The 115,343-nt window shown below is 63.4% G+C and carries 99 protein-coding genes (2 of these 99 only partly in view); 46 read left to right on the plus strand and 53 right to left on the minus strand.

Going from position 1 to position 115,343, the window contains the following annotated elements; genetic code table 11:
- A protein-coding gene (locus GWG67_RS13480) for a CBS domain-containing protein (protein ID WP_275169814.1) crosses the window boundary here: on the minus strand, window positions 1-424 show its 5' portion. It extends 305 nt beyond the left edge of the window; only the first 424 of its 729 coding nucleotides appear in the window; its start codon is at window positions 422-424; its stop codon lies off the left edge, out of view.
- 20 nt (window positions 425-444) lie between these two features.
- On the opposite strand from GWG67_RS13480, the gene GWG67_RS13485 reads away from it, so the two are divergent.
- Together GWG67_RS13485 and GWG67_RS13490 are read left to right on the plus strand one after the other, a co-directional pair.
- A complete protein-coding gene (locus tag GWG67_RS13485) occupies window positions 445-1,035 on the plus strand; it encodes a hypothetical protein (protein WP_275169815.1) in 591 nt (196 codons plus the stop codon).
- Window positions 1,032-2,882 carry an alpha/beta hydrolase gene (locus GWG67_RS13490; protein WP_275169816.1) on the plus strand — a complete coding sequence of 617 codons (1,851 nt, stop codon included), beginning with the start codon at window positions 1,032-1,034 and terminating at the stop codon, window positions 2,880-2,882. Before GWG67_RS13485 ends, GWG67_RS13490 begins: the two co-directional genes overlap by 4 nt.
- Here GWG67_RS13490 and GWG67_RS13495 read toward each other — a convergent pair.
- Window positions 2,879-3,850, minus strand: coding sequence for a CHAD domain-containing protein (locus GWG67_RS13495; RefSeq protein WP_275169817.1), 972 nt, complete (start codon window positions 3,848-3,850; stop codon window positions 2,879-2,881). The two genes, GWG67_RS13490 and GWG67_RS13495, sit on opposite strands and share 4 nt — an antisense overlap.
- A gap of 12 nt (window positions 3,851-3,862) precedes the next feature.
- Window positions 3,863-5,389 carry a bifunctional aminoglycoside phosphotransferase/ATP-binding protein gene (locus tag GWG67_RS13500; protein WP_275169818.1) on the minus strand — a complete coding sequence of 509 codons (1,527 nt, stop codon included), beginning with the start codon at window positions 5,387-5,389 and terminating at the stop codon, window positions 3,863-3,865.
- Window positions 5,390-5,584: 195 nt separating this feature from the next.
- Between GWG67_RS13500 and GWG67_RS13505 the strand changes: the two genes are divergently transcribed.
- Entirely contained in the window at window positions 5,585-6,415 is an 831-nt protein-coding gene (locus GWG67_RS13505; RefSeq protein ID WP_275169819.1) for a universal stress protein, read from the plus strand.
- A gap of 70 nt (window positions 6,416-6,485) precedes the next feature.
- Window positions 6,486-9,179, plus strand: a complete 2,694-nt coding sequence (locus GWG67_RS13510) for a bifunctional acetate--CoA ligase family protein/GNAT family N-acetyltransferase (protein WP_275169820.1) — start codon at window positions 6,486-6,488, stop codon at window positions 9,177-9,179.
- A gap of 9 nt (window positions 9,180-9,188) precedes the next feature.
- On the opposite strand, the gene GWG67_RS13515 is transcribed toward GWG67_RS13510, so the two are convergent.
- Together GWG67_RS13515 and GWG67_RS13520 are read right to left on the minus strand one after the other, a co-directional pair.
- On the minus strand, window positions 9,189-9,677 hold the full coding sequence (locus GWG67_RS13515; protein WP_275169821.1) for a phage holin family protein: 489 nt from the start codon (window positions 9,675-9,677) through the stop codon (window positions 9,189-9,191).
- Window positions 9,678-9,953 carry a hypothetical protein gene (locus GWG67_RS13520; RefSeq protein ID WP_275169822.1) on the minus strand — a complete coding sequence of 92 codons (276 nt, stop codon included), beginning with the start codon at window positions 9,951-9,953 and terminating at the stop codon, window positions 9,678-9,680.
- 176 nt (window positions 9,954-10,129) lie between these two features.
- Between GWG67_RS13520 and GWG67_RS13525 the strand changes: the two genes are divergently transcribed.
- Genes GWG67_RS13525 through GWG67_RS13535 form a run of 3 tightly spaced genes read left to right on the plus strand, consistent with a single transcriptional unit; the run spans window position 10,130 to window position 13,143 of the window.
- Window positions 10,130-11,266 carry an ABC transporter permease gene (locus tag GWG67_RS13525; protein ID WP_275169823.1) on the plus strand — a complete coding sequence of 379 codons (1,137 nt, stop codon included), beginning with the start codon at window positions 10,130-10,132 and terminating at the stop codon, window positions 11,264-11,266.
- A 2-nt stretch (window positions 11,267-11,268) separates the two neighbouring features.
- A complete protein-coding gene (locus GWG67_RS13530) occupies window positions 11,269-12,036 on the plus strand; it encodes an ABC transporter ATP-binding protein (protein WP_275169824.1) in 768 nt (255 codons plus the stop codon).
- A gap of 3 nt (window positions 12,037-12,039) precedes the next feature.
- Entirely contained in the window at window positions 12,040-13,143 is a 1,104-nt protein-coding gene (locus GWG67_RS13535; RefSeq protein ID WP_275169825.1) for an MlaD family protein, read from the plus strand.
- A gap of 6 nt (window positions 13,144-13,149) precedes the next feature.
- Here the strand turns inward: GWG67_RS13535 and GWG67_RS13540 are convergent, their stop codons facing one another.
- A complete protein-coding gene (locus GWG67_RS13540) occupies window positions 13,150-13,464 on the minus strand; it encodes a cytochrome c (protein WP_275169826.1) in 315 nt (104 codons plus the stop codon).
- A gap of 148 nt (window positions 13,465-13,612) precedes the next feature.
- Here GWG67_RS13540 and GWG67_RS13545 point away from each other — a divergent pair, with 148 nt between their 5' ends.
- Window positions 13,613-14,323, plus strand: coding sequence for a helix-turn-helix domain-containing protein (locus GWG67_RS13545; RefSeq protein ID WP_275169827.1), 711 nt, complete (start codon window positions 13,613-13,615; stop codon window positions 14,321-14,323).
- A gap of 492 nt (window positions 14,324-14,815) precedes the next feature.
- Window positions 14,816-15,544: a Crp/Fnr family transcriptional regulator gene (locus GWG67_RS13550; RefSeq protein WP_275169828.1), complete on the plus strand. Its 729-nt coding sequence runs from the start codon at window positions 14,816-14,818 to the stop codon at window positions 15,542-15,544.
- On the opposite strand, the gene GWG67_RS13555 is transcribed toward GWG67_RS13550, so the two are convergent.
- Complete coding sequence (locus GWG67_RS13555) at window positions 15,541-16,317, minus strand: cyclase family protein (protein WP_275169829.1); 777 nt, start codon at window positions 16,315-16,317, stop codon at window positions 15,541-15,543. The two genes, GWG67_RS13550 and GWG67_RS13555, sit on opposite strands and share 4 nt — an antisense overlap.
- Before the next feature lie 321 nt (window positions 16,318-16,638).
- On the opposite strand from GWG67_RS13555, the gene GWG67_RS13560 reads away from it, so the two are divergent.
- From GWG67_RS13560 to GWG67_RS13575, 4 genes are all read left to right on the plus strand, one after another.
- Complete coding sequence (locus GWG67_RS13560; protein WP_275169830.1) at window positions 16,639-17,610, plus strand: TRAP transporter substrate-binding protein; 972 nt, start codon at window positions 16,639-16,641, stop codon at window positions 17,608-17,610.
- A gap of 86 nt (window positions 17,611-17,696) precedes the next feature.
- Window positions 17,697-18,245 (plus strand): TRAP transporter small permease, encoded by a 549-nt coding sequence (locus tag GWG67_RS13565; RefSeq protein ID WP_275169831.1) that lies wholly within the window; start codon window positions 17,697-17,699, stop codon window positions 18,243-18,245.
- Window positions 18,236-19,528 carry a TRAP transporter large permease gene (locus GWG67_RS13570; RefSeq protein ID WP_275169832.1) on the plus strand — a complete coding sequence of 431 codons (1,293 nt, stop codon included), beginning with the start codon at window positions 18,236-18,238 and terminating at the stop codon, window positions 19,526-19,528. Before GWG67_RS13565 ends, GWG67_RS13570 begins: the two co-directional genes overlap by 10 nt.
- 23 nt (window positions 19,529-19,551) lie before the next feature.
- Window positions 19,552-20,358, plus strand: a complete 807-nt coding sequence (locus GWG67_RS13575) for an SDR family NAD(P)-dependent oxidoreductase (RefSeq protein ID WP_275169833.1) — start codon at window positions 19,552-19,554, stop codon at window positions 20,356-20,358.
- A gap of 9 nt (window positions 20,359-20,367) precedes the next feature.
- Here the strand turns inward: GWG67_RS13575 and GWG67_RS13580 are convergent, their stop codons facing one another.
- Genes GWG67_RS13580 through GWG67_RS13595 form a run of 4 tightly spaced genes read right to left on the minus strand, consistent with a single transcriptional unit; the run spans window position 20,368 to window position 24,640 of the window.
- A complete protein-coding gene (locus tag GWG67_RS13580) occupies window positions 20,368-21,066 on the minus strand; it encodes a substrate-binding domain-containing protein (RefSeq protein ID WP_275169834.1) in 699 nt (232 codons plus the stop codon).
- Window positions 21,063-23,201: a molybdopterin cofactor-binding domain-containing protein gene (locus tag GWG67_RS13585; RefSeq protein ID WP_275169835.1), complete on the minus strand. Its 2,139-nt coding sequence runs from the start codon at window positions 23,199-23,201 to the stop codon at window positions 21,063-21,065. Before GWG67_RS13585 ends, GWG67_RS13580 begins: the two co-directional genes overlap by 4 nt.
- The gene (locus tag GWG67_RS13590) at window positions 23,198-23,668 is read right to left on the minus strand and encodes a (2Fe-2S)-binding protein (protein ID WP_275169836.1); all 471 of its coding nucleotides are present in this window, start codon (window positions 23,666-23,668) and stop codon (window positions 23,198-23,200) included. The genes GWG67_RS13585 and GWG67_RS13590 overlap by 4 nt, the downstream gene beginning before the upstream one ends.
- Window positions 23,669-23,683: 15 nt before the next feature.
- Window positions 23,684-24,640, minus strand: a complete 957-nt coding sequence (locus GWG67_RS13595; RefSeq protein WP_275170193.1) for a tripartite tricarboxylate transporter substrate binding protein — start codon at window positions 24,638-24,640, stop codon at window positions 23,684-23,686.
- 252 nt (window positions 24,641-24,892) lie between these two features.
- On the opposite strand from GWG67_RS13595, the gene GWG67_RS13600 reads away from it, so the two are divergent.
- The 7 genes from GWG67_RS13600 (at window position 24,893) to GWG67_RS13630 (ending at window position 33,293) form a co-directional block, all read left to right on the plus strand.
- Window positions 24,893-26,983, plus strand: a complete 2,091-nt coding sequence (locus tag GWG67_RS13600; RefSeq protein ID WP_275169837.1) for a molybdopterin-dependent oxidoreductase — start codon at window positions 24,893-24,895, stop codon at window positions 26,981-26,983.
- Window positions 26,984-27,116: 133 nt separating this feature from the next.
- Complete coding sequence (locus GWG67_RS13605; RefSeq protein ID WP_275169838.1) at window positions 27,117-27,899, plus strand: enoyl-CoA hydratase/isomerase family protein; 783 nt, start codon at window positions 27,117-27,119, stop codon at window positions 27,897-27,899.
- 500 nt (window positions 27,900-28,399) lie between these two features.
- Window positions 28,400-29,035 carry a hypothetical protein gene (locus GWG67_RS13610; protein ID WP_247411811.1) on the plus strand — a complete coding sequence of 212 codons (636 nt, stop codon included), beginning with the start codon at window positions 28,400-28,402 and terminating at the stop codon, window positions 29,033-29,035.
- 86 nt (window positions 29,036-29,121) lie between these two features.
- On the plus strand, window positions 29,122-29,550 hold the full coding sequence (locus GWG67_RS13615) for a hypothetical protein (protein WP_275169839.1): 429 nt from the start codon (window positions 29,122-29,124) through the stop codon (window positions 29,548-29,550).
- A gap of 5 nt (window positions 29,551-29,555) precedes the next feature.
- Window positions 29,556-30,779 (plus strand): hypothetical protein, encoded by a 1,224-nt coding sequence (locus tag GWG67_RS13620; protein WP_275169840.1) that lies wholly within the window; start codon window positions 29,556-29,558, stop codon window positions 30,777-30,779.
- 145 nt (window positions 30,780-30,924) lie between these two features.
- Complete coding sequence (locus GWG67_RS13625) at window positions 30,925-31,737, plus strand: hypothetical protein (RefSeq protein WP_275169841.1); 813 nt, start codon at window positions 30,925-30,927, stop codon at window positions 31,735-31,737.
- 416 nt (window positions 31,738-32,153) lie between these two features.
- The gene (locus GWG67_RS13630) at window positions 32,154-33,293 is read left to right on the plus strand and encodes a hypothetical protein (RefSeq protein WP_275169842.1); all 1,140 of its coding nucleotides are present in this window, start codon (window positions 32,154-32,156) and stop codon (window positions 33,291-33,293) included.
- 129 nt (window positions 33,294-33,422) lie between these two features.
- Here GWG67_RS13630 and GWG67_RS13635 read toward each other — a convergent pair whose 3' ends face one another.
- The 5 genes from GWG67_RS13635 to GWG67_RS13655 all read right to left on the minus strand — a co-directional run bounded on the left by GWG67_RS13635 (window position 33,423) and on the right by GWG67_RS13655 (window position 40,220).
- Window positions 33,423-34,979: an AAA family ATPase gene (locus GWG67_RS13635; RefSeq protein ID WP_275169843.1), complete on the minus strand. Its 1,557-nt coding sequence runs from the start codon at window positions 34,977-34,979 to the stop codon at window positions 33,423-33,425.
- Window positions 34,980-35,145: 166 nt separating this feature from the next.
- On the minus strand, window positions 35,146-36,108 hold the full coding sequence (locus GWG67_RS13640; protein WP_247411850.1) for a hypothetical protein: 963 nt from the start codon (window positions 36,106-36,108) through the stop codon (window positions 35,146-35,148).
- Between the two features lie 111 nt (window positions 36,109-36,219).
- On the minus strand, window positions 36,220-36,393 hold the full coding sequence (locus GWG67_RS13645; RefSeq protein ID WP_247411853.1) for a hypothetical protein: 174 nt from the start codon (window positions 36,391-36,393) through the stop codon (window positions 36,220-36,222).
- A gap of 469 nt (window positions 36,394-36,862) precedes the next feature.
- Complete coding sequence (locus GWG67_RS13650) at window positions 36,863-37,291, minus strand: heme-binding protein (protein WP_275169844.1); 429 nt, start codon at window positions 37,289-37,291, stop codon at window positions 36,863-36,865.
- Entirely contained in the window at window positions 37,284-40,220 is a 2,937-nt protein-coding gene (locus GWG67_RS13655) for an FAD-binding and (Fe-S)-binding domain-containing protein (protein WP_275170194.1), read from the minus strand. The genes GWG67_RS13650 and GWG67_RS13655 overlap by 8 nt, the downstream gene beginning before the upstream one ends.
- A 316-nt stretch (window positions 40,221-40,536) precedes the next feature.
- Here GWG67_RS13655 and GWG67_RS13660 point away from each other — a divergent pair, with 316 nt between their 5' ends.
- From GWG67_RS13660 to GWG67_RS13695, 8 genes are all read left to right on the plus strand, one after another.
- Window positions 40,537-41,736, plus strand: a complete 1,200-nt coding sequence (locus GWG67_RS13660) for an alanine--glyoxylate aminotransferase family protein (protein ID WP_275169845.1) — start codon at window positions 40,537-40,539, stop codon at window positions 41,734-41,736.
- Between the two features lie 61 nt (window positions 41,737-41,797).
- On the plus strand, window positions 41,798-42,595 hold the full coding sequence (locus GWG67_RS13665; protein ID WP_275169846.1) for an enoyl-CoA hydratase/isomerase family protein: 798 nt from the start codon (window positions 41,798-41,800) through the stop codon (window positions 42,593-42,595).
- A 136-nt stretch (window positions 42,596-42,731) separates the two neighbouring features.
- Complete coding sequence (locus GWG67_RS13670; protein ID WP_275169847.1) at window positions 42,732-43,718, plus strand: tripartite tricarboxylate transporter substrate binding protein; 987 nt, start codon at window positions 42,732-42,734, stop codon at window positions 43,716-43,718.
- A 69-nt stretch (window positions 43,719-43,787) separates the two neighbouring features.
- A complete protein-coding gene (locus GWG67_RS13675; RefSeq protein ID WP_275169848.1) occupies window positions 43,788-44,324 on the plus strand; it encodes a tripartite tricarboxylate transporter TctB family protein in 537 nt (178 codons plus the stop codon).
- A gap of 12 nt (window positions 44,325-44,336) precedes the next feature.
- The gene (locus tag GWG67_RS13680) at window positions 44,337-45,884 is read left to right on the plus strand and encodes a tripartite tricarboxylate transporter permease (RefSeq protein WP_275169849.1); all 1,548 of its coding nucleotides are present in this window, start codon (window positions 44,337-44,339) and stop codon (window positions 45,882-45,884) included.
- A 122-nt stretch (window positions 45,885-46,006) separates the two neighbouring features.
- Window positions 46,007-46,276, plus strand: coding sequence for a hypothetical protein (locus GWG67_RS13685; protein ID WP_275169850.1), 270 nt, complete (start codon window positions 46,007-46,009; stop codon window positions 46,274-46,276).
- A gap of 68 nt (window positions 46,277-46,344) precedes the next feature.
- On the plus strand, window positions 46,345-46,686 hold the full coding sequence (locus GWG67_RS13690) for an outer membrane protein (RefSeq protein ID WP_275169851.1): 342 nt from the start codon (window positions 46,345-46,347) through the stop codon (window positions 46,684-46,686).
- A 435-nt stretch (window positions 46,687-47,121) separates the two neighbouring features.
- Complete coding sequence (locus GWG67_RS13695) at window positions 47,122-48,015, plus strand: outer membrane protein (RefSeq protein ID WP_275169852.1); 894 nt, start codon at window positions 47,122-47,124, stop codon at window positions 48,013-48,015.
- A 76-nt stretch (window positions 48,016-48,091) separates the two neighbouring features.
- On the opposite strand, the gene GWG67_RS13700 is transcribed toward GWG67_RS13695, so the two are convergent.
- Both GWG67_RS13700 and GWG67_RS13705 read right to left on the minus strand, forming a co-directional pair.
- Complete coding sequence (locus GWG67_RS13700; RefSeq protein WP_275169853.1) at window positions 48,092-49,285, minus strand: CaiB/BaiF CoA-transferase family protein; 1,194 nt, start codon at window positions 49,283-49,285, stop codon at window positions 48,092-48,094.
- 131 nt (window positions 49,286-49,416) lie between these two features.
- Window positions 49,417-49,731: a hypothetical protein gene (locus GWG67_RS13705; RefSeq protein ID WP_275169854.1), complete on the minus strand. Its 315-nt coding sequence runs from the start codon at window positions 49,729-49,731 to the stop codon at window positions 49,417-49,419.
- Between the two features lie 199 nt (window positions 49,732-49,930).
- Between GWG67_RS13705 and GWG67_RS13710 the strand changes: the two genes are divergently transcribed.
- The 3 genes from GWG67_RS13710 to gspM all read left to right on the plus strand — a co-directional run bounded on the left by GWG67_RS13710 (window position 49,931) and on the right by gspM (window position 53,896).
- The gene (locus GWG67_RS13710) at window positions 49,931-52,612 is read left to right on the plus strand and encodes a M10 family metallopeptidase (protein WP_275169855.1); all 2,682 of its coding nucleotides are present in this window, start codon (window positions 49,931-49,933) and stop codon (window positions 52,610-52,612) included.
- 11 nt (window positions 52,613-52,623) lie between these two features.
- Window positions 52,624-52,884, plus strand: a complete 261-nt coding sequence (locus GWG67_RS13715) for a hypothetical protein (RefSeq protein ID WP_275169856.1) — start codon at window positions 52,624-52,626, stop codon at window positions 52,882-52,884.
- A gap of 385 nt (window positions 52,885-53,269) precedes the next feature.
- Window positions 53,270-53,896, plus strand: a complete 627-nt coding sequence (gene gspM, locus GWG67_RS13720; protein WP_342761036.1) for a type II secretion system protein GspM — start codon at window positions 53,270-53,272, stop codon at window positions 53,894-53,896.
- Here the strand turns inward: gspM and GWG67_RS13725 are convergent.
- On the minus strand, window positions 53,880-57,485 hold the full coding sequence (locus GWG67_RS13725) for an autotransporter domain-containing protein (RefSeq protein ID WP_275169858.1): 3,606 nt from the start codon (window positions 57,483-57,485) through the stop codon (window positions 53,880-53,882). The genes gspM and GWG67_RS13725 overlap by 17 nt on opposite strands.
- A gap of 351 nt (window positions 57,486-57,836) precedes the next feature.
- Here GWG67_RS13725 and GWG67_RS13730 point away from each other — a divergent pair, with 351 nt between their 5' ends.
- From GWG67_RS13730 to GWG67_RS13770, 9 genes are all read left to right on the plus strand, one after another.
- Entirely contained in the window at window positions 57,837-58,490 is a 654-nt protein-coding gene (locus GWG67_RS13730) for a hypothetical protein (RefSeq protein WP_275169859.1), read from the plus strand.
- A 201-nt stretch (window positions 58,491-58,691) separates the two neighbouring features.
- The gene (locus tag GWG67_RS13735) at window positions 58,692-60,245 is read left to right on the plus strand and encodes an oligosaccharide flippase family protein (protein WP_275169860.1); all 1,554 of its coding nucleotides are present in this window, start codon (window positions 58,692-58,694) and stop codon (window positions 60,243-60,245) included.
- 3 nt (window positions 60,246-60,248) lie between these two features.
- On the plus strand, window positions 60,249-62,087 hold the full coding sequence (gene asnB, locus GWG67_RS13740; protein ID WP_275169861.1) for an asparagine synthase (glutamine-hydrolyzing): 1,839 nt from the start codon (window positions 60,249-60,251) through the stop codon (window positions 62,085-62,087).
- Between the two features lie 3 nt (window positions 62,088-62,090).
- The gene (locus GWG67_RS13745) at window positions 62,091-63,179 is read left to right on the plus strand and encodes a glycosyltransferase (RefSeq protein WP_275169862.1); all 1,089 of its coding nucleotides are present in this window, start codon (window positions 62,091-62,093) and stop codon (window positions 63,177-63,179) included.
- A 42-nt stretch (window positions 63,180-63,221) separates the two neighbouring features.
- Window positions 63,222-63,827: a DapH/DapD/GlmU-related protein gene (locus GWG67_RS13750; protein WP_275169863.1), complete on the plus strand. Its 606-nt coding sequence runs from the start codon at window positions 63,222-63,224 to the stop codon at window positions 63,825-63,827.
- A complete protein-coding gene (locus GWG67_RS13755) occupies window positions 63,817-64,668 on the plus strand; it encodes a class I SAM-dependent methyltransferase (RefSeq protein WP_275169864.1) in 852 nt (283 codons plus the stop codon). Before GWG67_RS13750 ends, GWG67_RS13755 begins: the two co-directional genes overlap by 11 nt.
- 3 nt (window positions 64,669-64,671) lie before the next feature.
- Window positions 64,672-65,604 (plus strand): NAD(P)-dependent oxidoreductase, encoded by a 933-nt coding sequence (locus GWG67_RS13760; RefSeq protein ID WP_275169865.1) that lies wholly within the window; start codon window positions 64,672-64,674, stop codon window positions 65,602-65,604.
- On the plus strand, window positions 65,597-66,796 hold the full coding sequence (locus tag GWG67_RS13765) for a glycosyltransferase family 1 protein (RefSeq protein WP_275169866.1): 1,200 nt from the start codon (window positions 65,597-65,599) through the stop codon (window positions 66,794-66,796). The genes GWG67_RS13760 and GWG67_RS13765 overlap by 8 nt, the downstream gene beginning before the upstream one ends.
- Window positions 66,797-67,202: 406 nt before the next feature.
- A complete protein-coding gene (locus GWG67_RS13770) occupies window positions 67,203-68,270 on the plus strand; it encodes a hypothetical protein (RefSeq protein ID WP_275169867.1) in 1,068 nt (355 codons plus the stop codon).
- A 50-nt stretch (window positions 68,271-68,320) separates the two neighbouring features.
- Here the strand turns inward: GWG67_RS13770 and GWG67_RS13775 are convergent, their stop codons facing one another.
- From GWG67_RS13775 to GWG67_RS13825, 11 genes are all read right to left on the minus strand, one after another.
- Window positions 68,321-69,283, minus strand: a complete 963-nt coding sequence (locus tag GWG67_RS13775) for a UDP-glucuronic acid decarboxylase family protein (protein WP_211398361.1) — start codon at window positions 69,281-69,283, stop codon at window positions 68,321-68,323.
- A gap of 158 nt (window positions 69,284-69,441) precedes the next feature.
- Entirely contained in the window at window positions 69,442-70,194 is a 753-nt protein-coding gene (locus GWG67_RS13780; RefSeq protein WP_275169868.1) for a glycosyltransferase family 2 protein, read from the minus strand.
- A gap of 8 nt (window positions 70,195-70,202) precedes the next feature.
- On the minus strand, window positions 70,203-71,606 hold the full coding sequence (locus tag GWG67_RS13785) for a capsule biosynthesis protein (protein WP_275169869.1): 1,404 nt from the start codon (window positions 71,604-71,606) through the stop codon (window positions 70,203-70,205).
- Window positions 71,603-72,997: a surface carbohydrate biosynthesis protein gene (locus GWG67_RS13790; protein WP_275169870.1), complete on the minus strand. Its 1,395-nt coding sequence runs from the start codon at window positions 72,995-72,997 to the stop codon at window positions 71,603-71,605. The genes GWG67_RS13785 and GWG67_RS13790 overlap by 4 nt, the downstream gene beginning before the upstream one ends.
- A gap of 25 nt (window positions 72,998-73,022) precedes the next feature.
- A complete protein-coding gene (locus tag GWG67_RS13795; RefSeq protein ID WP_275169871.1) occupies window positions 73,023-73,955 on the minus strand; it encodes a hypothetical protein in 933 nt (310 codons plus the stop codon).
- Complete coding sequence (locus GWG67_RS13800) at window positions 73,952-74,833, minus strand: class I SAM-dependent methyltransferase (RefSeq protein ID WP_275169872.1); 882 nt, start codon at window positions 74,831-74,833, stop codon at window positions 73,952-73,954. The genes GWG67_RS13795 and GWG67_RS13800 overlap by 4 nt, the downstream gene beginning before the upstream one ends.
- A 24-nt stretch (window positions 74,834-74,857) precedes the next feature.
- Window positions 74,858-76,381 (minus strand): oligosaccharide flippase family protein, encoded by a 1,524-nt coding sequence (locus GWG67_RS13805; RefSeq protein ID WP_275169873.1) that lies wholly within the window; start codon window positions 76,379-76,381, stop codon window positions 74,858-74,860.
- Between the two features lie 12 nt (window positions 76,382-76,393).
- Window positions 76,394-77,215 carry an SDR family oxidoreductase gene (locus tag GWG67_RS13810; protein ID WP_275169874.1) on the minus strand — a complete coding sequence of 274 codons (822 nt, stop codon included), beginning with the start codon at window positions 77,213-77,215 and terminating at the stop codon, window positions 76,394-76,396.
- Window positions 77,216-77,229: 14 nt separating this feature from the next.
- Window positions 77,230-77,931 (minus strand): acylneuraminate cytidylyltransferase family protein, encoded by a 702-nt coding sequence (locus GWG67_RS13815; protein ID WP_275169875.1) that lies wholly within the window; start codon window positions 77,929-77,931, stop codon window positions 77,230-77,232.
- Window positions 77,928-78,836 (minus strand): Gfo/Idh/MocA family protein, encoded by a 909-nt coding sequence (locus tag GWG67_RS13820; protein ID WP_275169876.1) that lies wholly within the window; start codon window positions 78,834-78,836, stop codon window positions 77,928-77,930. Before GWG67_RS13820 ends, GWG67_RS13815 begins: the two co-directional genes overlap by 4 nt.
- Window positions 78,833-79,882, minus strand: coding sequence for a nucleotidyltransferase family protein (locus GWG67_RS13825; protein WP_275169877.1), 1,050 nt, complete (start codon window positions 79,880-79,882; stop codon window positions 78,833-78,835). Before GWG67_RS13825 ends, GWG67_RS13820 begins: the two co-directional genes overlap by 4 nt.
- Before the next feature lie 196 nt (window positions 79,883-80,078).
- On the opposite strand from GWG67_RS13825, the gene GWG67_RS13830 reads away from it, so the two are divergent.
- Complete coding sequence (locus GWG67_RS13830) at window positions 80,079-80,690, plus strand: acetyltransferase (RefSeq protein WP_275169878.1); 612 nt, start codon at window positions 80,079-80,081, stop codon at window positions 80,688-80,690.
- Here the strand turns inward: GWG67_RS13830 and neuB are convergent.
- From neuB to GWG67_RS13930, 20 genes are all read right to left on the minus strand, one after another.
- Window positions 80,687-81,757, minus strand: a complete 1,071-nt coding sequence (neuB, locus tag GWG67_RS13835; protein ID WP_275169879.1) for an N-acetylneuraminate synthase — start codon at window positions 81,755-81,757, stop codon at window positions 80,687-80,689. The two genes, GWG67_RS13830 and neuB, sit on opposite strands and share 4 nt — an antisense overlap.
- Window positions 81,754-82,932: a UDP-N-acetylglucosamine 2-epimerase gene (gene neuC / locus GWG67_RS13840; RefSeq protein WP_275169880.1), complete on the minus strand. Its 1,179-nt coding sequence runs from the start codon at window positions 82,930-82,932 to the stop codon at window positions 81,754-81,756. Before neuC ends, neuB begins: the two co-directional genes overlap by 4 nt.
- A complete protein-coding gene (locus GWG67_RS13845) occupies window positions 82,925-84,109 on the minus strand; it encodes a LegC family aminotransferase (protein ID WP_275169881.1) in 1,185 nt (394 codons plus the stop codon). Before GWG67_RS13845 ends, neuC begins: the two co-directional genes overlap by 8 nt.
- Window positions 84,110-84,128: 19 nt before the next feature.
- Window positions 84,129-85,148 carry an NAD-dependent 4,6-dehydratase LegB gene (locus GWG67_RS13850; protein ID WP_275169882.1) on the minus strand — a complete coding sequence of 340 codons (1,020 nt, stop codon included), beginning with the start codon at window positions 85,146-85,148 and terminating at the stop codon, window positions 84,129-84,131.
- 133 nt (window positions 85,149-85,281) lie between these two features.
- The gene (locus GWG67_RS13855; RefSeq protein ID WP_275169883.1) at window positions 85,282-86,484 is read right to left on the minus strand and encodes an HAD-IIIA family hydrolase; all 1,203 of its coding nucleotides are present in this window, start codon (window positions 86,482-86,484) and stop codon (window positions 85,282-85,284) included.
- A 24-nt stretch (window positions 86,485-86,508) separates the two neighbouring features.
- Complete coding sequence (locus tag GWG67_RS13860; protein ID WP_275169884.1) at window positions 86,509-87,366, minus strand: hypothetical protein; 858 nt, start codon at window positions 87,364-87,366, stop codon at window positions 86,509-86,511.
- A 55-nt stretch (window positions 87,367-87,421) separates the two neighbouring features.
- A complete protein-coding gene (locus tag GWG67_RS13865) occupies window positions 87,422-88,144 on the minus strand; it encodes a class I SAM-dependent methyltransferase (protein ID WP_275169885.1) in 723 nt (240 codons plus the stop codon).
- A 430-nt stretch (window positions 88,145-88,574) separates the two neighbouring features.
- The gene (locus GWG67_RS13870; RefSeq protein WP_275169886.1) at window positions 88,575-91,208 is read right to left on the minus strand and encodes a hypothetical protein; all 2,634 of its coding nucleotides are present in this window, start codon (window positions 91,206-91,208) and stop codon (window positions 88,575-88,577) included.
- A gap of 328 nt (window positions 91,209-91,536) precedes the next feature.
- Window positions 91,537-93,213, minus strand: coding sequence for a hypothetical protein (locus tag GWG67_RS13875; protein ID WP_275169887.1), 1,677 nt, complete (start codon window positions 93,211-93,213; stop codon window positions 91,537-91,539).
- Window positions 93,214-93,298: 85 nt separating this feature from the next.
- Window positions 93,299-94,138 (minus strand): SDR family oxidoreductase, encoded by an 840-nt coding sequence (locus GWG67_RS13880; RefSeq protein ID WP_275169888.1) that lies wholly within the window; start codon window positions 94,136-94,138, stop codon window positions 93,299-93,301.
- Window positions 94,139-94,151: 13 nt separating this feature from the next.
- Window positions 94,152-94,913: an SDR family NAD(P)-dependent oxidoreductase gene (locus tag GWG67_RS13885; protein ID WP_275169889.1), complete on the minus strand. Its 762-nt coding sequence runs from the start codon at window positions 94,911-94,913 to the stop codon at window positions 94,152-94,154.
- Window positions 94,910-95,758, minus strand: a complete 849-nt coding sequence (locus GWG67_RS13890; RefSeq protein WP_275169890.1) for a sugar phosphate isomerase/epimerase — start codon at window positions 95,756-95,758, stop codon at window positions 94,910-94,912. Before GWG67_RS13890 ends, GWG67_RS13885 begins: the two co-directional genes overlap by 4 nt.
- Entirely contained in the window at window positions 95,755-96,519 is a 765-nt protein-coding gene (locus GWG67_RS13895) for an SDR family oxidoreductase (RefSeq protein WP_275169891.1), read from the minus strand. The genes GWG67_RS13890 and GWG67_RS13895 overlap by 4 nt, the downstream gene beginning before the upstream one ends.
- Window positions 96,512-97,201 (minus strand): acylneuraminate cytidylyltransferase family protein, encoded by a 690-nt coding sequence (locus tag GWG67_RS13900; protein ID WP_275169892.1) that lies wholly within the window; start codon window positions 97,199-97,201, stop codon window positions 96,512-96,514. Before GWG67_RS13900 ends, GWG67_RS13895 begins: the two co-directional genes overlap by 8 nt.
- Window positions 97,201-99,126: an N-acetylneuraminate synthase family protein gene (locus GWG67_RS13905; RefSeq protein WP_275169893.1), complete on the minus strand. Its 1,926-nt coding sequence runs from the start codon at window positions 99,124-99,126 to the stop codon at window positions 97,201-97,203. The genes GWG67_RS13900 and GWG67_RS13905 overlap by 1 nt, the downstream gene beginning before the upstream one ends.
- Window positions 99,123-99,980, minus strand: a complete 858-nt coding sequence (locus GWG67_RS13910) for a bifunctional 2-polyprenyl-6-hydroxyphenol methylase/3-demethylubiquinol 3-O-methyltransferase UbiG (protein WP_275169894.1) — start codon at window positions 99,978-99,980, stop codon at window positions 99,123-99,125. Before GWG67_RS13910 ends, GWG67_RS13905 begins: the two co-directional genes overlap by 4 nt.
- A gap of 10 nt (window positions 99,981-99,990) precedes the next feature.
- Window positions 99,991-101,358 (minus strand): CBS domain-containing protein, encoded by a 1,368-nt coding sequence (locus tag GWG67_RS13915; RefSeq protein WP_275169895.1) that lies wholly within the window; start codon window positions 101,356-101,358, stop codon window positions 99,991-99,993.
- 93 nt (window positions 101,359-101,451) lie between these two features.
- Window positions 101,452-104,316: a hypothetical protein gene (locus GWG67_RS13920; RefSeq protein WP_275169896.1), complete on the minus strand. Its 2,865-nt coding sequence runs from the start codon at window positions 104,314-104,316 to the stop codon at window positions 101,452-101,454.
- Window positions 104,317-104,427: 111 nt separating this feature from the next.
- On the minus strand, window positions 104,428-105,135 hold the full coding sequence (locus GWG67_RS13925) for a class I SAM-dependent methyltransferase (protein ID WP_275169897.1): 708 nt from the start codon (window positions 105,133-105,135) through the stop codon (window positions 104,428-104,430).
- The gene (locus GWG67_RS13930; protein WP_275169898.1) at window positions 105,132-106,196 is read right to left on the minus strand and encodes a glycosyltransferase family 2 protein; all 1,065 of its coding nucleotides are present in this window, start codon (window positions 106,194-106,196) and stop codon (window positions 105,132-105,134) included. The genes GWG67_RS13925 and GWG67_RS13930 overlap by 4 nt, the downstream gene beginning before the upstream one ends.
- 262 nt (window positions 106,197-106,458) lie before the next feature.
- On the opposite strand from GWG67_RS13930, the gene GWG67_RS13935 reads away from it, so the two are divergent.
- The 4 genes from GWG67_RS13935 to GWG67_RS13950 are packed head-to-tail and all read left to right on the plus strand — an operon-like array spanning window position 106,459 to window position 110,913.
- Window positions 106,459-107,724: a class I SAM-dependent methyltransferase gene (locus tag GWG67_RS13935; RefSeq protein WP_275169899.1), complete on the plus strand. Its 1,266-nt coding sequence runs from the start codon at window positions 106,459-106,461 to the stop codon at window positions 107,722-107,724.
- 55 nt (window positions 107,725-107,779) lie between these two features.
- Window positions 107,780-108,553: a glucose-1-phosphate cytidylyltransferase gene (gene rfbF, locus GWG67_RS13940; RefSeq protein WP_275169900.1), complete on the plus strand. Its 774-nt coding sequence runs from the start codon at window positions 107,780-107,782 to the stop codon at window positions 108,551-108,553.
- Entirely contained in the window at window positions 108,535-109,632 is a 1,098-nt protein-coding gene (gene rfbG / locus GWG67_RS13945) for a CDP-glucose 4,6-dehydratase (RefSeq protein WP_275169901.1), read from the plus strand. Before rfbF ends, rfbG begins: the two co-directional genes overlap by 19 nt.
- 48 nt (window positions 109,633-109,680) lie before the next feature.
- Window positions 109,681-110,913, plus strand: coding sequence for a Gfo/Idh/MocA family protein (locus GWG67_RS13950; RefSeq protein WP_275169902.1), 1,233 nt, complete (start codon window positions 109,681-109,683; stop codon window positions 110,911-110,913).
- 124 nt (window positions 110,914-111,037) lie between these two features.
- Here the strand turns inward: GWG67_RS13950 and GWG67_RS13955 are convergent, their stop codons facing one another.
- The gene (locus GWG67_RS13955; RefSeq protein WP_275169903.1) at window positions 111,038-112,261 is read right to left on the minus strand and encodes a phenylacetate--CoA ligase family protein; all 1,224 of its coding nucleotides are present in this window, start codon (window positions 112,259-112,261) and stop codon (window positions 111,038-111,040) included.
- 86 nt (window positions 112,262-112,347) lie between these two features.
- On the opposite strand from GWG67_RS13955, the gene GWG67_RS13960 reads away from it, so the two are divergent.
- Window positions 112,348-113,502: an AGE family epimerase/isomerase gene (locus tag GWG67_RS13960; protein ID WP_275169904.1), complete on the plus strand. Its 1,155-nt coding sequence runs from the start codon at window positions 112,348-112,350 to the stop codon at window positions 113,500-113,502.
- Here the strand turns inward: GWG67_RS13960 and GWG67_RS13965 are convergent.
- Window positions 113,499-114,338 carry an ABC transporter ATP-binding protein gene (locus tag GWG67_RS13965; RefSeq protein ID WP_275169905.1) on the minus strand — a complete coding sequence of 280 codons (840 nt, stop codon included), beginning with the start codon at window positions 114,336-114,338 and terminating at the stop codon, window positions 113,499-113,501. The genes GWG67_RS13960 and GWG67_RS13965 overlap by 4 nt on opposite strands.
- Window positions 114,339-114,464: 126 nt before the next feature.
- Window positions 114,465-115,343 carry the 3' portion of an ABC transporter substrate-binding protein gene (locus GWG67_RS13970; RefSeq protein WP_275169906.1) on the minus strand. 405 nt of this gene lie beyond the right edge of the window, so 879 of the gene's 1,284 nt are visible here — the last part of the coding sequence; its start codon lies off the right edge, out of view; its stop codon occupies window positions 114,465-114,467.

A 115,343-nucleotide genomic window follows, 5' to 3' on the forward strand; every position in this document is an offset into this window, starting at 1 on the left:
CCTGGAGCAGGTTCGCCCGCGACACGATGCCGACGATCTTGTCGCCGCGGATCACCGGCAGACGCTTAACGTTGTTGCGTTCCATGAGGTCGACGATCTCGGCAAGTGCCGTATCCTCGCTGATGGTCACCGGCGAGGGGGTCATTACCTCCGACACCTTGCGGCCGTGCTCGTGGACGAAATCGCCGGCCGATTTGCCGGATCCCAGAATGAACCGCAGCCAGCGCCCGCGCTTGCGTCCCGTGCCGATTTCGCTGCGGCGGATGAAGTCGCCTTCCGAGACCACGCCGACCAGCTTGCCGGCATCGTCGACGACGGTGAGACCGCTGACATGCCGCTTCAGCATGATGTTTGCCGCCTCGACGATGCCAGTGTCTGGGGTGACCGAGATGACCGACCGGGTCATGATCTGATGGGCGCGCATGGCGGACTCCGCTGATTGTGGTGACGTCTGAACTTGAGCTTAATCTCGGCATCGCGACTCGATTTGACGCAGGTCAATCGAGGAAAGTCGACTGCGATGGCTGGTTCGACTTGATGCAGCTCAACGTTCCCGGCTTGGCTGGCTGTACCCTGATGGAGAAGCACCCCTTGTGGGTGATCAGGAGGCTGATCGTGAGTGAGCTCGTCCAGTTGCAAGAGCCTGCGGCCGAATCATTGCCCTCCAATCCAATTGCAGGGCTGGCCAGCGCGAACCAGCGTGCGCTGGATACCGCATTTGGTGCGCAGCGGCTCATATTCGAAGAGGTCGTGTTCATGACCAACGAATTCGTGGATCGAACGCAAACCGAAACGCATTTATTTGCGGAGTTCGCGTCGAAACTGGCCGGCTCTCACTCCGTGAAGGATTGGACAACCATGTACCGCGAATGCAGTCAGCATCAGCTCGACTTCATTCGTCGCGACTGCGATCGGTATTTTCGGCATGGCGAGCGGGTCGCGGCAGCCATCTTCAGCATGCTCAATGAGCGGTCGCGGCTGACCAGCGCTGTCGCTGACGGAATATCAGAAGCCAATAAGAATATTCAGCCATGAACGTCACGCAGGCGTCGAATCTCCTGCTGGCCGGAGGGCAACTGACGTCCGAGCCGCCCGTCGATCTGGTAAAGGATTCCGCAACGCCCGCCGCGATCGTCCAGCAGCATCTTCCGGCTGCTGATGCGCCGCCCGTGCCCGAACCATACCCGCTCGATCGGGCCTTCCATGCGATGTTGGCGCGATTCACCGGTGGGATTTCGCCGTTAGCGCTGTCGCTCGCCTATCTCGATTGGAGTTCGCATCTTGCAGCAGCACCGCAGCGCCAACTGGAGAGGGCGCGCGACATCGTAGGGGACACCAGCCGGTATTTCGACGCCCTCGCGCATGCCGCTGCACCAGGCCAAAACCCCTGGTCGGTGATCGAGCCACAGGCGAAGGACCGCCGCTTCGCAGCGCCATTGTGGCAAAGCCCGCCTTTCAACCTGTTGGCACAATCGTTTCTCCTCGGAGAACGGTGGTGGCACGATGCTGCGACGGGTGTGCGTGGTGTCGCCCCCACGAATGAAGCAATCGTCGAGTTCTCGGGACGCCAGATGCTCGACATGCTTGCACCATCGAATTTCGCGGCCACCAACCCCGAGGTCCTTCAGAAGGCCTTCCAGAGCGGGGGAGAGAATTTCGTACTCGGCTGGCAGAACTGGTGCAGGGACTTGATGCGCATGCTCCCTACGAGGGAGCCGGCAGGCGACGAACAGTTCGTTGTCGGCAAAACCGTCGCGACGTCGCCCGGCAAGGTCGTCTATCGGAACGAGTTGATCGAGCTGATCCAGTATCATCCCACCACCGAAACGGTGCGGCCCGAGCCGATCCTGATCGTGCCGGCATGGATCATGAAATACTACATCCTCGACCTGTCGCCGCGGAACTCGCTCGTCAAATATCTGACCGGCGAGGGCTTCACCGTATTTGCGATATCCTGGCGCAATCCGAATGCTAGCGATCGCGACGTGGCGTTTGATGACTATCGCACATCGGGCGTCCTTGCTGCGCTGGATGCGATCGCCTGCATCTTGCCGCGCCGGAAAGTTCATGCGCTTGGCTACTGCCTTGGTGGCACCTTGTTGTCGATCGCGGCGCCCGCGATGGCACGCGACGGCGACAATCGGCTGAAGACAATCACGATGCTTGCTGCGCAGACGGATTTCACCGAAGCGGGCGAGCTGACGCTTTTCATCAACGAGAGTCAGGTCTCGTTTCTGGAAGACATGATGTGGGAGCGGGGATATCTCGATACGACGCAGATGGCCGGCGCTTTTCAGCTGCTGCGCTCGAACGATCTGATCTGGTCGCGGCTCTCGCACAATTATCTGATGGGGGAGCGGGCACCGCCGAGCGACTTGATGACCTGGAATGCCGACGCCACGCGCTTGCCCTATCGCATGCATTCTGAATATCTGCGCAAGCTGTTCCTCAGCAATGATCTGGCTGAAGGTCGCTATCGCGTCGACGGCAAGAGCATATCGCTCTCCGACATCCACACCCCGATGTTTGTCGTCGGCACGGTCAGGGATCACGTGGCGCCGTGGCCATCCGTCTACAAGATTCACTATCAGGTCGATGCCGATGTGACCTTCCTGTTGACGAGCGGAGGTCACAACGCCGGCATCGTCGCGCCTCCCGAGGAGCCCGGGCACAGCTACCAGGTCATGACCAAGGCGGAGGATGCGCCCTACGTCGACAGCGACGAATGGCTGAAACTGGCCCCGCATGCGAAGGGTTCGTGGTGGCAAGAATGGTCCAGATGGCTGACTGCCCGCTCTGGTGAACTCGGTGAGCCGCCACGGATGGGGTTTGGGAACGTCAACAGCCTGCCCGACGCGCCGGGAGACTACGTCCACACCTAATCTTCAGGCTCCGCATTCGGCGCAAGGTCGGCGGAGCGGAACGGCTTGGCCTTGTCCAGTTTCCGGTAGGCGTTCGAGGCGATCCGCAACAGTTTCCTTTCGCGCTTGCGGTTGAGGAAGCGAATGCCCGCCTCGGGGATGGCCTCGTTCAACGACGCCGCCAGGGTTTGCCCTCGCGCATCGTCGTTCAATTGCCCGAGGGACTTTTGCGCCTTGCGCAATTGCTTGAGGATCGACTTCTGCTTGGTCAGCGAATCGTCGGCGAACAGGTCCTCCAGCGACTCGATCGAATAGGTCAGCCGCTTGTTGAGAAGCCGCAGCTTGTGCCGTTTCTCGACGTCAAGCTTGCGGAGCTTTCGTGCTTTCTTGAGCAACGTCTTTTGCCATTCCGTGAGTTTCGCTGTTGCGTGGTCGGCGAGCGTGCAGCGGCGTAGCCTGATGGCTCCCTTGCTGCGCCGGGTCGACCACGGGCCGCTCTCGATCCAGGCTGACGTCTGCTCGACGAGCCGGCGATATCGCGAGGATTGCAGCGCGCGCGCCAGCAAGCGGTGGCTCTCGGTGCGCTTCTCGTCCCAGTGCCGGAGCTCGGCAATCACGGTCAACTCGCCGCCACTCTCGGCGATGACCCGCTCGATTGCAACGTCGAGGTCCCGTACCATGCCGAGCTGGCTGTTCAGCCATTTCAGTTCGGTCCAGACCTCCGGCCGTACGGCGTCATCGACCGTCGGTGAGAAGAAGCGGATGGCGGTGCGCAGATGCGTCAGTGCAATCCGGATCTGGTGCAGCGCCTCGGGATCGCCGCGGCAGGTGCCGTCATGCTGGGCAAGAACGGCGTCGAGGTGACGGCGGGCGATGATCCGGAAGGCCGTGTCGCAGGCCATGCCGGGGCTGAGGCGGCCGGGCAGGGCATTGCGCCTCGCCGCAGGCTTGACGCGCGCGGCCGTCGAATTCGTGCTGGGTCGCGCCATTTGCAGATTGCCTTACTTGCTCTCGGCGATCGCGTCCCGGCAGTTCTGGAGCGTCTGCTCTTGCGTCCCGGATGCATCGATGGTCGCCCAACCGACATGGCCGATATTATAGTGCTCTTGCAGCGCGGCAACCTCTTGCGTGGCGTCGGATGCGTCGCCCCGGCGGCCGCCGATCCGCGCCTGCCGGGTCGCGAGATCCGCAACCAGAAACAGGCCGCTCAGCGGCACGTTGCACTCGCGCGCCAGTGTGGCGACGGCGTCTCGCTCGTCCTCACGGGCGAACACGCCGTCGATGATCGCGGAATGGCCTTGCGCCAGCACCCGCCCGGCGTGCTGAGCCAACATGTCGTAAACGCGGGCCGTGACCTCCGGCGTGTACGCGGATGCCGGCAGCCGGTCCGTGTCCTCGACCCCGAACATCTGCTTGCGGACGAGGTCGCTGCGCAGCACGACGGCCCCCGGCTGCGGCGTAACGTCCGGCGCGAGCGCGCGTGCCAAAATCGTCTTTCCGGTGCCTGATAATCCGCCGATTGCAATCAGCCGGGGAGCAGGCGGCTGGATTAGCGCGCCGGCGAGGCCAAAATAGCGCCGTGCACCGTCGAGAATGCCCGTATCATGGGGATGCGGCGACTTCAGCCGTGCCAGCGCGACCTGGGCGCGGATTGCCGCCCGGATGGACATGAACAGCGGCATGGCGGAGAGCGCGTCGAGATTTTCGGTCGGCGTCACGGCGAGATAGCGGTTCAGCACGATGTTGGCCGCGCGTGGCTGATTGTGGTGCAAAAGGTCCATCAATCCGAATGCGAGATCGTAGAGCACGTCGGTGGTTGCCATCTGGGGGTCGAATTCGATGGCGTCGAACAGCACCGGCTGTTCATCGATCGACACGATGTTCGCAAGATGCAAGTCGCCATGGCAGCGGCGCACGAAGCCTTGACGGCCGCGCTCTTCGAGCAAAGGCCGGAGGCGGAGGAACATTGCGTGCGAGTCTCTGCCGAGTTCTGCGATCTCTCCAGCTTCGAGATGGTTGCCCGTCCGCAGGCCATTGCTGTTGCCATCGATCAGGTCGGTGATGGAGGACACCCATGCCTTGCCGTCGGCGCGAACAGCCTGCGCATGCGAAGCCACGATCGCGTCGGCGACAGCCGAGGCAAGATTTGCATCCAGCGGGCCGGCCTTGGCCAGATGATCCAGCGTCCGGCTTTCGTCGAAGCGCGACATCTCGACTGCATACTCGATCGGCCGGCCGCTTCCGTCGACCTTCACCGATCCATCGGCTTCTTCCGTGATCGCCACAACGCGGTGATAGATCTGCGGCGCCAGCGGCCGGTTGATCCTGATCTCCTCTTCGCACGCCGCCTTGCGCTTCTCGAGCGTCGAATAATCGAGGAACGGAAATTGCACGGCGCGCTTGATTTTCAGCGCGCGCCTGCTTTCGAGAAAGACCGAAGCTGCGTGCGTATCGATCCGCCTTACGTTTGGATGATCCGCGGTGAGTGCCGCAAAGATCCGGTCCTGGGTCGCAGAATCGTCTGTCATTCCAACTGGTACGTCCAGATGCGTCGGAAGGCGGCTCGCCCCCGCGATCAGGGTAATCCATAGAAGCAGATCGCGGCCAGTCCTTGACTTCGGTCAACGGCTGTCTCCCTCAGACCGGTCGAAGTTCCCGGGGCTTGACGAGGATCAAGCGTCCGGACCCGAGCCGGCCTATTCTGGCGCCTGAGGAGAATTCCGATGCCCATCAAGGACGTCTTTCTACCGCTCGTCGGTCAGCCGCGCGGCCCGGCCCTTGCTGCGATCGAGAAATGCGTGGCCGTTGCCGCCGACCTCGGCGCCAGGATCACCGCGCTTGCACTCGAGGAGGATGTTTTCGTGCGGCCGAAGGTGATGCTCCCCGATACGGCCGAGGCAAACGGCTCGCTCGGGGCGGGCGACATGCAGCACCTCCTGGATGCGTTCACCCGTGCAACCTCCCGCACCAGCATTCGCGCTCAGAGCCGGTCGGCCAAGGTGCCGGCAGATCAGATCGCGTCAGTCCTGGCCGAACACGGGCGCTTCAGCGATCTCACCCTGGTCCCCGTGAAGCCACACGACAGCAGAACCGAGCACATCATCGAGACGCTCCTGTTCGAATCCGGACGGCCCGTGCTGCTCTGCCCGGAGCAGCATCTGGACGAACTGCGCCCGGAATTCGAGAACATCATGATCGCCTGGGATCACTCCGCGCGTGCGGCGCGGGCGGTCGGCGACGCGCTGCCTATCCTTCAGGCAGCAGCCCTGGTCCGCGTGGTGACCGTGGCGGACGACAAGTCCGACGCGATCGTGCAATCCGGGACGGCTCTGGTCGACCACTTGAGGGAACACGGGGTCTATGCCTCGTTCGAAACCGTGGCGGGCGGCGGCAGCTCGATTGGCAAGGTGCTCGGAAGCTGGGCGAATTCCCATGCCATCGATGCGATCGTGATGGGCGCCTACCATCATTCGCGCCTGAACGAGATTGTTTGGGGCGGTGTGACAAAGACCGTCATTGGCGAGCCACCGTGCTGGGTTATGATCTCCTACTAGGCGGGTCGCCAGTTTATCGGGCTTGATCGTCAACCATCGGAACCGCCACCGACCGGGCGCATTTGTTTTCATGTCAACCTATCGTCTGAAGAACCTGCTGTCGCCGCGTTCGGTCGCGCTCGTCGGTGCGAGCGCCCGCCCGGTCTCCGTTGGACGCGCCGTTCTGGAGAACATCCGCAAGGCTGGATTCACGGGACAGTTCGGCCTCGTCAATCCGCGCCATGCCGAGATCGGCGGCGTCGCGGCCGTGGACAGCCTCGACAAGTTGTCGTTCGTGCCCGAGCTCGTGGTCATCACCGCGCCGGCGCGCGCGGTCCCCGGCATTGTCGATCAAGCCGGGCGGCGCGGCTCGGCGGGTGCCCTGATCGTCTCGGCCGGGCTTGGTCACGGACCGGGGTCCCTCCATGTGGCCGCCATCGCTGCGGCCCGCAAATACGGGATGCGGCTGATCGGGCCGAATTGCTTGGGCATCATGATGCCCGGCGTGAGCCTGAATGCGAGTTTTGCCGCGCACATGCCGGGCCCGGGCAATCTCGCGCTGATCTCGCAATCAGGCGCGATCGCGGCCGGCATGGTCGATTGGGCCGCGCAGCGCGGCGTCGGCTTCTCCGGCATCGTCTCGATCGGCGATCAAATCGACGTCGATATTGCCGATCTGCTCGACTATTTCGCGATGGATCACAAGACCCGCGCGATCCTGCTCTACATCGAAGCCATCAAGGACGCGCGCAAGTTCATGTCGGCCGCCCGCGCCGCGGCGCGGGTGAAGCCGGTCGTCGTGGTGAAGTCCGGCCGAATGGCGCAGGGCGCGAAGGCGGCCGCCACCCATACCGGTGCACTCGCGGGCGCCGACGCCGTCTATGACGCGGCGTTCCGCCGCGCGGGCGTCCTGCGGGTCTCCGATCTGCGCGAGCTGTTCGATTGCGCCGAGACGCTCGGCCGCGTCGAATCGCCGGCGGGAAAGCGCCTCGCCATCCTGACCAATGGCGGCGGCATCGGTGTCCTCGCTATTGACCGCCTGGTCGAGCTCGGCGGCATTCCGGCCACCATCTCGGCGGACGCCCGCAAGAAACTCGATGACGTGCTGCCGCCGACCTGGTCCGGCGCAAATCCCGTCGACATCGTGGGCGACGCCGATGCGGCGCGCTACGCGGCGGCGCTCGAGGTGCTGCTCGCCGATCCCGACAACGACGCGGTCCTGGTCCTCAATGTGCAGACCGCGATCGCCTCGGCTGCCGACATCGCCACGGCCGTGACGGAGCTCGTCGGCAAGTACCGCGAGCAGCACCGCCGATGGGCGAAGCCCGTGCTGGCCGCCTGGGTCGGAGCCGATCAGAACATCGTTCAAGCACTCTCTGGCGCCGGCATCCCGAACTATCCGACCGAGGATGACGCCGTGCGCGGTTTCATGCACCTGGTCCGGCACCGCGAAGTGGTGGAGGAGCTGAGCCAGGTTCCACCCGCGATGCCCGATACTTTCGTGCCAGACGCACGTGCCGCGAAGCAGATCGTAGCTGCGGCCATCGCAGACGGCCGGCAGTGGCTCGAACCCGTCGAGATCAAGCACCTGCTCGAAGCGTACGATATCGCGATGGTGCCCACATACGCCGCGGCCGATGTCGAGCAGGCGGTGGCCTACGCGAAAGACATCTTCGCGCAAGGCGCCACCGTCGTTCTGAAGATCATGTCGCGCGATATCGTACACAAATCCGATGTCGGTGGCGTCGTGCTCAATTTGACGACGGTCGAGGCGGTACGCGCCGCCGCCACCGATATTCTCGCCCGCGCGAGGAAGCTGCGTCCGCAAGCCCGCATTGAGGGCGTCATCGTGCAGGCGATGGTTGTCAAGGCGAAGGCGCGCGAGCTGATTTTGGGCCTCGCCGACGATCCGACCTTCGGCACCGTCGTCGTGTTCGGCCGCGGCGGGACCGCGGTCGAGATCATCAACGACAAGGCGCTTGCGCTACCACCGCTCGATCTGCAACTGGCCCGCGACCTGATCGACCGCACGCGCGTGTCACGGCTGCTTCGCGCTTACCGGGACGTGCCGGCGGTGAAGCCCGACGCCGTCGCCATGGTCCTGGTCAAGCTGGCGCAGATGGCCGCCGACATTCCCGAGATCCGCGAATTCGACATCAATCCGCTGCTGGCGGACGAAACCGGCGTGACCGCGGTCGACGCTCGCGTCGCAGTCGGGCCGCCGCAAAGGAAGTTTGCCGGCTCCGGCGCCGCCAACTTCGCCGTTCGGGCCTATCCGTCGCAATGGGAGCGCCACCTCAAGCTCAAGGAGGGCTGGCGGATCTTCGCGCGGCCCCTGCGTCCGGAGGACGAGCCGACCATCCACGCATTCCTGAAGCATGTCACGTCGCACGACCTTCGTCTGCGCTTCTTCGCGCCGATGAAGGAGTTCACCCACGAGTTCATCGCGCGCCTGACCCAGCTCGACTACGCGCGGGCGATGGCATTTATCGCATTCGACGAGGCGACCGGTGAGATGGTTGGCGTGGTCCGACTCCATTCGGACTCGATCTACGAGAGCGGCGAATATGCGATCCTGCTGCGGTCCGATCTCAAAGGCAAGGGACTGGGATGGGCTCTAATGCAGTTGATCATCGATTACGCGAGATCGGAGGGTCTGAAAGCGATCTCCGGTGATGTTCTCAGGGAGAACACCACGATGCTCGAAATGTGCCGGCAGCTCGGCTTCGAGGTGAAGCCGGACCCGGCCGAGCCGGATCTTTGCGACGTCAGGCTGAAGCTTTGAGCGCGCCCGTTAGGAGCGCGCTTCAGCCGGATTTGCGGCGGCGGAGTCCTTGGCCGCTCTCCGCAAATCCTTGATCAGGACCGCAATCAGCGGCACCAGCACGGGCAAGATCGTGCTGAGCGGATGATGGACGGCGCCCGACACCTGGGCCTGGAATGTGCGTGCCTCGAGCTGAAGAGCTTCGATGGATGCGCCGTGAATCTCGTTGGCGAGTTCGATGTCGCGGCCCGAAGGAGGCCGGCCGGCAATCACGAAGAGAATTGCTGCGATGGCAAAATTGACGGCGCCGAGGATGGCCGCCGCGCCAATGGCACTCCAGATCTGCACCAGTGCGAAATAGGCGGACAGCTCCAGCATCAGCAGCCCGAACGCGGCGATCAGCGCCGCAAAGGCGCGCAAGCCGAGGCCGATCAGCAGGTGGCGCAGCCTGATGTCCGCGATAATCCTGTCGGTACGCCAGAGCACACGCAAATGCTTCACGACATTTTCCGTGTTCACCTAGTGCCTCCGCAGCATGAAGCCGACGACCACGCCGAGCGCGAAAGCCGAAGCAAGTGATGTGATCGGGCGGTCCGCAATGAGGCCCTGAAGCTGCTCCTGGTCCGCGTCAACGGTCTCGCCGAGCTCGGCGAGCGCGGCCTTGATCTGATCGGCAAGGGCCTCCGCGCGGGCTTTCGAACTGTCGAACATCTCCTCGCCGGCCGTGCTCAGCAAGCGTGTGACGTCAACCTTCAGCGTGCGCAGTTCTTCGCTCATCCTGTCGCTGTCGAACATGGATCTGATTTCCCCGTTGAATGGAATCAAACCTAGGACCCGCCGGCGCGAGCGCGCTTGATTTGCGTCAAGGACGCAGACGCGTCGTGGCCTTGAGACAGGTCAAACCGGCTGCCACATGCTGGCCTAGAATGACCGGCTGAATGGGGACCCGGTTGTCCCGATGAGGTGGAAGCGTGAACTCCGAACCGCTGTTGCTGGCAACGTCCTCCGGCGAAGAGCTGAAATTGTGCCCGGAAGGGCCGTGGATTGCCGCGAACGTGTCAATGCTGGAGACGTTGTCCCGGTCGGTCGGAGCGGATGTCGATCAATCCAGAACCGTGACGCTGGACATGTCAGGCGTCAGCGCGCTCGACACGCTCGGCGCCTGGGTCCTGGAAAAGCTGTCGCGCAGGGCCTCATCATCCGGTCAATCGGCCGAGTTTATCGGTGTCGCCGACCATTTCAGTGGCCTGATGGACGAGGTGCGTCAGGTCAACCGCCACACGCCGGCGCCGACGCCTGCACCCAACCCTGTCCTGGTCAGACTGAACGATCTCGGCAAGTCCACGGTCGGCGCGCGCGAAGACATCACGATCTTTCTTCAAATGCTGGGCGCGTTGTTCATGGCCGTGATTGGCGTGCTGCGCCGGCCGCGCTCGCTGCGGCTGACATCGCTGATCTATCAGCTCTACCGCATCGGCTGGCAGGCCATCCCCATCGTCGTGCTGATCACCTTCCTGATCGGCGCCATCATCGCCCAGCAGGGATTTTTTCATTTCCGCAGGTTCGGCGCGGAATCCTACACCGTCGACATGGTCGGCATCCTGGTGCTGCGCGAACTCGGCGTGCTGATCGTCGCCATCATGGTCGCCGGCCGCTCGGGAAGCGCCTACACCGCCGAGCTCGGCTCGATGAAGATGCGCGAGGAGATCGATGCGCTCTCGACCATGGGCCTCGATCCCGTCCACGTCCTGATCCTGCCGCGGGTTGTGGCCCTGGTCATTGCGCTGCCGATCCTTGCTTTCATCGGGTCGATCGCCGCACTCTATGGCGGCGGCCTGGTCGCGCAGTTTTACGGCGGCATGGCGCCGGCGATCTACATCGCGCGGCTGCATGAGGCGATCTCGGTCGCCCATTTCGAGGTGGGCATCCTGAAGGCGCCGTTCATGGCGCTGGTGATCGGAGTAGTCGCTTGCAGCGAGGGCTTGCGCGTGAAGGGCAGCGCCGAGTCGCTGGGTCGACAGACCACGACGTCGGTGGTCAAGTCGATCTTCCTGGTGATCGTGCTCGACGGCCTGTTCGCGATCTTCTTCGCCTCGATCGGAATGTGATCATGAGCGAATCGCAAGAGCAGTTCGCGATCCGCGTTCGCGACCTCGTGGTCGGCTTCGGCCGGCAGACCGTGCTCGATCATCTGTCGCTCGACGTGCGCCGCGGTGAGATCCTCGGACTCGTGGGTGCGTCCGGCGGCGGCAAGTCGGTGCTAATGCGAACCATCATCGGCCTCATCCCGCGCCAAGGCGGGACCATCGAGGTCGTGGGACGGCCAATCGGTGGCCGCACCGAAGGCGCGGCCACGACATGGGGCATCCTGTTCCAGCAGGGCGCGCTGTTCTCCTCGCTGACGGTCCGGCAGAACATCCAGTTTCCGCTCCGTGAAAATCTCGTCCTATCCCAGGAGCTGATGGACGAAATCGCGATCGCCAAGCTCGAAATGGTCGGGCTGCGGGCGCAGGATGCCGATAAATATCCGGCGGAGCTATCCGGCGGCATGACCAAGCGCGTCGCGCTGGCGCGCGCGCTCGCGCTCGATCCGCCGATCCTCTTCCTGGACGAGCCGACCTCAGGCCTCGATCCGATCGCGGCGGGTGATTTCGATGCGTTGATCGGGACACTGCAAAAGACCCTCGGCCTCACCGTGTTCATGGTCACCCATGATCTGGCGAGCCTGACCACGGTCTGCGATCGCGTCGCCGCTCTCGCCGACGGCAAGATCGTGGCGATCGGTCCGATGCGCGAACTACTGCAATCCGAGCATCCCTGGGTGCGCGCCTATTTCCATGGAAAGCGCTCGCAGATGCTGCAACACGAGATGAGATGAGACATGGAAACCCGCGCTCCCTACGTGCTGATCGGCAGTTTCGTCCTGGCCGCGATCCTCGCGGTGTTCGGCTTCGTCTATTGGCTGAACAACACCGGCGGCATCGGGCCGCGCACGAGCTATCACGTGCAATTTCAGGGCCCGGTGCCCGGTCTTCTGGTCGGCGCCGGCGTGCTGTTCAACGGCATCCGCGTCGGCGAGGTCACCCAGCTCGGGCTAGCGCCGGACAATCCACGCTTCGTCAATGCGACAATCTCGGTTGCTTCAACCACGCCGGTGCGCGCCGACAGCAGGGTCGGGCTCGATTTCCAGGGGCTGACCGGCGTGCCGGTGGTGACGCTGGAGGGAGGCGTCATCGTCACCAGATCCGGCGAGCCCCCGACCTTGATTGCCGAGGCGGGTGCGGGCCAGAGCATGACGCAGGCCGCGCGTGATGCACTGCGGCGGGTCGACACCGTGCTGGAAGACAATTCGGGCCCGCTAAAGGACACCGTCGCGAATCTCAAGACCTTCTCCGATGGACTTGCGCGCAACACCGGCAAGATTGACGGCATTCTGGCGGGCCTGGAGAAGATGACCGGCGGCGGAACGCCGGCGCAGAAAGTCACCTATGACCTGCGCACGCCGCAGAACCTCGGTCCGGCCGGCAAGACGCTCTCGGCGTCACTGGCCATTCCCGAGCCGACGGCAGTCGCCATGCTGCAGACCCAGCGCATGCTGTTCGCGCCGGACGGCGACAATCCGGGCTTTGCGAACTTCCTCTGGGCCGACAGCATTCCTAAGCTGGTACAGGCGCGGCTGATCGACAGTTTCGAGAATTACGACATCGCCCACGCGCCGTTGCGCACGGCCGATCTCGGGCAGGCGGACTATCAGCTGCTGATCGACATCAGGCGCTTCCGCATTGCCACGGAGGGGGAGACACGGGTCGAGATCGGATTGTCGGCACGGATCGTCGACAAGAACGGCAAGGTGATCGCCTCGCGTCTCGTCGAGACCAGCGAAAAGCTCGACAAGGTCGAGCCGGCCGTAGCGGTCGCAGCGTTCGATACGGCCTTCACGCGCATCGCGAAGGAGCTGATCGGCTGGACGGTGCAGGCGGTGTGACGCCGGCTATTCCAGGGTCTTGAGGTAGGACAGCAGATCGTGGATCTGGTCCGGACTGAGCTCGAAGGCCGGCATGTCGGCGTGGCCGGTGTTGATGCCCTCGGCCAGCGCCTCCCCAAGGCTCTCGATGGGATAACGCTGGTGCAGGGCCCGCAGCGGCGGTGCGACCTTGAGCGGACTGTTCGACGCACGGTCGATCGCGTGGCAGCGCGCGCAATTGGCTCGCGCAAAGGCCTTGCCGCGTTGCTCGGACGGGGCCGCCAGGGCAGGCGTCATCAGAAGCAACCCGATCAACCCGTGACGCAGCGTTCCTTCCAGCATGTAAAGTGACCCCGTTTAAGTCTGGGAGAAGAATAGGGCGGGGATTCCCCCCAAAATTGATCTGGGTCAACCGGCTTTGGCGCAGTGCAGTAAAATGCAGCCGCGCGGCGGAATGGGCCTGATGGGCAGCCGGCGCTTGGAGCGGTCGATGAAGCCCGTGGTCACGATTGAGCCGAACTGGCAGCTTTGCAGCGATTGCGCTGTCCGCGCATCTGCGGTTTGTTCGTCGTTGGATGCGGTCGAGCTTCGGGAATTCGAGCATCTCGGTCGGCGCGTCCATTTTTCCTCAGGCGAGACTGTGTTCTCCGAGGAGGACATCACGACCTCGTTCTACAATCTCGTCGAGGGCGTCATGCGGCTGTACAAGCTGCTGACCGACGGCCGCCGGCAGATCGTGGGCTTTGCCTTGCCCGGCGATTTCTTGGGGATGAATGTTTCGGGCAGGCACAATTTTTCGGCCGATGCGATCGGCGCGGTGACCGTATGCCAGTTCGCTAAGGCACCTTTCGGCCGTTTCATCGAGGACCGGCTGCACCTCCTCAGGCGGATCAACGAACTGGCAATTCGCGAGCTGAACCAGGCCCGGGACCACATGGTCCTGCTCGGCCGCCGTTCGGCGGACGAAAAGGTTGCTGCCTTTCTGCTCGGCTGGCGCGAGCGGCTGGTCTCGCTGAAGGGGGCGTCGGACACGGTTCCGCTTCCAATGAGCCGCCAGGACATCGCCGACTACCTCGGCCTGACCATCGAGACCGTCAGCCGCACCTTCACCAAGCTGGAGCGCCACGGCGTGATCGAGATCATTCATGGCGGGATCAGCCTGCTCGATCCGGCGAAGGTCGAGGCTCTGGCCGCAGCCTGATTCCGACGTAGCGCGGCTCAATTTTGACCGGGATCAATGTGTTCGGCCGCGTGCCCCGAATAATGCCTGAAACCACAGGGGAGGGCATCATGCCGGCTGACGCGTTGCTTATGAGCATCGTGGCAATCTTTGTCACATTCGCCGGGGCACTGGTCTGGGCAGACCGGCAGACCAGCGCAAGCCGGCCCGAGTCGGACGTCAAGCCTCGAAGCTCCTGAGATCACGGTCGCATTTTGCGGCACTCGCGGCGCGGGCTATGCCGTGCGAGTTCGGGATGGTTGGCAGCGCCTCAACGCAAGGCGGCTTGCGGCGCTTGCAACTCTGCATCGACCGGGACGCATTGGCTCATCCTTCGGCTGCGGGCTTTGTGCCTGACCGCGGCATTTTCGCCGCGTTTGCCTCAAATGGGGGCGCATGCTTTCCGGTTGAAAAACTGGGCTACACTGACTACGCAGGGACCCCAGTGCCTCGCAGTCTTAGGAGCCCAGTGGCGTGCCTCAGGACAAGACCGGCGACGACCCCCGACAAGCGGCGGGGAATAAATTATCGGTCCTGCGCAAGCACCCGATCTTTGCGGATCTGGAGCCGGAGGCGCTGGATCAGCTTTGCCGTTACGCCAAGCACACCACGGTGAAGCGTGGCGCGACGATCGCCGCCAAGGGCGATCCCGGCAACAATCTGTTCGCGGTGATCACAGGGACGGTGAAGATTTCCTCTTCGTCGCCTGACGGTCGCAACGCCATTCTCAATCTGATCGGTCCTGGAGAGATCTTCGGCGAAATCGCGGTGCTCGACGGCGCCCCCAGGTCGGCCGATGCGACCGCCAACACCAATTGCGAGCTCTACATCATCGATCGCCGGGACTTCCTGCCGTTCGTGAAGAGCCAGCCGGCGCTCGCAATGAAATTCATCGAGCTGCTCTGCGCGCGCCTGCGCTGGACCAGCCAGCAGGTCGAGCAGGTGATCCTGCAAAATCTGCCGGGCCGGCTCGCGAGCGCACTGCTCGGCCTCACCGAAGAGCGCAAGTTCGACTCCGGCAGCGGCACGCTTGTCATCACGCAGCAGGAGATCAGCGAGATGGTGGGGATGACACGCGAGAGCATCAACAAGCAATTGCGTGCCTGGGCGGGCCGCAACTGGGTTCGCCTCGAGCACGGCGCCATTGTCGTGCTCGACATTGATGCCTTGCGCGAACTCGCCGAGAGCGGGCTCGACAGCTAGCTGTCGATGACCGCGACGGCGCGGGTCCAGCCCGCGGAGGCCCGCTCGATTTTCACTGGAAAGCACGAGACGGTGAACCCGGTCGAAGGCAGCTGGCCGAGATTGTGCAGCTTCTCGAGATGGCAATAGCCGATGTGCCGCCCCGCCTTGTGGCCCTCCCAGATCAGGCCGGCATCTTTCGTTTCGGCATATTTCTTCGCGGTGTGGACGAACGGCGCGTCCCAGCTCCAGCCGTCGGTGCCGGTCAGCCGCACGCCGCGTTCGAGCAGATACATGGTGGCCTCATAGCCCATGCCGCAGCCTGAGCTGACATAGTCGGCTTGGCCGAACTTGGCGCCGGCGCCGGTGTTGACGACGACGATCTCCAGCGGCGACAGCGCATGCCCGATCCGCCTCAACTCCTTCTCGATGTCGTCGGCGCTCGCGACATAGCCGTCGGGGAGATGCCGGAAGTCGAGCTTCACGCCGGGCTGAAAGCACCATTCCAGCGGCACTTCGTCGATCGTCCATGACCGTTCGCCGCGATTCATGGTTGGATGGAAGTGCCAGGGCGCATCGAGATGCGTGCCGTTATGGGTCGACAGCGAGACCTGCTCGACGGCCCAGCCCTGGCCGTCCGGCAGGTCCTGTGCCGTGAGGCCGTCGAAGAACTGCAGCATCCGCGGCAGGCCCTGCTGGTGATCGATGTACTGGATCGTCGGGTGATTGCCCGGCGGATCCGCCGTCACGTCGTTTCTGAGCGGCACGGAAATGTCGATCAGCTTCCGCGGCATGGGCATTCCTCGGGATGGTTCGCTTCGTTTTGCAGCATCTTGAGGGGGCCGCACCGGCGGCGTCAAGCAACGCGCATGAACGCTTCCCGCGCCAGACGGTAGATGATTTCGGAAAAACTGGTCGATGAGCCGGTGTCTGCCCAAACCGGGTCGATCCATCGATGCAACTCTAGCATTGATCGATGCCGGATTTGGCTTGGACAGGGAATGCCGCGCGCCCTAGGGACGACGATGGCGCTTGACTTCACACCAGAAGTGGAGCGACCCAAGGCGGCCCGCAGCATCTGCCCAACGACATAATCAATTCAGGAGGAAGCCCAGATGAAGATACTTACCGGCATCATCGCAGCCGCTCTGCTGGCGGTCTCAGCCCCCTTGGCGACCGCACGCGATTTCCGTTCCGCCGACATCCATCCCGCCGATTATCCGACCGTCGAAGCCGTCAAGTTCATGGGCAAGCAGCTCGCCGCGGCGAGCGGCGGCAAGCTTGGCGTGAAGGTGTTTCCCAACGGAGCCTTGGGCTCCGAGAAGGACACCATCGAGCAGCTCAAGATCGGCGCCCTCGACATGATGCGGATCAACGCATCGCCCTTGAACAACTTCGTGCCGGAAACCATCGCGTTGTGCCTGCCCTTCATCTTCCGGGACACGCAGCACATGCGCACCGTCCTTGACGGGCCGATCGGCGACGAGATCCTGGCGGCCATGGCGCCCGCCGGCCTGGTCGGCCTCGCCTATTATGACAGCGGCGCCCGGTCCATTTACACCGTCAAGGCCCCGATCAAGTCGCTCGCGGACCTCAAGGGTCTGAAGATTCGCGTCCAGCAATCCGATCTGTGGGTCGGCATGATCCAGAGCCTCGGGGCCAATCCGACGCCGATGCCCTATGGCGAGGTCTATACCGCTCTCAAGACCGGTCTGGTGGACGCTGCCGAGAACAACTGGCCGTCTTACGAGTCCTCGCGCCACTTCGAGGCCGCCAAGTTCTACAACATCACCGAACACTCTTTGGCGCCCGAAGTTCTCGTGATGTCCAAGACGGTCTGGGACACGCTGAGCAAGGATGACCAGGCGATGGTCCGCAAGGCGGCGAAGGAATCGGTTCCCGTCATGCGCAAGCTCTGGGACGAGCGTGAGCAGGCGTCCCGCAAGACCGTCGAGGCGGCCGGCGTTCAGGTCGTGACGATCGCCAACAAGGCGGAGTTCGTCGACGCGATGAAGCCGGTATACGACAAGTTCGCCGGTGACGAGAAGCTGAAGGGCCTCGTCAAGCGTATCCAGGACACGAAGTAAGACCATTGCGTCGGTCCGGCGTCGCCGATTGGCGACACCGGACCGACGCGTTGGAGGCGCGCAAGGAGACTTGCAAGGAGACTTGGATGACAGACCCTCACATCGCAGACCACGAACTGGACGTAGCCGGACGCCCGTCCACCGGCTTGCTGTCCCGGATCAATGCTCCCGTCGCTCGGCTGGGCATGTATCTGTCGGTGACCGGGCTGCTCGTGATCGTCACCATCGTCTTCTACCAGGTGTTCGGACGTTATGTGCTCAATTCCAGCCCGACCTGGACGGAGAACCTTGCCTTGGTTCTGATCCTCTATGTCACGTTGATCGGCGCCGCTGTCGGCGTGCGCGATGCCGGGCATATCGGCATGGACAGTTTGCTGGTGATGCTGCCGGATCACGCACGAGAGAAAATCGAGATCGTCATCCACGTCCTGGTGGCCGGGTTCGGCGTTGCGATGGCCTATAACGGCTGGATCCTCGGAGCGTCGGTCGGAACCGTGAAGATCCCCAATCTCGGTCTGCCCGAGGTCATCCGCTACGTGCCGCTGATCGCCTCCGGTGTCCTGATCGTATCGTTTTCAATCGAGCACATCATTGCTCTCCTGCGCGGCGAAGAGGTCGTCCCCTCATGGAACTGATCATCCTCGGCGCCACTTTCTTCGGCTTCCTGATCCTCGGCGTCCCCGTCGCCTTTGCGATCGGCCTCTCGGCGATTTGCACCATCCTCTACGAAGGCCTGCCGGTCGCCGTCATCTTCCAGCAGATGATGTCGGGGATGAACATCTTCTCCTTCCTCGCCATCCCGTTCTTCGTCTTCAGCGGTGAGCTGATGCTGCATGGCGGCGTCGCCGACAAGATCGTGCAGCTCGCCAAGAATCTCGTCGGACACATCCGCGGCGGGCTCGGCATGTCGAACGTGGTCGCCTGCACGCTGTTCGGCGGCGTGTCCGGCTCGCCTGTCGCCGACGTGTCGGCGATGGGGGCGGTGATGATCCCCATGATGAAGAAGGAAGGTTTCGACACCGACTATGCCGTCAACGTCACGACCCATGCGTCGCTGGTCGGAGCCTTGATGCCGACCAGTCACAACATGATCATTTATGCGCTCGCCGCCGGCGGCAAGGTCTCGATCGGCGCGCTGATCGCCGCCGGTCTCCTGCCGGCACTGGTGCTGATGGTGTGCATGCTGGTCGCCGCTTACGCGGTCGCGGTGAAGCGCGGCTACCCGGCCGGCAAGTTCCCGGGCTGGCCCGCGGTTTTTCGCTCGCTCGCGGCCGCTCTGCCCGGCCTTCTGATCATCGGCATCATCCTGGCGGGCATCCTGTCCGGCGTGTTCACGGCAACCGAATCCGCGGCGGTCGCGGTCACCTACACGATCCTGTTGACGTTCTTCATCTACCGCACCATGACCTTGCCGAACTTCCTGCGCGCTGCGGCCAAGGCGGTGAAGACCACGGGCGTGGTGCTGCTGCTGATCGGCGTCTCCACCATGTTCCAGTATCTGATGGGACTTTACGAGGTGGCCGACTTCGCCGGCGAGATGATGAGCAAGGTCTCGACCCAACCCTGGGTCATCTTCCTGCTCATCAACGTCATCCTGTTCGTGCTGGGCACGTTCATGGACATGGCAGCGACCATCCTGATCTGCACGCCCATCTTCCTGCCGATCGCGATGAAGGCGGGCATGGATCCGGTACAGTTCGGCATGCTGATGCTGATCAACTGCGCACTCGGGCTGAACACCCCGCCGGTCGGGACCACGCAATTCGTGGGCTGCGCCATCGGCGGCATCTCGGTGGGTGCGGTGATGCGCACCATCCTGCCGTTCTATGCCGCCCTGATCGCAGCTCTGATGTTCGTGACCTACGTCCCCGCCTTCTCGCTGTGGCTGCCCCGCCTGCTGATGGGCTACAAGGGATAGCAGCAATACAGGAGAATCTATCCGTGACTGACTATCGCAAGCTCTTCGATCTCACCGGCAAGACGGCCGTGGTGCTCGGCGCCGCCTCTGGGATCGGCAAGTCGTCGGCCGAGGCGCTGGCCGGGCTCGGCGCCCGTGTCGTCTGCGCCGATCGCGCGCTCGACGCCGCCGAAGCAACCGCCGCCGGCATTCGCGAGAAGGGCGGCTGGGCCGAGGCGGCTGCGTGCGACGCGGCGAACGCTGCGGACGTCAATGCGCTGGCCAAGACCGCGATGCAGAAATTCTCGCGGCTCGACATCGCGGTGACGACGCCCGGGCTCAACATCCGCAAGACTATCCTCGACTACACTGAGGAGGATCTCGACCGCGTCCTCAACCTCAATATCAAGGGCACGGTCTGGTTCTTCCAGGCCTTCGGCCGCATCATGGTCGAGCAGAAGGGCGGCAGCATTATTGCCTGCTCCTCGGTGCGGGCGGTGACCATCGAGCCGGGCCTCGGCGTCTACGGCTCGACCAAGGCGGCCATCGGCCTGCTGGTGAAGGGCTTTGCCTCCGAGGTTGGACGCTCCGGCGTGCGCGTCAACGCGATCGCGCCGAGCATCGCCGAGACCGCGCTAACCGGCCCGTTCAAGCAGCGTCCCGACATCTACAATCTCTACGCCGGCCACACCGTGTTCAACCGCTGGAGCAGCGCCGACGAGGTCGCCACCGCCGTCGCCTATCTCGCCTCGGACGCCGCGAGCTATGTCAGCGGCAGCACGCTGTTCGTCGATGGCGGCTGGACCGCCGTCGACGGTCCGCCGACCGGCCTCACCCAGTTGCAAAGATAGAGCAGTTATCTATCCGGTGAAGCCTGCGCGCCGGCGCAGATCCTTGCGGTCTGCGCCGGTCAGCAACGCGATCAGCGCGGCCGCCTCTTGCCGATGTGCGGCTCGCGTGGTCACGCCGGCCGTGTACATCGTGACGAGCTCGCAGCCCGGCGGCAGCGCTCCTGACAGCGCGATGCCGTCGGTCGCGATGATCTCGGTCGCTTGCGTGCAGCCGATCGGATGCGCGGCGGTGGACGCCGCAAGCTCCCGCATCGCGGTCGCGCCGTTGGGAAAGATCTTGAGGCGCGAAGCGACCTCGTAGGCGATGCCGAGCTGATCCAGCACCTTTGCAACGTGCTGTCCCGCCGTCGAGGCTTTCGTGTCCGGGACGTAGATCGCGTCGGCGCTGCGCAGCACCTCGCGCAGGTCAGCCTCGGTCTTCACCGTCATCTTGGGCTCGCGGCTGCGGACCGCCAGCGCGGTCTCGACTCGCCCGACATCCGAGATCGAGGAGGGGATGACGAGCGTCTCTTCGGCAAGCTTTGCAAGCAGCGCCTGCGTCAGGATCACCAGATCGGCGGCCGTTCCTGTGCGCAGCTTGTCGGCCATGATGCCGACCGCGCCGAACTCGCCGTCGATGCCGAAGCCGGTCTGTGTCTTGAAGGGATCGCTGAGGCCGCGCACCAGGCCTTGCGCCGCGCCTCCGCTCAAAATGCTCACTGTCGTCACGATGCCAGCTCGATGGCTGCAATGATCTTGTCGCGGGTGATCGGCAGGTCGCGCATGCGCACGCCGAGGCAATCGTAAACGGCATTCGCGATCGCCGCGGTCACCGGGCCGTGGGCGGCCTCGCCGGCGCCGACCGGCTCGATCTCCGGACGCTGGACGATCTCGACATCCACCGCCGGCACCTCGCTGAAGGTGAGGATCGGATAGTCGGTCCAGGACGTCGATGTGATGCGCGTGCGGTCGAAGCGGACGCGTTCCTTCAGCACCCAGCTCGTCGCCTGGATCGCGCCGCCCTCGATCTGGTTGATGACGCCGTCGGGATTGATGGCCTCGCCGACATCGACCGCCAGCGTCAGCCGCTTGACGCGGATGTCATCGGTGCCTTCGATCTCCGCAATCGCGGCGCAATAGGCCCCCGTGTTCTTGTAGCGGGCGAAGCCGACGCCATGACCGATGCCGGACTGCTTCTGCGGTTTCCACTGCGCGCGTCGTGCCGCGGCGCGAATGACCTCCTTCGCGCGCTCGTCGCGCAGATGACGCAGGCGGAACGCGATCGGGTCTTCGCCGCGGAGGGCGGCGATCTCGTCCAGCAGGGACTCGATGGCGAACACATTGCCTTGTCCGCCGAGCGTTCGCAGCGCTGAGGTCCGCACCGGCATGATCAGCAGCCGGTGGCTCGTGACCGTCCAGGCCGGGAGGTCGTAGAGCGGGACGGAATTGCGATCGCCGCCGCCACCGCTGGCAGCGGGCGGATTGGTCGAAATCATGCGCGGCCAAGGGGTCGTAATCTCGGTTGCGGCAAGCAGCGCGGGCTGTGCCGCGCGCCCCGGCCGCGCCGCGTGGCCGTTGCTCCAGATCGCATGGCGCCAGCCGACGATCTCGTTGTCCGCATCGAGATCGGCCTCGATCTCGATCGCCATCGCCGCGCCGAACGGCGCGTGGGACATCTCGTCGTGGCGCGACCATTGCACACGCACAGGACGGCCGCCGGCCCCTTTCGCCAGCAGCACGGCATCGAGCGCGACATCGTCGGCAGCATTGTGTCCGTAGCAGCCGGCGCCCTCCATGTGCTCGACGACGATGTTTTCCGCCGGCAGCTTGAGCACGGTCGCGAGGTCGGCGCGCAGAAGGTAGACGCCTTGGCTGTGGGTCCAGACATGGACACGATCGTCGCCGGCCCATTGTGCCATGGCGCAGGACGGCGCGATCGAGGCATGCGCGATGTAGGGACGGATGTATTGCCGGCGGAGGGTGCGAGCAGAATTCTCTGTCGTTGCCGCAGTGGTCCTGAGGTCGATCACGGTGGTTTCGATCGGCTGGCTCTTCAGGAACCCGGCCAGATCATCTTCGTCGGGCAACGGCTCACCGGCCGACCATGCCGCGCCCTTGCGCAAGGCCTTCAGCGCGGCCTCCGCCGCTGCCTCGCTGTCGGCAACCACCCCAGAAAAGCCCCCGTCTCGCACGATCGCGATGAGGCCGGGAACGGTTCGCGTCGCCGTTTCGTCAAGCGCGATCAGCCTGGCGCCCGAGATGTCCGGCCGCAGCACGCGTCCGTGCAGCAAGTCCGGCAGCGGACAGTCATGAATGAAGCGCGGACGTGCGAACACCTTGTCAGGAATATCGACGCGCTGAACCGAATGTCCGGCGACGGTGCGCTTAGTGACAATCTTCGCTGTCGCGCCCGCAATGGCGTCGTGGTCGAGCGAAACGTCGCTGGCCAACTCCCAGTAGCTGGTCCTGACATTGCCGGGACCTGAGATCGCGCCGTCTTCGATCTCGAGCAGCGACGCATCGACACCGAGACGTTCGGATGCCGCAACGAGGAAACGCTGGCGGACCTCCGCACAGGCGTGGCGCAGCGCGCGGCCGGATTGCTGGACCGAAAGGCTGCCCGAGGTGACGCCCTCGTTCGGGCTGGCCGCCGTGGACGCCCGGATCATGTCGATGCGGCCAATATCGACGTCGAGCTCGTCGGCTGCGATCTGCGCCAGGGCGGTGACGATGCCCTGGCCGATCTCGACCTTGCCGGGCGAGATCGCGACACGGCCATCGCCGATGAGCTTCACCCAGGAAGACAGCTTTGGATTGGCCGCAAGGCTGACCGGCAGTGTCGGGGCAGGGGATGCCGAACTCATGATCTCGCCATCTCCGAGGCCGCCCGCAGCACGGCGCGGACGATGCGGTTATGAGATCCGCAACGGCACAGATTGCGATCAAGCGCCGTTCTCACCTCCGCCTCCGTCGGCGACGGATTGCGCTTCAGCAGCGCCGCCGCGCTGATCAGGATTCCCGAGACGCAATAGCCGCATTGCATCGCCTGCTCAGCGATAAAGGCGCGTTGCAGCGGATGCGGTTGCTCCGCTGTGCCGAGGCCTTCCACCGTGACGATGTCCTTGTCTGCGACCGACCACATCGGCATGTCGCAGGAGGCCATCGCGTGATCACCGACCATGACATGGCAGGCGCCGCACTCGCCGGCCCCGCAGCCGAAATGCGGACTGGTGACGCCGAGCCGGCCGCGCAGCACATCGAGCAGCGTCTGATCCGGACCGGCATCAACGGCCGCCGCCGTGCCGTTGAGCTGGAATTGAATGGTGGGCATTGTCGCTCTACGGCTTCAGGACTTGTCGAACTTCTTGACCACGTCGGCCCATTTCTCGATGTCGCCGCGCAGGAATTTGTCGAATTCCTCCGGCGTCATCGACATGGGCGTCGCGCCCTGCGCGGTCCAGAGCTTGACGATGTCGGGCCGCTTCACCATTGCGTTCACGGCGGCATTGAGCTTGTCGATCACAGGTTTCGGCGTGCCGGCCGGCGCCATCAGGCCGAGCCAGATCGTGGCTTCGTAGCCTGCTACGCCCGCCTCGATCGCTGTCGGCACGTTCGGCAGCACCGCTGAGCGCTGCTTGCCGGTGGTCGCGAGCGCGCGGACCTGGTTCTCGCCGATGTTCGGCGCCATCGCCGGCACCGCGTCGATCATCATCTGCACCTGCCCGCCGATCACGCCACTGCGCGCCTCGCCACTGTTGCGGTAGGGGACGTGGACGAGATCGATGCCGGCCATGGCTTTGAACAGCTCGCCGGCCATGTGATAGGGCGTGCCCTGGCCGGAGGAGGCGTAGTTGAGTTTACCCGGCTGCGACTTGGCGAGGGCGACGAACTCCTGCAGAGTCTTCGCTGCGACTTGCGGGTTTACCACGATGACGAGATCGGAAGAGTTCACCGGTGCGATCGGCGCGAGGTCGCGCATCAGCTCGTAGTTGCGCTTGTCCGGCGTCAGCAGGGATTCATTCGCGGTCTGGGTGTTGGACATCATCAACAGCGTGTAGCCGTCGGCGGGCGACTTCGCCGCTTCGACCGTGCCGATGACGCCGCCCGCGCCGGTGCGGTTCTCGATCACGAAGGGCTGGCCAAAACTCTCCTGGAGCGCATTGCCGATCTGCCGGGCCGCGACATCGGCCGGCCCGCCGGCGCCGAAGGGCACGACGATCCGGACCGCGTGGCTGGGATAGTCTTGCGCCAGGGACGGGGCTGCGGAGAATGCGCTGAGCAGGCCGGCGGCCAGCGCCAGCATGAATTGTCGGGCCGTCACACCCACCTCCCTGATATCGTTCTTGTTGGCCGGCACTGTAGCGGCAGGGGAGGCGGACTGTCGACGCCTCACAAGGCCGACGGTGCCCGGAATATCGGGCGGTCTTCGGTGTGGCGGCGCCGCTCTTCGCGGTCGCGGCAGGAACCGGCGGCGCACGCGTTCTGAGCAAATCGCATGGACGTTGCCGGAAAAATACCCTCGGCTGACAGGTATTTTGGTGTTACCAAATCGGACATGAACCAGCACGCCAAGATCGAAATCCGCCATTCGACCTGTCCGCATGATTGCCCGTCGGCCTGTGCCCTCGATATCGAGGTGGTCGAGGGACGCAGCATCGGTCGTGTCCGCGGTTCGAAAACGCAGACCTATACGGCCGGCGTGGTCTGCGCCAAGGTTGCCCGTTATGCCGAGCGCATCCATCACCCTGAGAGGCTGATGTATCCGCTGCGCCGCACCGGGCCGAAGGGCTCCGGCCAATTCGCGCGGATCAGCTGGGACGAGGCGCTGGACGAGATTGCGGATCGCTTCAACCAGGCCGAGCGCGAATTCGGCGCGGACTCGATCTGGCCTTATTATTACGCCGGCACGATGGGGCTGGTGATGCGCGACGGCCTCAACCGCCTCACGCATGTGAAGAAATATTCGCGGTTCTATCAGACCATCTGCGCCAATGTCGGGCGCATCGGGTTCGCGATCGGCACCGGCAAGATCGCCGGCGTCGATCCGCGCGAGATGGCGCTATCGGATCTGGTGGTGATCTGGGGCACCAACCCCGTCAACACGCAGGTCAACGTGATGACGCACGCCTCCCGTGCGCGCAAGGAGCGCGGCGCCAAGATCGCGGCCGTCGACATCTACGACAACGAGACCATGAAGCAGGCGGATATCAAGATCATCCTGCGGCCGGGCACCGACGGCGCATTCGCCTGCGGCGTGATGCATGTCCTGTTCCGCGACGGCTATGCCGATCGCGCCTATATGGACAAGTACACCGATTGCCCTGGCGAGCTCGAGGCGCATCTGAAGACCCGCACGCCGGAATGGGCGTCCGCGATCTCGGGCGTGCCGGTGGCGGAGATCGAGGCTTTTGCCAGATTGGTTGGCGAGACCAAGCGGACCTTCTTCCGGCTCGGCTACGGCTTCACCCGCTCGCGCAACGGCGCGGCGCAGATGCATGCCGCGAACTGCATTCCCGCGGTGACCGGCGCCTGGCAGTATGAAGGCGGAGGCTCCTTCTTCAACAATTATGCGCTGTGGCACTTCAACGAATCCATCATCGAAGGTCACGACGCCATCGACCCAACCATCCGCGCGCTCGACCAGTCGCAGATCGGCCGCATCCTCACGGGCGATTCCAAGGCCCTGCAGGGCAAGGGTCCGGTCAAGGCGCTGCTGATCCAGAACACCAACCCGATGACCGTTGCGCCGGAGCAGGCGCTGGTGCGCCAGGGTTTTGCGCGCGAGGATTTGTTCGTCGCCGTGCACGAGCAGTTCATGACCGAGACGGCGCAGATGGCCGACATCGTGCTGCCTGCGACGATGTTCATGGAACATGACGATCTCTATTACGGCGGTGGTCACCAGCACATCTCGGTCGGGCCGAAGCTGATCGACCCGCCCGGCCAATGCCGCTCCAACCACGAGGTCCTGCAGGCGCTGGCGCCGAGGCTTGGCGCCAAGCATCCGGGGTTCGAGCTGACGCCGCGTGAATTGATCGACGCGACGCTGAAGCTGAGCGACCACGGCGATATTGCCGGTCTCGAAGCCGACCTCTGGCGCGACCTGCAGCCGGACTTCCGCACGTCGCATTATCTCGACGGCTTCGCCCATGCCGACAGGAAATTCCACTTCAAGGCCGATTGGGCCCATCCGCCGTTCGGCCAGACGATGGGCGATTTCGACAAGATGCCGTCGCTGCCGGACCATTGGGCGGTGACCGAGCATTCCGACCAGGCCCATCCGTTCCGGCTTGCGACGAGCCCGTCGCGCAGCTTCCTCAACACCACGTTCAACGAGACGCCGTCCTCCCAGGCGCGCGAGGGCAAGGCGAGCGTGATGATCCATCCCCTGGATGCCGCCGCGCTCGACATCGCCCATGGCGACGCCGTGACGCTCGGCAACACCCGCGGCGAGACCACGCTGATCGCCACACTGTTCGAAGGCGTGCGGCGGGGTGTGCTGATCGCGGAGTCCGTTCATCCCAACAAGAACCATATCGGCAACCGCGGCATCAACATGCTGACGGGGGCGGACACCATCGCGCCGATCGGCGGCGCCGCTTTCCACGACAACAAGGTCTGGATCAGGAAAGCGGTCGCGGCCTGAGCCTGCGCTTCGATCGCCTTTCAACTTTGTGTCGAGGCGCTAAAGCCGCGCCGCGCCGCAGTTTGCCCTTGCACCTTCCGCCCGAGCTGCCGCAAATGGCCGCTAAACGGGAGCCCAAGGAAGCGAGCGTGCCATGACCGACACCACAGCCGTGATCACCGAGAAGCGCGGGCAGGCGCTCTGGATCACCATCAACCGGCCCGAGAAACGCAACGCGCTGAATGGCGAAGTCATCGCGGGCATCGCACGCGGCTATCGCGACGCGCATGACGACAAGGACGTGCGCGTCATCGTGCTGACGGGCGCGGGCGACAAGGCGTTCTGCGCCGGCGCGGATCTGCAGAACTCCGGCGCGGCTTTCGCGATGGATCATTCGAAGCCAAATGTCGACTATGCCGATCTGTTGCGCTTGTCGCAGAACGCGACCAAGCCCGCGATTGCGCGCATTGGCGGCGTCTGCATGGCCGGCGGCATGGGCCTGCTCTGCATGGCCGACATGGCCGTCGCCGCCGATCACGTCATCTTCGGCCTGCCCGAGGTGAAGGTCGGCGTATTCCCGATGCAGGTGTTGAGCCTGTTGCAGTCCATCGCTCCACCTCGCCTCGTCAACGAATGGGCGCTGACCGGCGAACCGTTCGACGCGGACGCGGCACTCGACGCAGGCCTTCTCAACTACGTCGTGCCTGCGGCCGAGCTCGACGCCAAGGTCGACTGGCTGATCGGCCGTATCGTCGACAAATCCCCGACCGCCATCCGACGTGGCAAATACGCCATGCGGGCCATCGCGTCGATGTCGTTCGACGAGAGCATCGCCTACACCGAAAGCCAGATCTCACTACTGGCGATGACCGAGGACGCCAAGGAGGGCCTGAAGGCATTCGCCGAGAAGCGCAAGCCGGTCTGGACGGGGAGATGAGGGGCGCTCCGGTCATCAGCTTTCGTTAAGCTGACTGAGATCGTGCATGGCGAACGACCTAGTTATGGTGCTGATGCAGGGAACGCAGACGGAAGACTGCCTGCCCTCAATTCCACCATCATCGACCCGCTGACCGCAATGCCCTGACCGCTTCGCGCGGGTTGCGTTTTGGAAGCGCTTCCGAAGCGTGCATCGCCACTCGCTCCTCTGTTTGCGCTATTCTTGGTGTCGCAGTCGTTCGGCCGCTCACGGGACATCTAGTCAGGCAATCAATGAGCGTGCGCTCGATCGCCTATAGGTCATTTCTTGGATCAAAGCTCCTCCCATTCGGGCTGTCCTCCCTCTCTAGTTTGACGGCAAAAGCGAAAACTTTTCGCATTTGGATTTTCTTCCCGGACCGTGCCGAGTTGCCATCATACGGAAAAGATTGACGTTTTTCCGTTTTGGTGTATCCTGGCCGAGGATACTTCAAACGAGAGAGCGTTGGAGCGCGCACGACCATGATGGGCGGCGATCAGTTCGACTATGGCCAGATTCCTCCCCAGATGCGGGACAGGCTGCCGGAGCTCGAGGTCGTCATCCAGGAGGGGGTGGAGCGGGAGGCCTGCAGCGGACTTGTGATCGGCGTCGCGCTGGTAGAGGCCAAGGAAGGTCTGGGGCACGGCATTTTCTTGCGGTGGTGTCGCGTGGTTTTGGGGTTCAAGCCGCGGAAGGCGCAACTCTATATGAACGCAGCGCATCTGTTCCAGCGCCACGGCGAGGTCGTGTGCCGGCTGCCGCTGACCGCCGCTCAGGCGCTGGGTGCTGCGTCGGTGAGCGAGGAAACGGTGCACGAGGTGATCGCGCGGGTGCGGCGCGGCGAGCGGGTGACAGTCGAGTTCGTGAAGCAGACGATCCGGCGCGCCAAGGAGGGCTCCGCTAAAATGGAGACGGACTCGGCTGAATCGGTTCAGATCGCGGCGATGATCACGGAGGCGTTGGACGCCCACCAATGCCGGCTGCTGCACGCTTTTCTTGAGGAGCGGCCGTCCGCGCGCCATTTCGTGGCGGATCTTGCCGATCGCGCGGCCGCGAAGATTCGCAGGAGCCGCTCTGCGCGGGCGACGCCCTCGATCCTCAGCCTGCCGGCGCCCTAATCGAGCATTCCACGTCGTGAAGGGCGGGCCACGCGCAAGCCCAACGGAAGGTATTTTGTTCATCATCTAAGGGCAATGGCACCGCGATGATCCTTGACGAGTTGTTGACGCCGATAGTTGCTGCGCTGGCCGCGACCGAGTTGGGCGTTCCGAAAACGCAAATGGTCATCGACCAACACATCGGCTCGTTCGAGGCGATTTTGGAGCATGGCTTGACCTACAAGCAGATTGCCGAGGGTCTGAACGTCCGGGGGGCGCGAGGTCGCACGGGCGCGGAGTTCACCGGGCAATCGCTCTACAACTTCATCAAGCGTGCTAAGGGGAAGAAGGATCGGCCGCCCGGAGCGGCAACGAGGGGGCCGTCCGTTCGACCAACCGATGTTGGCGGACCATCGCCGGCGAGCACAGCGAAGAACCAGCCGACGTCGCCCGAACTTGAAAGGTTTAAGCACCGTATCGACCAGGCCCGGATCCACAACGCAATAGACGATCTCTTCCGTCGTGGAAAACGGTAGCGCGCATGCTTATCGAGGAGGATCGTGCCGAAGTTAAGAGCCTCGTCCTCCGGGTCCGCCGTCCTTCGGCGGATGTCGCGGTCCATCTCGAAGCCCTCGACCGGGCCGCGTCGTTGTTTCAGTGCCGGAGCGCGCGGCGCGACGCCTCGGCTCGTATCGGGGAAGTCATCTCGCAGCTGTCCGTGCTCGTAGATGCGGCGCATCACGCGGCTCACACCGGCGTCGCCTGCATTCCGTCCGAGATATTGCCTGAGACTTTCGACGCGCTGATCGGGCGTTATCCATTCTCGAACTGCGACATGGCGCCTGTCACCGCTGAAGTGCTGAAGAATGCCGTCAGTTGCGCAGTTTCTTCCCGGACGGTCGTCGTAGCTGCGCCCGTCGAGCCCCATGTTGTGAATGCGGCGCTGCGCCAGGTCCCGGGCCAACCGCATTTGGTGGCCGTCAGGTCGACACCCTTCCCATTTGACGCGGCGACGACGTATTTTTTCGAAGGTTTGGCCACGCCGGCTGCGGGCGATCTGAGAAGGCGGCTCGGAGATTTCATCGCTGGGATGACAGATGTCGCGCCCAGCTTCCTTGAACATGTGCGCGATCGCGTGTGCCTCGCCACACGAGATCCGCAGCGGCAAAACCGCGGACGGCGAACGCTCTGTGATTGGGCCGAGCCGTCGCCCGGAGCCCGTCTGGTTTGGGACGTGCTCGAGGCCGTTCTGGATCCCATGACGGAGCGACCGCAAGGCCCGGTTCAGGACGTCATCATTCGGATCGTCGATATCCTGGCGGGGTCGATTGGCGTAGACAACATCCGTTCCGACGTCGTTTCCGCGATGTTGACGATCTGGGTCGCGAGCTGTCAGCACCATATCGTGGCAACGCGTCTGTCGGAACTCCTGGACGGCGCGTCGGGGCGAGCGGAAACGCTGCGCCATCGGCGTCGACGCGGCTTCTGGATCGCCTGCCATGGCGCCGTCCGTGACTCGGCCGCCGAACTCTGGCGCCGGGCATGCATGGGCGACTATCATCATGTCGCGCTGCTTGGCGGCTCTTCCAAGCCGTTCGATGCCACGTCAGCCTCGCCGGCCGGCGGCGTCAGCAGCACGCCGAAAGCCCGCGCGACGGGAATGCCGATGCCGACTCTCGATCTTGCCGCCGCAGCTAGCGCCGGGACGACTTTTCGATTCCTCCGCACCCTTGCAAAAGCCTGCGCGCCCGCGCTCCGCCCGTAAGCCGAGCCAGGCGTCCTCAGACGATTGATATCAATTTCCGACGGATGACGACAATCTACGACAGTTTCCACATAGGGTTCGTGGGGGCCTTGTTCGTCAAGCCATGCCTTATTCAGCTGCTCGCCGACAGAGGAGAAGCAGCTCGATGCCGGGTTGGTACTTCATTGTCATCTTGTCCGCCATCGGCGGCCAGGGAAAGAGCCTGTTTACCGAACTCGTGGCGCTGATCTTGCGCTCGCGCGGATGCAAGATTGAGGTCTTCTCGGCGGACGTCGCTGAGCGGTTGGCTGACAAGCTCGGCAGCGTCACCAAGATCGACACCGATCTGCTCGACGCATCCGACGATCCGCTTGCTTTGTTGCGGGCATTTTCACCCCTGTCTAACGCCCTCGATCAGGCGGTGACAAGCGGTAGCAGCATCGTGCTCGACACGGCGGCCACATGGGACGTGACGGTCTTGCGCTTCCTGCGCGACATGGACGTCGATAAGTTGGTCGCCGACGGGGGCGGCCAGATGATCGTGGCGCTTGTGACCACCTCGAATCGTGACGCCATGCGCGCATTGGCGACGAACACGAGCTTAGTGCGCACCGCGCTACCGCTCGCCCGGCCGCTGTGGGTGCTCAATGAACGGGTCGGCGTCGTGTTCCCGCCGAATTTCGATCCGGGCATCATCGACCTGGAGCCGGAGCACTTCGACGAGATGCGTGCGGGCGTGACGGAGATCGCGCTGCCGCGGCTCGATGACCGTCTGTGGCAGCCCGTGGACCGTGCAGGATTGAACCTCGTCGATTTCGTGAACGCCGATCCGGCGAAACTCGCCCCCTTGTGGCTCGATGCCTCCGGCCGGCCGCTCGATCGGCTGTCGGCGGCGGCGGTCCAGCGGCGCATCGCGAACTGGATCGCAAAGATGATGGAGGAGGCCTCGCGCGGGCTCAGGTTTCCCGATGCCAATTAAGCTTGGGCCGACCTTCGCACGAGCCGAACAGCGCGGAGCCGCGGCTTCTTGCACGCTGGTCCGGCGCCTCGCTCGATCGACCAGCCTGATTTCCTTGCTGCTAGATCCGCCACGGGAGTTTCAGATGCTGACGCGGGCTGAACGCGAGCAAGTCCTCAAACTCCGGGTCCGTATCCGTCGAAGCCGGATCGGCCCGTGCGAGCACCGGCTGCGGCTCATCGGCCGCTGGATGGACGCCTTCTGGAGCAAAATCACGTGGGTGTAAACAGCTCCAAGCAGGGCCGGAAAAAGCCATTGGCGAAGCAACGGACGCCCGCCGCCTCGATGCACACCTCTGGAAGGACAAGGATCAGCGTCCAGAACTCCTCGAGATGCGCAATCTCTGCGTTCGTCGGACCATCGACGGGATGCAAGTCATGGCGGCCCTGACGGCTGCGTCCCGCGCCGAGATTGCGCTCTGGCATCTCTATATTTCGCCCCGGCGTACGCTGACGGCGGACGAAGTGGCGAAGGTCGTCGATCTCGTCCTCACAGAACTCAAGGCACATGACCACCCGTTGATGGTGTTCGCCCACAACGACAAGCCGCGTGCTGGAGGAGGTGCAAATCATCTGCACCTGCTGTTGGGCCACGTTTCCCCTCAAACTTTTCGCGCGCTGGACATGCGCCATCATGCACCGAGACTCCACAAAGTCATGGCGCTCGCGGCCTACCTGATCGAGGGCGAGGCCGTCCCGAGCCGTTGGCAAAAGTCGGTCATCGAGGCGCTTCGCGCCGATGGCAACGGTCACGTTGCCGACTGGCTTATCGACGAACTCGGGGTCGTGCCGGTCATCGATGCGCCGCGCATGACCGATTCCATGCGCCGAGCGGCTCAGGCTGTTGACTTCCCGCTGCCCAGGTTTCAGTCGGAGCTGAAACGCCTGTGGAAGAGTTCAGCGACGGAAGCCGAATTCGCCTCGTTCCTGGGCCGCAACAACGTGGCGGTCAAACCGGGGAATGCGCCGAGAGTGATCGCGTTTCACCATCCGCAGTTGTTCGTTGGTGCCTTGCATCGCATTCTCAGGCAGGAGGTCTCGGTTGCTTATCACGAGGCGCAGCGCCGGATCCCCCGGTTACTTCACGCCGATGAAGGCAACCCACTCGATGCTGCCTCGTCAGATGCTTCGGCCGAGGTCCTGAAGCCGTCCGATGCTGATCGGCGCGCCCGCCTCGATTTGCAGAAGAGGATCGATGCGATAGAGCGGCCGTTGGCTCGTCTGAAGACGGAACGTCTATCGCTGATCTACCAACCGGGCCGTACAGGCTCGGGCGAGCCGATTTCCCCGGACGAAATCGCCATCCGCATTCACCGTCTTGCCCGAGCCGAGTCCATTTTGGAAAAAGCGATTTCGCTGCTGTGCCAGGATGCTGGGTGGATGGTCAGACCGGAGCTCGATTTGATGCAAGCCGCGGGGAAGATCGTCACCTCGGCGGCCGAGGACATTCCGCCGAACATTGAGATCGCGCAGCGCGGGGAGGTGGAAGATGTGCGAGTTTCCGACTGGAGTCCTTAGTGACGGAAGTTCATGCGGTTGCGAGCCTTTGAAAGCGTCCTCAAGAGACAGGGCTGATCCCGCGGGGGACTTTGGATGACAACGCCTGAGACCTTACCCGCTGTGGCACAGGGGGATCGGAGCTATCGTTCAATGGCGGCTTGCGTTGACCTCGCGCTGGCGCAACACGATCTCGAGGAGGCGGCGGAGCCGTCGCACTGATCCGCCGCGCCAATGGTGCGCGATGGCGGAAGTTTCGCTCGGGCTCAGGCCCTCGATCCAGCGCCGGTCCATACCCTGGTCGCGCAGGATATCGGTGATCACCGCGGGGATGAGAGCCAGAAGGTCGGCCTCCGTCGGCTTGGGAAAGTCTATCTTGCGGAAGCGATCGAGCAAAGGAGAGGGCAGGTTGTCGATGAAATTCGCCGTAGCAACGTAGCAAACGTGTCGCAGGTCAACGGGGGTCTGCAGTGCGGGGTCCGGATATTGCCGCGCCGAGTCGATTTCGAGGAACCCAAGAAGGCAATCAAACAGGCGGCCATGGTCTCGCCCCGTCGCGGCTTTGTCGAGCTCATCGAGCAGGATCATTACGTTGGCATGCCGAGCGCGCGCGATCGCCAGAAGCGGATGGCACGGCTGCGCGGTCGCCCATCTGCGGTCTGTTCCGGAGAACGCCGCGCCATCGGCTCCACTTGAATCAGTCCGCCACATGCCGACGCCAAGCAGCTGCTGCAGCCGTTGCGCGAAACGCGTCTTCCCGCTCCCGGGCGGCCCCACCATCAGCAGCGGGCGGAAGGCGATCGTGGGGCGACCGACGAGGTCGGATAGCACAAAATCGACGACATTGGCCGCGTAGCTGAATTCCGCCATCAACTGGCGGCGCACTTCCGCAAGCGCCGGTGTCTTGATCAGCGGCAAGGGTACATCGATCAGGCCTTTCAAGGGCGTGACGATCTCCTTCAATTTATAGCCCGTCATGGTGACCGGATCCGTTCGCACCACGATGACATGCCCCTCGGGAACGTCCAGCAGCGGCCTCTCACTACTGGCGTCGCTGCGCATGGCCTCCCGCTCGTCGGCTTTACGCAGACGCTCCCGCGAGCGGGCGAATGCTGTCTCCTCGGCTTCCTCGATCCTGCGCCGCGCCATGCTGGCGCCGAGCATCGCAGCTGCCCGGATTGCGGGCGTCTGAAAGGCACCTATAACTTCGTGCGCGCAGACTGGCAGTGCCGCCCAGCCATAAACGAGGGCCTCGATCTCGGCGGCGAGCTCGAGGGGGATGGACGGCGGAAGTTTGTGAAAGGCGGCAACAAGCGCGCTTGCGACACGGCGGTGCTCTTCGTCGAGCCCCCTGTCGCGAGGTAGCGCCAGCGAGATCAGCCGCACGCCATCGGCAAGGCTCCGGCACTCCGGCTTGTCTTCGCGGACCGCCCGGTGGTCGAGCTCGACGGCAAGCGCGCATCCGCTTGCGGCGTCGGGCGTGTCGATCCATGTCTCCGTCAGGGCGATGCCCGGGCAGACCGTCTCGATTTCGGCGGCGAGGCGCTGGTAGACCGAATGGTCGGCGCGCGAGGCCAGAACAGCGTAGCGCAGCACCCGTGGCAAGCTGGCAGTGGCCTGCTCGCCGGATGCGGAATCCTCGGCCGCGCCCTCGATGACCTCCTCATCGAGGTCGCTCGGCGGCAGGTCATCCAGATCATCGATCATGAGATTGCTCGGCTCGCGTCGACGCCGAAACACGGCGCCAGCCGGTCCTACTGTGAAAAATCGCGGATCGCTCTTGCCATTGCGGAGGAGGGCAAGGCCCCGCCTACGCAAACGACGAACATGGACGCTGCAGAAAACCTTCCGCAGCGTCCAGTCGCGCTCAGGTCTAGAGCTGCATCACCGGGCGCTGCGTCGGATCGACCGGCCGCCACTTCGAGCTGTCGACATGCGCCCCGCAGACGGCCTTGGCGGCGGTCGCCATCGAGGGGAAGGCGATGTCGACGGTGATCCGCATGCGATCTATGGCTCCCGGGATCGGCGTCAGCACGCCGGCCTCGAACAAGGCGGCTCGACGTGCCCGGGTCACCGGGCTCGCGCTCGGATTGGTGGCGATGCGGAAATCCGAGCCGGCCGCCACGACAAATCGGTCGTTGGCGGGATAGCCGCGCGCCCAGATCGTCTCATCATAACGCAACTCGAACTCCGCGCCGCCAGGCGACAGGTGCACGTCGATCTCCATCGGGCCGCTCTCTACATCGTCAGCCGCCTCCGGCGACAGCACCGGCGCGTCCACCTGTGGCATGCCGCCCGGCGGCGGTTCGAATGCGGTCAAGCCGGCATCGAACAGCAAGCGCTGTGCGTCTTCGAGCATGCGCTCATGCAGCGGCAGGTCCAGCGGATCGATCTCGGGCATCCGTGGCGGGCTGCCCGCGACCACTTTCATGACGCCGCAGCGATCGGCCGCATGCGTCAGCCAGAACTGCAGGTAGGCTGCGGTCTCTTTCGTGAAGCGCACCTCCTTCGAGGTCCCGCGCACCACCACCACCTGGCGGGCCCACGCCTTCTGCGGATCGGCAAGGTGTTCACCGAGCCGCCGGCTGAAGCAGTTCGTCTCGCCGAGATAGATCGGAACGTTGCCGTCCTGAACGTCGCCGGTCATGGCATAAAAAGCCGGGCAGGCGAGCTCGCTCGCCACGAGCTTGGGGCCGAGGCTCATCGGGAACACCAGAACTTTGACATGGGCGGCGCGGTCGATGATCTCGCGAACGTCGGCAACACCTCCATACGGGCGGTGCACATGGCTCGTGGTGCGCGTGCTGATGAGCGGCTTGTCCTTGAAGTAAGACATGTTGAAGATCTCCTGTTCGATCGAATGTCCGTTGAAATCCGAACGGCAGCAGTCCCGACACCTTGCGTGCCGAGAAGCTGTGCCGTTCGGAAAGCTCGATGGGGGGCGAGGCTAGTGGATCGCGATCCACGACAGCGAAACGCCGCCATCCACGCGCGTCAGGCGGCCCGACGAGCTCATGAGCTCCGAGTGCGCAAGGCGCGACCGGACAGCCATCTGGGAGGGAACAAGAAGATCAAAAGAGAAATTCGCCGACGAATCGGCAATATACTGGCCGATAGCCATTGGTAGACTCCTGGTTAGTCTGCTGTGGTTAGGTCGCCGTCCGATCTGAACCATCGGCGGCGGCCGCCCTTGCGGTTATGCGTAGGCCGGACAAACATAGAACAAAATGTGGCCGGGCGCAAAGTCCAAATATTTGTCGATTTTCCCGAAATTCGCCCCGGGCGATTTTCCCCTCCAATTGTGCAGCTCGCTTGACAAGGCGACAACCTCGCTACCAGCCGGCCTGGGGATGGCGGAATGCTGCTCAGAGATATCTTTGCTCCCAGTTTGATAGTAAAGACCGCGAACGAAAGTTTGAGGGCCATCCGTCGTTATCTCAATAGGCGCGACGACTCTAATCAGTCGATCGACCGGTCGCGCACGCAGCAGGCGCGGTAAATTCTATTGAGGCAGGCGGATGATGCTAATGTCCTCTCCGCAACTTTATCTGTGACATTTTTCCGGTGCGCAGCGCTCGAGGGGGACATCGCTACCCAGCGTTGGCCTTTAGGGCCGCGGCCTGGATGCCCGCCACCGCACAAGCTTCGTCATTGTCGGACGTGTCGCCCGACACACCCACCGCGCCGAGCAGGGTCGTGCCGTCCATGATCAGCACGCCGCCGGGGACCGGCACCAGCGCGCCCTTGGCCATGGTGTTCACGGCGTCGATGAAATAGGCCTGCTCCTGCGCGCGCTGGAACAGGGCGCGTGAGCCGAGGCCCATGGCGAGCGCGCCATAGGCCTTGCCGTGGGCGATCTCGGCGCGCATTAGGCTGGTGCCGTCCTGCGCCGCGGCGATCTTGAGCACGCCGCGGGCGTCGAGGACGGTGACGACGAGCGGCTTCAGCTTCAGCTCGGTGGATTTCGCGAAGGCGGCGTCGAGGATCTTGCGGGCGGTGTCGAGGGTGAGGTCAGCCATGGCTGGTTTCCTTTGCGAGGGGAGGGATTGTGGATTGGGTCTTCGCACGATCAAGGCTCATCGCCAGCACGCGCGCGACGTGAAGCGCTTCGCGCTGGGCGCCGTCGTGGATCTGGTGCCGGCAGGAGGTGCCGTCGGCAACAACGAGCGTATTCTGGTCCGCGCGCCGCACGGCGGGTAGCAGCGAGAGCTCGGCCATCTCGATCGAGGCATCGTAGGTGTCCGCGCCATAGCCGAAGGCGCCGGCCATGCCGCAGCAGCTCGACTCGATGGTCTCGACCTCGAGGTTGGGAATGAGGCGCAGCACCTGCTCGACCGGCTTGAACGCGCCAAAGGATTTTTGATGGCAATGGCCGTGCACCAGGGCTTTGTCGGCAACGCTGCCGAGCGGCAGTTGCAGCCGGCCGGCCTCGGCCTCGCGCACCAGGAATTCCTCGAAGGTCAGCGCGTGGGCGCCGACGGCCTTGGTGTCATCGTCCTTGCGGAGCGAGGCGAGCTCGTCGCGCAAGGTCAAGAGGCAGCTTGGCTCGAGGCCGACGATCGGCACGCCGCGCGCGGCAAACGGCGCGAAGGCGGCGACAAGACGATCGAGCTCGACTTTGGCTTCGTCGACGAGACCGGCGGAAAGGAAGGTCCGGCCGCAGCACAGCGGACGGCCGCCGCTTGCGGGTCTCGGCAGATGCACGCGGTAGCCGCCGGCCGCGAGCACGCGCAGCGCGGCCTCGAGGTTCTCGCGTTCATAGATGCGGTTGAAGGTATCGGCGAACAGCACGACCTCGCGGCTGGTTTCCGGTCCGACCGTTTCGGCCGGCGGCACGAACACGTCGCTGCGGAAGGCGGGCAGCGTGCGGCGGGCGCTGATGCGGGCAAAACGCTCGAACAGCTTTCGCAAAAGCGGGCTGCGGTTGCGCAAATTCGCCAGCGGCGCGAAGCGCGACGCGAGGCCGGCATAGCGCGGGAGGTAGCCGACCAGCCGGTCGCGCAAGGTCAGGCCATGCGAGGCCGCGCGCGCGGCGAGCACCTCGATCTTCATCTTGGCCACGTCGACGCCGGTCGGGCATTCGTGGCGGCAGGCCTTGCAAGACACGCAAAGCTTTAGCGTCTCCATCATCTCGTCGGAGGAGAGCGCGCCCGCGCCAAGCTGGCCGGAGATCGCGAGGCGCAGGGTGTTGGCGCGGCCTCGCGTCACGTCCTTCTCATTGCGCGTCGCGCGGTAGGACGGACACATCACGCCGCCCTCGAGCTTGCGGCAGGCGCCGTTGTTGTTGCACATCTCGACCGCGCCCTGAAAGCCGCCGCCGGCCCCGGGATAAGCGGACCAGTCGAGTTTTGTCTTGAGCTCAGCGACGCGATACTCGGGCTTGAAGCGGAATAGCGAACGATCGTCCATCCTGGGAGCGTCGACGATCTTGCCGGGATTGAGCACGCCACCGGGATCGAAGCGCTGCTTCACCTCGCGGAAATCGGCGACCAGGCGCTGGCCGAACATCGTTTCGTGGAATTCGGAGCGCACCAGGCCATCGCCGTGCTCGCCGGAATGCGAGCCCTTGTATTCGCGCACCAGTTCGAAGGCTTCCTCGGCGATGGCCCGCATCGCCTTGACGTCCTTCTCCAGCTTCAAGTTCAGCACGGGCCGTACATGCAGGCAGCCTTCGGAGGCGTGAGCATACATCGTGCCGCTGGTGCCGTGCTTGGCAAACACCTCGCCCAGCCGCGCGGTGTAGTCGGCGAGATGCGGCAGCGGCACGGCGCAGTCCTCGACGAAGGAGACCGGCTTACCCTCCTGCTTCATCGACATCATGACGTTGAGGCCGGCGGCGCGGAAATCGGCGATCCCGCTCTGCAGCGCGGGTTCGGTGATTTCCACCACGCCGCCCCATTTGCGCTTGTCGTTGTTCCAGCCGAAGCCGAGATCGCCCATCAGCTCGCCGAGCTGCTTCAGGCGCACGAAATTGTCCGCCTGATCCTCCTCGGCGAACTCGACCACGAGCACCGCATCCGGATCACCCTTGATCGCGGCGGAGATGATGGGCCGGAACATCGCGATGTCGCGGCCGAGCGCGAGCATGGTGCGGTCAACCAGCTCGACTGCAATAGGCTTGAGCTTGACCAGATGCTGGGCCGCGTCCATCGCCTCGTAAAAACTGCCGAAATGGCAGATTCCGAGCACCTTGTTGCGGATCACAGGCCACAGCTTCAGCTCGACCTTGGTGGTGAAGGCGAGGGTGCCCTCGGAGCCGACGAGAAGGTGGGCCATGTTGTTGCGCGCATTGCGCGGCACCAGCGCATCGAGATTGTAGCCGCCGACACGACGCTGCACTTTTGGAAAGCGCGCGGCGATCTCCCCGGCCTCTCGGGTGCCGAGATCGAGCATGTCGCGGAACAGGGCACGCGCGCTGTCGTTCGCACCGAGATCGGAGAGATCGCGCGACACCTCGCCGAAGCGGCTCAGCGTGCCGTCAGCGAGCGCGGCCTCCATCGACAGCGTGTTGTCGCGCATGGTGCCGTAGCGCAAGCTACGGCCGCCGCAGGAATTATTGCCGGCCATGCCGCCGATGGTGGCGCGCGACGCCGTGGAGACGTCGACCGGAAACCAGAGGCCGTGTTTCTTCAGCTGGCGGTTGAGGTCGTCGAGCACGATGCCGGGTTCGACCACGCAGGTGCGCCCTTCGACGTCGAGCGACAGGATCCGGTTCAGGTGCTTCGAGAGATCGACCACGAGGCCGTCATTGACGGTCTGGCCGCATTGCGAGGTGCCGCCGCCGCGCGGGGTCACCTTCAGTCCCTCGTCGCGCGCGATTGCCAGTGCCCGCAGGCCCTCGTCCATGGTGCGCGGCACCACCACGCCATAGGGCATGATCTGGTAGAAGGACGCGTCCGTGGCGTAGCGGCCCCGGCTGAAAGCGTCGAACAGGACGTCGCCGGTCATTTCCCGGGCCAGACGTGCGGCAAGGCCGTCCTTTTTGGCCGATTCCTGTGATTTCCCGGGCACTTCCGCTGCCATATCCGCTCTTGCCTGTTCGCCGCCCCCGTCTTGCCTCCGGTCACGGCCCTTGGCAAGGCGAGCCCTGCTTCTTGTGCATTGACGGACCCCGCCCGGCGAGGGACAAGCCCGGCGAATAGTGATATTCGAGCGGCTCGCAGCCCCTTGAGGCCAAAGGGCTCGAAGTCAGGCTGGGCTCAAAGCCAAGACAGACTCAAGAGACAGACGCAAAAGACAGACTCAAAGACCGGGAAGGACGCCGATGACCGTGCATACTGGAAGGCATTTTCTCCAGATTCCAGGACCGACCAACGTGCCCGACCGGGTGCTGCGGGCGATGGACATGCCGACGCTGGACCATCGCGGTCCGGAGTTCGCCGAGCTCGGTTTCGCCGTCCTCGCCGGCATGCAGCGGGTGTTCCGCACCAAGCAGCCCGTGATCATCTTCCCCTCGTCCGGTACCGGGGCCTGGGAAGCTGCGATGGTCAACGTGCTCGCGCCCGGCGACAAGGTGCTGATGTGCGAGACCGGCCAGTTCGCCGTGCTGTGGCGCGGCATCGCCGACAAGTTCAAGCTCGACGTCGACTTCATCCCGAGCGACTGGCGCCATGGTGCCGACCTCGCCGAGATGGAGAAGCGCCTTGCCGCCGACAAGCAGCACATCATCAAGGCGGTTTGCGTCGTCCACAACGAGACCTCGACCGGCTGCGTGACGCCGCCGCTCGAAGTGCGCAAGCTGCTCGACCGGGTCAAGCATCCGGCGCTGCTGATGGTCGACACCATCTCCGGCCTCGGCTCGATGGAGTACGAGCACGATGCCTGGGGCATCGACGTTTCGGTCGCGGGCTCCCAGAAGGGCCTGATGCTGCCGCCGGGCCTCGGCTTCAACGCCGTCTCGGAAAAGGCGCTCGCGGTGGCCAAGGCCAACCCCGGCATGCGCTCCTATTGGGATTGGCAAGAGGTCATCAGCTTCAACAAGCTCGGCACTTTCCCCTATACGCCCGCGACCAATCTGCTCTACGGCCTGCGCGAGGCGATCAAGATGCTGGAAGAGGAGGGGCTCGAGAACGTCTGGACACGCCACAAGCGCCACAGCGCGGCGACGCGTGCCGCAATCAAGGTCTGGGGCCTGGAGACGCAGTGCGCCGATCCTGCCGCGCATTCGCCGGCGCTCACCGGCGTGCGCGTGCCTGATGGCCATGACGCCGATGCCTTCCGCAAGGTGGTGCTGGAAAACTTCGACATGTCGCTCGGCACTGGCCTGAACAAGGTCAAGGGCAAGGTGTTCCGCATCGGCCATATCGGCCATTTCAACGACCTGATGCTGATGGGCACGCTCGCCGGCGTCGAGATGGGCCTCGATCTTGCAAAGATCCCGCACCGGAGCGGCGGCGTGTTGGCGGCCATGGACGTCCTGAAGGGACGTGACGCGCTGCCGATGGCCAAGGCTCAGGTGGCCTAAGGGCTCAGGTGGCCTGAAGCCTCAGCTTGCCTGAACCAACTTCGAGAAAAGAGAGCGCGCGATGAACGCACCGACGACTGCCAGCGAAGACCTGCTCTACTCCGTCACGGACGGCATCGCGCGGATCACCTTCAATCGCCCGCAGGCGCGCAACGCACTGACCTTCGCCATGTACGAGCGCATGGCGGAGATCTGCCAGGAGATCAACGCCGACCGCTCGATCAAGGCGCTGATCCTGACCGGCGCCGGCGACAAGGCGTTTGCCTCCGGCACCGACATTTCCCAGTTCCGTGCGTTCAAAACCGCGCAGGATGCGCTCGACTATGAGGCCCGCATCGACCGCGTGCTCGGCACGCTTGAGCAGTGCCGCGTGCCCGTGATCGCGGCGATCGCGGGGGCCTGCACTGGCGGCGGCGCCGGAATTGCGGCCTGCTGCGACCTCCGCATCGGGACTGAAACGACGCGCATCGGGTTTCCGATCGCGCGTACGCTCGGCAACTGCCTGTCAATGTCGAATATCAGTCGCGTCGTCTCGCTGGTCGGCCCCGCCCGCACCAAGGATCTGATCTTCAAGGCGCGCCTCGTCGAGGCGCCGGAAGCACTGGCGCTCGGTCTCCTCAACGAGATCGTCCCTGATGTCGAGACGCTGCAGCGCCGCGCCGACGAGACTGCCAGGCTCGTGGCGAGCCACGCCCCGCTGACGCTTGAAGCGACCAAGGAGGCAGTGCGCCGCATCCGCCGCACGCTATCGCGCGAAGAGGGCGAGGATCTGATCCTCAAGGCCTATATGAGCGAAGATTTCCGCGAGGGAATGGACGCCTTCCTCAACAAGCGCACGCCGAACTGGAAGGGCAAGTAGCGCGGATCCCGCTTGGCTTCGTCAGCCAAAAGTCATAGGCGGCGCGATGCGCGCCGGCTTGAACTCGCCAGCATTCGTCCGCAAAATGCATCGAATTCCTGGCAACAAGCCAAACAATAACCAGGGGACGAAACTCGTGCGAATTCTAGTGAAAACTGTTGGCGTTGCAGCAGCGTTATCGTTGAGCACCCCGGCCTTTGCCGGCTGGGAGCCGACCAAGCCGGTCGAGATCGTGGTGGCGGCAGGCGCCGGCGGCGCCTCCGACCAGATGGCGCGGATGATGCAGGCCGCGATCCAGAAGAACAATCTGATGAAGCAGCCGATCGTGGTCTCGCTCAAGGGTGGGGCTTCCGGCGCCGAAGCGCTGATGTACATGAAATCCAGCGAGGGCGACCCCAACAAGGTGCTGATCGCCTATTCGCTGATCTACATGCTGCCGCTGTCGGCGAAGATCCCGTTCAACTGGCGTGAGCTCACCCCGGTTTCGGTGATCGCGCTCGACCAGTTCGTGCTGTGGGACAACAGCGCGGGTCCCAAGACGGTGAAGGAGTTCGTCGCCGCCGCGAAGGCGGCGAGCGCGCCGTTCAAGATGGGCGGCACCGGCTCCAAGCGCGAGGATCACGTGCTGACCGTGTTCCTCGAGCAGAAGACCGGCGCGAAATTCTCCTATCTGCCCTACAAGTCCGGCGGCGAGGCGGCGACCCAACTCGTCGGCAACCACACCGAATCCAACGTCAACAATCCATCCGAAAATCTCGAAGTCTGGCGCGCGGGCCAGGTGCGTCCGCTCTGTGTGTTCGACAAGGAACGAATCTCCTACACCAGCAAGGTGACGGAGACGCAGTCCTGGGCCGACGTCCCGACCTGCAAGGAGGAGGGCGTCGATGTGCAGTATCTGATGCTCCGCGCGACGTTCCTGCCGGGCAAGGTCACGGCGGAACAGCAGGCGTTCTATGTCGAGCTGTTCCACAAGGTGACGCAGACCGCGGAATACAAGGACTACATGGAAAAGCAGGCGCTGAAGCCGATCTTCCTCACCGGCAAGGACATGGTGCAATTCCTCGAGGAGGACGATGCAGTCAACAAGTCGCTGATGACGGAAGCTGGATTCGTCGCGAAGTAGCTTTTGCTTCTCCCTTTCCCCGCAAGCGGGGAGAGGGGGGAATTGAACTTACTCCGTCCCCAACGGCTCATGTCCAAAACCGAAATCGTCGTCGACGATCCGACCGCGCCCGAGGACGACTCGCCTTCCGTCGTCTCCTCTGGCACGATCGAGATATTCGTCTGTCTCCTGTTGCTCGCGCTGGCCGCCACGCTCGGCTACGACAATTGGCGCACCGGCGCCTCCTGGGATTCGACCGGGCCGGAGCCCGGCTATTTCCCGTTCTATCTCTCCGTCATTCTCGGTGGTGCCAGCCTCTACGGCCTGATCGTGGCGCTGGTCGCGCACCGCGCGGCAGCTGAGACCTTCGTCACGCGTGCGCAGGCCCGCCGCGTGATGGCGGTGTTCGTGCCGACGCTGCTGTTCTGCCTGGCGACGCAGTTTCTGGGCCTCTATGTCGCGAGCTTCCTGCTGATCGCCAGCTTCATGCGCCTCGTCGGCAAGATCGCGCTGTGGAAGTCGCTGCTCACCGCTGTCGTATTCACGGCGATCATGTTCGTTACCTTCGACATCGCTTTCGACGTCATCATGCCGAAAGGGCCGCTCGAAGCGGCCTTCGGCCACTAAGGCGGGCGCGCGATGGAAGCTTTCGGTCTCTTGCTTCACGGTTTCGCCGTCCTGCTGACGTGGAAGACGCTCGTGCTGATGATGGTCGGGCTGGTGCTCGGCATCTTCGTCGGCGTCTTGCCCGGGCTCGGCGGGCCCAACGGCGTCGCGATCCTGCTGCCGCTCACCTTCACGATGGATCCGACCTCGGCGATCGTGATGCTGTCCTGCATCTACTGGGGCGCGCTGTTCGGCGGCGCGATCACCTCGATCCTGTTCAACATCCCAGGCGAAGCCTGGTCGGTCGCGACCACTTTCGACGGCTATCCGATGGCGCAGCAGGGCAGGGCGGCGGAGGCGCTGACGGCGGCGTTCACGTCCTCTTTCATCGGCTCGCTGGTCGCGGTGCTCCTGATCACCTTCCTCGCCCCGATGATCTCGTCCTTTGCGTTGAAGTTCGGCCCGCCCGAGTTCTTCGCGGTGTATCTGCTGACCTTCTGCTCCTTTGTCGGGCTGGGTCGCGAGGCCAAGCACAAGACCGTCATCTCGATGTCGTTGGGGCTGTTGCTCGCCGGCATCGGCATGGACACGGTGTCAGGCAATCTGCGCATGACCTTCGGCTCGGCCGAGCTTTTGCGCGGCATCAACTTCCTCGTCGCCGTCATCGGCCTGTTCGGCATCAGCGAGATCCTGCTGACGATGGAGGAGCGCCTGGCGCTGCGCGGACACGCAGCGAGCATTTCGTTGCGCGTCGTGCTGAGTGTGTGGAAGGACCTGCCGAAATACTGGGTGACGCTGCTGCGCTCCTCCTTCATCGGCTGCTGGCTCGGCATTACCCCGGGCGGCGCGATCGCAGCCTCGTTCATGGGCTACAATCTGGCAAAACGCTTTGCCAAGAATCCAGAGAGCTTCGGCAAGGGCCGCATCGAGGGCGTGTTCGCGCCGGAGACGGCGGCGCATGCCTCCGGCACCGCGGCGCTGCTGCCGATGCTGGCGCTCGGCATTCCCGGCTCCGGCACCGCGGCGATCCTCCTCGGCGGGTTGATGGTGTGGGGGCTCAATCCGGGACCGCTGCTGTTCGTCGAGCACAAGGATTTCGTCTGGGGCCTGATCGCCTCGATGTATCTCGGCAATGTCGTCGGCCTCGTGCTGGTGCTGACGACGGTACCGATCTTCGCCTCGATCCTGCGCGTGCCGTTCGCCGCGGTGGCGCCGATGATCGTGGTGTCCTGTGCGATCGGCGCCTATGCGATCCAGAACGCGATGTTCGACATCTGGCTGATGCTCGGTTTCGGCCTCGTCGGCTACGTCTTCAAGAAAATCGGAATTCCGCTGGCGCCGTTCACTCTGGCCCTCGTGCTCGGCAACCGCGCCGAGGATGCCTTCCGTCTGTCGATGATCGGCGCCGGCGGCGACCTCAAGGTGTTCTGGTCGAATGGCCTGGTCGGCTCGATCACGACCTTGGCGATCGTGCTGCTGTTTTGGCCTGTGATCGACGTCTTGCTTGCCCGTGTCGGATTGACGCAGCGTTCCGAACCGGAGCCACCTCGAGGGGAATCTCCTCTGGATTCAAGTGCATAGGGGGATGTCTTGGTCCTAGGCCTTACACGCCCCGATTGTTTCCGGTTATTGCTGGCGTGGCACAGCCGTCGGGCGCTCCCTCCTCCTATGTTTTCATCACAAAATTGTGCGGAGGAATTGCGATGAAGCGGATTGTGATTGGAATGGCGGCGGCGATGTCGCTGTTTGCGACGGGCGCACTGGCTGCCGACCTGGCCGCGAGGTCCTATGTCAAGGCGCCGGTCATGGTTGACCCGGTCTGGAGCTGGACCGGGTTATACGTCGGCGCCAATGGCGGTTACAGCTGGGGCCCCTCGCGCACCGACGTCTCCTACTTCAATTCGGCAACAGGTGCTGCGATCGTGCCGCCCGCCGGCTCCATCACCAATGCGTCGTTCGACACACGGTTCTGACGATTGATCAGCATCTCCAGTCGTTCGGCACGGTTCGCGGCCGCGTCGGCATCCTGGCGACGCCCAAGGTGCTGTTCTACGGTACCGGCGGTCTGGCCTTCGGCGAAATCAAGACGACGGGCACCATGACCGGCTTCACGCCCGCCGGTGTCGCGATCGCCTCGGTCGCATCCAATTCGACGACGCGCGCGGGCTGGACCGCCGGCGTCGGCGTCGAAGGCAAGATCACCCAGAACTGGAGCGCCAAGCTCGAATATCTCTACATGGATCGCGGCAGCTTCTCGTCCGGTCCGTTCACGTTGGCGCCGCTTTCCACAATCAGTGCCAACGTCTCGTCGCGCTTCACCGACCACATCCTGCGCGCCGGCATCAATTACCAGTTCGGTGGCCCGGTGGTCGCCCGCTACTAAGAAACACTGAGGCGTCAACAAGAAGCAAAGCCCGGCTCGAGCCGGGCTTTGTCGTTTCTGTCCTGATTTTAGGAAATGGCGCAAGGCCGACAATCGGACGGAGCGATTGACTTGTTGCGGTCGCGCCACATCTGCGGCCTGATCTGCTCTGGTTGGACCTGCGAAGCCGTATGCGTCGAGCGCCTCCCGACGCCATCGTGCCAGTCCGCGAAAATCCATCCGACCATCAAATCCTACTGAAATAGCAGCGATTTCGAGAACGCTTGGAGAGTGCGCGCACGCCTTCCGCGCGCAACTGTCCGCTCGCATCCCACAAACGACTGACATTCGTTCGCACGACGCGGAGCGATGCGCTCTTCCCTAGGGTCGCGACACTGAATCGCCGGCCTCGCGCGAGGAAGCGAGCAGGCAACACCTTTTGTCGAGGGAAGATTGATGACACGAACTCTGCTGGTTGCGGTCGCGACCGCCATGCTGCTAGCACCGCCTGCCTTCGCCGCTGATCTCGCGGTGCCGCACATTTATACCAAGGCGTCGCCGGTGGCCGTGGATCCCGGCCACAATTGGAGCGGCTTCTACGCCGGCATCAATGTCGGCCATAGCTGGGGACGCTCGGCCACGACTGCTGATTTCATCGACAGCGGAGCTGGCGCGCTGCTGAATTCGAGCGCCGGCAAGTTCGATCTCAACGGCGTCAGCGGCGGCGGACAGATCGGCTACAACTGGCAGCGCGAGATGTTCGTGATCGGCTTCGAGGCCGATTTCCAGGGCAGCGGCCGGAAGGGCCGTTTCGACGCGCTGTGCGCCGGCGCGCCGGCGGGTTTGCAGGACGGCGTCTGCACGCCGGGTCATCGCGGCGACAACACGTTCGATCCCGCGCTGCCCGTGACCTTCAATCTCGTCCAGAAGCTCGACTGGTTCGGCACTGTCCGCGGCCGGCTTGGCGCGGCGGTGACGCCGCGCGTGCTGTTCTACGGTACCGGTGGTCTTGCTTATGGCCGCGTCTCCACCTCGGGCACCAGCGCCGCGACCAATGTCAGCGGCAGCCCTGGGAGCGACGACAATCTGGCGTTCACGCCCGTCGCGGCAAATTTCAGCAGCAGTACGACGAAGATCGGCTGGACCGCAGGTGCCGGCATCGAAGGCGCCTTCGCCGACAATTGGAGCGCCAGGCTCGAATATCTCCATGTCGATCTCGGAACCGTCTCGGGTTCGCTCGCAACGCCAGTGATCACGCTCAGCGGCGCGCCCCTGCTCGTCGGCTATCGCTCGCACATCACCGACAACATCCTGCGCGTCGGCGTCAACTATCGCTTCAGCGGCACCTGAGCGGCGACGTGGCTCCGCGAGTCAAAAAGCCCGGCGATCGCCGGGCTTTTTCGCTGGCCGATCTCTAACGAAGCACTCACACCACTTTGGCGTCCCGGAGCTTGGCGATCTCGTCGGCGCCGAAGCCGAACTCCTTCAGCACTTCGTCGGTCTGCTCGCCGAATTCCGGCGGCCGCGCCACCATCCTGCTCGGCGTGCGCGACAGCGTCACGGGCTGGCCGACCAGACGGATGTCGCGATCCTCGTCATTCGGCACCTCCTGCGCGATGCCGAGATGCTTGACCTGCTCGTCTTCGAACATCTGGTCGATGGCGTAGATCGGCCCGCAGGGCACGCCGGCCTCGTTGAGTTCACGGACCCAGGTCTCGGTGGACTTCGTCAAGGTACGCTTCTCGAGCTCGGCATTGAGCGCGTCGCGGTTCTTGGAGCGGGCTGGCGCGGTCAGATAGTCGGGATGGCTGTAGAGCTCCGGCGCGCCGATCGCCTGCGCGCAACGCTCCCAGATCCGGCCGCCCGTGGTGGCGATGTTGATGTAGCCGTCCGAGGTCTTGAACACGCCGGTCGGAATGCTGGTCGGGTGGTTGTTGCCGGCCTGCTTGGCCACTTCCTTCTCCATCAGCCAGCGCGCGGCCTGGAAGTCGAGCATGAAGATCTGGGCCTGCAGCAGCGAGGTCTGCACCCACTGGCCCTTGCCCGAGACCTCGCGCTCCAGCAGTGCGGTAAGGATGCCCATGGCACAGAACAGACCGGCGGTGAGGTCGGCGACGGGAATGCCGACCCGCATCGGGCCTTCGCCGGGCGCGCCGGTGATCGACATCAGCCCACCCATGCCTTGCGCGATCTGATCGAAGCCCGGCCGCTTGTGGTAGGGCCCGTCCTGGCCGAAGCCCGAGATGCTGCCATAGACGATGCGGGGATTGACCTTGGCGAGGCCCTCATAATCGATACCGAGCTTCTTCTTCACGTCGGGGCGGAAATTCTCAACCACAACGTCGGCCTTGGCGGCGAGGCGCTTGAACACGGCGAGCCCGCGCTCGTCTTTCAGGTTCAGCGTCATCGCCCGCTTGTTGCGATGCAGATTCTGGAAGTCAGAGCCCCGCCGCGGCCCGCCCGGCTGCTCGCCGCCGGCATCCTCGGTTAGCGCGTCGATCTTGATCACGTTCGCGCCCCAGTCCGCGAGCTGCCGCACGCAGGTGGGCCCGGACCGGACGCGGGTCAGATCGAGCACGGTGAAGCGTGACAGGGCTTCCGAGGCATGCGGAAAGGGCATCTTGATGGGCTCCGGGACAGATTGCGGGCCTACCATAGTGCCGTAAGACCATGCGGCAAGACATCAAGCGGCAGGTCAGGGCCGCGCCGATGCCGCCTGGCGAAATGCAATGCCTGGGGGCGCCCGCAGGATCAGCGCGCCAGCTGTTTCAGCTGGGCGCGCGCCTGCTCGGCCAGCGGGTCATCGTCGTGGCGCGCAATGAACAGCTCGAACGCCTCCCGCGTTCCCTTGCGACGGGCGGATTCGTACTCCTCCGCGACCGCAGCCGAGGGGTCGCGGGCCATTGGAACGGAGGGCGCACGCCCCGCTGTGCCGCCTTGTTTGCCGCTCTCGTCCGCATTGGCTTTTCCGACCATGACAGGCAGTCCTCCGAAGGGCAGTTGGCCCGGCCCGGCGAGCGCCATCAAGGCGCCGAACAGACCGGCCGAGAGGGAACGTCGTTTCATGATTTCACTCGCGACACGGCAGCTGGCCGGAACCGACGTCCTTGTCCTGATCCGTATGAATACGGAATTTGACGGCTAACACGGCCTTATGGAAGGAGTCTGGGCCGACTCGCCAAAATTAAACCAAACGTTTACTCCTGAAGCTAGAATCACCTGTCGCGCCCCGAATCGAACGGGGTTTGCTGTTTCGGAGATTCCCTTGGCTACCGCCGTCACCGTTAGTGCGACCAACAACGCTGAAATCGACGGCCTGCTGTCGGGCTACAAATGGTCCGGGGCGATCACCTACAGCTTTCCGGACGCTGCAAGCGACTACGCCAATCCCTATAGCGGCGGCGACGCTGAGCCGACGACTTCGGGTTTTGCCTCGGCGCCGAGTCAGATGCAGGCGGCGATCAATTACGCGATCGGACTGATCCTCGGCTACACCAACGCCAACATCCAGTACGCCGGGACGAACGGCGCCGACATCATGGTCGCGCAGTCGCCGGCCGCCAGTCCGACCTCCTATGCCTATTACCCCGGCAACTACGCGCCCGGCGGCGACATCTGGTTCGGAACCGCCTACAACTATTCGCTGGCTGCGCTCGGCAATTATTATTTTGCGACTGCGTTGCACGAACTCGGGCACGCTCTTGGCTTGAAGCACAGTCAGGAGGCAGGCGGCCCCGCCAATGTCGCGGTGCCGAGCGCGCACGACGACAGCGAATATACCGTCATGAGCTATCGCAGCTATGTCGGTGCTTCGACCACGAGCGGCTACACCAACGAGACCTATGGATATTCGCAGACCTATATGGCCAACGATATCCTCGCGCTGCAGACGATGTACGGCGCGGACTACACGACCCAGGGCGGGACTACCGTCTATACATGGAGCCCGACCACCGGACAGGAGTTCATCAACGGCGCCGGCCAGCCGGCCGACAATGGCGGTGCCGGAGGCTCGGCCAATCGCATCTACGAGACGATCTGGGATGGTGGCGGCGTCGATACCTACGATCTGTCGAACTACACGACGAACCTGAGCATCAATCTCAATCCAGGTGCGTCGTCCGTGTTCTCGTCGGTTCAACTCGCCAATCTCGGAAACGGCCATTACGCGTCGGGCAACGTCTACAATGCCTATCTCTACAACAACGACGCGCGTTCCTACATCGACAACGCCATCGGCGGCTCCGGCAGCGACACGATCATCGGCAATGCCATCGCCAACGTACTGAACGGCGGCTCCGGCAACGATACGCTGACAGGCGGCGGCGGCAACGACACCGTCACCGGCGGCTCGGGCACCGACACCGCGGTGTATTCGGGCAACAAGGCGAACTACGCGATAACCTACAGCACGATCACGCAGAGCTTTACTGTGGTTGACCAGCGATCCGGTTCTCCCGACGGAGCTGACACCGTGAGCGGTGTCGAGTCTTTCCGGTTCGCTGATGGTGTGACGGTAAGCTCGGTCCTGATGGGGCCTCCTCAGCCCGATCTGTCCGAGTACCTCGCCGTCAGCCAGAGTTCGGTTCCGGCCGGAGGTAACCTGACGGTTGACGCCTACAACATGAATCTCGGTGATGACGTGGCGGGGCCGTCCACCGCGCGGATCTATCTCTCCACCGATGCGACGATCACCAATTCGGACACCCTGCTCGCGACAGTGTCGAGCTCGATGACCCTCGCGACGGTGAACCAGCCCGGCTACTACGACCATCAGACGATCCTGGTCGCGCTTCCCGGCAATTTGGCGGCTGGCACCTACTATATTGGTGGTCTCGCCGACTACAACAATCAGCTTGGCGAACGCGACGAAACCAATAACACCTATAATGTGGCGCAGATCACGGTGACGGCGGCAGGTCGTCCCGACCTGTCCGAATATGTGGCCGTGGACAAGACGACAGTTGCCGCCGGCAGCGGCCTGACAGTCGATGTCTACAACATGAACCTCGGCAACGCCGTGGCCGGGCCCACAACGGCTGGAATCTATGTTTCCGCCGACGCGACGATCACAACGTCGGATACGCTGCTCACGACGATCGCGACGTCGTCGACGCTGGCGACCGTCAGTCTACCCGGCTATTACGATCACCAGACGGTCGCTGTGACGCTGCCGGGTGGTCTGGCGCCCGGTACCTATTACATTGGGGGACTTTCCGACTACAATAATCTACTCAGCGAGAGTAACGAGGCCAACAATAGCTACAACGTCGTTCAGGTCACGGTGACTGCGCCGGTGCAGCCTGATCTGGCCGAATACGTTGCAGTGAACAAGACGACCGTTTTGGCCGGCGACAGTTTGACGGTCGACGCTTACAACATGAACCTCGGCAACGCGGTGGCGGCGTCTCCGACGACCGCCGGCATTTATGTCTCGACTGATGCGACGATCACGACGTCGGACACGCTCCTCACGACGATTTCGACGTCGACCACGCTGGCAACGGTGAGCCAGCCCGGCTATTTCGATCACCAGACGGTCACGGTGACGCTGCCCGGCAATCTGACGCCGGGCACGTACTACATCGGCGGCCTTGCCGACTATAACAATCACCTCGCCGAGAGCAGCGAGACCAACAACGCCTACAATGTGGTGCAGGTCACGGTGGCTGCCGCGAGCAGCCCGGCCGCAGCGCAAGCGCAAACTGCTTCGTCACCGCCGGCGCAGACAACGACGAATGTCCAGGACAACTTCGCGCTATCCCAGACGAGTAATGAGGCAGCGCTCGGCGGAGCACACTGGGCTGATCAGGGCCAACTCACGCAAACCGTCTCGGCGCTGGCGACCGGGATTCAGCAATTGGCGGACACGACGGACGCTCATTTCGTGTTCGACAATGTATCCGACGCCGCGCAGCCCCATATCAGCGATTATCACCTGATCTGACCGAAGCCGCGATGTGGTATCGGCGGGCGGCCGAGCAGAGCGACAGCCGCGCCCAGCATTCGCTGGGCCTGCTCTACGATCGCGGCTACGGCGTGCCGCAGGACATCGTTGAGGCCTCCAAATGGCTCAATCTCTCGACGGCTGCGGCACCCCCGCCAGCGCGGGAGGCGCGGGCCAGGATCCGCAATGCCGTGACTTCGAAGATGACGCGCGGGGAGATCGCCCAGGCGCGCCTGCGGGCGCTGGAATGGACGCCGAGCCGAGAGCACTGATCCGCGGCACCTTCAGAGAAAATGGTGCGCGATCGACGGCGCTCAGCTCCGGCGGAAGCCGCTATCGCCATGATGACATCATGCCAGTGTTTTGCCCGACATGTCAAAGGGGCTTTGTAAAATCCGAAGCTATTCGTGCCTTCCGTCAAGCCATTGATAAAGCTGAGGTCGTCTACTGTGCATGGGGTTGTTTTCACGGTTTTAATGAGAGCGCCGTCGGAATGACGATGGATCCTAGCGCGGCCAGCCGCCGAGCCACTTCGCGTACCAGCTCTCGCACCCGCGCGACCTTCTACGCCCCGACGACGCGTGGCCCATCCGATCCCGGCGAACGCTTCCACATCGAGGCGCGGATCGAACCGAGGAACGCGCCATGAACAGGATCATGAGCAGCGCCAAGGTCGCAAACGGAAATGCGGTTGAGCGGGCGCTCGTCGGCTCGCCCCTGATCGCGGTCACGCTCTATCTCGCGATCACCGGCGGGCTGTTGCTGATGGCAGGGCTGTCGATCGCCGAGGTCATCGCCCACCGTCAGGCGCTGGCGCAGACCTCCGACCTGCTCGACCAGCTGCGCGGCCGCAAGAGCGGCGCCAAGAGCGCCGCGGCTCTCTCGGCCGAGCATCCCGGCACGCCGTTTCTGGAGGGGCCGACCGTGACGGTCGCGGGCGCCAATCTGTTGCAGCGGGTTGCCGCCGCGGTCGCCGATGTCGGCGGCTCGGTCCAGTCCTCGCAGGTCGACGTAACAGGCGCGCAGACCAAGGACGGCTTCGTCGGCCTCGTCGTCAGCTGCGAGCTGGAGCAGCCCGCGCTCCAGAGGCTACTGTACGATCTCGAAGCCGGCATGCCGTTCCTGTTCGTCGACCAGCTCGACGTCCAGGTGCCGCAGACCACGGCGCTGAGTGATTCGGCCACCGGCCGCGTCAGGGTGATTTTGGGCGTCTCCGGCCAATGGCAGGCGGGGAAGTCGGGCGGCCTCCTCAACTCACGAGGTCGGCTCACCAGGCGTACTTGAACACGCCCTTGCCGGAATAGCTGGCGACATTGCCGGAGAACTCGCCGTCGAAGGTGCCGGCGATCGAGAAGCCGCTCAGCCATTTCATCTCGGCGCTGGCGCTGACGAGCGCGGAGTCCGCGTCGACCCGGGCGCCGTTCACGACGAAGCTGGTGCCCGGCAGGGTCTGGAACAGCGCAGTGACGGCGCGGCCCGGATTGTAGTCGTGCGCCCAGGCGGCGCGACCGCGCAGCGTCAGCACGCCGTTCTGCATCGCGTACGACTTGTCGGTGCGCAGGCCGAGCTCGGAGCGGGTGTCGGTCAGCGATTGCGAGGCATAGTTCAACGCGAACAGTCCGCCGCCATTGAGGCTGACTTCGGAGTAGTTGGGCAGGTTGAAGTTCGTCACCTGCGCCGCCGCATAGGGGGTGAGGCCGATCATCGGCGTCGCGAAGCGGTAGCCGCCCTCGAAGCGGGCTGAGAAGGTGTCGGCTTTGAAGCGGCCCTGCAACTGGTCGAAGCCGCCGGGCGCCACGGTGCGGTTGGTGGTGACGTCGTGCCAGCCATAGGCGAGCGCGGCAGAGATATAGGCCGGTCCGAAGTTGTGCCGGCCGTAGACGCCGGCCTGGAACAGGTCTGCTGAGCCCGAGCCCATCGCATTGGCGAGCGAGTAGCTCAGTCCACCGCCGCCGAGCGCGAAGCCGACCAGCGTGTCCACCGAAACCCTGTAGTCGGCGCCGGCCGCGCCGCCCCAGACCCGCGCGGTCAGGTCTTGCGAGCCGACTGGCGCATTGCCGCCGACTTGTGCCGATCCGCCATAGCCGGCAGTCCAGAGGCTCCAGCGGCTGGCCGGCTGCGAGGCAAGCAGCGGCGCCTTGGTCGCCATCGCATAAGCCTCGCGCTCGCGCGCGTTGGCCGGGCGCATGGACGCATAGGCGGCCGCGTCGTCGCTCTCGGCGAATTGGGCGACGCTGCCGGCCTTGGCGAAACCGCCCGAGCGGCCGATGACGGTCGGGTCGAGCATCAGATTGAGGAACTGCCCGTCGGCATTGATCGCGGACTGGATGATGCCGGTGCCGAGTTCGCCCGAGGCCGTCGTCAGCCCGGCCGGCGTCAGCGCAGCGAAGGCTGCCGGAATGCCGCCGGTCGAGTCGAAGAAGCTGGTCAGCGTGTTTGCAACGTTTTGCTGGTTGACGGTGAGGCCGCCGCCGCTCGGCGCGAAGTTGAGGCCGATGTTGAGGAACACATTGTTGGTGCCGTAGCTCAGCGACGCGTTGATCGTCGGTATGTTGGAGACGACGGCTGGATTGAAGGTGGTGCCGCCGAAACCGCCGGTCGCCGACAGGATCGTGTACTGCTTCTTGATCGTGCCCGAGGCGAACATCGCGCTCACTGTCGCGTTGCCGAGCGTGGCCGCGCCGTTGACATTGGCGAGGCCGGCATTGCTGGAGGAGACCTGCACGAGATAGGTCGAGGCCGCCGTGAAGCTCAGGGGGCCGTTGATCGTCAGCGGCGCGAAAGGGGTCGCCGCGCTGCCTGGGGCGAGCGTACCGCCAATGATCGCGACGCCGGCGGCCGTGCCGCTGCCGGCGAGTGTGCCGCCCGTGTTGACGGTGGTCGGGCTCAGGATCGAGCCGTCCACGATCAGTCTGCCGCCGTTGATCGTGGTGGCGCCGGTATAGGTGTTGGCACCGGACAGTGTCTGCGTGCCGCCGGTCAGCGTGAGGCCGCCGCCGGCGCCGGCATCGTCGATCACGCCCGCGAAATTGCCGATGCCGTTGGTGATCGTCAGCGTGTTGGCGCCGATGTTGACGTTCCCGGAGCCCGCCAGCGACTGGATCGAGGTGCCGGCGCTCAGGGCCGAGATGTCGAAGAAGCCGTTGGCGACGACATTGCTCGAGGTCGCGATGCTGCCATCGTTGCCACCGAAGTTGATGAGATCGAGTTCGCCGCCGCTCGCGATGGTCGTGGTGCCGGTATAGGTGTTGGTGCCGTAGAGCTGCTGGGTGGCGCCGTTGGCGATCGCGACGTTGCCACCGGTGCCGCCCGCAATGCCGCCATCCTGAATGACGCCGCCGAAGAAGCTACCACTGGTGATCGTCAGTGTCTTCGATCCGAGTGCGACGATGCCGCCAGCGGTCAACGAGAACAGAGCGTTGACCGACGTACCGGAGGTTGTTTGCGAGATGTCGAACGTACCGCCTGCGCCTGGCGTGAACGTGACGCTCGCCGAATTCGCGATCGATCCGCTGCCTTTCAGCGCTAACGTCGCGCCGGCATCGATCTGCGTCGTATTGGAGTAAGTATTCACACCGGAGAGGGTCTGCGTTCCGCCGAAAACCTCAAGCCCGCCTGTGCCCTGGATCACGCCTGCGAATTCGGTCGAACCGTTGGTGATGAACAGCCCGTTGCCGCCCATGTTGACGACGCCGCTCGTGCTGCCGGCAAGTGTCGTGATCAGGTTGAACGCAACCGAGGATGCAGAAATGTCGAACGTCGCGTTCACCGTGACGACGCTGGAGCTCGCGATGCTGCCGAAGCCCGAGATCGCCAGTGTCCCCGCCGAGATCGTCGTCGCGCCCGTGTAGGTATTGGTGCCAGTCAGCGTCATCGCGCCGGTGCCGACCTTGGTCAGTCCGCCGCCGGTGCCGGAGATCACGCCGTCGACCTGGGTCGAGGTGTTGAGGCTGCCTGTGGTGAGGGTCTTGGCGCCGAGCATGTAATTGCCGGCGCCTTCGATCGAGCCGGCGGTCATGCCGCTGCTGGTCAGGCTCGACATGTCAAAGGTGCCGCCGGTATTGGTGATGAAGCGGGCATTGCCGCCGGTCGTGTTGCCGGTGAAGCTCGTGGTGGCAAGATTGTTCGTGGTGATCGTAGAACTGCCCGCGGTGGCAGAACCGGCGAAGCTCAGCGAGCCGTCATTGCTGATCGTCGCGGTGCCTGCCGTGGCGTTGCTGATGAAGGCCAGGAAGCCGGTGGCGGTGTTGGTGATGGCGGCACCGCCTGCCGAACTCGAATCGCTGAAGTTCATCACCGCGTTGTTGGCGATCGTTGCGGTTCCGGCGTTGCTGCTGCCGTTGAACTCGACGTCGCCGTTGCTGGTGATGTTCGCCGTGCCCGCAGTGCTGGTATCGTTGAAGATCATCGCGCCGCCGCCGCCGACGCTGAAGGTGACGACATTGGTGCCGCCGCTCGCGCTGCTCGAATTCGTGAACGCCATGATGGAGCCGACGTTGAACGTCTGGGCGTTGGTCGAATTGTTCGAGATGCCCGCGCCGTTTACCAGGAAGATATCGCTGGTCGTGATCGTGTAGGCCGGGGCGTCGGGCGAAGCGGTGAAGATCACGCTGCCGATATTGACGATGCCGCTGCTGGCGATGTTGGTGTCGGCCGACGTCGAAAAGGTCGCGATGCCGTCCGGCACGATCGGAGTGGAGGTCCAGTTCGCTCCGTCGGTCCACTCGCTGCTCCCGCCAACCCATGTGCCGTCCTGAGCTTGCGCGGCGACGACGCCGAGCGCAGTGGTCGCCAGCAGGGTCGCCAAGGAGTGGCGCGCGACGGATCGCAGCCCGTATCCGATCCGCCCACCAGCCTTTGTCGGTCCAGCCATCCGGTCTTCTCAAATCAGCAAAGAAATCATCGCAAACGTGCAACAGCGGCACGTGGCGAGCCCCGCGCCATGCGATGATCCCATGGCGCTGCAGCGTGCGGCAATGAACGGATGTCCATCTGCGCCGGGTCCTTCCTGTTCCGGCTTGCATTTTCAGCCAACGTGGCCGTGGGGCAACATATTGATGCATTGCAGCATTTGCCGCTGGAATGGGAGCCCGAGGGCTCGCGGAGCGCGGCGGGTTGATGACACTCCCGATCGGAACTAGTCTGGGGGGACGCCTCGCGGTTCTTTCGAGCGGCCGGTGGTCTGAGGGGAATGTCGATGGCCCGGTGGTTGAGACCGACAGGATTGGCCATACTAGGCGCGGTTCTGGGCACCGCCGGAACCATGGCCGCCACGTCGTCGCGGATCGACATGCTGCCCGACGATGCGGCGGGCAGCCCCGCCGACAATGTCGAGGTCGGAACGATGCGCCCGATCGCACGGCCCACGCAGCAGGCTCCCGCCAGGCCCGTTCCCCGCGGCAATCCGCTGTGGTCGGTGCCGTTCTCGGCCCTGACCGCGACCCAGGAGCGCCCGATCTTCTCGGCCACGCGCCGGCCGCCGCCCCGCGCGGTCGCGGCATCGCCGGCCGAAGAGATGTCCGCACCGCCGCCCAAATCGGTCGAGGCACCGCCACCGCTGTTGCTGGTCGGGGCCGTGGTGGGTGAGGGCGACGCCATCGCCATTCTCGTCAACGGCACCGATCAGAAGGTGGTGCGCCTGCGGCAGGGCGAATCGCTCGCCGGCTGGTCGCTGACCTCGGTGCAGCCGCGTGAGGTGACGTTCAAGCAGGGCGAGCGCAGCGAGGTACTGGCGCTCCAGCGGCCGGACGCAGCCGCTTCCGCGGGCCCGCCTGCGGACGTCGGCGGCAGGCCGACGATGCCGGGCCAGGCCGATCCGGGGTTCTCGCCTTCGGTGCCGCGCTCCACTCCGAAGAACGGCGAGTCGGACGGGCTCTGAGCGTGCCTTCCCGGGCGCCCCGCAAGCCTCGGGCGGAGCCCTGAAACGCAGGCCGAACGGGTCCGCCAAGCGGGCCGGCTGCGGTTCCTGCTGGCTATCGACATTCCGTGAACTGACTGCTAGCCCGAATTCGCGATGCCTTGGGAAGGACCCCGATCGGTGTGGGCAAAGGCTTGCTGAGGTGATGGCCGGGTGGCTGGCATGACGTTGAGAAAAACACCGCCCGATCTGCTGGGGAATTCCGCGTGGAATGCGACGGCCTTCCTGGTGGCCGTGGTACTGAACCTGGCCATCCTGCCCTTCGTGATCACCCATCTCGGCCTCGCGGCATTCGGTGTCGCGGGTCTTGTCACTGCATGCATTGCGCCAGCGCTGGTGTTCAGCAACGCGATCGGACTGTCGACGTCGCGCGAGCTTGCACAGCGACTGGAGCCATCCGACCGCGACGACGCGCGACGCCTGTTCGCGACCGCGGTCATGCTTGCGGTCGGCGCGGGCGGGCCGATCGCCATTTTCCTTCTGCTTGCCGGGGCTCCGCTCGCGCGTCTCGGATTTCATCTGGCCGGTCCGGCTGCCGCGGATCTTGCGCTGGCGTTCGCGCTGGCCGGTATCGGCTGGTTGTGCCAATGTGTAACGGCCGTCTTCATTTCGTTGTTCACCGCGCGGCAAGACTATCGCCGGATCGCCTCGATCGGCATCGTCAGCACCGTGGTCTCGACTCTTTCGATGCTCCTCCTGATCCCCGCCGCGCCATACGCATCGACATTCCTGGGTTGCCAGGCGCTGGGGTTGGCGATTGGCCTGCTGCTGGCTTTGGCTTGGTGTAGCGGCCAAATGCGTCAGTGGCTGGCACCTCCAGCATTGCATCGCGACGCGCTTGGCAGGCTGGTTCGTTTCGGCGGATGGCAGGTTGCCGCACAGGGCGGTGCGCTGCTTGCGGGGCAGGCCGATCGATATCTGCTTGGCGCGCTGCTGCAACCGCAGTTTGTCGGCTTCTACGGCGTTGCGCAGCGCCTGCAGGAGGCGACCTATATCGGGATCCTGAAGGTCGGCGAGATCCTGTTTCCTTTCTTCAGCACGCTGCAAGGGGAGAGCGAGGACCGCAAGGTCGATCTGCTATTCCGAGCGTCGTGGATTCTCAATGTCCTGGCCGCAAGCGCGCTCGGCGGATTGATCCCCGTGGCCCGTCCGCTGCTGCATGTTTGGACCGGCGCCGAGGTCGCGGCCGAGGCTGCACAGGTTCTCGTCGTCCTGTCGATTGCCGGGATCCTCGGATCGAGCGCGAACGTCTTCGGCTTTTACTTGCTGGCGCACGGGCGGTCGCGCTCCAACGCGCTCATCGCCCTGATCACGGGTATCGTCACACTCGTAACCAGCGCCATCGCATTGCCACGCTTCGGATGGCACGCCGCAGGCTGGAGCGCATGCGCCGGAATGATCACGCAGATGGCGACCATTGTCTTCCTGTTGCGCCGTAGTTTTGATCTCGCCGGCATGTGGTCGCGCATCGTGCATTGCGTGCTGATGCCGCTCGGCATCGGGATCGCGACGGCGCTGGCGGTGCGATACGGTCTCGACCGCGCGCCATTCCAGCTGGCGCCGTCCTGGTGGTCCGTGGGAGCTGTCTCGTCGGTGACGGCCGCGACCATTTTCGCGATCGCGGTTGCGGCGTCGCAATTGGGTCCGTATCGAAGGGCTTGCCGGCAAGATATTCGTTCGATCGTCAGTCGCTTCTTGCCCCTCAAGGCTGTCTAGGACATGTGCGGAATCGCAGGCATCGTAAATCTGGGTGGCAATGCGGTCGAACCGGCCGACATCTCGCGGCTGACCAGCCTGATCGCGCATCGCGGTCCGTTCGGCGAGGGGACCTGGTTCAGCGCAGACCGAAGCCTCGCATTCGGGCACCGCCGCCTGGCGATCATCGATCCCGGCGAGGGCGGCTATCAGCCCATGCTGTCCGTGGACGGCCGCCATGTGATCGTGTTCAACGGCGAGATCTACAACTTCCTCGAGCTTCGCCGCGAGCTCGAGGCGCAGGGCGCGGTGTTCCGCAGCCAATCCGATACCGAAGTGATCCTGGCCGCGTGGCAGGCCTGGCGGGAAGACATGCTGCCCCGCTTCAACGGCATGTGGGCCTTGGCGATCTTCGACACCAGCACCCGCGAGCTGTTCCTTGCGCGCGACCGCTTCGGCATCAAGCCGCTGCTTTATGCCGCATCGCCGGAACGATTCATCTTCGCGTCCGAGCAACGGGCGCTGGTGCGGAGTGGACTGATCGATACTTCCGTCGACATGGAGGTTGCACGCCGGCTGCTGCTCGATGCCTTCGGGATCGAAGGAAGCGAGCGGACCCTATTTCGCCAGGTTCGCCGCTTGCAGGGCGGCCACTGCATGTGGCTTCGTCAGGGCAAGGTCAGTGTCAAGCGATGGTGGCGGACCGTGGATCATCTGCCGCCGGTGCCGGCCACCGAAGCCGAGCGTGTCGCGCGCTTTCGCGAGCTGTTCCAGGATGCCGTGGCCCTGCGCATGCGCAGCGATGTGCCGATCGGAACATGCCTGTCCGGCGGCTTCGATTCGTCGGCCGTGATTTGCGCCATGGCGGCGCACGAGAAGGAAGGCATGGGGCCGCGCGACAGCGCAGCATGGCGTCACGCCTTTGTTGCGACGTTCCCCGGCGCCTTGAATGACGAGAGGCCGATGGCCGAGGAGGCCGCCGTCTGGGCCAACGTCGCGCCAACTTTTCTCGAAATCGGACAGGCCGATGCGCTGACGGACCTCGATCAGATTCTCGACGATCTCGATGACGTCTACATCGCGTTGCCCAGCGCCATTTGGCTGCTCTATCGGCAATTGACCCAAAACAACGTGACGGTGTCACTCGACGGCCACGGGGCGGACGAGCTGATGGGCGGCTATTTGCAGGAAGGACAAGCGCGCGCGTTTCAGATACGGAACGCGGCAGAGGACCTCGCGTCGCGTTCGAAACTGGCCCGGCGTTGTGTGGATGTCCTGCGTGCGTTGGCCCTCAAGCGGAAGGGCGTGTATTTTCTGCGCGGTGGCCTGCGCAATCTTCCCGCCCCGCTCCCGCTGATAGCGGAGGACGATGTGCTGCCGCGTGAATGGGGTGGCTTGAACAAGCGCCTCTACCGGATGTTTCACAGCACGGTGCTGCCCACCATCCTGCGCAACTTCGACCGCCTTTCAATGGCGCACGGCGTCGAAGTCCGCATGCCCTTCATGGATTGGCGGCTGGTGACCTATACGATGGCGCTTCCAGAGAGCAGTAAGTCGGCGGACGGCTATACCAAGGCTGTTGCCCGGCGGGCGATGGCCAATTTGATGCCGGAGTCCATTCGCACCGCGCGCCGCAAGGTCGGCTTCAACTCGCCGATGCCGGAATGGTTGAACGGACCGCTGGCCGGCTGGACGGCTGACCTGCTGGACAGGAATGTGCCGGCGTTTGCGGAACTGGTGGATGAAGCGGGTCTGCGCGCGGCGGTCGGCCGTTTGACGGCGTCGAAGTCCTGGGATTGGGAGTCGGTCGGGCGGATCTGGCCGTATCTGAATATGAAATGGATGTTGGCGAGGTACGCGTAAACGATGCGTCTGTTCCAAAATAGCGCCCTCTATCCGTCTTATCTGCCGCGGTTGAATGAGCTTGCGGCCAACACGCAGAGCTTCGCGGAGCGGCGGCGCGTATTTCTGCACGATCGTTTCGGTGCGTCGCATTTCCTCCAGCCGGTGCTCGACGCTTCGCCGGAGGCCTTCTTCACCAATGGGGACGACGAGGTCTTGCAGCGCCGCTGGGCGCGCGAGCAGGGCATGTCGGGCGAGCCGACGCTCGAGGCCATTCTGCTCGCTCAAATCGAGCATCACGCCACCGAGGTATTCTACAATCTCGATCCCGTGCGCTATCCGAGCGCATTCGTTGCCAAGCTGCCGGGCTGCGTGAAGAAGGCGCTGTGCTGGCGTGCCGCTCCGTCGGGAAATGCCGATTTCACGGCCTATCGCGCCGTGCTCGGAAACGCTCCATCGATCCTCGATATCTGGCGCCGCAACGGATGCCGGGTCGAAACATTCTTTCCAGCGCATGATCCGGTGATGGACGAGTATGGCCACGGCGAGCGCCCGATCGACGTCGCCTTCGCCGGCGGCTACTCGCGCCACCATCGCGTGCGGGCCAGGACGCTGGAGCAGGTCGCGCAGCTCGCCGATAGCCGCAATATCGTGTTTTGTCTCGATGCATCGCGCCTGACCAGGCTCGCGGAGAGCACCATCGGGCGATTGCTGCCGCTGCGACAACACCGGCGCCCCGATGCCATCGCGGCCATTGCGAGACCGCCGGTGTTCGGCAGAGCCCTCTACGAACTGATTGGCTCGTCGAAGATCGTGTTCAACGGCGCGATCGACATGGCCGGCACGGATCGCGGCAACATGCGTTGCTTCGAGACGATGGGATGCGGCGCACTGCTTGTGTCCGACGCCGGCAGCTATCCGGCCGGCATGCAGGAGGGCGTGACCATCGAGACCTACGGTACCCCGGAACAGGCCGTCGAGGTCATTTCACGCAGTCTGCAAGACTGGCCCAGAATGGCGGAGATCGCTGCGCTTGGTCGGGCCCGCATCCGGGACATCTACAGCAAGGACGTGCAATGGAAGCAGTTCGGCGACCTCGTCGGACGGGTTTAGCCGTGCTAGAGCGTCCGGAGCGACGCGATTTCAGTTGATTGCATGACCCTCGACTTCCTGATCCAGCGGCTCACCGGCCGTAACACCGACTACCTGATCCAGCGCATGATGGGTCGGGCGACTTGCCGTCTCGATGACGGGGCAGCGCTCGGAGCGAGCGCGAGGATCAGGAACATCCGCGGCGATGCCGGCAGGATCGTCATCGGCGCACAGAGCCGGATCCTCGGCGAACTCATGACCTTCGCCCATGGCGGAGAGATCAAGATCGGCGAATGGTGCTATGTCGGGGAGGGGACGCGGATCTGGTCGGCCGGCTCCATCGAGATCGGAAACCGAGTTCTGATCTCCCATTCGGCAAACGTCTTCGACAGTCTGACCCATCCGATCGGGGCGGCCGCTCGGCACGCGCAGGTCCGGCAGATCTTCACAAGCGGTCATCCGCGCGAACTCTCGCTTGACGAAAGCCCGGTCCGGATCCGCGATGATGCCTGGATTGGCGCGGGGGCCATGGTGCTGCGCGGCGTGACGGTCGGGCAGGGGGCCGTGGTGGCGGCCGGCGCAGTCGTGACCAAGGACGTGCCGCCCTTCTCGATCGTGGCTGGAAATCCGGCGGTGCTGGTCAGGGAGCTCCGGTCCGATGAGCGGTGACGGCAAGTTCACGACGTGGGAGGATGCAGTTGTCTGGCTGCGCAATCAGCCCGATCAGGGTCAGCTCGTGCGTGACGCCTTCTACGATGATCCGCTGACCGGGGCCGCCGAGCGTTACTTTCAGAGCTCCGAATGGCAGTCGGTCACGGCGCTATTGGCCGGGCGCTCCGGCTTGGCACTCGATGTGGGAGCCGGTCGCGGCATTGCCAGCTACGCGCTGGCCCGAAGCGGATTCGAGGTGACGGCACTCGAGCCGGATGGCAGCGCCATCGTCGGCGCTGCGGCAATCCGGGCTCTTGCGGCGAGCACGCAACTGCCCATCCATGTGGTCGAGGAGTTTTCCGAGCGCCTGCCGTTCACTGACGACGCTTTCGATGTCGTCTTCGCGCGCGCCGTGCTCCATCATACGCGTGACCTTGATGGTGCCTGCCGCGAGATGTTTCGCGTGCTTCGCCCCGGCGGTGTGCTGATCGCAGCGCGTGAGCACGTGATCAGCAAGGAAAGCGATCTTCAGAAATTCCTCGATCAGCATCCGCTGCATCACCTCTACGGGGGCGAGCATGCTTACCTGCTCGACCGCTATACCGGCGCGCTGAAGTCGGCCGGCTTCGCCAACGTCGAGACACTGGCTCCGCTGCGGAGCGCGATCAATCTGTTCCCGTATACGATGCAGACGCTGCGATCCGCAGTCGTCGAAAAACTGACGCGGAAGATTCCCGTCCGTCCGCTGTGGCGCGCCGCGCTTGCTTCGCAGCATGTCTTCGCGTCCCTGCTCTCGCTTGCCGAGCGCTTTGACCACCGGCCCGGCCGGCTCTATTCGTTCGTCTGTCACAAGGTCTAGGACATGTCCAATTGGGTTACCGGTGCGAACGGATTCATCGGACGTCATCTCGTTCGCGAGTTGGCGAGCGCCGGGCATGTGGTCCATGGCGTCGGTCACGGTGCGCTCGATCCGACCCAGGCACAGGCCCTCGGTTTGCAGACCTGGATCAATGGCGAAGTTGACGCGGCCAATCTGAACGCGCTCGCAGCCTTGCACGGGCTGCCGTCGCAAGTCTTCCATCTGGCTGGCGGATCGTCGGTCGGGCTGTCGATCGCGCGCCCGTTCGAGGATTTTTCGCGGACCGTGACGAGCACGGCGCGTCTGCTCGAATGGCTCCGAAGTTTTGCGCCCGGCAGCCGGCTGATCGTGGTGTCGAGCGCCGCCGTCTACGGCGCCGATCACACCGGTCCGATTCCCGAGAGCGCGGCGCTTCTGCCGATGTCGCCGTACGGACACCACAAGCTGGTGATGGAGCAGTTGTGCCAAAGCTACGTCCAGAGCTTCGGCATCCACTGCATGGTCGTGCGACTGTTCTCTGTCTACGGTCCCCACCTTCGCAAGCAACTGCTCTGGGATATCTGCTCTCGGCTTTGGAGCGGGGTAGAAACGCTGAATCTCGGAGGGACGGGGGCCGAGATAAGGGATTGGACCGACGTTCGCGACGTCGTTCGCTTGCTGGCGCGCGTCGCGGAGGCGGAGTGGCAGGACGATTTTGGCGTGATCAATGGCGGTTCGGGGCGCGGCGTGAGCGTTGCCGATATTGCCGAGGGACTGATCAGGCATTGGGGCGGCAAAACGGTCGCGCGCTTTTCCGGCGTGGCGCGGCCGGGGGACCCAACGAGCTTGCTGGCGGACAACAGGCGCGTGCTCGACATGCATTTCGATTGGCGTATCCCGCTGGAGCGCGGGCTGGCCGACTACGTCGAATGGTTCAGGAGCCAGGCTCGTGCCTGAGAGCGCGCCGCTGCGGATTGCATTCACCAACATCCCCCGCCGACTATGGGCGGGTGGCTACAACTATCAACGCAATCTGTTCGAGGTACTCAACCGGCATTCTCCGGGGACGGTGGTACCCGTGCTGTTTGCCGGAACGGCGGACGATCCCGAGGAGATCGCGGTGCTGGCCGGCATTCCTGGCGTTGAGGTCGTGCGCTCGACGGTGTTCGATCACGCCGCGACCGGTCTTGCCCGCGCGACGGACCTCGGCCGCGCGCTCTTCTTTGGTTTGGACGCACCTGCCGCCGCCGCGTTCACGGCCAGCAGGATCGACATGGTGTTCGAATCCGCGCGCTTCTTTGGTTGGCGCCTGCCATTTCCGGCGGTCGCATGGTTTCCGGATTTCCAGCATCGGCTACTCCCGCATCTGTTCTCCAGAAGTGCATATTGGCGGCGTGATCTCGGCTTTCGGGTTCAGATCGCATCGGGCCGGCACATCATGTTGAGCAGCGCCACGGCGCTCGGCGATCTCAAGAAGTTCTATCCGGGCAATTCGAGCGGCGTCTCGGTCGTCCGGTTTGCGACCGAGCCGCCCGCCAGTCTTCTCGCCACGCAGCCGTCCGACGTGATTGCGCATTATGGTCTTCCGTCACGGTATTTTTATCTGCCAAACCAGTTCTGGCGGCACAAAAATCATCAAATCGTGGTCGATGCGCTTGATCTGCTGAAATCTCAGGGTCTGGATGTCGTCGTCGCGGCGTCGGGAAGCACACAGGACTTCCGCGAGCCCGGTCTTTTCGAAACGATGATGAAGGGGGTCAAGGCGCGCGGCCTGGAGATGAATTTTCGACATCTGGGAATGATTCCGCTGGATCATGTCTACGCGCTCCTGCGCGCATCGACGGCGCTGATCAATCCTTCGGAGTGCGAGGGGTGGAGCACCACTGTCGAGGAAGCCAAGTCGTTTGGTGTCCCGATGATCCTGTCGGACATCAATGTCCATCGCGAACAGACCGAGGGCGGCGCGCGATACTTCGGCATCCGCGACCCCAAGTCGCTGGCCGATCACATGTTGCAGGTTGCGCAGACCGCCGGGCCTGTGTTCGTCCGCAACTTGTTGCCGAACCTGGAGCATCGCGTAGAGGCGTTTGTTGCCGATTTCATCCGACTGACCCGGGATGTGATGGCGTCACGTCGCGGCCAAGCCTGACGAGAAGCGTGGATGCGAGCGGCTTGGTTTCAAGACCTTGGTTTGCTCAGAGCGATCCAACCCTCGCTGCATTGGCGACTGTCGCCGGTCCGAGCCTTCTCAGCTGAGGTCTGGCGGCGACATTTACAAGTTGATGCCCCAGTGCTAGCAGGTACGCGCAGTAACGCGTCGGCGCTCGCCCCGTTGTAGTCATGATTGACATCGATGCCATTGGGCTTTTTGCGCCTTGCGTGACAGCGACAAGGTTATTGATCGTCTCGGCGATCGGGTTTCAGCGATCAGGCCGATGACGAAGACGTGGTTGACGAACGCAGCAGTAGCGGTTTGGATCTCAACTAACTCAGTCCTTATCCTCTTGTATGGCCTGAGTGGCACGAAGGGTCATGCAGCCGTAACAGCGGCTGTCATGATTGCGCCGCTGCTCGTCGTATCGGGGAAGTTTCGCCCGCTACCTGCAGACTATTTGTTCGCTGCATTGGCCGCGCTCGTGGTGGCGTCGGTTGTCGTCCACGGTCGAACGACGACTGATCGCGATTATGCGCTGCTCGTCCTTTCGATGGCCGCCTATCCCGCGTTCCGGGCCGTGGGTCATCGTTTTGATCTGTTGCGCTTCTCCTACATCATGGCAGCGCTCGTTTCGGTCGGGACCCTGCTGACGGCTTGGGCGGTGGTCTACGACCGGAGCGGCGCGTTCAAGCCGCAGGTTCTGGGTTTCAACGAAGGTCCCACCGTGTTTTCGCTCACGTGGTGCTTTCTCGTCTTTGCTTTCCTTTCGATGAACTTATCGTGGGGTCAATGGCGTGTTGTCGGCGGATTGGTCGCCCTGCCTGCGTTCGTGTTTGCCGCAGCAATGGTGCGACACCCGTTTGTCGCCTTGGCTCTCACGCTCGCTGCGACGGCCAGGATGGGCAACCGGCGCCAGATTGTCGTAGCCGGCGTGGTGGGACTCAGCATTGTCATCGGTTTGGCCGCGCGCCCCGAGATGTCCGGCAAGATCATCGGGCTTGTCTTCGAGAATGCGCAGAAGTCGGTCGTGGCATGCGATACCGAGGATACCTTTGCGATTCGCATAATCCTCACACGGGAAGCCTTGAACCTGTTGCCGAAGGTTGGCCTTCTCGGCCAGGGCCTCGGAACGTTCGCTCAACAATCTTGCTATAAGACGGAGCCTCACAACGTTGTGCTGCAAGCCGCAGTCGAGGTTGGTGTTGCCGCAGCGCTGCTTTTGGCTGCTGCGTTCATTTTGGCGGCGATGTCGGCGAGAAAGCGTGCGCGCTCCAATGCCGCCGCGTCCTTTGTGTTTGCGGGCCTGATATTCGTCGGGATCGAGTTTTTGATGAGCGGTTCGCTGACGAACTCAGCGCTATTGTTTGGATTTATGGGCTGGGCGGTTGGGCTGCCGCAGAATGACGGGCACGAGACAAGCGATCAAACGCATCCGCTCGCCGGCCCACAGTCGGTGCCCCAGCCGTAATCACTTCTCTGCGGAAGCTCGCTTGTGGCCGACGGAAGTTACGAGCTGGATCAGGCCAGCTCGAGCGTACGCTTGAAATAGGCGATGGTCTCCTTCAGCCCGTCCTCGAGCGCGACCTTCGGCTCCCAGTCCAGCGCCGCCTTTGCCTTGGTGAGATCGGGCTGGCGCTGGCGCGGATCGTCCTGCGGCAGCGGCTGGAAGATCAGTTGCGAGCGCGAGCCGGTGAGCTTGATCACCTTCTCGGCGAGCTCGCGGATGGTGAACTCCGAATTGTTTCCGATGTTGATCGGCCCGGTGATGTTCTCGCCGGTCGCCATCAGTCGCATGATGGCTTCGACGAGATCGTCGACATAGCAGAACGAGCGGGTCTGCCCGCCGTCGCCGAACACGGTGATCGGCTCGCCCTTGAGCGCCTGGACGATGAAGGACGACACCACGCGCCCGTCATTGGGCTGCATGCGGGGGCCGTACGTGTTGAAGATGCGCGCGACCTTGATCGGCAGGCCGTGCTGGCGCCAATAGTCGAAGAACAGCGTTTCGGCGCAGCGCTTGCCTTCGTCGTAGCAGGAGCGGATGCCGATTGGGTTGACGTTGCCCCAATAGTCCTCGGTCTGGGGATGGATCAGCGGATCGCCGTAGACCTCGCTGGTGGAGGCCTGGAAGATGCGCGCCTTGAGCCGCTTGGCGAGGCCGAGCATGTTGATGGCGCCATGCACCGAGGTCTTGGTGGTTTGTACGGGATCGCGCTGGTAGTGGATCGGCGAGGCCGGGCAGGCCAGGTTGAAGATCGCATCGACCTCGATGTAGAGCGGAAAGGTGACGTCGTGCCGGACCGCCTCGAACAGCGGATTTGCGATCAGATGAGCGATGTTGCGCCGGCTGCCGGTGAAGTAATTGTCGACCGACACCACCTCGGCCCCCGTATCGAGCAGCCGCTCGCAGAGATGGGATCCGATGAAGCCGGCGCCTCCGGTCACGAGGATGCGGCTGTTCTTGTAGCTTTCAAACGGCATGGTCGGTTCCAGATTGTCGGCGGCGGAGCGCGCTGAGTGGTATCGGGAACGGCCGGACTCGCCAATAGCCAAATGGCTTGGTCTGTGGTATTTAAATACCGATACTGTGCATGGGGTTGTTTTCGGTATTTTTGTGGGAGCGCTCGTCAGGGCGCTGGCTAGAATTCGCGCCGCTTCAGCCAGGCCCGGGCCCCCCAATGAGCAAAACACCAGCTCGATCTGATCAGGGAGAGGCGTTCGACATTGCGGTAGATATGCCAAACCCATTTGGCGGAGCGCACCGGGCGGCTCGAGACCGAAGAGCCCCTGACGCGGTAGCGTGCAAGGTCCTCGTTGAGGCCGTAGGCTGTATGGCCGCGCTTCAGGATCGAGAGCCACAAGCAGAAATCGTCGTAGCCCTGGTTCTTCATCACGACGGGACCGGCGACCTCGCGGTCGACCATCGCGGTCAGCGTCGCGATCGCGGTGTTCTCAAGGAGCTGGTCATAGGTGAGCGACGCCGGCACCTCGATCAGCCGTCCGGTGACCGTGTTGCCCTCGTCGATGCGGCGGAACGCGGTGTAGCTGAGGGCGGCCCGCTTCTCGCGGGCGAAGGCGAGCTGGTGCTCGAGCTTCCCCGGCAGCCACAGATCGTCGCTGTCGAGGAAAGCGAGGTAGCGGCCCTGCGCGGCGTCAATCGAGGCCTGGCGGGCGAGCGCCGGGCCGCCATTTCGGGCCTGCCGGATCAGCTTGACGCGGGGATCGCGCTCGCCGATCGCGGCGATGATCGCCGGCGTCCTATCGGTCGAGCAGTCGTCGGCGATCAAGAGTTCCCAATCGGCGAACGTCTGGTCCTGCACCGAGCGGATCGTTTCCTCGATCAGGCCTTCGACATTCCAGGAGGGTGTGATGATCGAGACGAGCGGCATCATGGATCCGTTCAGTTCACGCGGGCCGGCGCGGCGATTGCCGCACGCAAGGAGGCCGCAAACGTGTCGAGCAGCTTGGGATCGCCGATATAAAGCTCGCCCGGATAAGACCGGCGCCAGGCAGACTCGAAATAGGGCGCCCCCCTGGCCGGATCGAATGGCCCGGCGGTGAGCGCTTCACGTAGCCGTGCCGGCACATCGGCCAGGCGGTCAACCGCATACACCAGCGGGCAGGAGCGGTAGAAGGCATCGCCCATCACCACGACCGGTTTGCCGAGCAGCAGTGCCTCGGCGCCCGACTTGCTGTTGACGGAGATGACGGCGTCGGCGCGATTGAGCACCGTGTAGTTGTTGGTCTGGGGCGGCAGCAGCACGAAATTGTCGAACCGTCGCGCGAGCTCGAACAGGCGCGAAGCCGCGATCGCGCCGATCTGGGCGGGGTGTTCCTTGACCACGAGCACATGCGAATCTGGAATCGTGCGCAGCAGGAAGTCGACGGTGGCGACCTGGTCGAGATAATCCGGCGAGCGCAAAGTCAGCGCCATGTCGGCGGGAACGTGGAAAGGGTAGTAGACGAAGGGCGTTTCAGGAAGCGGGCGATAGAGTTTGCGCAGCCGCGTCGCGTTGAGCGCCATTGCCGCATGAACACGCGCGTGGCGCAGATTGTGTCCGAACTCCTGGTGTTTGCCGAGCGCAAACTGGTCCCAGAGTTTTTCGACAAGACGGTGGGCATTGCCCAGGTTCACGACCTTCTTGAAGGCCGCCGAATAATGGTGCTGGTCCTTCTTGGGGATGACGATGGCACGCTGCTTCAGCGTGTCGTCCAGATAGGCGCGCACCTCTGATGACACCGTGTCTGCCGGCCTCGCCATCACGTCGGGAGCTGCGAGGCTGTCGGGCGTAAAATACATGCGGCCGCGGAAGAACGACGGCTCGATGAACCAGTTGCGGATGTTGCGGCGCCTTGCGGCGTAGAAGCTCGCGATGACCGAGAGAAATCCGCCGAGCTCCTGCACCAGCTCGGCGCGCGTGCCTTGCGCCTCCAGTCGGTCGAGCAGCGCCTCCATGGCGTTGGCGTAGATCATGAATCGCCGGCGCAGCGCGGCCGTGTCGCGGATGCCGAACGTGAAACGTTCATGGCTGAACAGGAAATTGGTCCCGTCGAGTCCGTAGGCAGCGACGCGCCCGTCGAACGCCTTGCGGTCGTCGGGTGCAGGGCCGGCCTTGAGGCCCTCGCGGTACATGTTCGTGACCGGCACGCCTGCAGCGGCCGAAATCTCCGCACTGCGATCGTCGAAGGCGAGCAATTCGACGTCATGGCCCGCCGCGCGCAACCGTTGCGCGACCGGGATCCAGAACCGGGTCTGGTATTCCGCTAGCGTCGTGATGAGTATGGTCGTTGCAGATCTGGTCATTGCTCTAGGACCTGGTCGATCGCAATACTCGCGAGCGGCAAACCCGTCGTCGCGCAATGCGCGCGTCGCGCTTTGAATTGCAACGGGCTCGCGCCATCATGAGCTGCGATCCGCCGAAGCAAGGCTTTGACGAAGGCCGGCTCGATCCGCTTGTCGCGCCGCGCTGGATTGAATCGGCTGCGCAGCCGCTCGGTGACGGCCGAGCCGAGCGCGGCGCTCGCGACCCCCTTGACGATCTGACCGAGGCTCGGCTTGGCGCGCGTACCTTTCACGGTCGCAAGCAGAGACACGTAAGGCCAACGCGAGCCTTGGGCGCGAATCAGGACATCGGCGACACGATCGGCCGCCTGTCCGTCGTTAAGATGGAAGAAAGCCTCGATGTCGGCGGCGTGAACTCGGGCGAAATCGAATGTCCCGGTCTCGCGCTCGACGTGGTCGATCGCGCCAAGCAACTCATCGAACGAGGACACCTGACGGCTCACGCGAGCTGGCAGCCCGGCATGGCCCGCGGTGATTGGTGTGTTCAAGTATTCGAGCTGGAGCGGCAGCTTTTCCAGCAACACCGATTCGACGGCCGTCCCGCAGTTGAGATGAATGATTGCGGCCGCGTTGCGGATACGGTCGAGCACGCTGCCGCTGCCGTCGATCACGACGTTGGTATGGCGCGAGAGCGCGTTGCGATACACGTCCTCGCTCTCGAAGGGATGCGGACGCACGAGAATGTTGCGGTCGGGCCGCGCTGCGGCGAGCCGCCCGATCTCGGCGAGATAGTTCGCGAAGACCTGCTTCAGGTCCGCGATGAAGAGATCGACATAGGCGCCATCCCAACCGGCCCGCACCATCGCCTCGCGTTCCCCGCCCGGCTTACCGCTGAAGCGCGAATTGACCAGTGGGAAGTTGGCGTTGACGAGCAGATAGCCGCGCGGTTCGCCGTCGAGCAGCGCACGCCAGCGTGAGGCTGCAAAATCGAAGCGCGGGCAACCGGTGAGGTGAAGCTGCTCCGGCGGCATGGTTCCGGCCCTAAGGAACGCGTCGTGCAGCCGGCTGCCCCAGAAGAAGTAGCCTGCCAGGAGACCGGCGTAGCCGCTGTCCTTGATGTGCGCGGCCATGGCGGGCGGCGAGTTGCCGCCCTTTTCGGCGAGCACGCCGCCTTCGGTGTCGAGCACATACAGCGCGAGGCCGGCTTTGGCAAAGCTGCGCATCAGGTCGAGATTGACCGGGCGGGCATAGTTGACGACCAGGGCATCGAGCCCGAGCCGCGGCACATCGACCGCCTGCTCGTACATCGGCACCAGCACGACGGAGGCGCCGCGCCGCGCGAGTTGATAACCGAGCATGACTGCCCCCGGCAGGTCACGCTTGGGGTGATCGACCACCAGGCCTATGCGCAAGATCGTGGCTCCCGGCAGGCCCGATTCAGAGGCGCATCACGGCGCGATCGATATCCGTGAGCGGCCCGGCTGCCCGGAAGCGCGGAGCCGGTTCGGGGTAGATGCGCGGCTGCTGAATATAGGTTGCGGTATACAGAAGGCGGTTGCGATCGGATTGAATCCGGCTGCCCATATGCAGGCAGCGAGCCGTATTGACGATGAACGACGACAGGCGCGGCGCAACCATCTCCTTCACCGCATCGGGCCCGGTCTTGGCAAACACCTGTTGGTCGCTCATGTGGCTCTTCAGCGTGTTGCGGAACGGCTTTGAGGGGCCTGCCGGAATGAAGGTGAATGGACCATCAGCGGTGTCGCGGACGTCGGTGAGATAGATGAAGAGCTTGCAGACGCGCTTGTCGTCGTGATCGAGATGCCAGAGCTGGGAATAGCTCAGCATCTGGCTTGCTGTCGGCTGAGACAAGGTCAGCAGCACGTCCGAGAGCTGCGGCAAGTCACGCATGTAATCGCCGATGATGCGAAGCGCCGCGGGCTGTAGTGCATAACGCACGAAGGGATGGTCGGTCGCAAACGCACCGTTGACGAGATCCTCATCCAGGAGGCTAACCCAGAATGATTTGTGTCCGAGCTGCTGCTTGCCGGAGAGTTCGTTGAGTCGGCTCACTTTGCTTTCTGAAACTGCAGCGACGGCTTCCGCAAGGCTGCGCTCCATCAGCGACGAGACGTCGACATAGCCGTCCTCGTCGAGCTTACGGCTCGCGGCGGCCCATTCCGGCTTCGAGGGAAGCTGCTTCAGGAGCGCGATCCGTTTGGCGCGCGCGCCCGGTTGCAGGCTGCTCAGGGCCGCCTTGGTAACCCAGCCGAGATCAGTCCGGTTAATGTGCCATAGCAGGCGGCGGAACTGGCTGATCTTCTGCTTCTTCACAGCCGGTGCATCCGAAGCGGTGTTGATGGTTGTCATAGCGGCTCCCAGCAATACAGGAATCCATCATTGTTGATGGCAGGCGCAAAAGGCATTCGCTCGCGTGCGATGATGCGGATCCGTCCCTCGCGTTCGAACTGGTCGAGCGTGGAGAACAGCACGGTCTGGTAATCGACCGAGCGGATATAGAGCAGGCTGACGATGTCGCGGGGCGATTTGAGGTCGAGGAATTCGGCATTCGGTTCGATGTTGATCACGCGCCGAGGCTTGCCCGCGATGATGTTCTCGATCACGTTGCGAACGTCGTAGGGAATTTGCTCGATGCAGAAATAAGTGAGCACGACCTCGCCGTTGATCGCCGCCAGATTTGGATCCGAGCTGTCGGTCAGGTCGATGCGGTCGAGCGTCACCTTGCCCGATACGCCGAAATGCGCAGCGATCTCGCGTCCGATGGTGATGCCGTTCGGTGAGATGTCAAAGCCCTTCAGCGTCCAATCGGGATGGCTATGGAGGAGGGAAAACAGATTGTAGCCGTAACCTGTCCCGAGCTCGACGATCCGGCTGGCGCCGTCGGCGTATCGAGCGATCAGTTCTCCCAGCGCGGACAAGCGGTAGCGATAATATTGCTGAGCGCTGATGCGCATGATCTTGCCGTCGACTTTGCGCAGGCGCACGGACTGATCCGGGAAGATCAAGAAATCGGACAGGCTCTTGGCGTCGCGCCAAGCCTTGCGAGACAGAATCTTCTGCCAGTGCGATCCGTCATACTCCGACTGCACCTTATCCTGGGTCCGCTCCATCCGCCGCATTGCGAGGCGATAGAGGCTCTTGGCGCCGTCGAGCGCGTAGGAGGCGGCGCGGTCGGGCAGGGATGCCGGAGAGAGCGACTCCAGAATATCGTTCGCACCCGTTTTCATTCCATCGATCCAGAGAGCATCCGCTCAGTTGCTTTTGGGGGCTAGCCCCATGAGGGAACCGACTGCGGGAAAAATGGCGCGATGCCGCTTTTCGAGTACCAGGAAGTACTGCGCGGCCCACGTCAGCAGGCAGAATATTCCCGAAATCAGGCAAAGCTTTAGCACGCTGTCCGGGTGAATGTAACCCGCAAATATCCACAGTAATAAGCTGCTCAGGAGCAGGATGGCGGCCTGAGTTCCGATCGCTTTTGCAAAGCGTTCAAGGTTGAGATCGAGCGCACTGCGCAATTGGCTGAGTTGCAGCGGCAGGACCAACACATTGGCCACGGCTTGGCCCAGGATCAAGGCCCGCTCCGCGAACAGGTGCAGCGTTGCGGCAGATACGACCGCCCAGATCAGCAGCTGAAGCCCCATGAGCATATTGAGCCGTGACTGAATCTCCGGGCGCGTCAGAAAAATCAAGCCGCCAATCGCGATGTATTGGACACAGATCGGAGACACGAAACTCACGCCCATCCAGACGGCATAGGGCGTCAGAAGCGGGCCGATCCAAATTCGCAGGATGTCCGGCGACAGGATGGCGGCGGCTGCGAAGATAGGCACCGTAAACATGGGCAGCAGAATAAGACCGAGTTCACCCAACCGTTGAAACGTTGTCGAGTTGCCGCGCTCGTCGAGGCGGCTCGCTACCGGAAGTAGTGCCGAGGTTAGTAGGCTGACCACGGTCCTGGATACGCGCGAAAGCCGCACCAGCGCATCGTAAGTGCCGACGCCCGTTGGGCCGAATAGGAACCCGACCACCAACGGTTGGAGGGGGCCGGAAATGCCGCCGATCAACCGGCCCTGCAGAAGGAGCATACAACGATGCAAGAGCTCGCGGCGAATGTCGGAAGTCCATGATGAGAAACGCGTGTTCTTCCGCCCCAGCGCGATCACGGCGCCGAGCAGCACCACGAGCGCGCGGCCGATAAGCGTGGCGAGATAGATATAGGCGACGACCTCGAAGCCAACAGACCTATAGGAGGCCAATATTGTCAGACCGACATAGGCGACGGTCGAAGCAACCTCCGTCACCCGCAACAGATTGTAGCGTTCGAACCCCTTGATGATCCCTTCCCAAACCAAGGCCGGAATAAGGATCAGATTTGCGAGTGCAGTGAAGCGGAGTATGCTGAGGAACGCCTCGAAGTGGGCGGCGTCGACCTTCATCAACATCGCAAGATACGGAACTCCGAACCAGATCGCGGCGCTCAGACTCAACGCGAGGAGAATTGAGACCACGCTTAGAAAGGTGAGTTGCCGGGCAGCCAGAGCCCAATCGCGATGCTCCCGGCCCCGCGCCACCGTCTGAGTGGCCACCTCCGAAAGGCCGAGATCGAACACGGCCATCATCCCGGTCGGCAGGAGCAGCCGCGCGAGCACTATGAGGCCGAACTCGGTCACGCCCCACGTGCGGAGGATCACGGGAATGACGACGAGGCCGAGCACGGCGGCGCCGCCGAAGGCGATGATCGAGATCAGGGTATTGTGGATCAGGCGCTTGATCATTGCGGTATTATATCACCAAGAACTCAACCCGCCGTCGACGGCGACGTTCTGTCCGGTGACGTAGGATGCCGCATCAGACACCAAGAACAGCATCGCGCCCACCATCTCGTCCGCGCGGGCCATGCGGCCGAGCGGAATGCGGGCCGCATAGCGCGCCTTGAAGGTCTCGTTCTGCCCGCTCTCCACCCCGCCCGGGGTGAGCGTGTTGACGCGAACGCCTTTCGCCGCCCAATAGGTCGCCAGATGCTTGGTCAGTCCGATGACCCCGGCTTTGGACGCCGTGTAGACCGCAGGCGTGTTGATGGCGCGGCCGAGATATTCGGAGCCTTCGTAGATGCGCTGGTCGGGCGCCATCAGGCCGTAGATTGAGGCGGTCTGCACGATAGCGCCGTAGCCGCGTTCAGCCATTCGACCGCCGAAGGCTTGGGCGACGTTGAACATGCCGTCGAGATTGACCGCCATGATCTCCCGCCAGGTCTCCAACGAAAACTGCTCGACCGGCGCGAAGAAGGCGTCGACGTCGCGGGTCTTGCTCGCGGCGTTGTTGAGCAGGATCGAGACCGGCCCGAGGTCCGCTTCGATCGCAGCGGCGGTGTTGCGTACCGCGTCGGGCTGGGTGATGTCGCAGCCATAACCCCTGGTGCGGACGGCATGGCGTGACGTGATGTCGGCTGCCGCCGCATCGGTCGCGGCCTGGTCGAGATCGACAATCGCGACATTGGCGCCGAACTCGGCGAGGCCCTCGGCGAAACGGCGGCCGAGAATGCCGCAGCCGCCGGTGACGACGGCGGTGCGTCCGGTGAGATCGAACAGAGCCTTGAAGCTCGTGGTCATTCGCTTAGGCCCCCTCAGGCCGGCAGTCGCTGGCGCAGCAACAGCTCCACCAACGCCAAGTCGAGATCAGAATCGATATCGATCGAGCGCTCTTCCGGCATCTCGAACAGGCGTGTGTCCGGATAGAAGACGGCGGGCTGCGCCAGAAACGATGCGACGCGCCAGACGTAGATCGACGCGTTCATGTCGAAGCAGCGCGGCGCATCCTGCCGGCGCGTGATTGGAGGATTGGCGGATTTGGAGAGGCCAACGCTGCCATCGGTGCGCTGCTCGACCAGATTGAAATAGGGCGAGCGGCGTGCCGGCGCGCCGGTGATGACATTGCGGGCGTCGCTCTCGCGCAGCAGTGCCACCGCCCCGGCGATGTCGGAGGCGAGCCTGAGCGGCGAGGTGACGTCGAGATCGACGAAAATCTCGGGCGTCTTGCCCGTTTGCGCGATGGCCTGCTCGAGACAATGGCGGATCGCCGGCAGCTTCGGCGCGGTATCCGTCGCCATCTCGTCCGGACGCTTCACGGCGATGTCGGCGCCCGCCTTCAGTGCCGCATCGAGCAATGCGTCAGAATCACTGCTGAAGGCGATCGCGTCGAACAGGCCGGTCTCGCGCGCCTGCTCGATGCTCCATGCGAGCACAGGCTTGCCCAGGAGCTCGCGCGCATTTTTGCCGACGACCCCTTTCGAGCCGCCTCGCGCGCAGATCGTGCAGAGGAGACTCATGGCGATATCCAGGTCTTGGTGCGCAGAGCGCGCTCGCTGGCATCGATCAGATGTACGACGCCGAGCGCCTCGGGCAGAGAGCAGGCCGGACTCGCGCCATCCATCGCCGCGACATGCATGTCGCGATAGGTTTGGTCGCGCTCGCTGGGGATCTCGGTGATCTTGCCGTTGATCGCAAGCCGGCTGCCGACGAGATCGGCCTCGATGGTGTCGTCGTCGACGTTGATGCGAATACGGCGGATGCCCTGGCGATCGAGATAGTCCATGTGGACGTGGACCGATGGTGCCCGCTGCATATCGAGCAGCAGGTCGAGGTGGTCGTCGACGTCGATATCGCGCGCGCCGGACGCGCCGCCGAGCGCCGCGACGCGATGCCACGGTCCGAACAGCCACAAGAGATAATCCAGCTCGTGGCTGAGATCCCGCAGCACGCCGCCGCCGGCGTCGGCGGTGGCGGAAGCGGTCGCACGATGATCGCGGCCGGGGCGCCAGTCCCTGATGTCCTGGCCGACATAGGCGGCGACCGTGATCACTTCGCGCCCGCGTAAGCTTTCGGCCAGCGCGGTCATCACGGGGTGAAAGCGGAGATTGTATCCGACGCTGACGTGGGAAAACGGATATTTCGGCGGCGGTGCCGGCGCTGCGAATAGCGGTTTTTCGACAAGGACTTCGCCATGGAAGCCGGCCCGCGCGAGTTCTTGCAGATCGTCGGCATGGCGCGCAGTCTCGGTGGCGATCACCGCATAATCCGGATGTGCGCCGGCGATGGCCTGCGCAATCGAGCTATAGTCGCCGCCTTCGCGACGGCTGACAGTCACGACGCGAAGCCCCAGCTCTCGCAGGACGCGCGCATGCCTTGTGCCAATCGAGCCGAGGCCGACCACGACGGCGGTTTTCGATGTCACGGGAAGACCTCGTGAAATTCCGCATGCGCTTGCTCGAAATCCTCCAGGCGGCCGATGTCGAGCCAGTATTCGCGGATCGGATAGACCGCGACGCGTCCCTTGCCGGCGATCACGCGCTCCAGCACGGTCGGCATATCGACGCTGACTCCCGGCGCGACATGGCGAAAGACGGAGCTGCCGATCACATAGATGCCAGCACTGACGAACCAGCTCTCGGTCGGCTTCTCGCGGATGGCATCGAGAAAGCCCTCCGACGTGGAAACCACGCCGTACGGTACGTGCACCTTGTGCTCGCGGACGGCCATCGTCGCTTCCGCCGGCGTTCCGTTGTGGAAGTCGAGAAGAGCTCGGTAGTCAATCGTGGTGAGAATATCGCCGTTGGTGACGATCATCGGTAGAGCCGGTGGCGTCGGGAAGAGGCCAAGCGCGCCTGCGGTCCCCAGGCGTTCCGTTTCGTGTACGTACTGGATATTGGCGCCGAAGGCGGTGCCGTCGGCGAAGTAGTCTTTGATTGTCTCGGCCTTGTAGTTGACCGAGATGAAAATGTTGCCAAAACCCTGTTGCACGACGTTGCGAACGATCGTCTCGAGCAGCGGCCGGCCGCCGACGTTGAGCATCGGCTTCGGCACCTCGCGCGTGAGCGCGCCCAGGCGTTCGCCGAGGCCGCCCGCCATGATCAGGACCGGATTGGGATAGTGGCGCGGTTCGAGCAACTCATCGAGGGTCTCGACCAAGACAAGATGCCCGCCCTCGTCGACGAGCGGGAGTTGCTTGATCGACTTCTGCCGCATCAGCTGCAGGCGATCCTCGCGCGGCAGTGCCGCAGGAGCCGACACCGGCGCACGGCTCATGATGTCGGTCGCAAGTCCTGCGAGCGGGATGCCGCGCAGCAGGCCGCGCCTCACATCGCCGTCGGTGACCACGCCCAAAAGGCGATTCTGGTCGTCGAGCACGAGCGCAATCTGGATGCTTCCACTCTCGATGGCGGCAATGGCCTCGCCCACGGTGGCCTGCGTTCCAACGACGGCCTTACGCCAGGATTTCATGGCAATCTGCCTCGTATACGCCGGATATCGGGGCCGCCCGCGGCTTAAGTCTGCTATATCGCGGCTGCGAGACGCGGCGTCAACCCCAACCGCATTCCTAAGGCAGCCCTGTTAACCTCAGCTTTTCGCGGTTCGAATCAAGGGTTTGAACACCCGCCGTCCCGCCGCTAAGGTTGTGCAGCGCAGGGGAATCGGCATGGACGATCTCATCATCATAGGCGGCGGCGAACACGCCTTTATGGTCTACGAGGCGGCGCTGTTCTCCGGCCAGTTCAAGGTTATCGGTTTCCTCGATCGCCAGCCCGCAACACTGGGCGACGTCAGCTATCTCGGAACCGACGACGCTGCGCCGAACTATCCGGACGCGGCCTTCGTCATGGGGATCGGAACGATGCAGGCGGGGCCCGCTCGCCGGCAGATGATCGGCTGCATGCAGGTCGAGCGCTGGGCGACCGTGATTCATCCGCGCGCTATCGTCTCGCCCTCGGCCGGGATTGGTGCAGGCACCGTCATTATGCCCGGCGCAATCGTCAATGCGCGAAGCCGGATCGGTGATCACTGCATCATCAATTCCGGTGTCGTCGTCGAGCATGACGTACAGATCGGTGACTCCACGCATTTGTCGCCGGGAACCGTAGTCGGCGGCGGCGCGAAGATCGGCGAGAACTGCTTCGTCGGTCTCGGCAGCCGGGTCAGGGACCACATTGCGATCGGCGACGACACGCTGGTGGCGATGGGATCGGTGGTCACGGCGCCATGCCCGCCAGGGTCCGTCCTTCGCGGCATTCCGGCAAAGCCGCAAGGCTAGACCGGATCGTCCGGCTCGAGCGCGCGCGGCACTGCCGTCCCAACCAGTGACCAGTATTCGATCGGCGGACGGCCGGCGCCGGGGCGCTTGGCGGTGATATCGGCCGGGCCGATGGTCTCGCCGGCCTTCAGCGCACGCGCCGCCACGATGCTCTTGCGCGCGACTGGAACGTTCCTGATCTCGGACTCTTTGGGCGCCTTCACGCCGTCGCCGAGAGCACGCTCCACGTTGCGGATGGCCGCAACCATTTGCTTGAAATCGTCCGGCTCCAGCGAGGCCGCGTGGTCGGGGCCCGTGGCGTTGCGGTCCAGCGTCAGGTGCTTTTCGATCGTTGTGGCGCCGAGTGCGACGGCGGCCACTGAAACTTCGAAGCCGTCGGTGTGATCGGAATATCCGACCGGGAGCTGGAACGCGGAGCGCATTGTGGCCATTGCGGCGAGGTTCACATCCGCGATGGGGCAGGGATATTCGGTGGTGCAATGGAGCAGGCTGACGTGCCGCGCGAGCATTGCGCGTGCCGCCGGATCGCGCCACGCCGCGCGGAAGGAGGCAATGCCGGGCGGATCGTTGCGTTGGCCGTAGCCATGAGCGAGCACGCCGAGCGCTTCCTCGATCTCGCCGAGTGTCGCCATGCCGGTCGAAAGGATCAGCATCGCGCCGGCCTTCGCCGCCGCATGCAGCAGCGGCGCATTGGTGAGATCGCCTGATCCGATCTTGATACGCGGCAGGTTCAGCGACAGCAGGAAGGCGAGCGACGCGTCGTCGAAGGGCGTCGACAGGAACTCGATGCCACGCTCCTTGGCGCGCGCGATCAGCGTGTGGTGCGCGGCTTGCGGCAGTTCGAGCCGTTGCAGCATGGTAAGCTGGCTCTCGGCGGCGTTTGTCGTGCGCTGCTGATACTCGGCCTTCTTCGCCGCACCGCCCGCCAATGCCTTCGCATTGAAGGTCTGGAACTTGACGATGTCGGCACCGGCGTCGGCGGCCGCGTCGATCAGCGCCAGCGCCTTCTCCAGGCTGCCGTCATGATTGACGCCGGCTTCCGCGATGATCAGCGTGTGCGTCGTCATGGCCGCGCTCCACTTGCCGGAAGGTCGTAAAAGCCCTTCGCCAGAATCTGCCTGAAATCGGGGATGCCGGCGACGATGTCGGCAAATCGCCGGCTGGATTCGCCGTCGCCGTAAGGATTGACGGTGGCTTGATGGCCGCGCTGGAGCGCCGCCGAGATGGCGGCGGCGATTGCATTGCGCTCGGGCGCTGCGTGAAATACCGATGCGGCGCGTTCACGTCCCTTCTGGCGGTCGCCGATATCGACCGTGGGAACGCCGAAGGAAGGCGCTTCGAGCAGGCCGCTCGAGGAATTGCCGATCACCAGGTCCACATGGCTCATCAGGCTGAGATAGCGGAGCTGCCCGAGCGAGGCGACCGCGATCGTGTTCGGCCGGCCCGCCGCAAAAGCTTCGATCCGTGCGTTCAACGCGCGGCCCTCGGCATCGGCGTTGGCGAGGGTGAACACGAAATGAAAGGCGGGATCCAGCGCCGACAATGCCGCGAACAGCTCGTCCAGTTCGGCCATCGAGCGCCCGGTCTCGACCGTGACGGGGTGGAACGTGATGAGCGCGTTGCGCTCACGGAGCGGCATTCCGACCGCGCGACCGATGCTGTCGCAGTCCATCAGGGCGAGATGCTTGATGGCATCGATGCCGACCGAGCCAATGGTGTGAATGCGCGAGGGGTGCTCGCCGAGCTGTATCAGCCGCCGCGTCGAGCCCGGATTGCTGGTGAAATGCAGATGCGCCATTTTGCTGATGGCGTGACGAACGGACTCATCGACCGCGCCCTCGGTGACGTCGCCGCCGAACAGATGCGCCATCGGCAGCCGCATGAACATCGCCGCCTGCGCGGCCGCGAACATCTCGAAGCGATCGCCGAGGACGACGACGAGATCCGGTCCTAGCCGCGTGAAAGCATCGGCAAAGCCGATGACGCCGAGCCCGACCGATTTCGCGACGCCGGCCCCGGTGTCGCTGCTGAGCAGCGTCTCGACACGCTCGTCGACCTCGAACCCCTCGTCGCGGATGTCGTTGAAGGTGTAGCCGAACTCCGGTGCGAGATGCATGCCCGTGGCGACGAGCTGAAGTGTCAATCCGGGCGTCTCGCGGATTGCGCGCATCGGCCAGACCAGCAGCCCGAAATCAGCGCGGCTACCGGTGACGAAGCAGATTTTTCGCGCGACGCTACTCATCGCGGACCCTGATGCTGGCGCTGCTGGGGAGGTTGATCAATTGACGTTCGATGGATTCCGCGGTCGACAGATCGCCGCGAGGGCTTTGCGCGAACATCGGCAGCTTGTGCATCAAAGTCCAGGCCGGACGCGCGCCGAAGCCGGCGTCGTTGAGCGCGGCGAGCAAATCGTCGCGCCGATCGGCATGGGTTTCGTCGAGCAGGATCGCGTTCAGCCAGTAATTGCTCGTGGTGTCCTTTGGCTCGCGCGAGAAGCGGACCCCCGGAATATCCGCGAAGGCGCGCTGATAGGCTGCAGCTAACTTGCGCTTGCTTGCCAGGAAACCGTCGAGCTGCTCGAGCTGCGCGCAGCCGAGCGCGGCGTTCAGATTGGGCAAACGGTAGTTGAAGCCGATCTCGTCATGGATGAAGGCCCATTTGTGCGGCAGCTTCGCGGTGGTCGTCAGGTGCTTGGCGCGGCGCCCCAGTTCCTCGTCATTGGTCAGGATGGCGCCGCCGCCGCCGGTGGTGACGATCTTGTTGCCGTTGAAGCTCAGCGCCGCGAGCCGCGCCTGCGATCCGACCGCGTGCCCCTTGTAGGTCGAGCCCAGCGATTCTGCGGCGTCCTCCACGAGCGCAATGCCCCACTCGCGGGCGGTCGCGGCAATCTCGTCGAGCTCGACCGGATGCCCGAACGTGTGCATCGGCGCGATCGCGGCGATGCGGCGTCCGGTCTCGCGATTGACGGCGCCCTTGGCCGTCCGCTCGGCGATCTCGTCGAGCCGTGTGGCGAGTGCGCGAGCATCCATGCCGAGCGTGACGAGCGAGCTATCGACGAAATGCGGCGTTGCGCCGCAATAGGCGATCGCATTGGTCGTCGCGATGAAAGTCAGCGCCGGCGAAATGACCTCGTCGCCAGGCTCGACGCCGGCGAGGCGGAAGCAGGCATGCAGCGCGGCCGTGCCGTTGACGACGGCCACCGCGCGCTTGGCGCCGGTGACTTCCTCCAGCATGCGCTCGAACCGATCGACGAACGGCCCGACCGAGGAGACGAAGGTGCTCTTGATGCACTCTTCGAGATAGGCGATCTCGTTGCCGGCGAACACCGGCTCGTGCAGGCCGAGAATTCCGTTAGGTGTTCCCACAGCGCGCCGTACGGCATCGACGATGGTCTTGGGTTCGAAACCTGATCTGGTCACGGGACTGTCCACCATCGCCTCAGACGTTGTAGACGTCAGCCTTGTAGCGGCTGAGGTTTGCAGGATTGGTGAACCACTCGACAGTCTTGATCATCCCGCGGCGCATGCCGTCGACACCGCCGAATTCAGGGCTCCAGCCAAGCTGCTGGCGCGCCTTGGAATTGTCGGCCCAGAGCCGTTCGACCTCGCTGTTGGCGGGACGCAGGCGCGCCTCGTCGGTTTCGATTTCGATAGTCGTCCCCATGACATCGGCGATCATCTGCGCGGTCGCGCCGACCGCTATCTCAAAACCGCTGCCGAGATTGATGGTCTGGCCGACGACCTGCTCCGCAGGCGCCGTAAGGCCCGCGATGAGGCCGCGCGCGGTGTCGGTGACGAACGAGAAATCGCGCGTCGGGCTGACGGCACCGAGGCGGATGTTCCGCTTGCCGGTCGCAATCTGGCTGATGATCGTCGGGATCACCGCGCGCGCCGACTGTCGCGGGCCAAACGTGTTGAACGGGCGGATTACCACGACGGGCATATCGAACGAGGCCTGGAACGACAACGCCATCTGATCGGAGGCGATCTTCGAGGCGGAGTAGGGCGACTGTCCGACCAGCGGATGGCTCTCCTTGATCGGAACGGTCTGCGCCGTGCCGTAGACCTCGCTGGTCGAGGTCTGCACGAAGCGGCGCACTCCGGCCATGCGCGCGGCCTGGAGCACGTTCACGGTGCCGCGCACGTTGGTTTCGACATAGGAGTCGGGCGCGACATAGGAGAACGGGATTGCGATCAGCGCCGCCAGATGCAGCACGTCGGTACAGCCGCTCGCGGCCGCGATCATGAAGTGCGGATCGCGGATGTCGCCTGCCACGACCTCCACCGACGTCATGATGTCGGCCGGCACCGTGTCGAGCCAGCCCCAGGAATTGAAGGAGTTGTAGTAGACGATTGCCTTGACGCGGGCACCGGCTTTCACCAGTTCCTCGACGACATGCGAACCGATGAAGCCGTCGCTGCCGGTAACGAGGACGCGGGCGTCCCTCAGATCTGCCATGCCGGACCCCAAAAGGGCGATTAAGCCAGTATTCGCAACAAGATGGCGCTATAGCACACTGGCCGTCGCGTGCAACAGAGCACCGTTCGATATCGGTCAAATGCCCGGGGATGCAGCGCTTTTGGGCGCCCGTCTAGGCGTTCCCAGTGGGGATCAGGCGTTGCTTCACGAAGGCCTCCAGATTTCCGCCCTCGAACAGATGGCCGGCAAGGCCCGCGGCCTGCGCCGCCCCCATGTCGCTGTCCTTGTCTCCGATTACCATGCTGCGCGTCATGTCGATTGGGAAACGCTGTGCGAGGTCATTGATCATGCCGGGCGCCGGCTTGCGCCGGTCGCTCGTGCGGCAATAGTTTGCGACGGTGCCGTCGGGGTGATCGGGGCAATATTCGAACGCATCGATGTGTGCGCCGACCAGCGCCATCTGGTCCGCCATCCAGCGGTGCAGGGCGACGACGTGATGCTCCTCGTAGTAGCCGCGTGCGACGCCGGATTGATTGGTGATGACGAAGGCGAAGTAGCCGGCGTCGTTGACGGCCTTCACGGCCTCGCGTGCGCCCTCGATCCATTCGAGTTTGTGCGTCTCGAAAGTGTATCCTGAATCGTGGTTGAGCACGCCGTCGCGGTCGAAGAACACTGCTGGCCGGCGCAGCTTCTCCCGCAATTCCCGATCGGCGCGTGCGAAATCATCGGGAACGCCGATGTCGATGAAGTAGCCGCGATAGGCCGTGCCGCGCAGTGCGCCGGACTTGACGAGGCCGGGGAACACGTCCTGCTCGAGCGAGGCGGGAAGCGTCGCGATGTCGGCGAGAACGGATTTATCCACGACGTAGATCCCGGCATTGACCGGCCCCGTCGCGCCCGCACCCGGGGCGATGAAGTCACGCACCACGTCACCCTCAAGCACGACGCGCCCGTAGCGATCTCCGACGACGCCGTCGCGCAGTGCCATGTGAACGCGCCCACGCTGCGAGCGCGCGATCAGATCGAGCAGATTGAAGTCGAACAGCGAGTCGCCGTTGAGCAGCAGGAACCGTTCGTGCAGCAGATCGCGCGCATGCACAAGCGCGCCGCCGGTGCCGAGCGGCTCGGTCTCGCGCGACACGACGATTCGCGCCTGTCCCCTCGAAGCCGCAGCGTAGTGCGTTTCGACGATCTCCGCCTTGTGGCCCGCAAGCAGGAGAATTTCATCGAACACGCCATAGCGTACGATCTCGTCGATCAGCGTGTCGAGAAACGGACGTCCGCCGATATCGAGCATCGGCTTCGGCACCAGTCTGGTGCGGTCACCCAGCCGTGTGCCGAGGCCGCCGACGAGGATGACGGCCTGTGTTGGCATGACGGCGTGCTGCGGAGCCATCCCTCAGTATTGGTACCCGACGTGCTCGGGACGGTCCCTGAAGGGATCAACGCAAATGCCGCCATTGGTGCTGAGCAGATTGCGATGCCGGGCGAAATGTGGACGCCAGGGAATGTCCGACGGAATCAGCACGAAGGTCACTACATCGCGATGCTCGCGCTTGGGCGAGGTGGCCTTGTGGATGCATCCGCCATTCTCGAACAGCAACCGGCTTCCGGTCGGTCCCTCGAGAACCTTCGTCGTGCTGGTGTCGGACAGACGGTCGATGAACTGGTTGATGCGCTTGCGGTCGAAGAATCCTTCTTTGCGCAAATCTTGGCTGAAAGGCTTGTCCTTCACGCTGAACGCTCCCGTGTCGGCAACCACGTCGTCCAAATAGATCATCAGCTTGATTTCTTGCTTCGGGCAGTTGTCGAGATGCCAGAGGAAGCTCGAGTCAGGTTTGTCCGGAGTAGGCAGAGTCCGATAGAAGGAAATCGCGAAGATCTTGAAGTGGCTGCCGTAGTAGTTTTCGACCACGGCTTCGAGATCGGCGTCGATGAAGTCGACAATTTCGGGCATCACTTCGAGGCCGTCGATCAGCCGGGACATGCCGACACCGAGTGAGAACCCGTTGCTTTGTTCTTCGAATCGTTTGTCGACGGCTTCCTTGATCGCCCGCAGCTTCTCCGGGGTCATGCCTCTGGGCGGCGGCAATACTTCGAAGCCGTTCGTCTTGAAACGCTCGGCGGCGGCAAGCTGCTCGGGCGTCGGATTTGATTCCGGCTTCCAACTGCGGCGCGCTGTATTCTCGTAGGCTGCGTATTTCAGATTGACCTTGAACGAATGGTTGTTGCCGAACATCGCGACGCGCGTTTTCATTCGCGCCCGTGATGCCATCTTGCGAAGCGACTGCATTCGGAGCCTCCCCTTTGATCTAGTGAGCAACGCTCTTGGGTTTGGACAGGCGGAATACGACCGAGGACGTGAAACGGCCCTCGCTTTCGAAATCCTCCTTCCAGAACACGTGGCCGACACGGTCGCCAAACAGTGCGAGCAGGTCGTCCGGACCGCTGCCGAGGTTGTTCTTGCCAAAGCGGTTGCCCGCACCTTCGGTGAGGTGCTCGAAGGCGAAGATCACCAGAGCGCCGTCTCTTGCGACCCGAATGGTTTCGGCAACAGCTTTCGGAATGTCGTCGCTGTAGGTGATCACGAAGGCGCTGTAGACGGCATCAAAATGGCCGTCGGCGAATTTCAGGTCGTGCATGTCCATCAGGCGCACGGCCGGCGAATAGGAGAACAGATCAATCGCGGTCAGCTTCGCCGGATCGAACCCGTACGAGGACAGCAGCATTAACTCGGCCTCGTTGCGGGGGCCGACGACGAGGGTATTTAACGCGCGAAGCTTCAATCCCCGGATCGAGCGAAGCAGGGCAATGATGCGCTCGGTCCGCCCGCGGTTGATGATGTTGATGTTACCGAGGTTGTACGGTAGCACCTGCTCGGCAACGAAGCCACTCTCGACGCCGCCGCCCTTGACGAGCTGCTTCAGGCCATGACCGGTGAGCCGCCAGTAGAGCCGTCGCGAGTGGAACCGCATCGCGAAGATCGGCGGCAGAAGCGTGAAATACCGCCACGGCGACAAAAGGACCGGTGACATTGGGACCAGAAACCGGCCAACGAAATGTCGCAGCTTTCGCCCGAAGGATGCATCCGCGGCCGTTCCGGCGCCATTCATCGTCATGCTCATCCTGTCGACCCATTTGGCCCGTTTCCTGGTCTCTTACCGACACTTAGGGCTAGTTGCAAGGCGCGGAAGCGCAGATTTCTATCGGTGGTTGTTCTCGACTGGACTGCATCGCGGGCGGTATGGACGAGCAGGAGTAACTCGTCGGAACTCCCGGCATGAAGCCAATTTTTTCTCACTGGAGATGATGCCAATTGCAGCAGCTGCCGTCCGACGCTGGCGAGACGCCCTCCAAGGAGCACGACCACCAGTGCGCCAATCTTCCTTCAGTGGGATAACAGCGATGAAAACGGTCTGCGACAGCGTTGCACAGGCCAAATCGCTGACTTCCGCGACGAGTTGCTCAGTAGGCCGTCGGCTGAGTACAACGGATCAAGAGGACGGCGTTCTGTCCATCCGAATACAACAATGGAAAGTCGCCCCGTCCAAATTTTTCCAGCAGTTCAGGGTCAAGTGGCCGGTCCACCGGAAAGTACGATAGCCGCCCCCCCGGGCCAAGGTGAAGCCATTGCATCGTCCGGGGATTGATGATGGCAACCAGATTCCAAGTGCCATCCGGCGTCTGCAATGCGGCCATCGCGCTGTTGATTACCTCTGCCTGGACTGCGCGGGCTGCAGCTATTTCTCCCGCTCTTTTGAGCGTCTCTTCCCGGATCCGGGGGGCTGCCATTTCCTTTCCTACGCCCGGGTCAGGTAGAATCGGTACGACCGGTAGTTGCACACCTGGCCTCACGGCCTTTAACATGCCCTCCGTCAAACTCGCCGCGCCCATCTGAGCGCGCGCTTCAACATTAAGTCTGTCCATCATGGGTGCAATGATCGCGCAAGCCCTCGGGACTGTTCGAAGGCTGTCGGACTCAGGCCGCACGATTGCCGAAATCACTTCCCTGATGTTATCGGCCAGGGGCGGGTAAACTGTATCCAGGTTTGAGAAGAGGTAGAAGCCGGGGACCCCGGCAACCGCCCTTGCCATCGCCAAGGTGACAGGATCGGTTATGACGATGGACTTCGGAAGATTTTCATGCAGCCAGCGATCGGTCGCGAGCTCGCTGGCGCTATAATGAGAAATAAAGGTCGCTCCAACCGGAGGCCGGCCATAGCTGTAGACCCTGAAAAGATTTGCGACGGCCGACCGATCGATTGCAACGCTGAGGCTGATAACCACCGCGGCCCCCACTATCTGTGTGCGCCGCCGGTCCGAAAATGTCAGCCCGGCGCAAACCGCTGCGACAGCCAGCAGCCCGATTTGCATCGGCCTGAGCATGGTTTGGTAGGTGCTGTATGGCAGGTCAGGCCACCAACTGAATGCATAAACACCAATTGTGAGAGCCGTAATCAGAGCCAACGCAAAGAAGCTGAGGCGGCGCAGCCGTCCGACCGGGGCTGGAGCGGGATCCCAAATAAGCTGGCAGAACAGTTCAGTAGTCGCGACGGTAAACAGCCCGAGTACTACGAAGAGGATCCGGTACAGGAAGGGAAAGCCGGACAGCACCCCAAGGCTGAAGGTGCACGCGGCGATCCACGACCAGAGCAAACGCAGAATGGCCGCACTCTGACCCGGAATGGCTACCTGCTGAATGAGCCGGGCGGGCGGATTCTTTGCGCACCACCACAGGTACAAACTACCGATCAGGATCGGGAACGCCGGACCTATTGCGCGGCTGATCTCGATCGCGGCGACCTCCGGTCCGGCGCCGAGCATGATCTCATCGCCCTCGTTCAAGCCCCTGCCTAGAAGAAACTGTGTGAGGTGGGAGAACAGGCCGTTGGCGCTGACTTTCGGCGCGTAGCCGGCGCGGGCCGCCGCAATATAGAGCAGGCCGAGAACACATATTGAGGGGAGCAGCAGGCCGGCCACCCACAGGGACTTCAACAGCCGCGGCTCGGGCCGCGACGCGGCGCTCAATACCGCAACATAGAAGAGCCAGCTCGCGATCACAATGGCGACGAAGAGATACGCGCTGCGGTGAACGAATATCAACGCGATCGGCCAAGCACTTGTGATGAGGAGACTGGCCGCGGTTCCTCCGCCGCGGCTGCTCGAGCGACCGACCGCATTCAGCGTGAGTAGCACTGCAGGCAGGACCGCCAATAGCAGCGAATTGTTGTTGAGCAAAAAGGCGATGACCACTGCAGCCAGTGCGGTTGCGGCGGGCACGATGGTGGACGGAAGCAGAGTTTGACCGGAGGCCGCGATCGGGGCAACCCCCACGAGCATCGCCAAGAAGACGAAGCTGCTGGCTATTGCAAGGCTGCCATTGGTCAGGATACCGAGCGTATTTGTGCTCACCGCAAAGAGCACGAAGAACCATTTGCGGCCCGAGTCGGGGAATAGCCTGCTGGCGGCGGCGTAGAAGAACAGTCCCAGACAGAGAATTGAGATATAGCGGTAAGCCCAGTGGAACTGTAGCAGGTCCAGGCCCAGTGTTCCCGACAGCAGGCCCGCGACTGCGGCGCGTAAGTCCGAATAGGTCTGGCCGGCGTAGGGATTGAGAACGCCAGTATCGGCAAATTCCTGTGCGATCTTCATCCAATGGGCATCGGCGCCGATGTCGGTGAACGGGAAACTCGAGAAGGCGCCAAACGAGCTCCACCAAGTCATGGTCGCAAGCGGGATGACGATGGCAATCCAGATCGCAATCTCGCGCAGGTCTTGCCGGCGCACGCGCCACAGGCTTCTTGTCGTGAAAAGGCCAATCAGAGAAATCAGCGACAGCACCGCGAGATCGATCTTCAGATCGCGCTGAACGAGGCAGAGCAGTTGAAGAAAGGTTCCTGATCCGGGCGCTCCAATCGTAAACCCAAAGATCAGCAATTCGAGGCGGCTCAGGCCTGACGCCTCGATCAGCCTGGGCGATGCCAATACCAGGATGAACAGCCCAAAGCCCGTCGAAATGACGAAGAAGAGCAGCGTCAAGCCAATCGTTTGCAGCCACATGTCAGAGCTTTCCAGCGACACCGCGAGCAAAAGGCCCATCAACGAAACCCGAACGTGCCACAATTCATCGTAAAATCCGTGTGCAATGAGACGGTCAGGTCGGTGCGAACGATCGAACCCTGTTGGACAGATTCGACCCTCGTCACGTCGACGACTATTGTTTCGAAGAGGGCTCGGGCGGATTCGATAAACCGGCTATTTCGGAAGAACTGTCGCAAAATGCTCCTTGTGTCTGATCGGCGCCGCCTGAGTGCACAAAGAGCGGGTAATCGCGAATTTGAAGCAGCCGCGTTGACCATGTGGCCCAAACTTCTCACCAGATCTTACTCAGTCGGTTGAGGACCATGTTGAATGAAACGAGCTGTTGTCACTGGTCCGGTTTTGGCCCCAGGACGCCAGGGATGGGGCCGACCTCGAGGCGGGTCTCGGCGAGCGTGTTAGTCAATTTTCCCGCGTCGCAGAACAGAACCACACAGCGATAATATTGCATGGACAACTGATAGTTGGTCAATATTGGTTCCTTGGCGACGAATTCGATGTTTGCTTGTGGGCCCCATGCGGCGACGTTCGAGAACGCGCTGCCCGGCGTTCGGCTCAACTTGTCCATGTCGCGAAGGATTGTCGGCGACTCGTTGCGGCGCACGAATCCCAGCAGCGGTCTGTCATCCCATGCCGCGTGCAGAATGCCTGTCACTTCGCTTACGCCGAACCCGGTCTGCGCGGAACGCTCCAGGAAGTGGTCTGTCAGGGCGAACACGGCCGCTGGCGGCTCGTGATCGGCGCGCTGCAGTCCGTAAATCAGCGCGTTTTGGCGTAGCGACCTCGCCTGCTGATGGAAGTAGCTGCCCCAGAGCGAAGATAGGTTCACCGTGAGAGCGAAGACCGCGGCCATGAGCGCAAGCGGCGCGGCTCTGGGGCTCGAACGCAAGATACGAAGCGCCGAGATCGTCAGCAGGCCTAGCGGAATTCCGAACAACAAGAGATGGCGGGACTCGTAAAAGTGGCCGGTCGGAGCGGCAGCGATGCTGACATAAGGCAGCATGAGCACAGCGAAGGTCGCAAGACCCGCGACCATGGGCCAAGCGAGCGAAATCAGACCGTCCTGCCGGGGCAGCCGGGTGCGCTCCGACAGGGACGAGAGAGCGACGAATACGAAGCCTACGAGCGCGGCAAAAACGAAGACCCGACGGTTCTCACCCATCAGCCTCGCTGCTTGCGCCAAGGGCGTATACGCACCCTCCCTGGCGAATTGGCCAAGCCCGGCTAGAGCCGTACTGAGGTCGGGAATGCGTGCGCGGTAATATTCGCTGTATAGCTCCGATCTGGGAAAGAGCAATTTGGTCGAGAACCAGTAAACGAAGGGCAGCGCAAAAAAGTCCGCCCAACGGCTAAGCGAAAGAAGCGAGGACAGGCGGTCGCGATCCGCGATCGGCCGCGCCAAAAGCACCGCAAGCAAGCCGATGAAATAGGCCACCATCATCGAATTGACGGAGAAGCTGCAAAGCAGGGCGACAAGGCTGAACGGCCGCCACCAGCGCTGCGGATTCTTCGACGTGGTGATCGCGGCAAACAGATTGAGGCCCAGGCAAAGCAGCGCGAAGCTGAAAATATAGGTCGCGAGCACCTTGGCGGTCCAGACTTGGAAGCCAGCATAGGTCCACACCAGATAGGTCAGAAACTGCGCCTCGTAATCCGAGAAAACTCGGAGGCGGCCCAGAAAAATCCTGAAATTGATTGCGCCGACGGCAATGCCCGTGATCGCCATCGCTTTCATAAAGGCGATGGGGTGATTGGTGAGATTCGCGAGAGCGCAGTAGATGTACAGGATCGGATGACCGGCGCCGTGCAGCAGGAAATCGGTCTGTGCCGGGTACCCCGGCTTTATCCCGAAAATCAACCAGTCATCTGCAATCAGCCCATCGTTGAAGAAGATCGGCGCATGCGCGATCGCGAGGGCACAGAGAAGCAGAATGGCATCCCATCCGGGCACGACAGGCTTTTGCTCGACGAGGCGTGGATCGAGATGGGATGATGTATCGGTCAACCGGCGCTCCGCGACATGTTCCGGTCACTCGCCGACTCGAGCAGGCGAAGGTCGCATTGCGCGTTCATGGGATCCATCAGACCCATCACCATACGCTTCTGCCACCGTCTATGACCAAGTTCTGACCGGTCATGTAGCTCGATGCATCCGAGCAGAGGAACTGCACGGCGGAGCGGTATTCGTCGACCTCGGCCATACGCCCCATGGGGATCAAGCGTGTCAGTCGATCGACGAAGGCGGGGTCCTGGTTGTTGAAAACACCGCCCGGCGAGATCGCGTTGACGCGCACGCCGTGATCGGCCCAGTAGGTCGCCAGATATTTCGTCAGCCCGATCAAACCGTGCTTGATCACCGAGTAGGTCACGGGTTTCACCGGCTGTTCTTCTTCGCGCGTCACTTGCGGCTGACGATAGAGCCGCTGATCCGGCGCGATCACGCCGAGATCGGAGGCGATGTTGAGGATCACGCCGCGCCCGTTTTTGGCCATGTCGCCGCCGAACACCTGCGCGCACAGCATCGCGCCGGTCAGGCCTACGGCGATCTCGGTCTGCCATTGCGGCACCGGGAACGCCTCGAAGCGCGAGGAGTGCATGACGCCCGGACTCGACGTCACTTTCGGGTCGATGGCGGCGTTGTTGACGAGGATATCGACGGTGATGCCGCGGCCTGCGAGTTGCTCGTTCGCGGCACGCACAGAGTCGAGCGAGGTGACGTCGATGGCAAGCGCGATCAGATCGGCTGAAGCGGCGATCTGCTTCAGCGCCGCGACGGCGGCTTCGGCCTGCGTCAAGCCGACATCGGTGACGACCACGCGCGCGCCGGCTTCGCTGAGCGCTGCAACATGCTGCTTGCCCAACAGGCCGCCGGCGCCGGTCACGAGCGCGGTCCGTCCGGTCAGGTCGTAGCGGGAGGAGGGGTTTGCCATCAAAGGCTCCTGTTCAGCTTCTGAGCTGGCCGCCGTCGGCCACTATCACGCTGCCGGTGATAAAGGCGGCGCGGGGCGAAGCAAGGAAGGCGACGACGTCAGCGATCTCCTCGGGAGTGCCGAGCCGGCGTAGCGCCACCTCGCGCTGGAGCATGTCGTCGACCGCCTGCTTGTTTTCGGCGATCTTGCGCGCCCAGGTACCGTCCGGGCTCGAGATGTTTCCGGGCGCGACTGCATTGATGCGGATGCCTTCCAGCGCCAGCGGCCGCGCCAGACCGCGCACGGTCGCATTCAGCGCCGCTTTGGCGGCGTAGTAGGTGACCGGCGCGCCGAGTGCGGCCATGCCAGCGATCGAGGAGATGCAGACGATCGCGCGGTCGCCGCTGCCACGGGCCATTAGCGGTCTGGCGGCCTCGATCATGTTGGTGGTGGCGAACAGATTGAGGCCCATCACCCGCGACCACTCCGCCGCAGTTTCCTGCCCCGGGGGCACGGACGCACCGCTGCCGACATTGCAGACGAGGATGTCGAGCCGGCCCCACTGCTTTTCGACATCCTGAACAAGGTTCGCCGCGGCGGCGGGATCGGTGACGTCCGCGATGTGAATCGAGCTCCGTCCGCCGACCGTCGGGCGCGCGGTGTTCAGCGCATCGGCGCCGCGCGCCGCAACTGCCACCTTGACGCCTTCTGCCGCGAGCGTTGTCGCGATTGCAAGCCCGATCCCGCGACTGGCGCCGGTGACGAGTGCGACGCGATCGTCCAGCTCGAGCTTCATCGCGCCGCGTCCTCGATCCAGCGAACCGTCATGTCGCGGTATTTCGCCAACGCGCCGGCGTGGTCGCCGTCGGCGGCACGCGCGGTTTGCAGGATGTATTGACCCTTGTAGCCGGATCGCTCGATCAGCCGGATCGTCTTGGCAAGGTCTGCGTTGCCGGCGCCGAGCGGCACGGTCGTGCCGCCGCGGACGCGGTCTTTCACGTGCACATTAAGGATGCGCGGCGCGTAGGCGCCGATCTCCTCGTCGCTGTCATAACCGAGCGAGGCGCTGTTGCCGCTGTCGTAGTTGATGCCGAAGACCTCGGCTGGATATGCCTTCATGAATCGGGCGAGCTCGCGCGGCGGCAGATCGGATTCGAAGATGATTTTGACGTTCCGTCTTGCAAGCTGCTCGGAGCGAGCGAGCAGCACGCGCTTCAACGTATCGCTATCGCTCTCGCGCTCGATCTTGCCGTTGTCGACCAGCGGGATCACGATGAATTCGATGCCGATGCGGCTACAGGAGGCGATCAGCAGATCGAGGTCGGCGACGAGCGCGTCGCGCACGACGGCATCGACCTTCCAGAACGGCGCCTGCATGAAGCAGTCGCCGGTCAGGCTCGGAATCCGCACGCCGTTCTCGCGTGACAGCGCCAGAATGTCCTGTTGGCCCGGCTCGGTCGTCAGCGGGTTCTCGCGCAGCCGTTCCTGATCGATGGTCCATTCCATCCGCGTCAGGCCGAGCTCCTTCGCACGCGAGAATTCCTCGCGCCACTCGTCCCAGGGGAATGCCTGGATCTTGCCGTCGACGAGAGCCGAAAGCCTGCCTTGCATGAAGCCGATGCGTTCGAGCGTTGCGGTCACGGTTGCTTGTCCGAGTTGATGGCGAGGCCCTTTGTGGTCCAACCGCCGTCGATGAAGAGTTCCTGTCCAGTCACATAGGCGGAGGCTTCCGACGCCAGGAAGACGGCGGCTCCCACCATGTCGGCGGGCTGTCCCCAACGGCCGAGCATCGTGTGGCGACGCCGCGCCTCGTGCATGTCGGGATCGACAAAACTCTTCGCGGTCATCTCGGTCGCGACATAGCCGGGCGCGAGCGCGTTGACGCGGATGCCGTCGGGCGCATAGTCGGCGGCGAGCGCACGCGTCAGTCCGGCAAGACCAGCCTTCGCCGCCACGTAGCCGGGATTTCCGGGAAAGCCGCGGACCGAATTGATGCTGGTGACGTTGATGATTGCAGCAGAGCCCGCGTTCTTCAAAAGTGAATGGGCGGCAAGGATGGTGGCGTAGACGCCGGTGAGGTCGGTTGCGACCGTGGCACGGAAGCGCGCGAGCTCGCCCTCGGCGCTTTGGGCCGGCAGGCTGATGCCGGCGGCGTTGACCAGCGCGTCGATGCGTCCGCCTTGAGCGGCCACGATGCGGAATGCGCTCTCGATGGCCTCGTCATCGGAGAGATCGCAGGCAATCGCGCTCACGCCCTGTGGTGCGGTCCCGGAACGGCTGAGGCCGAACACCGTAGCGCCCGCATCCTGCAGGCCGGTCGCGATCGCAGCGCCAATGCCGCGGGAGGCGCCGGTGACGACCGCGATCTTGCCGGCGAGAGAGAAGGGGCTGAGGTCAGGCATAGCCGTAACTATGCATGATGGCGGCGCAAAGCTTGACGTCCTCGGGACGATCGATCTGGAACATCTTGTGACGATCCATCACGTGAAAGCCAATCTTGCCGCCGAGACGATTGTTCTGCTCGCGCAGGAGCGATGGGATCAGGACGTAGAACGAGCCGTTCTCCAGGTAGCGCTTCTCGATCTGCTGCCGCATGCGCCGATTGTGGTAGTCGTAGTTGATCGGCTCCGGCCCGCTCGCGCCGATACGCCAGTTGAAATAATCCTCGACCTCGCAAACCGAGAGCAGGCTGTCGAGATGGTCGCGATCGAAGGTCGCGAGCGCGTCCTCGATGTCGCTGGACTCACGGATCGGCGACGTCGCCTGGAGCGCGACGATCCGCTCGAACCGTCCCATCCGCTCGTCGGTCGCATTGAGTGCGTGCAACCAGGCGGACTCGGAGGAGGCGAGGTCACCCGAAATATCTGCGGGACGTCGCACGCCGATGGCGCCGGCGGCTTCCGCCGCGGCGAGGATACTTTCGCTGTCGGAGGACACTGCTACGACGTCGACGCCGCGCGCCGCGCGTGCCTGCTCGACCGTCCACGCGATCAGCGGCTTACCGCAGAGATCGAGCAGGTTCTTGTGCGGAATACCCTTGGAGCCGCCGCGCGCGGCGATCACGGCCAGCGTCTTGCGCGCCATCAGATATGCCCCTCGAGACGCTCGAGCGCGACCCAGAAGCCTTCACCCATGTTCTTGTGGCCCTGCCAGATTTCGGGAATGAAGGACGCGGTCGGCGCATGCTTGCGCAGCACCCGTCCGATCTCGTCGAAATCGATCTCGCCTTCGCCGACCTGGAGCCCTTCGCCGTCGAGCCCCTTGGCGTCCCCGAAATGCAGATGCGCGGTGTGCGGCCCGAGCTGCGCCAAGCCTTGTGCGAAGTCGAAGCCGAAATGATTGGCCGCGAGCTTGGTGTGGGAGATGTCGACGCACATCCGCAGATCATGCTTGGCGCAAAACGCGGCGGATTCCTCTGGGAAGATAAAGATGTTCTGGTGGCGCTGGCCGCCGAAATGCCATGGGAACGGCGCCATGGTCTGCGGCGTCAGCTCGACGCCGTCCATGTCGAGCTCCTTCAGGCTCTGGGCGAAGATGCGGTAGCGCTCGGCCTTCGCCTCCGGCGGCAATGGCTCGTCCATGGTGAAACCGCCGATATTGGCGACGATGGGCGGGCGCTTCGTCTTGGGAAAGAATTTCTTCAGGCCGCGGGTGATGTCGATCACGGTCTGGGTCTGCTCCAGCGAATATCGCCGCAGCGACTCGTCGGGAGTTGCGAGGTCCATCAGCTTCGAACCGGCAAACAGCTCCGGCGCATGCACGACGAAGCCGAGATCATAGGTGCCGGAAAGATACGTCGCGGGATTGCGCTCCATGTCGCTGTAGCTGAGATGGAACTCGATGATATCTGGCTCGCAGATCTCCAGGAAGCGCTCGGTATCGTGATAGCGCACCGGCACGCCCCAGGGCCGGTCGAAGCGGTAGCGCCGCGCTTTTGCGATGCCTTCATCGAGGTCGCTCTGGAAGAAATAGTCGTCGGCCGCCATCGTCCGCGTCAGCTTGCGGCCGAGCAGGGCCGGCATCTTCAGCGGCGACAGCCCTTGACCCGGACTCTTCACGGCGATGTCGCTGTCGGAGATCACGGTGCCTGCCGGGAGGTCGCGCGCGGCCACCAGGCTCTTGGCAAGGTTTTCACGGTTGATCAGCTCACCCTGGCTCAGCGCGCGCTCTGCCAGTTTCTCGCCGCGCGCCGCCTCCACCTCGCGGATGCCCGAGACCAGCGTCTTGAATTCTTCCGGCTCCAGGCTCGCGGCGTGGTCCGGACCTTCCATCCCGCGGTCGAGCGTGATGTGGCGTTCGATGACGACGGCGCCAAGCGCCACGGCGGCCGTCGAAACGGCAACGCCGCGCTCGTGGCCCGAATAGCCGACGATCGGATGGATCTCGCGCAGCGTTTCCATGAAACGCAGATGGATGTTGTGGAGCGCGGCCGGATACGTGCTCTGGCAGTGCAGCAGCACGTAGCTCGCATCGCGGTCGTCGAGGAATTTCGCCGCGGTCTTGATTTCGTCCGTCGTGCTCATGCCGGTCGAGACGATCAGCGTCTTGCCGGTGGCGGCAAGGCACGCGAGCAGCGGCAGATTGGTGAGATCGGCGGAAGCGACTTTGTAGGCCTTGACGCCGAACCCTTCGAGCACGGCGACGCTCTTCGCGTCCCACGGCGTGCAGAGATACTGGATACCCTTTGCCGCGCAGTACTCGGCGATCTTCTTCTGCTGCTCGGTCGGGAGTTCGAAGCGGCGCAGTAGATCGAGCGTATATTCGACGGCGAGGTCGTCGTCCTTCCCGGACAGGCTCGAAGCGCGATAGACCTCGTCGAGCTTGCGCATCTGGAATTTGGCGCAATCGGCACCGGCCGCGACCGCGGCATCGACCAGCGCAATGGCGCGATCGAAGTCGCCATTGTGGTTGTTGCCGATCTCGGCGATGACGTAGCAAGGCGCGCCGTCTCCGACAGAGCGGCTTCCGATCTTTGCGGTCAGCGGATTCCGAATCACGGCACTATTCATCGCGCCTGCATGGCTCCTGTTTCCGATGGTTTGGGCTTCACGGCGTAGACATTGTGTCCGAGCAGCGAGATTTTTGCGGTTTCGAGCACCGCGCGCGCAAAATATCGATAGTCACGCGCGGTCAACGCGTGGAATCCGAACGGCGTGGCTTGCAAGCCACAATAGGCGAACATCCTCCTGACGTCGCTCATGGAGAAGTAATTAATGTGGTCGGGCGGAATCCAGTGTCTTGCATCGCGCCAACTCGGCACCATCTGCCGCAGATCGTTGCGATTGGGGACAATCACGACGGCCAGCCCCCCGCCGTTCAGCGTCTTAACCGCGTCCGCAAGCAACTGCTGGGGATCGAGCACATGTTCGAGGACGTTGTCGATGACGATGGCGTCGGCGGGCGGCGCTGTCTCCAGTTTGAAGAAATCGTGGACGATATGCACGCCGTGCTGCTGACCGAAACGGGACAGGCCGCTGGCGGGCTCGTAGCCAGTATACCTGTAAGGATCGTCCTTCATGAGGTAGCCGAGTTCTCCCCGCCCGCAGCCGATCTCGACAATCTGGGATCCCGGCTTCAAGTGCAGGTGGATCAACCGTCTGATCTGATGATGACGGTTGCGGAAACGCCAATAGAGTTTTGCCAGATCCCCGTGATCCGCCGTATCGAAACGTGCGGTCGAGGTGTACACGAATCCACAATCGGAGCATTGTTCGAGGTGATAGGTCGATCCGCCGCGCTCGACGGCGCGAAATGGAGATCGTGCTTTCGAACCGCAGAGCGGGCAAACGTCACGAGAGATAGTTCCGGCGTGACCTTCGGAAACCGCAGTTACCAACGAAGCTCCATCGCTGCTCAGCATCATCAGCCTCAAGTCAGTTAATGAAACGCGACTTCCAGGTTCGAAGACCGTTCTCTTCGAACATGATGCGCGAGCAGACATGCCCTCGCTGTTCCAGCGCCGAGATCAACGGGTAGCGCTCGAACGGGCGCACAAAGAACATGAAATAGCCGCCGCCGCCGGCGCCGAGCAGCTTTCCGCCGACCGCACCGTGCGACTTTGCGAAATCGTAAATAGCGTCAAGCTCGCTCGATGAGATCTTCGAGCTGAGCTTGCGCTTGGCGTGCCATGCTTCATCGATGAGGCGCCCACATTGCAGCAGCCGGCCGCGCAGGAGATGCCTACGGATCTCGCGCGTCACTTCCTTCTGCTTGGCGGCGGCCGCCGCGGCGTCGATCGTCTCGTGCTGGGCCTTCTGATCGCGATGGATCGCGCCGGAGTCATGACCCGAACCAGTGTAGCAGAGCACCAGGCTTTCCTCGAGCTCGGCGATGATATTGGCGTCGAGCCGCAGTGGTACGATGATGTTCTGGTCGGAGGAGAATTCCATGTGGTTAAAGCCGCCGAACACGGTGGCGTATTGGTCCTGCCAGCCGCCGGGAATGTTGAGCATCAGCCGCTCGGCCTGGAACGCCATCTCCGCAATCTCGTGGCGATCCCACTGATCTGAGCGGAATTCGTTGAAGCAGCCGATGATGGCAGACGAGACGACCGCCGAGCCGCCCAGGCCGGACCCGACCGGAAAGTCCGCGGAGACTTCGAGATCGAATCCGTAAGTCGGCTTGATGAGGCGCACCACCGACTTGATCAGTGCGAGATCGCCGTCGGTGCCGAGCTCGGAAAGATCGTGTGCCTCGATCGTGCGTCGAAAATCGTGCGAATAGATCCGGACCCGGACATCGCTCCGGCGCCGCAACGTCGCATGGGCATACATCTTGATCGTCGCGTTGATCACCGACCCGCCGTCATTCGCCATGAAATAATGCGTCAGATCAGTGCCGCCGCCGGAGAAGCTGATACGCACCGGCGAGCGGGCACGCGCAAACACCTCGCTCTCTTCCGAGAGGTTGAACAACTCGCGGCTGAATACGTCGACCAGCCGTCCCTCACCGTCGAGAATCGGTACGACGTGCACACGCTGGTCGAGCAGCTTGAGGATCTGCTCGCGCGGCCCGCCGCTCCGCGCCGAGACGAAGTTGCGATTGATGCAGGTTGCGACCTGGTCGTGGATCGTGATGCCCGTCAGCATCCGCCTGCGAATGTCGCCGTCGGTCACCGTGCCGACGATCCGCCCGCCAACGTCCTGTGCAAACAGGATCCCGAGCATGTTGGCATTGAGGCGGCGAAAGGCCTCCTCAATCGTCTCGGTTTCTGCGATAGTAACAAGGGTCCGCTCGAGCACGATTTCGGGTCCAGAAAAGGCCCGTTCCCCGGCCTTGAAGGGGCAGATGAGCCCGGTAATACGGTAGCCAAAGGGGCGATGCAAGGATGGCTTTTATCCTCCCTGCGTGGATCTCGATCGACTTCCGAGATCGACGATGATCCGAACAAATCCGGTGTCGTGGGCACACAACCGCTCGGATTGAGTTTCCGAGATCGGTACGCTCTGTTCGTCAGCCAGCGCTCCGGTTACGGCCATTCGTTCCACACCCGCGAGGCTGCTGATAGGCGGCAAGAGCTGCCGGCACGCGGCTCTAGGCAGGTCATGGAGATCTATGGTCAGCCGCGGACCCGACTTCGCCAGTACCATGATGCCCGAGAAGGAGACCAGTCGCCGCCCCCTCACCAGACCTTGAGGAATTTCTGCGCCTGTGCGGCCCAGGGCGGAAAAATTCACGGGACCGTCCGGGAGGGCATGGCCCACCGTTCGAAGACCGCTGATCAGTGATGCAATATCTTGCAGAGCCTCCGTCGACCGGTTCGCGAAATCATCGGCCATGTCCTGTTCGATGCACGGATCCGACGATTGCGGGTCGCCAGCCTGTTGGAACTGGTAGGCAACAAGCTCTCGTGTCCGTCCGAGCGGATGGCAGAGCGAGCCGCTTGCTCGGATCCGGTCCAGGATAGCCTTTTCGAGTGGTCCCAAACCTGCATCGTTGCGGCGCATGACAATTAGATCACCGGTTTTGAGAGCCACCCGACTGGCCAGGATGCGTGTGGCGAGTGCCGGAACGAGTTCATCGGAAAAGGTGAACGATCGCGGCCAAGTGTGCCACTTGCCAGCGTACATCATCGCAATGTCGCTGAGCATCTCCTGACCGTCGGCGCTTTCGCCGAGCAGCACCGTAACCTTTGTTGAACTTCCAGAAAACCGGTCAATGAAGTTCTTCGCGTCCGCGACGACGATGCGATCGAAATCGTCTAGAGACCAAAGGCCGGTTTGGGAGCGAAGCGCGAGCTCGTTGGCTACTCTGTCGGACAGTTTCCGGGTCAAAGCAGCGGGCGTACAACGATCGTAATCCCTGCATTCCTGCAGCAGCAGAGAATAGGGCGAATCGGCACGAAACAGGTAGAGGCAGGAGAAGACCGAGACCCAGAACAACGCGACAACAGGCACCACGGTCAACTTGATCGCCACTCGATCCCCGCTGAGCGCAAGATCAGCCAGCCAGAGGGCGGCGGGCAAGAACAAAAGTGCGAACGGCAACAGCGCGATGAGCACGGTGAAGTCGACCGACCGGCCGGCAAAATAGGCCCCGGTGATGGCAGTCAATATAGCTGCTGGCAATGCGTGGCGCAGCCAAGTGTCACTCGCAGCCTGCAGCGAGATGCGCTTGTTGTCGATCACCAGCAGCCAGCAGCCAGCGACCGCTATTGCAACCGCACCCAACATCGGAATCCAGCCCCAGAATCTCGCGTCGAACGGTATGGACCAGAACTGTGCAAGCGGGTTGTAGCTGGAGAGAAAGCTGAAGTAGATATCGAAGGCGGGCCAACTCCCGGCCACCAAAAGCGTACCGATGGACAGTGCGGAGAGCCCCGAAATCATTGGCAGCGACGCGATGGTGAGATCCTTTGCCAACCTGCCATAACTTCGATCGCGGAGGTTGAGCAAGGCCAGGGAGCCGACATAAAGAGCAACTGCTCCAACAAAGGCCTCGATGCTCCACAGGCTGGAGAGAAATCCGGCCAGGAAGACGAACGCCGAGTGCCGGACGCCCTGTCGCGCGCCAAGCGCAACGGCCATGAGCAAAATGGGAAGATACCGCGCTCCCAGCACGGAAGGTGCGGCATTCACGTTGCCTTGGCCGTAGTTCCAATCGGATAGCCAGAACAGGATGAACACTAGGCCAAACCAGACCGCGCTCATCCGAGACCGGCTGGACTGCCACAGCGCGACGATGAAGAGAGTGTAGAAGATCAGGTTGCAGAGCTGGATGGCGATGTTGGCGACGGCGAAGGATGGTGGCCCAAGCTGGAACGCAAGGTAGGCAACCAGGACGGGGCCGGGTCCGTACTGAGAAAAGGTGTCGACCATCAGCGTGCCGCCGTGCAGGAGGTGCAAGGCGGGGCCAACCACCGTCATGTAGTGAAACGGGTCGGCGGCGAGCGAAAAATCGAAAGTCAGGACGGTGCCGGCGACGAGGGCGAAAGCGAGTGCCGCTCGCTGAAACGACCGTAGGTGCGCGGGGCGGTTCCTTACAAGCCACCGTTCGAAGATCAGGAGGCCGGCGCCCACCAAAACGAACAGCATCGCCGTCAGTGTTGCGAGCACGAGGTTTGACCGTTCCGGAAATCCTCCGGGGACGGTGCGAAAAACGAAGCCGAAGACCGGGTTGAAGTATCTATATCCCGGCTCGATCCTGAAAAGGGCGATGACGGCGGCTGCCAAGGCGAACGCGAGAGCGATCGTTTGCGTGGACCTTGAACTTCGCCGCTTGATGACTGTGACCGCCTGATCAAGGAACCCTTCCTTTCGGCACGCGGAGCGCAGCCAGGCGATCAGCAGGATATACCCGATTGCCGAGACCTCGGCCACGTGCAGCGCGCCTTTGCGCCAGAATTCGGAGCCGTCCTTGCTGGCCCAGGCTGTGGTGGCGACGAGCGCGAGGCTCACTAGGGCTGCGACAGCGCACCAGACATTTGTCGCCTCCAGGAGACGACCTGCCTCGGGCGAACGACGGTCGAGCCAGTGCTGCAACGTCACGGTACATATCGGCAGGACCGAAATGCCCGAGATGAAGACCAGCATGGTTCGCAGCCGGGGTTCAATGCCCAACTGCTTGGCAAGCGCGATTTCGAACAGAATGCCGAGCAACGTCAGAGCTGCGCTCGACAGCAGCGGCGCCACGTCGTCGAGCCAGGCGCCTGATCGCTGCCGCACTGCCTCGTGGCGATGCTCATGCATGACTGATTTCATGTAATCGTACCGAAAGCCTCAAGCGGCAAGGTGAGAGGGTAACGGGCGGCGCACTGCGCCGCGACATTGGTCGATGCGGGCTGCTTCCGCGCGAGGCTTGAGTGATGCGCCTCAGGAGGGCGCATGGGCTGCCATGCAGTATTGCGCTCCGAGCGGCAGCCAGCCGAGGCTCGCCTCCACCTTGTGGAAGAATGGCGTATCGAACGGTGTGAAGATGATGAATTGCTGCTTCGGGTCGACCATGCCGGCGGCGCGAAACAGCTTGGCAAGCCGACCGGAGCGGAGCAACACGGCGTTCTGGTCGAACGGGCAACTCCTGACGATCTTCTGCGTCAGCGGATTGAGCGGATTGTGCTCGATGATGATGACGAGGCCTCCCGGCCGGACCACGCGAGCCGCTTCGACGAGAAAGGACTCCCAATCGTCCGGCGGAACGTGATGCATGACGGCTATCGCGTAGGCGATGTCGAAGCTGCGATCCTGGTAGGGAAGCCGCGTGCCTTCATAGACATCGTAGTGGACATCCGGATTGGTCGCTTTTGCTTCTTCGATGACCGTACCGGCCACGTCGATTCCGGTGAGCTTGATGACGGATTGCGCAGGCCTTAGGTGGGGATGAATCAAGCCCTGCCCGCAGCCGATATCCAGGACGTCGAGCGGCCGCAATGAAATATCGTTCTGTGCGCGGAACTTGGAGAACGCATCCAGCAGGTAGCGCGCCTTCGCGCGCGTGAAGAAATCCTGCGGCTGGCCGCTGAAAGCGATGGCACTGTCGATTTGCTTGCTATAGCCGTCGCGATATTGGTCGAATTCCGTCATGATGGCTGCTCCGTCCCGGTCCGGCGGGAGATCTCGACTGGTGCTCTTCGGAGGCCCGCCGCCGCCGGCGCTTGTAGTGCAAGACGTTCCAGGGACACATCCGGCAGATTGACGCTGAACTCGATGACCGTCGTCGGCCGAGAGCGTACTTGATTGTAGATGCGTCCCACATACTCGCCGATGATGCCAAGAAAGATGGCATTGAGACTGATCCCGAACAGCAGCAGCACTGTTGTCGTGGCAAAGCCCGCCGGCCAATTGATACCGAAGAATAGCCGCGAGAAGATGTAAAAAAAGCTCGCGAGGCAGGTCAGTACCGAGATTCCCAGCCCAATGAAGGCGGCGAGGCGAAGCGGGAAGATCGAGTGCGTGATCAATCCGTCCACCGCCAGCGATATCAGCTTTCCGAGCGGGAATTTGCTGACACCTGCTTGCCGCGCGTGTCGGTCGTAGGCCACGCCGATCTGCTTGGTCGCGAGCAGCGACGTCAGACCGCGCGTATAAGGCGCGACATCGTTGATCAGATGAAGCTGATCCAGCACGCTGCGGTCGATCAGCCTGAAATCGCCGCTGTCGAGCATCAGATTATCGTCGGATAGTCGCCTGAGCAGCCGGTAGTAGACCCGTCGCGCCCACTGCAGCAGCTTGCTTTCCTGCCGGAAGCGCCTGATACCCACGACCACGTCGTGACCCTGCTCCCACAGCTCCAGAAATTTGGGGAATACTGTCGGTGGATCCTGGAGGTCGCAGTCGATCTGGATGGCGGCGTCTCCGGAGGCCAGACGATAGGCCGTAAGCACGGACCTCTGGAAGCCAAAGTTTCGGGCAAATCGTACCGCGCGAACGCGCGGATCGGCTGCTGCCAGTTCGGTGACAATAGCAATCGAGTTGTCGGTGCTGTGGTTGTCCGTGAAGATGATTTCGAACGTATAGCGATCATTCATTTGTTCGAAGACATGACAAACGGCGTCATAGGCCCTGCGGATGTTGCCTTCCTCATTGAAGACAGGAATCAAAATGGAAATGAGCTTGCGTTCCGTGTCGGCGGGCTTTCCGCGCATTTCGTTTGTTGTCCTGTCCGTGTGTATCGGTATTCATCGAGGGTTGCTGTCAGCTGAAAAAAGCTAGTACCAGATGCTGCGCATCGCGCAAAGCCACCCGGACCTCTCGCGGCCAAATTACGTAGTATTCCGAAGGGCATATGCTTGATTAATGGGGGGCTTTCCAGTAAGGCTCGCCCGGCGCGTTCCATGTCGCGCCACCGCTCGGGAGGATCGCCTCCCGGAAATCTGCCGTATCTCGTTGTTGCAATTAAGGTTCCGAATGCCCCACGCCTCACATCATGACATCCCAACCGGGAAGCTGACGCGCTGTCAGGTCTGCGGCTCCGAGCGGCTTGAGCTCGTCATCGACCTTGGACATCAACCGCTGTGCGACTCGCTGCCCTCGAAGGCACAGCTCGACGGTCCCGAAACGAGCTACCCGCTTCGTCAGGTGTGGTGCCGCGATTGCTCGCTGTCGCAGATCGACTACGTCGTTCCGCCGGAAGTCGTATTTCACCCCGAATATCCGTACCGCTCAGGCATCACCAAGGAGCTCGCGGTTTATCAGGACGCGTTCGTGCAGGATGCGGTCACAGACCTCGGGCTCAAGCCGGACGAGCTCGTTGTCGACATCGGGTCCAACGACGGAACGCTGCTCTCAGGGTTCAAGCGGCGCGGCATGCGCGTTCTCGGCATCGAACCGACCAACATCGGACGCATCGCGCAGGAACAGGGCATCGAGACGCTGCAGGCGTTCTTCGACGAGGAAACTGCCCGCAAGGTCGTGGAGACGCACGGCCATGCCAAGGTCGCCACCGCCACCAACGTCTTCGCGCATGTGGCCCAGCTCGGTGGCTTCATCCGCGGCCTGGAGCGCCTGCTGGCGCCCGACGGCGTTTTCATCCTCGAAAACCATTATCTGCTCGACGTCATCGAGGGCGGCCAGTTCGATACGATCTATCACGAGCACCTTCGCACCTACTCGTTGAAGTCGATCGTCAAGCTGTTCGAGTTCTTCGATTTCACCTGTGTCGACGCGCAGCGCGTCAGCCGTTACGGCGGCAATATCCGCGTGTACGTGGCGAAGGGCAGGGGGCGTCCGGTCAAGCCCGCGCTCGCGCGACTGCTGAAGGCCGAGGATGATTTCGGTCTCTCGAACCCTGAATGCTACGCGGCTTTCCGTGCACGCGCCGAAAAGGTCAAGCGCGACCTCCTCGAGCTCGCTCTCGACTGCAACAAGAAGGGCCTGAGCTTCGTCGGCAATTCGTGCCCTGGCCGTTGCAGCACTCTGCTGAACTATGTCGGCATCGATCGCACGCTGATGCCGTATATCTGCGAGCAACCCACCTCGCTCAAGCTCGGCTTGCATTTGCCCGGAAAGCAGATTCCGATCGTCGACAACGAGCGCCTGATCCGCGAACAGCCGGACTACGTGGTGCTGCTCGCCTGGCACTATGGTCAGCCGATTGCCGAACAATTGAGGGCAAGAGGACTGAAGTCGAAACTGGTCATGCCGTTGCCCGAAGTCAGCATACTTCCGGATTGAGCGTGGGCCGGACGTCAAGCCGGCGCGCCGGATCGCCCTCGGTAGGAATGGTGTCATGAAAGCGATGATTCTGGCGGGAGGCCTCGGCAGTCGCCTCAGCGAGGAGACCTCCGTCCGACCGAAACCGATGGTCGAGATCGGCGGTCATCCGATCCTCTGGCACATCATGAAGATCTACTCGTCGTTCGGCATCAACGACTTCGTGATATGCCTGGGGTACAAGGGCTACCTGATCAAGGAATATTTCTCACACTACTTGCTGCATACGTCCGACGTCACGATCGATCTCAAGAACAACCAGATCGACTTTCACGCCAGCCGGTCGGAGCCGTGGCGCGTAACGCTGGTCGACACCGGCGCCGAGACCGAAACGGGTGGCCGCATCAAGAGGGCGCTCCCCTTTGTGCAAGACGACGATGCGTTCTGCCTGACCTATGGTGATGGCGTCGCCGATATCGACATCGCGAAGCTGATCGCGTTTCATCGTTCGCACGGCAAGCTTGCGACCGTTACCGGCGTGCGTCCACCAGGCAGGTTCGGCAGTCTCGAACTCGAGGACAGCGTCGTGAAGGGTTTCAACGAAAAGCCCCTCGGCGATGGCGGATGGATCAATGGCGGGTTCTTCGTGCTCGATCCTCGCGTCGCCCAGCTGATTGCCGGCGACTCCACGACCTGGGAGCGGCAGCCGCTCGAGCAACTGGCCCAAAGCGGCGAACTGCGTGTGTTTCGCCACGAAGGGTTCTGGCGGTCGATGGATACGCTGCGAGAACGCAATTTGCTCGAGGCGCTCTGGAAGGAGAACAACCCGCCGTGGCGTATGTGGACGTAAACCCGGAGTTCTGGCGTGGCCGGCGCGTTCTGGTGACAGGACACACCGGTTTCAAGGGCGCCTGGCTCAGCCTGTGGCTATCCGCCATGAACGCCCGCGTTTTCGGTTTCTCGCTAGCTCCACCGACGACGCCGTCCCTGTTCGACCGGGCAGAGGTCGCGGCCGTCGTCGATGACACGCGCGGCGATATCAGGGATATCGGGGCATTGTCGCATGCGTTGGCGACCAGCAGGCCCGAAGTGGTGTTTCACCTCGCCGCGCAATCCGTCCTGCGTGAATCCTATGTCGATCCGATCGGCACTGTCTCGACCAACGTGATGGGTACGGTGAACCTGCTCGAGGCGGTGCGTCAGTTCAATCTCAAGGCAAAGGCGGAGGGTACGGGTGACGGCATCCGTTCGTTCGTCATCGTCACCAGCGACAAGTGTTATGAAAATCGCGAGTGGGTGTGGGGCTATCGCGAGAATGAGGCGATGGGAGGCCACGATCCCTATAGTACGAGCAAGGGATGCGCCGAGCTGCTGCTGACCTCGTATAATCGCAGCTTCGCGGAGCCGCCGGCGGCTTCGGGACGTGCGGGCAATGTTATCGGCGGTGGCGATTGGGCGAAGGATCGCATCGTGCCGGACGCGATCCGCGCCTTTGCGATGCAACGCGCACTGGAGGTGCGGCGCCCGCGGGCCATTCGTCCCTGGCAGCACGTGCTTGAGCCTCTTGCCGGATACCTGCTCCTGGCCGAGGCTTCGCTCAGGCAAGGCGCCGCCGTGGCGGACGGCTGGAACTTCGGCCCAGGGCCGGAGAGCGAGCAGCCGGTATCACGCCTCGCCGACACGCTGGCCGTGATTTGGGGCAATGGCGCGCAATGGCAGCATGTCGGCAGCGACGACTTGCACGAGGCGACCTTCCTGAAGCTGGATTCCTCGAAGGCGCGAACACTGCTTGGCTGGCGACCCCGGCTCGGATTTGACGATGCGTTGAAAATGACTGTCGATTGGTACAAGGCCGATTTGGAGCGGTCGGCCTCCTCAATGCGTGATTTCACGCTCGGACAGATCCGAGACTATTGCCACGCGACCTGACCGGACGTTTCCGACGGCTCACTCCGTGCGGAGGTGAGGAAAGTTTCAATGAGCGGGCTCACGGTGGCTTTGGTCGGTGGCGGACGATGGGGGCGGACGCACGCTTCCATCTTGGCGCAGCTTTCCGACCGTGTCGGTTGTGTGCTGTGGGTGTCGCGCCACAATGGCGAAGCCCTCAATGCGTTTCTCGCCGATCGTACAGGAGTGCCTCCTCGGTTCACGCCGCTCCCAAGCCTTGACGCTGCGCTGGCTCTGCGTCCCGATGCCGCCATCGTTGCTACACCTGCCGCCGATCACGCCGGAACTGCCGAGAGCCTGCTGCGCGGGGACGTGCCAACCCTGGTCGAGAAGCCGCTTGCGCTGAGCGTCGACAGTGCAAGGCGCCTGGTCGATCTGGCGGCTGAGCGCAACATCCCGCTCCTTGTCGGCCTGCATCTGCTCAGTGCGCCATTCTTGCGTCATTTTCTGGGTTTGTGCGCAGGGCGTGAAGTCGCTGCCATCGAATTGGAGTGGCTGGATGCTGAGCAGGAGATGCGGCACGGCATGGCCAAATTGTCCAACGTCACGACGCATAAAGTCGACGAGATCATTCCTCATCTTTGGTCGATGCTGCATCTGATCGACGACAGCGCCGAGCCGCAATTGCGCGAGGTGAAGCCGTTGCCGCGAGGTGCGGTCGAGGTTGCGCTGGGCTTGGGGCAATCGCTTGCCGTGCTTCGGTTCGGACGGAGGGCTGTGGCGCGCAAGCGATTGATCCGCCTCGAATTACGCGATGGCGGCACGGCCGAGCTTGATTTCACCAACGAGCCCGGCCGGATATTCATCGATGGCGTCGAGTTGCCGGGCTTGGAAGTCGGCGGCAAGCTCGGGCCGCTTGCGACGGAGCTGGCTGGTTTTTTGGATATCGTCCGCGCGGGGCGGGACTTCTCGTCATCGCCCCAGCTGGCGTCCCGTTGCATCGGTGCCGTCGAGCTGGCCGAAGCGGTGCGGACCCGCTTGATTGCAGAAGAGGCGAAGGCAGTGTCAGCCCGTCTCGCGCGCGGGGACACGATGAGGGATCCCGACGTCTTGGCCTGGATCATCGATAATGTCGCCCCGCTCCTGGATATTCAGGAACCGCGTACCAGCGACCTGAGACGGGAGCTTGCAGACATTATCGTTGGTGCGGTCGAAGCCGTTGACCTGACGGCTCACATCCATGACGACAGGCTGCGCCCCGTGATCGCAACGATACAGCAATCGGACTTCTTCGCGCATCTGACGCTGAGCCGGTTGGCTTAAGCGGCACGGCTTACGTAAGGCTGAGGCTGGGGGCTGTGGTTTCTCGATTGAAGCGCGAACGCTCAGTCACGAAACGTCGCGGATAGGCTTTGGGTACCAACGCGGTCTTCGCCTGATTTCATTGTCATCGCTCGTCCGCGATCACCTTGCCGTCGTTCGGCAGCGCACCGGGCCTCACCAGTTCAACCTCGCCTCCGAGTTTCGTCACTGCCCGCAAGGTGCCTGCAATCTCCTCGCGCAACGCGTCGTTCGCGGCCGCCGTCTCTGCTTTTAGCGTCATTGCATCGGTCTCGCCCTGGCGCGTGACGACGAGGCGCAGTCTTCCGAGCGCGGAATGGCGGTTGCCGATCTCGGCGATCTGCTCGGGCCGGACGAACATGCCCTTGATCTTGGTGGTCTGATCGGCGCGGCCCATCCAGCCCCTGATGCGCATGTTGGTGCGCCCGCAGGGGCTGGTCCCCGGCAGTGCCGTGGTGAGGTCGCCGAGCGCGAGCCGGATCCAGGGATGGTGCGGATCGAGTGAGGTCACGACGATTTCGCCGACGTCGCCGGGCGCCACGGGATCGCCGGTCCCGGGCTTGACGATCTCGATGATGAGATCCTCGTTCACGACCATGCCGTCGCGCGCGCTGGTCTCGAAGGCGATGAGGCCGAGATCGGCGGTGCCGAAGGCTTGGTAGGCGTCGATGCCGCGCGCCTTGATCTCCGCCTGGAGCGAGGGCGGGAATGCTGCGCCCGAGACCAGCGCGCGCTTGATCGAGGAGACGTCGCGGCCGGAGCTTGCGGCAGCATCGAGCAAGATCTTCAGGAAGTCCGGCGTGCCGCTGTAGCCGACGGGACGGTAGGCTTCGATCAACTCGAATTGCTGCTCGGTATTCCCTGGACCTGCCGGGATCACGGCGCAACCGAGCGCGCGCGCCGACGCATCGAAGATGAAGCCGCCGGGGGTGAGATGGTAGCTGAAGGTGTTGAGCACGATGTCATCAGGTCGGAACCCGGCCGCGAACAGCGCCCGTGCGCCGCGCCAGGGGTCGGCTTGCCGCCCCTCCGGCTCGAAAATCGGCCCTGGGGAGGTGAAGAGACGGGCGAACGAACCGGGCGCCGCCGCGACCAACCCTCCGAAGGGCGTCGAGGCCTTGTGCAGGGCCGGCAGTTCCGACTTGCGCAGCACCGGCAGGCCCGCCAGGGCCGCCCTGGAGGTTACGGTCGCCGGATCCACGCCTTTCAGGCGATCTGCATAGACGGGCGCGGTCATCGCAGAGCGCAGCACGCCGGGCAGGCGGGCGAACAGATCGGCCTCGCGCGCGGCTTGTTCGCGCGTTTCGAGGGCGTCGTAATGGGCGGTCATGGCTGATCTTTCCGGGTTGGCATCCGTTGCGTACCGCCGCCGGCATGGGTATCAGACGGCCATGGGCGAGGTTTGAAGAGGACGCGATGGCGGACGAGGGAATCAGTGCGGCGGACGAGGCGGCGGACGTCGTCGCGCGCCTGAAGCGCCGCATGATCGACGAGGCGCTGCCGCTGTGGTCGACGGTCGGTTGGGACCATGGCGCGGGTGGTTTCATCGATCGGCTGCACCGCGACGGCACGGCGGACGTGATCGCGCCGCGACGCGTGTTCGTGCAGGCCCGCCAGATCTGGTGCTATGCCAAGGCCGCGCAGATGGGCTGGTACCCTGAGGGGCGCGCCATCGCGCTCAAGGGGCTGGAGCATCTGCTCGCCAAGGCAAAGGCCCCCGACGGCCGGCCCGGCTACGTGCACCGGCTGACGCCGGAGGGCGCGGTGCTGGACGGCCGGCGCGATGCCTACGACCACGCCTTCATCCTGTTTGCGCTCGCGACCGTCTATGCGCTCGACCAGGACGCACAAATTCGCGCCGAGATCGACGCGCTGCTCGCCTTCCTCGACGGCCATCTGCGCTCGCCGCACGGCGGCGTCCACGAGGGCCTTCCAGTCTCGCTGCCGCGCCGGCAGAACCCGCACATGCATCTGTTCGAGGCGATGATCGCGTGCTTCGATGCGACCCACGATTTGTCGTTTCAGAACCGTGCCGGCGAGTTCTTCGCGCTGTTCCTCGCCAATCTCTACGACAAGCGGACGCGCGCGCTCGGCGAATATTTCGAAGAGGACTGGTCGAAGATCGCGCCGGTCAGCATCGAGCCCGGCCATCAGGCGGAATGGGTCTGGCTGCTGAAGGGATTCGAACGCATCACGGGCTGCCCGACCGGACAGCGGCGCGCCGAGCTGCTGGAAACCGCGCTGCGCTATCGCGACGAGGCCACCGGCTGTCTGGTCGACGAGGGCGACGACGCCGGCAACATTCGCCGCACTACGCGCCGGCTGTGGCCGCAGACCGAGATCGCGAAGGCGTGGATCGCGCAGGCCGAATCCGGCGAGGCGGGCGCGGCGGAGGAGGCGCGCATGGCGCTCGCTCGGCTCGAACGCCATTATCTCAACCATCCCGTGCGGGGCGGCTGGTACGACCAGTTCGACCGCGACGGCAAATCGCTGATCGATACCATTCCTGCGTCTTCGTTCTATCATGTTCTCTGCGCAGTCACGGAAGCGGAGCAGGTACTGGAAGGTTAAAGCCAGCGCTTGCGCCGCTTGAAGCTCTTGAGGTTCTTGAAGCTCTTGCGCTGGTCGCCGGCGCCGCCGAGGTAGAATTCCTTGACGTCCTCGTTGTCGCGCAATTCGTCCGCGGTGCCGTCGAGCACGACCTTTCCCTGCTCCATGATGTAGCCGTGGCTTGCCACCGACAGCGCGGCGCGGGCGTTCTGCTCGACCAAGAGAATGGTGACGCCGAGGTCGCGGTTGATCTTCTGGATGATCGAGAACACCTCTTTCACCAGCAGCGGCGACAAGCCCATCGAAGGCTCGTCCATCAGGATCATCTTCGGGCGCGCCATCAGCGCGCGACCGATCGCGAGCATCTGCTGCTCGCCGCCCGAGAGATAACCGGCAAGCCCGGTCCGCTCCTTCAGGCGCGGGAAGTAGTTGAAGACCATGTCGAGATCGGCGCCGACCTCGCGGTCCCTGCGGGTGAAGGCGCCGAGCTTGAGGTTTTCCAGCGAGGTCATGTCGGCAACGATGCGCCGGCCCTCCATCACCTGGAAGATGCCGCGGCGGACGATCTTGTCGGGATCGATGCCGTTGATGCGCTCGCCGTCGAACAGGATCTCGCCGCGCGTGACTTCACCGTCCTCGGTCTTGAGCAGCCCGGAGATCGCCTTCAGGGTCGTCGACTTGCCGGCGCCGTTGGCGCCGAGGAGCGCCACGATCGCGCCCTTGGGCACGTCGAGGCTGAGGCCGCGCAGCACCAGGATGACGTCGTCATAGACGACCTCGATGTTGCGCACGCCGAGGAGAGGCGGCGCGGGTACGATGCCGGGGGAGGGGCGAGCCGCTTCGAGGGTGTCGGTCATATCAGTTGCCGCCAATTTGCTGTGCTCGTCGTGCCCGGGGCTTGGCCCGGGCATCCAGGTACTTCGTCCGAGTGGTCAGGCGTGGATGGCCGGGACAAAGCCCGGCCATGACGTCCGATGTTGTGGTTACCAGCCCAGCAATTCCGGCTTGCGCGGAAGCTCGACAGTCTTGACCTTCTCGAGCTTGATCGCGCCCTTAGCCATGAGGTCGTTGAGGTCGCCGTCGGTCGCGCCCGCAATCTTGGTGCGGTAGAGATCGACCTTCAGCGTGCCGCGGTGGTCCTTGTCGGTCCAGGTCGAGGCATTGCAGACGCCTTCCATGCCTGATGGCACCCAGTCCTTCTTCTGGTAGAAGCCCTTGGCGACGTTCTCGCCGGTGGCGCCGCCGTTCTTGGCGGCCCAATCGATCGCTTCCTTCATGTAAAGCGCCGAGCAGACGGCCGCGATGTAGTGCACCGGGCGATAGACCTTGCCGGTAGGATCGGACATCTTCGAGATCTCCATCACCGTCTTCATGCCGGGCGCATCGCCGCCCCAGCTTACAGCGGTGCGCAGCGGGAAGATCACGCCGTCGGCGGCGTCGCCCGCGGTCTTGGCGGCATTCTCGTCCATGCCCCAGACATTGCCCATGAACTGGATGTCGACGCCGGCGGTCTTGCAGGCCTTCATCACCGAGATGTTGGACGCGGCGGTGTTGCCGAGATAGGCGTAGTTGGCGCCTGAGGATTTCAGGCTCAGGCACTGCGCGCTGTAGTCACCCGGCGCGAGCGCGAAGACCAGCGGCGGCAGCACCTCGAAGCCGAGCTCCTGCGCCATCGCTTCGCCGGCGGCCTTCGGCGCGTTCGGATAGGGGTGGTTGGCCCCCATGTGGACGAATTTCGGCTTGCCGGACTTGCCTTTGGCCTTCCAGTCTTCGGCTGCCCACATCAGCATCGCGCGCAGCGAGTCCGAATAGCTCGGACCGTAGAAGAAATTATACGGCGCGGGCTTGGCCTTGCCGCTGAC

Origin of the sequence: Bradyrhizobium sp. CSS354 (assembly GCF_029051725.1) — a bacterium.
Taxonomy (GTDB): Bacteria; Pseudomonadota; Alphaproteobacteria; order Rhizobiales; family Xanthobacteraceae; genus Bradyrhizobium.

What these genes read in the sequence shown, in the direction of transcription:
- GWG67_RS13865 (WP_275169885.1), bottom strand. Translation starts at nt 88,144, where the DNA reads ATGTCACCGGTCCTTTTGTCGCCGTGGCGGTATTTCACGCTTCTGCCG.
- GWG67_RS13860 (WP_275169884.1), bottom strand. Translation starts at nt 87,366, where the DNA reads ATGAAAACGCGCGTCGCGATGTTCGGCAACAACCATTCGTTCAAGGTC.
- GWG67_RS13590 (WP_275169836.1), bottom strand. Translation starts at nt 23,668, where the DNA reads ATGCCCACCATTCAATTCCAGCTCAACGGCACGGCGGCGGCCGTTGAT.
- GWG67_RS13560 (WP_275169830.1), top strand. Translation starts at nt 16,639, where the DNA reads ATGAAGATACTTACCGGCATCATCGCAGCCGCTCTGCTGGCGGTCTCA.
- GWG67_RS13900 (WP_275169892.1), bottom strand. Translation starts at nt 97,201, where the DNA reads ATGGCGCGCAAGACGCTGGCCGTGATCGCCGCGCGCGGCGGCTCCAAG.
- GWG67_RS13665 (WP_275169846.1), top strand. Translation starts at nt 41,798, where the DNA reads ATGAACGCACCGACGACTGCCAGCGAAGACCTGCTCTACTCCGTCACG.
- GWG67_RS13805 (WP_275169873.1), bottom strand. Translation starts at nt 76,381, where the DNA reads ATGATCAAGCGCCTGATCCACAATACCCTGATCTCGATCATCGCCTTC.
- GWG67_RS13930 (WP_275169898.1), bottom strand. Translation starts at nt 106,196, where the DNA reads ATGCGCGGAAAGCCCGCCGACACGGAACGCAAGCTCATTTCCATTTTG.
- GWG67_RS13510 (WP_275169820.1), top strand. Translation starts at nt 6,486, where the DNA reads ATGTCAACCTATCGTCTGAAGAACCTGCTGTCGCCGCGTTCGGTCGCG.
- GWG67_RS13495 (WP_275169817.1), bottom strand. Translation starts at nt 3,850, where the DNA reads ATGGCGCGACCCAGCACGAATTCGACGGCCGCGCGCGTCAAGCCTGCG.
- GWG67_RS13715 (WP_275169856.1), top strand. Translation starts at nt 52,624, where the DNA reads ATGTGGTATCGGCGGGCGGCCGAGCAGAGCGACAGCCGCGCCCAGCAT.
- GWG67_RS13725 (WP_275169858.1), bottom strand. Translation starts at nt 57,485, where the DNA reads ATGGCTGGACCGACAAAGGCTGGTGGGCGGATCGGATACGGGCTGCGA.
- neuC (WP_275169880.1), bottom strand. Translation starts at nt 82,932, where the DNA reads ATGAGTAGCGTCGCGCGAAAAATCTGCTTCGTCACCGGTAGCCGCGCT.
- GWG67_RS13775 (WP_211398361.1), bottom strand. Translation starts at nt 69,283, where the DNA reads ATGCCGTTTGAAAGCTACAAGAACAGCCGCATCCTCGTGACCGGAGGC.
- GWG67_RS13920 (WP_275169896.1), bottom strand. Translation starts at nt 104,316, where the DNA reads ATGAAATCAGTCATGCATGAGCATCGCCACGAGGCAGTGCGGCAGCGA.
- GWG67_RS13705 (WP_275169854.1), bottom strand. Translation starts at nt 49,731, where the DNA reads ATGAAACGACGTTCCCTCTCGGCCGGTCTGTTCGGCGCCTTGATGGCG.
- GWG67_RS13490 (WP_275169816.1), top strand. Translation starts at nt 1,032, where the DNA reads ATGAACGTCACGCAGGCGTCGAATCTCCTGCTGGCCGGAGGGCAACTG.
- GWG67_RS13760 (WP_275169865.1), top strand. Translation starts at nt 64,672, where the DNA reads ATGTCCAATTGGGTTACCGGTGCGAACGGATTCATCGGACGTCATCTC.
- GWG67_RS13755 (WP_275169864.1), top strand. Translation starts at nt 63,817, where the DNA reads ATGAGCGGTGACGGCAAGTTCACGACGTGGGAGGATGCAGTTGTCTGG.
- GWG67_RS13910 (WP_275169894.1), bottom strand. Translation starts at nt 99,980, where the DNA reads ATGATGCTGAGCAGCGATGGAGCTTCGTTGGTAACTGCGGTTTCCGAA.
- asnB (WP_275169861.1), top strand. Translation starts at nt 60,249, where the DNA reads ATGTGCGGAATCGCAGGCATCGTAAATCTGGGTGGCAATGCGGTCGAA.
- GWG67_RS13935 (WP_275169899.1), top strand. Translation starts at nt 106,459, where the DNA reads ATGCCCCACGCCTCACATCATGACATCCCAACCGGGAAGCTGACGCGC.
- GWG67_RS13595 (WP_275170193.1), bottom strand. Translation starts at nt 24,640, where the DNA reads ATGCTGGCGCTGGCCGCCGGCCTGCTCAGCGCATTCTCCGCAGCCCCG.
- GWG67_RS13545 (WP_275169827.1), top strand. Translation starts at nt 13,613, where the DNA reads ATGAAGCCCGTGGTCACGATTGAGCCGAACTGGCAGCTTTGCAGCGAT.
- GWG67_RS13745 (WP_275169862.1), top strand. Translation starts at nt 62,091, where the DNA reads ATGCGTCTGTTCCAAAATAGCGCCCTCTATCCGTCTTATCTGCCGCGG.
- GWG67_RS13735 (WP_275169860.1), top strand. Translation starts at nt 58,692, where the DNA reads ATGACGTTGAGAAAAACACCGCCCGATCTGCTGGGGAATTCCGCGTGG.
- GWG67_RS13630 (WP_275169842.1), top strand. Translation starts at nt 32,154, where the DNA reads ATGGCGGCCCTGACGGCTGCGTCCCGCGCCGAGATTGCGCTCTGGCAT.
- neuB (WP_275169879.1), bottom strand. Translation starts at nt 81,757, where the DNA reads ATGACGACGCACACGCTGATCATCGCGGAAGCCGGCGTCAATCATGAC.
- GWG67_RS13600 (WP_275169837.1), top strand. Translation starts at nt 24,893, where the DNA reads ATGAACCAGCACGCCAAGATCGAAATCCGCCATTCGACCTGTCCGCAT.
- GWG67_RS13815 (WP_275169875.1), bottom strand. Translation starts at nt 77,931, where the DNA reads ATGAGTCTCCTCTGCACGATCTGCGCGCGAGGCGGCTCGAAAGGGGTC.
- GWG67_RS13635 (WP_275169843.1), bottom strand. Translation starts at nt 34,979, where the DNA reads ATGATCGATGATCTGGATGACCTGCCGCCGAGCGACCTCGATGAGGAG.
- GWG67_RS13640 (WP_247411850.1), bottom strand. Translation starts at nt 36,108, where the DNA reads ATGTCTTACTTCAAGGACAAGCCGCTCATCAGCACGCGCACCACGAGC.
- GWG67_RS13825 (WP_275169877.1), bottom strand. Translation starts at nt 79,882, where the DNA reads ATGAAATCCTGGCGTAAGGCCGTCGTTGGAACGCAGGCCACCGTGGGC.
- GWG67_RS13965 (WP_275169905.1), bottom strand. Translation starts at nt 114,338, where the DNA reads ATGACCGACACCCTCGAAGCGGCTCGCCCCTCCCCCGGCATCGTACCC.
- GWG67_RS13530 (WP_275169824.1), top strand. Translation starts at nt 11,269, where the DNA reads ATGAGCGAATCGCAAGAGCAGTTCGCGATCCGCGTTCGCGACCTCGTG.
- rfbF (WP_275169900.1), top strand. Translation starts at nt 107,780, where the DNA reads ATGAAAGCGATGATTCTGGCGGGAGGCCTCGGCAGTCGCCTCAGCGAG.
- GWG67_RS13785 (WP_275169869.1), bottom strand. Translation starts at nt 71,606, where the DNA reads ATGACCAGATCTGCAACGACCATACTCATCACGACGCTAGCGGAATAC.
- GWG67_RS13795 (WP_275169871.1), bottom strand. Translation starts at nt 73,955, where the DNA reads ATGACAACCATCAACACCGCTTCGGATGCACCGGCTGTGAAGAAGCAG.
- GWG67_RS13660 (WP_275169845.1), top strand. Translation starts at nt 40,537, where the DNA reads ATGACCGTGCATACTGGAAGGCATTTTCTCCAGATTCCAGGACCGACC.
- GWG67_RS13950 (WP_275169902.1), top strand. Translation starts at nt 109,681, where the DNA reads ATGAGCGGGCTCACGGTGGCTTTGGTCGGTGGCGGACGATGGGGGCGG.
- GWG67_RS13620 (WP_275169840.1), top strand. Translation starts at nt 29,556, where the DNA reads ATGCTTATCGAGGAGGATCGTGCCGAAGTTAAGAGCCTCGTCCTCCGG.
- gspM (WP_342761036.1), top strand. Translation starts at nt 53,270, where the DNA reads ATGAGCAGCGCCAAGGTCGCAAACGGAAATGCGGTTGAGCGGGCGCTC.
- GWG67_RS13685 (WP_275169850.1), top strand. Translation starts at nt 46,007, where the DNA reads ATGAAGCGGATTGTGATTGGAATGGCGGCGGCGATGTCGCTGTTTGCG.
- GWG67_RS13655 (WP_275170194.1), bottom strand. Translation starts at nt 40,220, where the DNA reads ATGACCGGCGACGTCCTGTTCGACGCTTTCAGCCGGGGCCGCTACGCC.
- GWG67_RS13605 (WP_275169838.1), top strand. Translation starts at nt 27,117, where the DNA reads ATGACCGACACCACAGCCGTGATCACCGAGAAGCGCGGGCAGGCGCTC.
- GWG67_RS13505 (WP_275169819.1), top strand. Translation starts at nt 5,585, where the DNA reads ATGCCCATCAAGGACGTCTTTCTACCGCTCGTCGGTCAGCCGCGCGGC.
- GWG67_RS13905 (WP_275169893.1), bottom strand. Translation starts at nt 99,126, where the DNA reads ATGAATAGTGCCGTGATTCGGAATCCGCTGACCGCAAAGATCGGAAGC.
- GWG67_RS13540 (WP_275169826.1), bottom strand. Translation starts at nt 13,464, where the DNA reads ATGCTGGAAGGAACGCTGCGTCACGGGTTGATCGGGTTGCTTCTGATG.
- GWG67_RS13695 (WP_275169852.1), top strand. Translation starts at nt 47,122, where the DNA reads ATGACACGAACTCTGCTGGTTGCGGTCGCGACCGCCATGCTGCTAGCA.
- GWG67_RS13625 (WP_275169841.1), top strand. Translation starts at nt 30,925, where the DNA reads ATGCCGGGTTGGTACTTCATTGTCATCTTGTCCGCCATCGGCGGCCAG.
- GWG67_RS13770 (WP_275169867.1), top strand. Translation starts at nt 67,203, where the DNA reads ATGATTGCGCCGCTGCTCGTCGTATCGGGGAAGTTTCGCCCGCTACCT.
- GWG67_RS13850 (WP_275169882.1), bottom strand. Translation starts at nt 85,148, where the DNA reads ATGGCAGATCTGAGGGACGCCCGCGTCCTCGTTACCGGCAGCGACGGC.
- GWG67_RS13885 (WP_275169889.1), bottom strand. Translation starts at nt 94,913, where the DNA reads ATGAAGCTCGAGCTGGACGATCGCGTCGCACTCGTCACCGGCGCCAGT.
- GWG67_RS13645 (WP_247411853.1), bottom strand. Translation starts at nt 36,393, where the DNA reads ATGGCTATCGGCCAGTATATTGCCGATTCGTCGGCGAATTTCTCTTTT.
- GWG67_RS13500 (WP_275169818.1), bottom strand. Translation starts at nt 5,389, where the DNA reads ATGACAGACGATTCTGCGACCCAGGACCGGATCTTTGCGGCACTCACC.
- GWG67_RS13570 (WP_275169832.1), top strand. Translation starts at nt 18,236, where the DNA reads ATGGAACTGATCATCCTCGGCGCCACTTTCTTCGGCTTCCTGATCCTC.
- GWG67_RS13895 (WP_275169891.1), bottom strand. Translation starts at nt 96,519, where the DNA reads ATGCCTGACCTCAGCCCCTTCTCTCTCGCCGGCAAGATCGCGGTCGTC.
- GWG67_RS13830 (WP_275169878.1), top strand. Translation starts at nt 80,079, where the DNA reads ATGGACGATCTCATCATCATAGGCGGCGGCGAACACGCCTTTATGGTC.
- GWG67_RS13680 (WP_275169849.1), top strand. Translation starts at nt 44,337, where the DNA reads ATGGAAGCTTTCGGTCTCTTGCTTCACGGTTTCGCCGTCCTGCTGACG.
- GWG67_RS13610 (WP_247411811.1), top strand. Translation starts at nt 28,400, where the DNA reads ATGATGGGCGGCGATCAGTTCGACTATGGCCAGATTCCTCCCCAGATG.
- GWG67_RS13870 (WP_275169886.1), bottom strand. Translation starts at nt 91,208, where the DNA reads ATGGGCCTTTTGCTCGCGGTGTCGCTGGAAAGCTCTGACATGTGGCTG.
- GWG67_RS13555 (WP_275169829.1), bottom strand. Translation starts at nt 16,317, where the DNA reads ATGCCGCGGAAGCTGATCGACATTTCCGTGCCGCTCAGAAACGACGTG.
- GWG67_RS13535 (WP_275169825.1), top strand. Translation starts at nt 12,040, where the DNA reads ATGGAAACCCGCGCTCCCTACGTGCTGATCGGCAGTTTCGTCCTGGCC.
- GWG67_RS13585 (WP_275169835.1), bottom strand. Translation starts at nt 23,201, where the DNA reads ATGAGTTCGGCATCCCCTGCCCCGACACTGCCGGTCAGCCTTGCGGCC.
- GWG67_RS13650 (WP_275169844.1), bottom strand. Translation starts at nt 37,291, where the DNA reads ATGGCTGACCTCACCCTCGACACCGCCCGCAAGATCCTCGACGCCGCC.
- GWG67_RS13565 (WP_275169831.1), top strand. Translation starts at nt 17,697, where the DNA reads ATGACAGACCCTCACATCGCAGACCACGAACTGGACGTAGCCGGACGC.
- GWG67_RS13810 (WP_275169874.1), bottom strand. Translation starts at nt 77,215, where the DNA reads ATGACCACGAGCTTCAAGGCTCTGTTCGATCTCACCGGACGCACCGCC.
- GWG67_RS13520 (WP_275169822.1), bottom strand. Translation starts at nt 9,953, where the DNA reads ATGTTCGACAGCGACAGGATGAGCGAAGAACTGCGCACGCTGAAGGTT.
- GWG67_RS13675 (WP_275169848.1), top strand. Translation starts at nt 43,788, where the DNA reads ATGTCCAAAACCGAAATCGTCGTCGACGATCCGACCGCGCCCGAGGAC.
- GWG67_RS13880 (WP_275169888.1), bottom strand. Translation starts at nt 94,138, where the DNA reads ATGGCAAACCCCTCCTCCCGCTACGACCTGACCGGACGGACCGCGCTC.
- GWG67_RS13955 (WP_275169903.1), bottom strand. Translation starts at nt 112,261, where the DNA reads ATGACCGCCCATTACGACGCCCTCGAAACGCGCGAACAAGCCGCGCGC.
- GWG67_RS13615 (WP_275169839.1), top strand. Translation starts at nt 29,122, where the DNA reads ATGATCCTTGACGAGTTGTTGACGCCGATAGTTGCTGCGCTGGCCGCG.
- GWG67_RS13855 (WP_275169883.1), bottom strand. Translation starts at nt 86,484, where the DNA reads ATGCCAACACAGGCCGTCATCCTCGTCGGCGGCCTCGGCACACGGCTG.
- GWG67_RS13700 (WP_275169853.1), bottom strand. Translation starts at nt 49,285, where the DNA reads ATGCCCTTTCCGCATGCCTCGGAAGCCCTGTCACGCTTCACCGTGCTC.
- GWG67_RS13780 (WP_275169868.1), bottom strand. Translation starts at nt 70,194, where the DNA reads ATGATGCCGCTCGTCTCGATCATCACACCCTCCTGGAATGTCGAAGGC.
- GWG67_RS13960 (WP_275169904.1), top strand. Translation starts at nt 112,348, where the DNA reads ATGGCGGACGAGGGAATCAGTGCGGCGGACGAGGCGGCGGACGTCGTC.
- GWG67_RS13925 (WP_275169897.1), bottom strand. Translation starts at nt 105,135, where the DNA reads ATGACGGAATTCGACCAATATCGCGACGGCTATAGCAAGCAAATCGAC.
- GWG67_RS13800 (WP_275169872.1), bottom strand. Translation starts at nt 74,833, where the DNA reads ATGAAAACGGGTGCGAACGATATTCTGGAGTCGCTCTCTCCGGCATCC.
- GWG67_RS13750 (WP_275169863.1), top strand. Translation starts at nt 63,222, where the DNA reads ATGACCCTCGACTTCCTGATCCAGCGGCTCACCGGCCGTAACACCGAC.